This is a genomic window from Devosia sp. 63-57, from assembly GCF_001899045.1.
Taxonomy (GTDB): Bacteria; Pseudomonadota; Alphaproteobacteria; order Rhizobiales; family Devosiaceae; genus Devosia; species Devosia equisanguinis.
On the sequence record NZ_MKUY01000005.1, the window covers coordinates 57,672 to 169,438 of the forward strand.

General features: G+C 63.5%; 115 protein-coding genes and 2 pseudogenes (1 of these 117 only partly in view). 63 read left to right on the forward strand and 54 right to left on the reverse strand.

Annotation, left to right across the window (positions count from 1 at the left end):
• Both BGO80_RS08475 and BGO80_RS08480 read right to left on the reverse strand, forming a co-directional pair.
• Positions 1–86, reverse strand: partial view of a methyl-accepting chemotaxis protein gene (locus BGO80_RS08475; RefSeq protein ID WP_286720821.1) — the beginning only. Its footprint begins 1,936 nt before the window's first position; 86 of the gene's 2,022 nt are visible here — the first part of the coding sequence; its start codon is at positions 84–86; its stop codon lies beyond the left edge, outside the window.
• Between the two features lie 332 nt (positions 87–418).
• On the reverse strand, positions 419–2,479 hold the full coding sequence (locus BGO80_RS08480; RefSeq protein WP_286720823.1) for a methyl-accepting chemotaxis protein: 2,061 nt from the start codon (positions 2,477–2,479) through the stop codon (positions 419–421).
• A 689-nt stretch (positions 2,480–3,168) separates the two neighbouring features.
• On the opposite strand from BGO80_RS08480, the gene BGO80_RS08485 reads away from it, so the two are divergent.
• From BGO80_RS08485 to BGO80_RS08505, 5 genes are all read left to right on the forward strand, one after another.
• Complete coding sequence (locus BGO80_RS08485; protein WP_286720825.1) at positions 3,169–6,216, forward strand: helicase-related protein; 3,048 nt, start codon at positions 3,169–3,171, stop codon at positions 6,214–6,216.
• A 3-nt stretch (positions 6,217–6,219) separates the two neighbouring features.
• On the forward strand, positions 6,220–6,630 hold the full coding sequence (locus BGO80_RS08490; protein WP_286720827.1) for an RNA-binding S4 domain-containing protein: 411 nt from the start codon (positions 6,220–6,222) through the stop codon (positions 6,628–6,630).
• Positions 6,623–7,135, forward strand: coding sequence for a GNAT family N-acetyltransferase (locus BGO80_RS08495; protein WP_286720829.1), 513 nt, complete (start codon positions 6,623–6,625; stop codon positions 7,133–7,135). The genes BGO80_RS08490 and BGO80_RS08495 overlap by 8 nt, the downstream gene beginning before the upstream one ends.
• 170 nt (positions 7,136–7,305) lie before the next feature.
• Positions 7,306–7,644: a ferredoxin FdxA gene (fdxA, locus tag BGO80_RS08500; protein ID WP_286720831.1), complete on the forward strand. Its 339-nt coding sequence runs from the start codon at positions 7,306–7,308 to the stop codon at positions 7,642–7,644.
• A 328-nt stretch (positions 7,645–7,972) separates the two neighbouring features.
• Positions 7,973–8,539 carry a CarD family transcriptional regulator gene (locus BGO80_RS08505; RefSeq protein WP_126150491.1) on the forward strand — a complete coding sequence of 189 codons (567 nt, stop codon included), beginning with the start codon at positions 7,973–7,975 and terminating at the stop codon, positions 8,537–8,539.
• A gap of 110 nt (positions 8,540–8,649) precedes the next feature.
• Here the strand turns inward: BGO80_RS08505 and BGO80_RS08510 are convergent, their stop codons facing one another.
• The 3 genes from BGO80_RS08510 to BGO80_RS19420 all read right to left on the reverse strand — a co-directional run bounded on the left by BGO80_RS08510 (position 8,650) and on the right by BGO80_RS19420 (position 10,872).
• Entirely contained in the window at positions 8,650–9,603 is a 954-nt protein-coding gene (locus BGO80_RS08510) for an acetyl-CoA carboxylase carboxyltransferase subunit alpha (RefSeq protein ID WP_286720834.1), read from the reverse strand.
• 148 nt (positions 9,604–9,751) lie between these two features.
• A complete protein-coding gene (locus tag BGO80_RS08515) occupies positions 9,752–10,660 on the reverse strand; it encodes a site-specific tyrosine recombinase XerD (protein ID WP_286720836.1) in 909 nt (302 codons plus the stop codon).
• Entirely contained in the window at positions 10,657–10,872 is a 216-nt protein-coding gene (locus tag BGO80_RS19420; protein WP_329601459.1) for a histidine kinase, read from the reverse strand. The genes BGO80_RS08515 and BGO80_RS19420 overlap by 4 nt, the downstream gene beginning before the upstream one ends.
• 164 nt (positions 10,873–11,036) lie before the next feature.
• On the opposite strand from BGO80_RS19420, the gene BGO80_RS08525 reads away from it, so the two are divergent.
• The 3 genes from BGO80_RS08525 to BGO80_RS08535 are packed head-to-tail and all read left to right on the forward strand — an operon-like array spanning position 11,037 to position 14,026.
• Positions 11,037–11,615, forward strand: coding sequence for a shikimate kinase (locus tag BGO80_RS08525; RefSeq protein ID WP_126150488.1), 579 nt, complete (start codon positions 11,037–11,039; stop codon positions 11,613–11,615).
• A gap of 9 nt (positions 11,616–11,624) precedes the next feature.
• Entirely contained in the window at positions 11,625–12,740 is a 1,116-nt protein-coding gene (gene aroB, locus BGO80_RS08530; RefSeq protein ID WP_286720838.1) for a 3-dehydroquinate synthase, read from the forward strand.
• Positions 12,737–14,026 carry an HlyC/CorC family transporter gene (locus BGO80_RS08535; RefSeq protein ID WP_286720840.1) on the forward strand — a complete coding sequence of 430 codons (1,290 nt, stop codon included), beginning with the start codon at positions 12,737–12,739 and terminating at the stop codon, positions 14,024–14,026. The genes aroB and BGO80_RS08535 overlap by 4 nt, the downstream gene beginning before the upstream one ends.
• Here BGO80_RS08535 and BGO80_RS08540 read toward each other — a convergent pair.
• Positions 14,023–14,286, reverse strand: coding sequence for a BolA family protein (locus BGO80_RS08540; protein ID WP_286720842.1), 264 nt, complete (start codon positions 14,284–14,286; stop codon positions 14,023–14,025). The two genes, BGO80_RS08535 and BGO80_RS08540, sit on opposite strands and share 4 nt — an antisense overlap.
• Before the next feature lie 45 nt (positions 14,287–14,331).
• Here BGO80_RS08540 and BGO80_RS08545 point away from each other — a divergent pair, with 45 nt between their 5' ends.
• The 6 genes from BGO80_RS08545 to BGO80_RS08570 all read left to right on the forward strand — a co-directional run bounded on the left by BGO80_RS08545 (position 14,332) and on the right by BGO80_RS08570 (position 21,084).
• Positions 14,332–14,955, forward strand: a complete 624-nt coding sequence (locus BGO80_RS08545) for a J domain-containing protein (protein ID WP_286720844.1) — start codon at positions 14,332–14,334, stop codon at positions 14,953–14,955.
• Positions 14,956–15,051: 96 nt separating this feature from the next.
• Positions 15,052–16,035, forward strand: a complete 984-nt coding sequence (gene cobS / locus BGO80_RS08550) for a cobaltochelatase subunit CobS (RefSeq protein ID WP_126150483.1) — start codon at positions 15,052–15,054, stop codon at positions 16,033–16,035.
• A gap of 178 nt (positions 16,036–16,213) precedes the next feature.
• Entirely contained in the window at positions 16,214–18,103 is a 1,890-nt protein-coding gene (gene cobT / locus BGO80_RS08555; protein ID WP_286720847.1) for a cobaltochelatase subunit CobT, read from the forward strand.
• Positions 18,100–19,089 (forward strand): esterase-like activity of phytase family protein, encoded by a 990-nt coding sequence (locus BGO80_RS08560; protein ID WP_286720849.1) that lies wholly within the window; start codon positions 18,100–18,102, stop codon positions 19,087–19,089. The genes cobT and BGO80_RS08560 overlap by 4 nt, the downstream gene beginning before the upstream one ends.
• Before the next feature lie 197 nt (positions 19,090–19,286).
• The gene (locus BGO80_RS08565; protein WP_286720851.1) at positions 19,287–20,294 is read left to right on the forward strand and encodes a L,D-transpeptidase family protein; all 1,008 of its coding nucleotides are present in this window, start codon (positions 19,287–19,289) and stop codon (positions 20,292–20,294) included.
• A 79-nt stretch (positions 20,295–20,373) separates the two neighbouring features.
• A complete protein-coding gene (locus BGO80_RS08570) occupies positions 20,374–21,084 on the forward strand; it encodes a hypothetical protein (RefSeq protein ID WP_286720853.1) in 711 nt (236 codons plus the stop codon).
• A 91-nt stretch (positions 21,085–21,175) separates the two neighbouring features.
• On the opposite strand, the gene secA is transcribed toward BGO80_RS08570, so the two are convergent.
• Positions 21,176–23,872, reverse strand: a complete 2,697-nt coding sequence (gene secA / locus BGO80_RS08575; RefSeq protein ID WP_126150478.1) for a preprotein translocase subunit SecA — start codon at positions 23,870–23,872, stop codon at positions 21,176–21,178.
• A 395-nt stretch (positions 23,873–24,267) separates the two neighbouring features.
• On the opposite strand from secA, the gene BGO80_RS08580 reads away from it, so the two are divergent.
• A complete protein-coding gene (locus tag BGO80_RS08580; protein ID WP_286720856.1) occupies positions 24,268–25,197 on the forward strand; it encodes a peptidylprolyl isomerase in 930 nt (309 codons plus the stop codon).
• Positions 25,198–25,277: 80 nt separating this feature from the next.
• Here the strand turns inward: BGO80_RS08580 and BGO80_RS08585 are convergent, their stop codons facing one another.
• Positions 25,278–25,712 carry a VOC family protein gene (locus BGO80_RS08585; RefSeq protein WP_286720858.1) on the reverse strand — a complete coding sequence of 145 codons (435 nt, stop codon included), beginning with the start codon at positions 25,710–25,712 and terminating at the stop codon, positions 25,278–25,280.
• Between the two features lie 178 nt (positions 25,713–25,890).
• On the opposite strand from BGO80_RS08585, the gene argJ reads away from it, so the two are divergent.
• The 4 genes from argJ (at position 25,891) to BGO80_RS08605 (ending at position 28,652) form a co-directional block, all read left to right on the forward strand.
• Positions 25,891–27,126 carry a bifunctional glutamate N-acetyltransferase/amino-acid acetyltransferase ArgJ gene (gene argJ / locus BGO80_RS08590; RefSeq protein WP_286720860.1) on the forward strand — a complete coding sequence of 412 codons (1,236 nt, stop codon included), beginning with the start codon at positions 25,891–25,893 and terminating at the stop codon, positions 27,124–27,126.
• Between the two features lie 135 nt (positions 27,127–27,261).
• The gene (locus BGO80_RS08595) at positions 27,262–28,014 is read left to right on the forward strand and encodes a GNAT family N-acetyltransferase (protein WP_286720863.1); all 753 of its coding nucleotides are present in this window, start codon (positions 27,262–27,264) and stop codon (positions 28,012–28,014) included.
• The gene (mutT, locus tag BGO80_RS08600) at positions 28,011–28,418 is read left to right on the forward strand and encodes an 8-oxo-dGTP diphosphatase MutT (protein ID WP_286720865.1); all 408 of its coding nucleotides are present in this window, start codon (positions 28,011–28,013) and stop codon (positions 28,416–28,418) included. Before BGO80_RS08595 ends, mutT begins: the two co-directional genes overlap by 4 nt.
• Positions 28,419–28,448: 30 nt before the next feature.
• Positions 28,449–28,652: a Flp family type IVb pilin gene (locus BGO80_RS08605; protein WP_286720867.1), complete on the forward strand. Its 204-nt coding sequence runs from the start codon at positions 28,449–28,451 to the stop codon at positions 28,650–28,652.
• A gap of 14 nt (positions 28,653–28,666) precedes the next feature.
• Here BGO80_RS08605 and BGO80_RS08610 read toward each other — a convergent pair whose 3' ends face one another.
• Both BGO80_RS08610 and BGO80_RS08615 read right to left on the reverse strand, forming a co-directional pair.
• Entirely contained in the window at positions 28,667–30,145 is a 1,479-nt protein-coding gene (locus tag BGO80_RS08610) for a M48 family metalloprotease (protein ID WP_164550343.1), read from the reverse strand.
• A complete protein-coding gene (locus BGO80_RS08615; protein ID WP_286720873.1) occupies positions 30,142–30,954 on the reverse strand; it encodes a thermonuclease family protein in 813 nt (270 codons plus the stop codon). The genes BGO80_RS08610 and BGO80_RS08615 overlap by 4 nt, the downstream gene beginning before the upstream one ends.
• A 264-nt stretch (positions 30,955–31,218) precedes the next feature.
• Here BGO80_RS08615 and BGO80_RS08620 point away from each other — a divergent pair, with 264 nt between their 5' ends.
• Together BGO80_RS08620 and BGO80_RS08625 are read left to right on the forward strand one after the other, a co-directional pair.
• Entirely contained in the window at positions 31,219–32,049 is an 831-nt protein-coding gene (locus BGO80_RS08620) for a DUF72 domain-containing protein (RefSeq protein ID WP_286720875.1), read from the forward strand.
• A gap of 79 nt (positions 32,050–32,128) precedes the next feature.
• Positions 32,129–32,632: a disulfide bond formation protein B gene (locus tag BGO80_RS08625; RefSeq protein ID WP_286720877.1), complete on the forward strand. Its 504-nt coding sequence runs from the start codon at positions 32,129–32,131 to the stop codon at positions 32,630–32,632.
• A gap of 12 nt (positions 32,633–32,644) precedes the next feature.
• Here BGO80_RS08625 and BGO80_RS08630 read toward each other — a convergent pair whose 3' ends face one another.
• The 6 genes from BGO80_RS08630 to BGO80_RS08655 all read right to left on the reverse strand — a co-directional run bounded on the left by BGO80_RS08630 (position 32,645) and on the right by BGO80_RS08655 (position 37,904).
• Complete coding sequence (locus BGO80_RS08630; protein ID WP_126150469.1) at positions 32,645–33,202, reverse strand: HNH endonuclease; 558 nt, start codon at positions 33,200–33,202, stop codon at positions 32,645–32,647.
• An 89-nt stretch (positions 33,203–33,291) separates the two neighbouring features.
• On the reverse strand, positions 33,292–33,948 hold the full coding sequence (locus BGO80_RS08635) for an alpha/beta hydrolase (RefSeq protein WP_286720880.1): 657 nt from the start codon (positions 33,946–33,948) through the stop codon (positions 33,292–33,294).
• A gap of 136 nt (positions 33,949–34,084) precedes the next feature.
• Positions 34,085–34,897 carry an outer membrane protein gene (locus BGO80_RS08640; protein WP_286720882.1) on the reverse strand — a complete coding sequence of 271 codons (813 nt, stop codon included), beginning with the start codon at positions 34,895–34,897 and terminating at the stop codon, positions 34,085–34,087.
• Positions 34,898–35,027: 130 nt separating this feature from the next.
• Positions 35,028–36,119 (reverse strand): helix-turn-helix transcriptional regulator, encoded by a 1,092-nt coding sequence (locus tag BGO80_RS08645; RefSeq protein ID WP_286720884.1) that lies wholly within the window; start codon positions 36,117–36,119, stop codon positions 35,028–35,030.
• On the reverse strand, positions 36,116–37,207 hold the full coding sequence (locus tag BGO80_RS19455) for a hypothetical protein (protein ID WP_286720886.1): 1,092 nt from the start codon (positions 37,205–37,207) through the stop codon (positions 36,116–36,118). Before BGO80_RS19455 ends, BGO80_RS08645 begins: the two co-directional genes overlap by 4 nt.
• 22 nt (positions 37,208–37,229) lie before the next feature.
• A complete protein-coding gene (locus BGO80_RS08655) occupies positions 37,230–37,904 on the reverse strand; it encodes a DNA-3-methyladenine glycosylase family protein (protein ID WP_286720888.1) in 675 nt (224 codons plus the stop codon).
• A 22-nt stretch (positions 37,905–37,926) separates the two neighbouring features.
• On the opposite strand from BGO80_RS08655, the gene gluQRS reads away from it, so the two are divergent.
• Positions 37,927–38,772: a tRNA glutamyl-Q(34) synthetase GluQRS gene (gene gluQRS / locus BGO80_RS08660; RefSeq protein ID WP_286720890.1), complete on the forward strand. Its 846-nt coding sequence runs from the start codon at positions 37,927–37,929 to the stop codon at positions 38,770–38,772.
• On the opposite strand, the gene BGO80_RS08665 is transcribed toward gluQRS, so the two are convergent.
• Positions 38,769–39,731, reverse strand: a complete 963-nt coding sequence (locus BGO80_RS08665; protein ID WP_286720891.1) for an NAD-dependent epimerase/dehydratase family protein — start codon at positions 39,729–39,731, stop codon at positions 38,769–38,771. The genes gluQRS and BGO80_RS08665 overlap by 4 nt on opposite strands.
• Positions 39,732–39,818: 87 nt before the next feature.
• Here BGO80_RS08665 and BGO80_RS08670 point away from each other — a divergent pair, with 87 nt between their 5' ends.
• From BGO80_RS08670 to BGO80_RS08695, 6 genes are all read left to right on the forward strand, one after another.
• Positions 39,819–40,733 (forward strand): LysR family transcriptional regulator, encoded by a 915-nt coding sequence (locus tag BGO80_RS08670; protein ID WP_286720893.1) that lies wholly within the window; start codon positions 39,819–39,821, stop codon positions 40,731–40,733.
• Positions 40,734–40,740: 7 nt separating this feature from the next.
• Positions 40,741–40,935, forward strand: a complete 195-nt coding sequence (locus BGO80_RS08675) for a twin transmembrane helix small protein (protein WP_126150461.1) — start codon at positions 40,741–40,743, stop codon at positions 40,933–40,935.
• 16 nt (positions 40,936–40,951) lie between these two features.
• Positions 40,952–41,548 (forward strand): cob(I)yrinic acid a,c-diamide adenosyltransferase, encoded by a 597-nt coding sequence (locus tag BGO80_RS08680; RefSeq protein ID WP_286720897.1) that lies wholly within the window; start codon positions 40,952–40,954, stop codon positions 41,546–41,548.
• 61 nt (positions 41,549–41,609) lie between these two features.
• Positions 41,610–42,293 carry a rhomboid family intramembrane serine protease gene (locus BGO80_RS08685; RefSeq protein WP_286720899.1) on the forward strand — a complete coding sequence of 228 codons (684 nt, stop codon included), beginning with the start codon at positions 41,610–41,612 and terminating at the stop codon, positions 42,291–42,293.
• A gap of 68 nt (positions 42,294–42,361) precedes the next feature.
• Complete coding sequence (locus BGO80_RS08690) at positions 42,362–42,544, forward strand: putative motility protein (protein WP_126150458.1); 183 nt, start codon at positions 42,362–42,364, stop codon at positions 42,542–42,544.
• Between the two features lie 18 nt (positions 42,545–42,562).
• Entirely contained in the window at positions 42,563–42,772 is a 210-nt protein-coding gene (locus BGO80_RS08695) for a hypothetical protein (RefSeq protein WP_126150457.1), read from the forward strand.
• On the opposite strand, the gene BGO80_RS08700 is transcribed toward BGO80_RS08695, so the two are convergent.
• Positions 42,769–43,431: a TlpA family protein disulfide reductase gene (locus BGO80_RS08700; protein WP_223214169.1), complete on the reverse strand. Its 663-nt coding sequence runs from the start codon at positions 43,429–43,431 to the stop codon at positions 42,769–42,771. The two genes, BGO80_RS08695 and BGO80_RS08700, sit on opposite strands and share 4 nt — an antisense overlap.
• Before the next feature lie 22 nt (positions 43,432–43,453).
• Here BGO80_RS08700 and argH point away from each other — a divergent pair, with 22 nt between their 5' ends.
• The 3 genes and pseudogenes from argH (at position 43,454) to lysA (ending at position 47,413) form a co-directional block, all read left to right on the forward strand.
• Positions 43,454–44,899 carry an argininosuccinate lyase gene (argH, locus tag BGO80_RS08705; RefSeq protein WP_286720907.1) on the forward strand — a complete coding sequence of 482 codons (1,446 nt, stop codon included), beginning with the start codon at positions 43,454–43,456 and terminating at the stop codon, positions 44,897–44,899.
• 510 nt (positions 44,900–45,409) lie between these two features.
• Positions 45,410–45,973: pseudogene (locus tag BGO80_RS08710) on the forward strand (gamma-glutamylcyclotransferase).
• A 180-nt stretch (positions 45,974–46,153) separates the two neighbouring features.
• Entirely contained in the window at positions 46,154–47,413 is a 1,260-nt protein-coding gene (gene lysA, locus BGO80_RS08715; protein WP_286720909.1) for a diaminopimelate decarboxylase, read from the forward strand.
• Position 47,414: 1 nt separating this feature from the next.
• On the opposite strand, the gene BGO80_RS08720 is transcribed toward lysA, so the two are convergent.
• Both BGO80_RS08720 and BGO80_RS08725 read right to left on the reverse strand, forming a co-directional pair.
• The gene (locus BGO80_RS08720) at positions 47,415–47,822 is read right to left on the reverse strand and encodes a response regulator (RefSeq protein ID WP_126150453.1); all 408 of its coding nucleotides are present in this window, start codon (positions 47,820–47,822) and stop codon (positions 47,415–47,417) included.
• A gap of 12 nt (positions 47,823–47,834) precedes the next feature.
• Positions 47,835–48,806: a zinc-ribbon domain-containing protein gene (locus tag BGO80_RS08725; RefSeq protein ID WP_286720911.1), complete on the reverse strand. Its 972-nt coding sequence runs from the start codon at positions 48,804–48,806 to the stop codon at positions 47,835–47,837.
• 213 nt (positions 48,807–49,019) lie between these two features.
• Between BGO80_RS08725 and ftsE the strand changes: the two genes are divergently transcribed.
• From ftsE to BGO80_RS08750, 5 genes are all read left to right on the forward strand, one after another.
• Positions 49,020–49,682 (forward strand): cell division ATP-binding protein FtsE, encoded by a 663-nt coding sequence (gene ftsE / locus BGO80_RS08730; protein ID WP_126150452.1) that lies wholly within the window; start codon positions 49,020–49,022, stop codon positions 49,680–49,682.
• On the forward strand, positions 49,675–50,604 hold the full coding sequence (locus BGO80_RS08735) for a cell division protein FtsX (RefSeq protein WP_126150451.1): 930 nt from the start codon (positions 49,675–49,677) through the stop codon (positions 50,602–50,604). The genes ftsE and BGO80_RS08735 overlap by 8 nt, the downstream gene beginning before the upstream one ends.
• Positions 50,605–50,609: 5 nt before the next feature.
• The gene (locus BGO80_RS08740; RefSeq protein ID WP_286720915.1) at positions 50,610–51,134 is read left to right on the forward strand and encodes a YcxB family protein; all 525 of its coding nucleotides are present in this window, start codon (positions 50,610–50,612) and stop codon (positions 51,132–51,134) included.
• A 28-nt stretch (positions 51,135–51,162) separates the two neighbouring features.
• Positions 51,163–51,966: a lysophospholipid acyltransferase family protein gene (locus BGO80_RS08745; RefSeq protein WP_286720917.1), complete on the forward strand. Its 804-nt coding sequence runs from the start codon at positions 51,163–51,165 to the stop codon at positions 51,964–51,966.
• Positions 51,967–52,085: 119 nt separating this feature from the next.
• Positions 52,086–52,427: a hypothetical protein gene (locus tag BGO80_RS08750; RefSeq protein ID WP_126150448.1), complete on the forward strand. Its 342-nt coding sequence runs from the start codon at positions 52,086–52,088 to the stop codon at positions 52,425–52,427.
• Here BGO80_RS08750 and BGO80_RS08755 read toward each other — a convergent pair.
• Positions 52,415–52,984 (reverse strand): gamma-glutamylcyclotransferase, encoded by a 570-nt coding sequence (locus BGO80_RS08755; protein WP_126150447.1) that lies wholly within the window; start codon positions 52,982–52,984, stop codon positions 52,415–52,417. The two genes, BGO80_RS08750 and BGO80_RS08755, sit on opposite strands and share 13 nt — an antisense overlap.
• A 156-nt stretch (positions 52,985–53,140) precedes the next feature.
• Between BGO80_RS08755 and BGO80_RS08760 the strand changes: the two genes are divergently transcribed.
• Positions 53,141–54,112 carry a DUF2125 domain-containing protein gene (locus BGO80_RS08760; RefSeq protein WP_286720921.1) on the forward strand — a complete coding sequence of 324 codons (972 nt, stop codon included), beginning with the start codon at positions 53,141–53,143 and terminating at the stop codon, positions 54,110–54,112.
• A 90-nt stretch (positions 54,113–54,202) separates the two neighbouring features.
• On the opposite strand, the gene BGO80_RS08765 is transcribed toward BGO80_RS08760, so the two are convergent.
• Positions 54,203–54,652 carry a hypothetical protein gene (locus tag BGO80_RS08765; protein WP_223214168.1) on the reverse strand — a complete coding sequence of 150 codons (450 nt, stop codon included), beginning with the start codon at positions 54,650–54,652 and terminating at the stop codon, positions 54,203–54,205.
• 141 nt (positions 54,653–54,793) lie between these two features.
• On the opposite strand from BGO80_RS08765, the gene BGO80_RS08770 reads away from it, so the two are divergent.
• On the forward strand, positions 54,794–55,273 hold the full coding sequence (locus tag BGO80_RS08770; RefSeq protein WP_286720924.1) for a VOC family protein: 480 nt from the start codon (positions 54,794–54,796) through the stop codon (positions 55,271–55,273).
• 38 nt (positions 55,274–55,311) lie between these two features.
• On the opposite strand, the gene BGO80_RS08775 is transcribed toward BGO80_RS08770, so the two are convergent.
• The 6 genes from BGO80_RS08775 to BGO80_RS08800 form a co-directional block, all read right to left on the reverse strand.
• On the reverse strand, positions 55,312–55,743 hold the full coding sequence (locus BGO80_RS08775; RefSeq protein WP_286720926.1) for a nitroreductase/quinone reductase family protein: 432 nt from the start codon (positions 55,741–55,743) through the stop codon (positions 55,312–55,314).
• A gap of 118 nt (positions 55,744–55,861) precedes the next feature.
• Positions 55,862–57,262 (reverse strand): class II fumarate hydratase, encoded by a 1,401-nt coding sequence (gene fumC / locus BGO80_RS08780; RefSeq protein WP_286720928.1) that lies wholly within the window; start codon positions 57,260–57,262, stop codon positions 55,862–55,864.
• Between the two features lie 120 nt (positions 57,263–57,382).
• Positions 57,383–57,562: a 50S ribosomal protein L32 gene (rpmF, locus tag BGO80_RS08785; protein ID WP_126150442.1), complete on the reverse strand. Its 180-nt coding sequence runs from the start codon at positions 57,560–57,562 to the stop codon at positions 57,383–57,385.
• 194 nt (positions 57,563–57,756) lie between these two features.
• Positions 57,757–58,158 (reverse strand): type II toxin-antitoxin system VapC family toxin, encoded by a 402-nt coding sequence (locus BGO80_RS08790; RefSeq protein ID WP_286720931.1) that lies wholly within the window; start codon positions 58,156–58,158, stop codon positions 57,757–57,759.
• Positions 58,158–58,397, reverse strand: coding sequence for a type II toxin-antitoxin system VapB family antitoxin (locus tag BGO80_RS08795; RefSeq protein WP_286720933.1), 240 nt, complete (start codon positions 58,395–58,397; stop codon positions 58,158–58,160). The genes BGO80_RS08790 and BGO80_RS08795 overlap by 1 nt, the downstream gene beginning before the upstream one ends.
• 52 nt (positions 58,398–58,449) lie before the next feature.
• Positions 58,450–59,160, reverse strand: coding sequence for a biosynthetic peptidoglycan transglycosylase (locus BGO80_RS08800; RefSeq protein WP_126150439.1), 711 nt, complete (start codon positions 59,158–59,160; stop codon positions 58,450–58,452).
• A gap of 81 nt (positions 59,161–59,241) precedes the next feature.
• Between BGO80_RS08800 and BGO80_RS08805 the strand changes: the two genes are divergently transcribed.
• From BGO80_RS08805 to BGO80_RS08830, 6 genes are all read left to right on the forward strand, one after another.
• A complete protein-coding gene (locus tag BGO80_RS08805) occupies positions 59,242–60,144 on the forward strand; it encodes a polyprenyl synthetase family protein (RefSeq protein WP_286720936.1) in 903 nt (300 codons plus the stop codon).
• A 2-nt stretch (positions 60,145–60,146) separates the two neighbouring features.
• Positions 60,147–60,779: an MOSC domain-containing protein gene (locus BGO80_RS08810; protein WP_286720938.1), complete on the forward strand. Its 633-nt coding sequence runs from the start codon at positions 60,147–60,149 to the stop codon at positions 60,777–60,779.
• Between the two features lie 114 nt (positions 60,780–60,893).
• On the forward strand, positions 60,894–61,361 hold the full coding sequence (locus BGO80_RS08815) for a YbaK/EbsC family protein (RefSeq protein WP_286720939.1): 468 nt from the start codon (positions 60,894–60,896) through the stop codon (positions 61,359–61,361).
• The gene (locus BGO80_RS08820) at positions 61,343–62,011 is read left to right on the forward strand and encodes a class I SAM-dependent methyltransferase (protein ID WP_286720941.1); all 669 of its coding nucleotides are present in this window, start codon (positions 61,343–61,345) and stop codon (positions 62,009–62,011) included. The genes BGO80_RS08815 and BGO80_RS08820 overlap by 19 nt, the downstream gene beginning before the upstream one ends.
• Positions 62,012–62,099: 88 nt before the next feature.
• Positions 62,100–62,528, forward strand: coding sequence for a PACE efflux transporter (locus tag BGO80_RS08825; protein WP_286720943.1), 429 nt, complete (start codon positions 62,100–62,102; stop codon positions 62,526–62,528).
• Positions 62,529–62,570: 42 nt separating this feature from the next.
• On the forward strand, positions 62,571–62,885 hold the full coding sequence (locus BGO80_RS08830) for a hypothetical protein (RefSeq protein WP_286720945.1): 315 nt from the start codon (positions 62,571–62,573) through the stop codon (positions 62,883–62,885).
• Positions 62,886–62,905: 20 nt separating this feature from the next.
• Here the strand turns inward: BGO80_RS08830 and BGO80_RS08835 are convergent, their stop codons facing one another.
• Positions 62,906–63,256 carry a hypothetical protein gene (locus BGO80_RS08835; protein ID WP_286720947.1) on the reverse strand — a complete coding sequence of 117 codons (351 nt, stop codon included), beginning with the start codon at positions 63,254–63,256 and terminating at the stop codon, positions 62,906–62,908.
• A 99-nt stretch (positions 63,257–63,355) separates the two neighbouring features.
• On the reverse strand, positions 63,356–64,597 hold the full coding sequence (gene ispG, locus BGO80_RS08840; protein WP_126150432.1) for a flavodoxin-dependent (E)-4-hydroxy-3-methylbut-2-enyl-diphosphate synthase: 1,242 nt from the start codon (positions 64,595–64,597) through the stop codon (positions 63,356–63,358).
• Positions 64,598–64,690: 93 nt separating this feature from the next.
• On the opposite strand from ispG, the gene BGO80_RS08845 reads away from it, so the two are divergent.
• Positions 64,691–65,089 (forward strand): iron chaperone, encoded by a 399-nt coding sequence (locus BGO80_RS08845; protein ID WP_286720950.1) that lies wholly within the window; start codon positions 64,691–64,693, stop codon positions 65,087–65,089.
• Between the two features lie 207 nt (positions 65,090–65,296).
• Here the strand turns inward: BGO80_RS08845 and BGO80_RS08850 are convergent, their stop codons facing one another.
• The 6 genes from BGO80_RS08850 to BGO80_RS08875 form a co-directional block, all read right to left on the reverse strand.
• Positions 65,297–67,834 carry a methyl-accepting chemotaxis protein gene (locus BGO80_RS08850; protein WP_286720952.1) on the reverse strand — a complete coding sequence of 846 codons (2,538 nt, stop codon included), beginning with the start codon at positions 67,832–67,834 and terminating at the stop codon, positions 65,297–65,299.
• A gap of 229 nt (positions 67,835–68,063) precedes the next feature.
• On the reverse strand, positions 68,064–68,453 hold the full coding sequence (locus tag BGO80_RS08855; RefSeq protein WP_126149324.1) for a response regulator: 390 nt from the start codon (positions 68,451–68,453) through the stop codon (positions 68,064–68,066).
• Positions 68,454–68,555: 102 nt separating this feature from the next.
• Positions 68,556–69,602, reverse strand: a complete 1,047-nt coding sequence (locus tag BGO80_RS08860; protein WP_286720955.1) for a protein-glutamate methylesterase/protein-glutamine glutaminase — start codon at positions 69,600–69,602, stop codon at positions 68,556–68,558.
• Positions 69,599–70,444 (reverse strand): CheR family methyltransferase, encoded by an 846-nt coding sequence (locus BGO80_RS08865; RefSeq protein ID WP_126149322.1) that lies wholly within the window; start codon positions 70,442–70,444, stop codon positions 69,599–69,601. The genes BGO80_RS08860 and BGO80_RS08865 overlap by 4 nt, the downstream gene beginning before the upstream one ends.
• Before the next feature lie 41 nt (positions 70,445–70,485).
• Positions 70,486–72,063 carry a methyl-accepting chemotaxis protein gene (locus BGO80_RS08870; protein ID WP_286720958.1) on the reverse strand — a complete coding sequence of 526 codons (1,578 nt, stop codon included), beginning with the start codon at positions 72,061–72,063 and terminating at the stop codon, positions 70,486–70,488.
• Positions 72,064–72,193: 130 nt separating this feature from the next.
• A complete protein-coding gene (locus tag BGO80_RS08875; RefSeq protein ID WP_286720960.1) occupies positions 72,194–72,784 on the reverse strand; it encodes a chemotaxis protein CheD in 591 nt (196 codons plus the stop codon).
• A 167-nt stretch (positions 72,785–72,951) separates the two neighbouring features.
• Here BGO80_RS08875 and BGO80_RS08880 point away from each other — a divergent pair, with 167 nt between their 5' ends.
• Entirely contained in the window at positions 72,952–73,305 is a 354-nt protein-coding gene (locus BGO80_RS08880) for a hypothetical protein (protein ID WP_286720962.1), read from the forward strand.
• A 278-nt stretch (positions 73,306–73,583) separates the two neighbouring features.
• Here BGO80_RS08880 and BGO80_RS08885 read toward each other — a convergent pair whose 3' ends face one another.
• Both BGO80_RS08885 and BGO80_RS08890 read right to left on the reverse strand, forming a co-directional pair.
• Entirely contained in the window at positions 73,584–74,081 is a 498-nt protein-coding gene (locus BGO80_RS08885) for a GNAT family N-acetyltransferase (protein ID WP_286720964.1), read from the reverse strand.
• Positions 74,082–74,178: 97 nt separating this feature from the next.
• On the reverse strand, positions 74,179–74,904 hold the full coding sequence (locus BGO80_RS08890; RefSeq protein ID WP_126149317.1) for a Bax inhibitor-1/YccA family protein: 726 nt from the start codon (positions 74,902–74,904) through the stop codon (positions 74,179–74,181).
• Between the two features lie 215 nt (positions 74,905–75,119).
• Here BGO80_RS08890 and thpR point away from each other — a divergent pair, with 215 nt between their 5' ends.
• From thpR to BGO80_RS08915, 5 genes are all read left to right on the forward strand, one after another.
• The gene (gene thpR, locus BGO80_RS08895) at positions 75,120–75,659 is read left to right on the forward strand and encodes an RNA 2',3'-cyclic phosphodiesterase (protein ID WP_126149316.1); all 540 of its coding nucleotides are present in this window, start codon (positions 75,120–75,122) and stop codon (positions 75,657–75,659) included.
• 229 nt (positions 75,660–75,888) lie between these two features.
• Positions 75,889–76,410, forward strand: a complete 522-nt coding sequence (locus BGO80_RS08900) for an invasion associated locus B family protein (protein ID WP_126149315.1) — start codon at positions 75,889–75,891, stop codon at positions 76,408–76,410.
• Positions 76,411–76,500: 90 nt separating this feature from the next.
• The gene (locus tag BGO80_RS08905) at positions 76,501–77,007 is read left to right on the forward strand and encodes an invasion associated locus B family protein (protein WP_286720968.1); all 507 of its coding nucleotides are present in this window, start codon (positions 76,501–76,503) and stop codon (positions 77,005–77,007) included.
• Between the two features lie 217 nt (positions 77,008–77,224).
• Positions 77,225–78,433, forward strand: coding sequence for a dual-specificity RNA methyltransferase RlmN (gene rlmN, locus BGO80_RS08910; RefSeq protein ID WP_126149313.1), 1,209 nt, complete (start codon positions 77,225–77,227; stop codon positions 78,431–78,433).
• Complete coding sequence (locus BGO80_RS08915) at positions 78,430–78,831, forward strand: bleomycin resistance protein (RefSeq protein WP_164550239.1); 402 nt, start codon at positions 78,430–78,432, stop codon at positions 78,829–78,831. The genes rlmN and BGO80_RS08915 overlap by 4 nt, the downstream gene beginning before the upstream one ends.
• Positions 78,832–78,847: 16 nt before the next feature.
• On the opposite strand, the gene BGO80_RS08920 is transcribed toward BGO80_RS08915, so the two are convergent.
• Positions 78,848–79,627, reverse strand: a complete 780-nt coding sequence (locus tag BGO80_RS08920; RefSeq protein ID WP_126149311.1) for a FadR/GntR family transcriptional regulator — start codon at positions 79,625–79,627, stop codon at positions 78,848–78,850.
• 133 nt (positions 79,628–79,760) lie between these two features.
• Between BGO80_RS08920 and BGO80_RS08925 the strand changes: the two genes are divergently transcribed.
• On the forward strand, positions 79,761–81,158 hold the full coding sequence (locus BGO80_RS08925; protein WP_502686553.1) for a M20/M25/M40 family metallo-hydrolase: 1,398 nt from the start codon (positions 79,761–79,763) through the stop codon (positions 81,156–81,158).
• A 240-nt stretch (positions 81,159–81,398) separates the two neighbouring features.
• Here the strand turns inward: BGO80_RS08925 and BGO80_RS08930 are convergent, their stop codons facing one another.
• On the reverse strand, positions 81,399–82,373 hold the full coding sequence (locus BGO80_RS08930) for a zinc-binding dehydrogenase (protein WP_286720974.1): 975 nt from the start codon (positions 82,371–82,373) through the stop codon (positions 81,399–81,401).
• A 128-nt stretch (positions 82,374–82,501) separates the two neighbouring features.
• On the opposite strand from BGO80_RS08930, the gene BGO80_RS08935 reads away from it, so the two are divergent.
• Entirely contained in the window at positions 82,502–83,308 is an 807-nt protein-coding gene (locus BGO80_RS08935; RefSeq protein WP_286720976.1) for a siderophore-interacting protein, read from the forward strand.
• Between the two features lie 87 nt (positions 83,309–83,395).
• Here BGO80_RS08935 and BGO80_RS08940 read toward each other — a convergent pair whose 3' ends face one another.
• The 3 genes from BGO80_RS08940 to BGO80_RS08950 all read right to left on the reverse strand — a co-directional run bounded on the left by BGO80_RS08940 (position 83,396) and on the right by BGO80_RS08950 (position 85,797).
• Positions 83,396–83,890 (reverse strand): hypothetical protein, encoded by a 495-nt coding sequence (locus tag BGO80_RS08940; RefSeq protein ID WP_286720977.1) that lies wholly within the window; start codon positions 83,888–83,890, stop codon positions 83,396–83,398.
• A 90-nt stretch (positions 83,891–83,980) separates the two neighbouring features.
• On the reverse strand, positions 83,981–84,865 hold the full coding sequence (locus BGO80_RS08945) for a carbohydrate kinase family protein (RefSeq protein WP_286720979.1): 885 nt from the start codon (positions 84,863–84,865) through the stop codon (positions 83,981–83,983).
• A complete protein-coding gene (locus BGO80_RS08950) occupies positions 84,862–85,797 on the reverse strand; it encodes a pseudouridine-5'-phosphate glycosidase (RefSeq protein ID WP_126149306.1) in 936 nt (311 codons plus the stop codon). The genes BGO80_RS08945 and BGO80_RS08950 overlap by 4 nt, the downstream gene beginning before the upstream one ends.
• 447 nt (positions 85,798–86,244) lie before the next feature.
• Here BGO80_RS08950 and BGO80_RS08955 point away from each other — a divergent pair, with 447 nt between their 5' ends.
• From BGO80_RS08955 to purU, 5 genes are all read left to right on the forward strand, one after another.
• The gene (locus tag BGO80_RS08955; protein ID WP_286720982.1) at positions 86,245–87,336 is read left to right on the forward strand and encodes a polyamine ABC transporter substrate-binding protein; all 1,092 of its coding nucleotides are present in this window, start codon (positions 86,245–86,247) and stop codon (positions 87,334–87,336) included.
• Positions 87,337–87,394: 58 nt separating this feature from the next.
• A complete protein-coding gene (locus BGO80_RS08960) occupies positions 87,395–88,546 on the forward strand; it encodes an ABC transporter ATP-binding protein (RefSeq protein WP_126149304.1) in 1,152 nt (383 codons plus the stop codon).
• 163 nt (positions 88,547–88,709) lie between these two features.
• A complete protein-coding gene (locus BGO80_RS08965) occupies positions 88,710–89,660 on the forward strand; it encodes an ABC transporter permease subunit (protein ID WP_126148952.1) in 951 nt (316 codons plus the stop codon).
• 1 nt (position 89,661) lies between these two features.
• A complete protein-coding gene (locus BGO80_RS08970; protein ID WP_126148951.1) occupies positions 89,662–90,474 on the forward strand; it encodes an ABC transporter permease subunit in 813 nt (270 codons plus the stop codon).
• A 353-nt stretch (positions 90,475–90,827) separates the two neighbouring features.
• On the forward strand, positions 90,828–91,682 hold the full coding sequence (gene purU, locus BGO80_RS08975) for a formyltetrahydrofolate deformylase (protein WP_286720986.1): 855 nt from the start codon (positions 90,828–90,830) through the stop codon (positions 91,680–91,682).
• A 28-nt stretch (positions 91,683–91,710) separates the two neighbouring features.
• Here purU and BGO80_RS08980 read toward each other — a convergent pair whose 3' ends face one another.
• The 6 genes and pseudogenes from BGO80_RS08980 to dapF all read right to left on the reverse strand — a co-directional run bounded on the left by BGO80_RS08980 (position 91,711) and on the right by dapF (position 99,045).
• Entirely contained in the window at positions 91,711–92,148 is a 438-nt protein-coding gene (locus BGO80_RS08980) for an RrF2 family transcriptional regulator (RefSeq protein WP_126148949.1), read from the reverse strand.
• Between the two features lie 754 nt (positions 92,149–92,902).
• A pseudogene (locus BGO80_RS08985) lies at positions 92,903–94,666 on the reverse strand (cation:proton antiporter domain-containing protein); the annotation flags it as partial.
• A gap of 175 nt (positions 94,667–94,841) precedes the next feature.
• Positions 94,842–95,456 (reverse strand): septation protein A, encoded by a 615-nt coding sequence (locus BGO80_RS08990; protein WP_286720987.1) that lies wholly within the window; start codon positions 95,454–95,456, stop codon positions 94,842–94,844.
• 225 nt (positions 95,457–95,681) lie between these two features.
• Entirely contained in the window at positions 95,682–96,899 is a 1,218-nt protein-coding gene (ftsY, locus tag BGO80_RS08995; protein WP_126148947.1) for a signal recognition particle-docking protein FtsY, read from the reverse strand.
• Positions 96,900–96,934: 35 nt separating this feature from the next.
• Positions 96,935–98,197: a tRNA (N(6)-L-threonylcarbamoyladenosine(37)-C(2))-methylthiotransferase MtaB gene (mtaB, locus tag BGO80_RS09000; protein WP_126148946.1), complete on the reverse strand. Its 1,263-nt coding sequence runs from the start codon at positions 98,195–98,197 to the stop codon at positions 96,935–96,937.
• Entirely contained in the window at positions 98,197–99,045 is an 849-nt protein-coding gene (gene dapF / locus BGO80_RS09005) for a diaminopimelate epimerase (protein WP_286722993.1), read from the reverse strand. The genes mtaB and dapF overlap by 1 nt, the downstream gene beginning before the upstream one ends.
• 233 nt (positions 99,046–99,278) lie before the next feature.
• Between dapF and BGO80_RS09010 the strand changes: the two genes are divergently transcribed.
• From BGO80_RS09010 to rpsP, 3 genes are all read left to right on the forward strand, one after another.
• Entirely contained in the window at positions 99,279–100,712 is a 1,434-nt protein-coding gene (locus BGO80_RS09010) for a methyl-accepting chemotaxis protein (RefSeq protein ID WP_286720989.1), read from the forward strand.
• Positions 100,713–100,935: 223 nt separating this feature from the next.
• A complete protein-coding gene (ffh, locus tag BGO80_RS09015; protein ID WP_286720990.1) occupies positions 100,936–102,522 on the forward strand; it encodes a signal recognition particle protein in 1,587 nt (528 codons plus the stop codon).
• A gap of 35 nt (positions 102,523–102,557) precedes the next feature.
• Positions 102,558–102,920, forward strand: coding sequence for a 30S ribosomal protein S16 (gene rpsP, locus BGO80_RS09020; RefSeq protein ID WP_126148943.1), 363 nt, complete (start codon positions 102,558–102,560; stop codon positions 102,918–102,920).
• Positions 102,921–103,190: 270 nt separating this feature from the next.
• Here the strand turns inward: rpsP and leuB are convergent, their stop codons facing one another.
• On the reverse strand, positions 103,191–104,291 hold the full coding sequence (leuB, locus tag BGO80_RS09025; RefSeq protein WP_286720993.1) for a 3-isopropylmalate dehydrogenase: 1,101 nt from the start codon (positions 104,289–104,291) through the stop codon (positions 103,191–103,193).
• Between the two features lie 194 nt (positions 104,292–104,485).
• Between leuB and BGO80_RS09030 the strand changes: the two genes are divergently transcribed.
• Entirely contained in the window at positions 104,486–107,749 is a 3,264-nt protein-coding gene (locus BGO80_RS09030) for a S41 family peptidase (RefSeq protein WP_286720994.1), read from the forward strand.
• Positions 107,750–108,070: 321 nt separating this feature from the next.
• Here BGO80_RS09030 and BGO80_RS09035 read toward each other — a convergent pair whose 3' ends face one another.
• Positions 108,071–109,336 carry a Glu/Leu/Phe/Val family dehydrogenase gene (locus BGO80_RS09035; RefSeq protein WP_286720995.1) on the reverse strand — a complete coding sequence of 422 codons (1,266 nt, stop codon included), beginning with the start codon at positions 109,334–109,336 and terminating at the stop codon, positions 108,071–108,073.
• 181 nt (positions 109,337–109,517) lie between these two features.
• Here BGO80_RS09035 and BGO80_RS09040 point away from each other — a divergent pair, with 181 nt between their 5' ends.
• Entirely contained in the window at positions 109,518–109,901 is a 384-nt protein-coding gene (locus BGO80_RS09040; protein WP_286720996.1) for a GreA/GreB family elongation factor, read from the forward strand.
• 3 nt (positions 109,902–109,904) lie between these two features.
• Here BGO80_RS09040 and BGO80_RS09045 read toward each other — a convergent pair whose 3' ends face one another.
• Genes BGO80_RS09045 through leuD form a run of 3 tightly spaced genes read right to left on the reverse strand, consistent with a single transcriptional unit; the run spans position 109,905 to position 111,579 of the window.
• On the reverse strand, positions 109,905–110,546 hold the full coding sequence (locus BGO80_RS09045; RefSeq protein ID WP_286720998.1) for a CPBP family intramembrane glutamic endopeptidase: 642 nt from the start codon (positions 110,544–110,546) through the stop codon (positions 109,905–109,907).
• 22 nt (positions 110,547–110,568) lie between these two features.
• Positions 110,569–110,964, reverse strand: coding sequence for a RidA family protein (locus tag BGO80_RS09050; RefSeq protein ID WP_126148937.1), 396 nt, complete (start codon positions 110,962–110,964; stop codon positions 110,569–110,571).
• Between the two features lie 9 nt (positions 110,965–110,973).
• The gene (gene leuD, locus BGO80_RS09055) at positions 110,974–111,579 is read right to left on the reverse strand and encodes a 3-isopropylmalate dehydratase small subunit (protein ID WP_286721004.1); all 606 of its coding nucleotides are present in this window, start codon (positions 111,577–111,579) and stop codon (positions 110,974–110,976) included.
• Between the last annotated feature and the right edge of the window lie 188 nt (positions 111,580–111,767).

A 111,767-nucleotide genomic window follows, 5' to 3' on the forward strand; every position in this document is an offset into this window, starting at 1 on the left:
ACCATATAGCCAGCCATGCCGCCAATGATGATCGAGGCCAGACCCATCAGCCCCACAACGGCAAAAACTTTGGCGCGAATATTCATGTTACCCTTCACTCCGGCCGGGACCCACCAGACATGTCGGTCATGTCCTCGGCGAACAGCACACTGTCCGACGAAGTCTGCCGGGGCCGGCAGGCTGACGTATCACTGTCTGATTGGGCCGCATGGACTGTCCCCACTCCCGTCGGGGGCAGTTCCGATCTTCCCTTCACCGAATAAATACCAAGCTCGTACTTAATTGCCGGTAAATGGCTGCGCAATTTTGCGGCAAAATCGCCGCTTTTGCTGCACTTGCGGGCATATCGGTTCGAAAACAAAACCCCCGGGATGGCGACATCCCGGGGGCGAAGCGATTGGCAAAAGGGGCAGTGGCCTCAGAAGGCTTCCCAATCGGCATCGAGCGCCGCATTGCCCTGGCTCATCGGGCGCGGGGCCGGACGCGATGGGCGTTCGCGCTGCTGGCGCGCGACATTGGCCCAATCGACCACCTCTTCGCGCCCACCCTCGACCTTGAACGTATCCACAATCCGGTCAAGCTCGTTGGCCTGAGCCTCGGTCTGCTCGATGGCGGCATTGGTCTCTTCCACCAGGGCCGCATTGTGCTGGGTCATCTCGTCCATCAGGTGCACCGCGGCACTGACTTCCTCGATGGAGGAGGCCTGCTCCCGGCTGTCCTGAGCAATGGCCTCGAGCGCGCTGGTATTCTCGCGGATGGACACCAGCATGCCGGCGATCTTGGCGGCCGCCGACTCCACCAGCTTGGTGCCATTGCTGACTTCGCCGGCACTCTGCTCGATCAGGGCCTTGACCTCCGAGGACGCTTGCGCTGCACTCTGGGCCAGGCGGCGCACTTCCACAGCCACCACCGCAAAGCCCTTGCCGGCCTCGCCGGCACGCGCGGCCTCGACCGAAGCATTGAGCGCCAAGAGGTTGGTCTGGAAGGCGATATCGTCGATCAGCCCGATAATGTTGGAAATCTTGCCCGAGGAGGCCGAAATCCGCTCCATCGCCTGATTGGCCGAATCCATCACCGCCACCCCCTGCTCGGCCGCATTGGTGACCGCTTGGGCATTGGTGCTGGCCTCATGGGCGCGCTCGGCATTCTTGAGCACGGTCGATGCCAGCTGTTCCATGGCCGCCGAAGTTTCCTCGATGGTCGCGGCCTGCTTGGTGGTGCGTTCGGAGAGGTCATTGGCGCCGGACAGGATTTCCCCGGTGGCAGTCTTGAGCGCACCCGACGTGTCGCGCAACTGTGTCACCACCTCGGTGAACTTGTCGGCCATGGCATTGGTGTCGTCCTTGAGGCGGGCGAAGGCCCCCTCATAGTCGCCCGTCATGCGCTGCGTCAGGTCGGTATGGGCCATGGCGCCCAGCACCTGGCCCATTTCGGTGACGCCACGCTTGAAGGTGGACACCAGGCGATTGACGCCCGAAGCCAGGCTGTTGAGCTCTGGATCTGGGAATTCGGTTTCCACGCGCCGGTCGAAATCGCCGGCAATGGCGGCATCGACCACTTCGCCGAAAGCGGCCTGCAGCTCGGCCATCATGCGCTTGCGATTGTCCTGATCGGCAATGATGCGGGCGGCTTCCGCCTCGGTCATCTGCGCCACGCGCTCGCCATTCTGGCGGAACACTTCCACAGCACGTGCCATGCCGCCCACCTCATTGCCCATATCGGCATAGGGCACCTCGGTGTCGTACTGGCCCTGGGCGATAGAATCCATGGCCGAGGCCAGGCGCGGAATCGGCCGGGTGATGGCGCGGGACACCACAAAGCCCACCAGACCCAGCGCGATGATCACGGCACCGCCGACAATGGCGATGAGCCCCAAAACGCTATTGGCCGCTGCCTCGACATTGCGCATCGGCGTGCCGACGAAGATTGCACCCATCACCTCGCCATTGACCTTCTGGATCGGCTGCAGCGCGGCGAAATAGCTTTCGCCCATCATGCCGAGTTCACCCTGGAACGGCTCGCCGGCCATCAGACGTTCATAGGCAGGGCTATCGGGGCCCAAGGTTTCGCTGAGGGCGCGCTGCCCATCGGGGCCAGCAAGGCTCGTGGTCTTGACCATCAGGGTCTGCGTCTGCGGATCGAGCGCGAAAATGCCGGCATCCTGCTTGGTGACGCGCGTGACCGAATCGATGACTTCGCTGTCGTAGAAGGGCGGAATGGCCCAGCTCTGGAAATTGCCGATCGACCCATCTTCGCCCCAGCTCAGCACCGAGCCGGAGATGCGCCGCTCGAGAATGGTGGCCGCGACGCCGATATTGGTCTCCTGCTGGATGCGGCTGTCCTCAAGCGACCGCTCGCGCAGGTTAAAGTAGATCGATGCCGACATGGCCGTGATCGATCCGATGATCGAGCACATCACCAGAACCAGAATGGTTGTGGTCATGCGCACATTGCCCATGATCTTGGAAAGCGTACCCAAAACCTGTCCCCCTCTTCGCGCTGCTAAGTCGGATGCGATCCGAATTCCTCATTGTCGCGGGGGAGGCTAGGAGAAAGCAGTTAACCGAGCGTTGTGCGCAATCCACCCAATGGGCATTTAAGAATACTATTCCACAATTGCCGCATTCTATTTGCCTTGTGACATTGCCAAGACGCGCGCCAATGACTCGGCCCGAAACACTCTTGGCTGCCGCCTTTTGCTCTTGCCGTCAGCTTTCGCGTCGCTATCGGGCCCGCGCCGGCCCTGTGCCATCCTGGCACGTCAATGCAGTTTTTCCTCAATGCGCGCCGGCCAATCCCAGCAAAGCCGGGCCCATGGGCATGAAGGGATGAAAAATATCGACGCGAGGCGAATTTACCTCTGCTTCAGCTTTGCCCGTTTTCGCGCCGGATTAACGGAACCGAAACCCTTCTAAACGGTTTTGGCGACCAGTTGTGCCGCAAGGACATGATTATGCCAGCCGCTTGTGCGACCGGGGCGAAGGAGCCCACCACATCTCGTGGTGAACAAAGCCGGATTTACCGATTCGCGCCGATTCGATGCTGCTTCGTTCACCTTTGGTTTCACCCGTTAAGACTCGTGGCGAAAAGGTATCAATCCCTGTCCTTTCTTGGGACAAATCCTCTTGCCTCTCGCAACCCCGGCCCCGGCCCCTTACATTGGGCGCAATGACCTTTTTTTCCTCCCCCTCGGTCAAGGCCATTCTGGGGCCGACCAATACCGGCAAGACCTATTTTGCCATCGAGCGCATGCTGGCCCATCCAACCGGGATGATCGGCCTGCCTTTGCGTCTTCTGGCCCGGGAGGTCTATACGCGCGTCGTCGAGCGGGTCGGCGAACAGGCTGTGGCCCTGGTCACCGGGGAAGAGCGGATCGTTCCGGCCAAGCCGCGCTATTGGGTGGCGACGGTCGAGGCCATGCCCATGGACATCCATGTCGACTGCGTAGCGGTCGATGAAATCCAGACCGCCATCGACTTCGATCGCGGCCATATCTTCACCGATCGAATTCTCAAGGCTCGCGGCCTGCAGGAAACCCTGCTCCTGGGCTCTGCGACCATGGCCGGGGTGATCCGCAAGCTCATTCCGAATGCCGAGATCATCGACCGGCCGCGCTTTTCGCAGCTGACCTATTCCGGCTCCAAGAAAATCTCGCGCCAGCCGGCCCGCAGCGCCATCGTCGCCTTCTCCGCCCGCCAGGTCTATGCCATTGCCGAGCTGATCCGGCGCGAACGCGGCGGCGCCGCAGTGGTCATGGGCGCGCTCAGCCCGCGCACCCGCAATGCCCAGGTGGAACTCTACCAGAATGGCGACGTGGATTTCCTGGTCGCCACCGATGCCATCGGCATGGGGCTCAATCTCGATATCCACCACATCGCCTTTGCAGACGACACCAAGTTCGACGGTCGCCAGAGCCGGCCACTGACCCCGTCCGAAATCGGCCAGATTGCCGGCCGCGCCGGTCGCCACCGGCACAATGGCACCTTCGGGGTCACCGGCGGCACCGAAGGATTCGACGAAGAACTGGTCGTCCAGCTCGAAACCCATGACTTCGAGCCGGTAAAGGTGGTGCAATGGCGCAACAGCGCGCTGGATTTCTCATCGCTCGATGCGCTGCGCGATTCGCTTGATGTCTCCCCCACCGACCGGACCCTAACCCGCGTGCCCATCGCCACCGACCAGATGGCGCTCGAATTTCTCGCCCGCAACGAAGCGGCGGGCTTGGTGCGCGGGCTCGATGCCGTGCGGGTGCTGTGGGAATGCTGCCAGTTGCCGGACTATCAGGGCATTTCGCCCGCCGCGCATGGGGAAATCATTACCCGCATCTTTACCGATTTGCGTCGAAAGGGCCGCGTCAACGCCGATTGGATTGCCGAGCAGGTGCGCTTTTGCGACAATGCGGAAGGCGATATTGATACGCTCAGCAACCGGATCAAGCAGGTCCGGACCTGGACCTTTGTCGCCAATCGTAAAAACTGGCTTGAAGACCCTCTCTATTGGCGCGAAAAGACCCGTGATATCGAGGATCGCCTGAGCGACGCTCTGCACGAGCGGCTGACCCAGCGGTTCGTTGACCGGCGCACCAGCGTGCTACTCCGCCACCTGAAAGACAAACGTATGGTATCTCCCGAAATCAACAGCCAAGGCGAAGTACGGCTGGAAGGCCATTTGATCGGAACGCTTGAAGGCTTCCGCTTCACCCTGGCGCGCTCTGAAGGCGACATGGATGCGCGAGGCATTCGCGGCGCTGCGGAAGCGGTGGTTGCTCCCGAGATCCACAATCGCGCCGAACGCCTGGCTGGCGCCCCTAACGAGGAATTCGTGCTGGCCACCGATGGCCGCCTGCGCTGGCGCGGGGAAGTGGTCGCGGAACTGGCCGAGGGCGACAGCCTCTATCGCCCCCGCATCATCACCCTTGCCGACGAGACCCTGACCGGACCCGACCTTGAAAAGGTACAGGATCGCCTGTCGCTCTGGCTGCGCCACCACGTCAATACCGTGCTCGAGCCGATCATGGCGCTGGAAGCGCCGGCCGACCTCGATGGCCCCGCCCGCGGCATCGCCTATCGCCTGTTCGAACATCTGGGCCTCTTGCCCCGCGCTGTCGTCGCCGACGACGTCAAGGCGCTCGATCAGGATGTGCGCGGCAAGATGCGCAAGCTGGGCATCAAGTTCGGCGCCTATCACATCTATCTGCCGCTCTCGCTCAAGCCCGCACCGCGCGAGCTGGCGCTGATCTTGTTCGCGCTCAAGCATGGCGGCACCCGCCAGCCCGGCGTCACCGACATTCCGCACATCGTGTTGTCGGGCCGCACCTCGTTCCTGGTCGATCCTGAAGTCGATCCGCGCCTGTACGAGATCGCCGGCTTCAAGGTGGCCGGCAAGCGCGCCGTGCGCATCGATATCCTCGAGCGCCTCGCCGACATCATCCGTCCGCTGATCGCACTCGACGCCGCCCGCCCCTATCAGGGCGACCTGCCGGCCGGCGCTGCCGAAGGTAACGGCTTCCGCGTCACCGTCGAGATGACCAGCCTTCTGGGCTGCTCGGGCGAAGATTTCGCCTCCATCCTCTCCTCCCTGGGCTATCGCCTGCGCCGTACCCCCAAGGTTGCCGCTCCGATCGTGCCCGCCGAAGCCTCTGCGGAAGCCCCGGCCCTTGCCGAGGTCCTGGCCGACGCGCCCGCTGCTATCGAGCCCGGCAACGAGGCTGCGGAAGTGGCCACGGGCGAGGCGACTGAAACCGTCGAGACCGCTGAAATCATCGCGCCGGTCGAAGCGTCCCTGGCAGAAGCGGTGGCCGACGCGGCTCCCGCCGCTGCCGACGCCAGCGAAGCCGCGACGCCGGCCGAGCCGGAATTCGACGAGGTCTGGTTCCCCGGTGGCCGCCGCAATGAGCAGCAGCGCCGCCACGAGCCGCGCCAGCGTCGCGAGGGCGATGCGGCAGAGGGCCAGCCGCGCCAGCGCGCCAATCGCGATCGCACCCGTCCCGCCGCCTCCAAGGGGCAGCGCCGGCCGGAAGGCGACGAGCGCCCGCAGGGCAATGGCAAGCCGGCTCATGGGCGACCACGCGATGATGAGCGCCGCGGCGGCCGCCCCGAGCGCAATGAGCGCCCCGAACGGGCCGATCGCCGCCCGCCGCGTGAAGAGCGCAAGCCGGTCTTTGATCCGGACAGCCCCTTCGCGGCTTTGGCCGCCTTGCGCAACAAGAAGGACTAGGGTTTGGGCGGGCCGGACAGCGCCGTTCTCCGCAAGGAACGTCTGGACCGGTTCCTGTTCTTCTCCCGCGCCGTCAAGTCGCGCACCCTGGCGCAAAAGCTCATCGAGACCGGCGCCATAAGGGTAAACTCTGAAAAGACCGAGCGCACCGACCACAAGGTCGGTGCCGGGGATGTGCTGACCATGTCGCTGCATGGCCGCATCCTTGTCTGGCGCATTCTCGACCCCGGCACCAGGCGCGGTCCGGCCAGCGAAGCGCAGGGGCTCTACGAGGACATTTCCCCGCCCATGCCGCCCAAGCCTGAACTGTCGGTCTTCGACGCCGCCATCGCCGAACGGCCGGCCGGCAGCGGACGCCCGACCAAGAAGGAACGGCGCGACACAGATCGCCTCATCGATAGCGACGATGATTGACATTCCAACCCTCGAGACCACGCGTCTGCGTCTTCGGCCGATGATCTCTGCCGATTTCGATTTCTATCGCGCCCTGATGATGTCGCCGCGTGCCGTCCATATGGGTGGGCCCTTCGACCTCAAGACCGCCTGGGGCATGTTCACCAACGATGCCGCGCAATGGCAGTTCTTCGGCCATGGCTGCCTGATGATCGAGCGCCGCGCCGACGGCGCCGTGCTCGGCCAGATCGGCATCAATCACGGCCCGCTCTTTCCTGAAAAGGAACTGGGCTGGCTGCTCTACGACGGCTTTGAAGGCCAAGGCTATGCCATTGAAGCGGCCGAAGCGATGCGCGACTGGGCCTTTGACATCCTGGGCCTCGTCAGTCTCGTCAGCTATTGCGATCCGGAAAACCAGCGCTCGATTGCCCTGGCGCGCAGGCTGGGCGCGGTGCTCGACCCTGACGCCATCGGGCAAGACCCCGAGGATCTGGTCTTTCGTCATTATCCAGCCGCCCGCGGCTAGCGCTGGCCCTGCCGATTGGCAGACCATTCCGCCCCAAACCGATCCTGCGCCAAACCGTCCCTCGCCATGGTCTTGCAGCAGGCAAAAAAAGGGTTTAGCACCGGACCCGTTGAGACAGGTGGCTTGACCTACCCAAGGGTCGGCCGCGATGGACGGGATTGCCTGCCAGAATGACCTATATCGTCACCGACAATTGCATTGCCTGCAAGTACACCGACTGCGTGGAAGTCTGCCCGGTGGACTGTTTCTACGAAGGCGAGAACATGCTGGTCATCCACCCGGATGAGTGCATCGATTGTGGCGTCTGCGAGCCCGAATGCCCGGCCGAGGCGATCAAGCCCGATACCGAGAGCGGTCTCGACGAATGGCTGGCGCTCAACACCAAGTTTGCCGCTATCTGGCCCAATCTGACCGAACGCCGCGATCCTCTGCCCGAGGCCAAGGAGCGCGACGGCGAGGCTGGCAAGCTCGACAAGTATTTCTCTGAAGAACCCGGCGAAGGCGACTAAACGCCTCTTGTCACGGCCCGATTTTCGTCAATTTGCCGCGCGTCAGCGACCGCTTTCGGCTGCCTGATTCGTATCTTTTGATTCTGCTGAAAATTTGTGCTATGGTGGGCTTCTATGCAGTTAAGCTCGTCACCCAGCCCGTGCCGCAAGGCACGATTTTTTTGACACCATCGACGGTTGTGTGGCGCATCGGGCAAGCGGATCCCGATGCGGCCAGATGGCTTGACTGCGCATCGGCGTCCGGGTCGGACGCCAGGCATGAGTAGGAATGGTGGGTCCTTCCCGCAAGGAACCGACCATTGGGGCGTCAACAAGGAGTTCCAGTAATATGGTAGCCAAGAAGGTACAGCAGCGGCTCGGGTACAAGACCGGCGAATACGTCGTCTATCCCTCCCATGGCGTCGGCGTCATCGTCGCCATCGAAGAGCAGGAAGTCGCCGGCCTGACCCTCGAGCTGTTCGTCATCAGCTTCGAGCAGGACAAGCTGACTCTGCGCGTACCCGTCGCCAAGATCAAGTCTGTCGGCATGCGCAAGCTGGCCGAAGAGGACGAGGTCAAGAAGGCGCTCGATACCGTCACCGGTCGGGCCCGTGTCAAGCGCACCATGTGGTCGCGTCGCGCCCAGGAATATGAAGCCAAGATCAATTCGGGCGATCTCATCGCCATTTCCGAAGTCGTGCGCGACCTCTATCGCTCCGAGGAACAGCCCGAGCAGTCCTATTCGGAACGCCAGCTGTTCGAACAGGCCATGGATCGCATGAGCCGCGAAATCAGCGCCGTCAAGAAGCTGACGCTGACCGAGGCCGTGCAGCTGATCGAAAAGCAGCTCGCCAAGAGCCCCAAGCGCACCAAGGCCGATGCCGCGGATGCCGAAAGCGACGAGGAAGCGGCGTAAGCCTCCTCTCTTCGATAAACGAAAAGGCCGGCAGCAATGCCGGCCTTTTTATTTGCCCTCGGTCTAGCCATCGGCCGGCCGGCGCGAGCTGCGCCGGCGCGCCAGGACAACTAGAGATTGGTGCCGATGGCGAGAAATTTCTCGCGACGATGCTCGCGGGTCTCGAGGCGCGATTTGCCTTCGAAGTCCCTGAGAAAGGTGTCGATGGCAATGCGGGCCGACTCCATCACCGCGCCATGGTGGCGATGCGCGCCGCCGGTTGGTTCGGGGATGATGCCGTCAATGACGCTGAAGCCGAGCAGGTCCTGCGCGGTGATCTTCTGCGCCGTGGCCATGTCCTGGGCGCGCGCTGCGTCGCGGAACAGGATGGATGCACCTGCTTCCGGGGAAATCACCGAATAGATGGCATTTTCCAGCATCAGCACGCGATTGGCCGTGGCGATGGCGATGGCGCCGCCCGAGCCGCCCTCACCGATGATGATGGCGAGGTTTGGCACGCCCAGTTCCAGCGCCTTCTCGGTCGAGCGGGCAATAGCCTCGGCCTGGCCACGCTCTTCGGCGCCGATGCCCGGATAGGCGCCGGCGGTGTCGACGAAGGAAATAACCGGGATGGAAAAGCGGTCGGCCATATCCATGATGCGGACCGCCTTGCGGTAGCCCTCGGGATTGGCCATGCCGAAATTGTGCTTGAGCCGCGTCTCGGTGGAATTGCCCTTTTCCTGGCCCAGAATGGCCACCGGCTGGCCGTTGAAACGGCCAAAGCCGGCCTGCAGGGCCGCGTCTTCACCGAACTTGCGGTCACCGGCCAGCGGCTGCCATTCGGTGATCAGGGACTGCACATAGTCCGAAAAATGCGGTCGCTGCGGGTGGCGCGCCACCTGCGTCTTCTGCCACGGGGTCAGCTTGCGGTAGATTTCGACCAGGGCTTCGTCAGCGCGCGCCGAGAGGCGGTTGACTTCCTCATCGATGGAAACGGCCTGGTCGGTTGCCGCCAGAGATTTCAGTTCGACGATCTTGGCTTCGAGATCGGCGACCGGCTTTTCAAAATCGAGATAAGACTGCATCCCACCCGCCCGTCAGGGGTCGTTATAGGCGACCCCGAAAAATCGAGCCCAGCCTGTTGCCTGCTAAAGTGGCCGGAAAGTGGCGATGGCGCAATGCCGAGTCAAGCCGCCGGGGCCAAATGGATGGATTTTCCTGTCCAAGGAATGCCTATTCCTGCGCCAGCGGGTGGTGTTGCTCCACCAGATTGCGCAGTTTCTCATCCAGCACATGGGTATAGATCTGCGTGGTGGAAATATCGGCATGGCCGAGCAGCATCTGCACCACGCGCAGGTCGGCGCCGCCAGCCAGCAAATGGCTGGCAAAGGCGTGGCGCAGCACATGGGGCGCCACCCGCGCCGCACTGATGCCGGCCCGCCCCGCCAGCCCCTTGAGATCACGCGCAAAAACCTGCCGCGCGAGATAGCCGTCCTCGCCATTGGCCGGAAACAGCCAGGGCCCCGGCGGCAGCGTCTCGACCCAGGCGCGTACGGCATCGCGCGCCCGGTCGTTCATCGGCACGATGCGCTCCTTGCTGCCCTTGCCGATGACGGTGATGAAACTGGCATCGCGCATCACCGCATTGCGCCTGAGGCTCACCAGTTCGCTGACGCGCAGCCCGGTGGCATAGAGCATTTCGAGCAGGCAATAGAGCCGGCGCGCCGCCAATTGCTTGGCCGGGCTGGCCGGCGCATTGGCTTCGGTTTCAGCCAGGGTGAGCAGGCGATCGACCTCGGCAACCGAAAGCACCTTGGGCAGGGCGCGTCGCGGCTTGGGGCTGGCGACGATCCGCGTGGGATCATCCCCGCGCAGTCCATCGGCACACAAAAACTTGTGCAATTGTCGTATGGCCGAAAGCCGGCGAGCGCTGGAGGAGGCAGACAGCCCCTCTAGCTTGAGATTTTCGAGATAGGCGGTGACGGTATCGCGCGGACAATCGAGCAGGCTCTGTCCCCGGCCGGCGACGAAGCCCGAATAATCGCTGAGATCGCGGCGATAGGCTTCGATCGTATTGGCGGCGGCCCCGCGCTCGGCGCTCATCATTTCGAGGAAGGCGCCGACCAGATGCGCCCCGCTCATTGCCCGCCCGTCGCCGGCGTGCTGCTGACATTGGGGACCGGCAGGCCGGGACGCGGCCCGCCTTCGGGCTCGCCCAACAGGTCGCGCGTCGGGATGCGCTGGCTAACTTCCTTCGGCGTCGGCTGCACGAAGGAGACGAGCGCGAACATCCCGGCATAACCGAGCCCGGCAAGGAACAACACGATGATAAGCAGGCGAAACAGGGTCGGCATGATAATCCCACAGGCGGCGGCACAGAGCAGTGTGACACCCAATGGTTGCAATCCGGTTGTGACCAGTGTTGCGGAAACCGCCGCACGGATCAACCTCGCATGCCCTAGCGCTTGACAGCCCACGCCCGGACCGTTTGATAGCGCCTGAAACGGAGAGCGGCCAGGTGAGCAAATCGGAGACGGCGGGGCGGCACGCCCGAGCCAGGGCCTTGGCCGAACGTCTGGGCGGGCGTCCCCTCGTGCTGGTGGGGATGATGGGCGCCGGCAAGACCACGGTAGGGCGGCGCCTCGCCAACCGGCTGGGCCGGCAATTCCTCGACAGCGACGAGGAAATCGAAAAAGCCGCGCATATGAGCATTCCCGAGATTTTCGCGCAGCGCGGAGAGCCCGAATTCCGCGCCGGGGAAACCCGCGTTATCGCCCGCGTACTCAAGGATACCGATATCGTCTTGGCCACTGGCGGCGGCGCCTTCGTCAATCTCGAAACCCGCGCGCTGATCAAGGCCGGCGCGCTGTCGGTCTGGCTCAAGGCCGATGCCGATATTCTGTTCGAGCGGGTATCGCGTCGCGCCAATCGGCCGCTGCTCAAGACCGACAATCCCCGTGCCACGCTGGAAAAGCTGATCGCCGACCGCTACCCCATCTATGCGGAGGCCGACATCACCGTGCTCAGCCGCGACGTGCCTCACGAGGCGGTCGCCAGCGACGTCATCAATGCCGCCCTGCATCACCTCAAGACCTGAAGGCCCGCCATGACCCGGATCGACCACACTGTCCACGTCGCTTTGGGCGAGCGCGCCTATGACATCCTGATCGGCCCCACCCTGCTGGACGATGCAGGCCCGATTCTCGCCGATCGCTTTCCCGGGCGCCGCTACGGCATTGTCACCGATAGGACCGTGGCCGAGGCACAATTGCCGCGCCTGACCAGGAGCCTCGATGCCGCAGGCCTTGGCTACGACACCATAGTCCTGCCCGCCGGTGAAAGCACCAAGAGCTATGCCAATCTCGAAACCGTGGTCGAGGGCCTCTTGGCCGCACGGCTCGAACGTGGCGATCTCGTCATCGCCCTGGGCGGCGGGGTCATTGGCGACCTCGCCGGCTTTGCCGCCGCCATCACCAGGCGCGGCATGGATTTCGTGCAGATGCCCACCTCGCTCCTGGCGCAGGTAGATTCCTCGGTCGGAGGCAAGACCGGCATCAATTCGCCCCATGGCAAGAACCTGGTCGGCGCCTTCCACCAGCCCAAGCTGGTGCTGGCCGATCTCTCCGCGCTCGACACGCTGCCCAAGCGCCAATTCGCTGCCGGCTACGCCGAAGTGGCCAAATATGGGCTGATCGACGACCCCGACTTCTTCGACTGGCTCGATATCAATCTCGACGAGATTTTCGCCGGCGGCCCGGCCCGCGGGGAAGCGGTGGCGCGCTGCTGCGCCCACAAGGCACGTGTGGTCATCGAGGACGAGAAGGAAAACGGCGTCCGCGCCCTGCTCAATCTCGGCCATACCTTCGGCCATGCGCTGGAAAAGGATACCGGCTATTCCGACCGCTTGCTGCATGGCGAGGGCGTCGCCATCGGCATGGTGCTGGCGCACACATTCTCGGCGCGGCTGGGCCTCGCACCGGGGCAGGATATCGGCCGCGTCACCAGCCACTTGAAGCGCGCGGACCTGCCCACCACATTGGCTGACATCCCCGGAACGCTCGGCACCACCGACACGTTGATGACCGCCATCGCGCAGGACAAGAAGGTCCAGCGCGGTGCATTGACCTTCATTCTCACGCACGGCATCGGCAAGGCCTTCATCGAAAGGAATGTCGATCCCAACAAGGTCAGGACTTTCCTCGAGGAGATGCGCGCCCCATGACGACGACGCTGTGGTTGACCTCTGCCGGCATCATTGTGCTGCTGGCCATGAGTTTCTTCTTTTCCGGCTCGGAAACCGCACTGACCGCCGCCTCGCGGGCCCGCATGCATCAGCTGGCGCGCAATGGCGATAACCGGGCCGTGCTGGTGGAATCGCTGACGCGGGAAAAGGAACGCCTGATCGGCGCCCTCCTGCTTGGTAACAATATCGTCAACATCCTGGCCTCCACGCTGGCGGCAAGCGTCTTGATCGCGGTGTTTGGCGAGGCGGGGATCGCCTATGCCACCATCGCTATGACCGCGGCCGTGGTGATTTTCTCTGAGGTTTTGCCCAAGACCCTGGCCCTGATGCGCCCAGACAGCTTTGCGCTGGCGGTGGTGCCGGTCGTGCGGGTCGTGGTGGTGTTCTTCGCGCCGGTTACCCTGGCGGTGCAGGCCGTCGTCAATTCCATCCTGCGCCTTTTCGGGCTCGACGCGACCAATGCCAGCGCCATTTCTGGGCATGACGAAATCCGCGGCACGCTCGACCTGCTGCATTCGGAAGGCGAAGTGGTCAAGGACGACCGGGACATGCTCGGCGGGCTGCTCGATCTCAAGGACCTGGTGGTGAGCGACGTGATGGTGCATCGCACGCAGATGACCGCCTTCGACGTTACCCGTCCGGTGAACGAACTGGTGCGCGACGTGCTCGACTGCGCCTATACCCGCATGCCGCTCTATGAAAACGAGAGCGACAATATCGTCGGCGTGCTGCACGCCAAGGACGTGCTGCGGGCCCTGATGGACGCCAATGGCGATACCAGCCAGGTCGATGTGCGCAAGATCATGACCAAGCCCTGGTTCATTCCGCAATCCACCCCAGTGCAGGTGCAGCTCAGCGCCTTCCTCAAGCGCCACGCCCATATGGCGCTGGTGCTGGACGAATATGGCGTGCTCGAAGGACTGGTCACCCTCGAAGACATCATCGAGGAAATCGTCGGCGACATTTCCGACGAACATGATGAACCCGACGACGAGGCGGTGTTCGGCATCCACAAGAATGGCGACGGCAGTTACGACATCGATGCCAGCATCGCCATTCGCGACATCAACCGCCTGCTCGACTGGAGCCTGCCCGACGACACTGCCAATACCGTTGCCGGCATCGTGATCACGGCGGCCAAGCTCATTCCCGAGCCTGGCCACGAGGTCAGCGCCCACGGCTTCCGCTTCCTGGTGCTGGAACGGGACCGGCAGCGCGTGTCCAAGGTGCGGATCGTGCCGCTCGAGGCCGCCAAAACCAGCTAGGTGGCGGGCAAGACCTCGATGGCCAGGGCGTGCACCCTGTCTTTCAATTCCGCGTCGAGCGCATCCATCACCGCACGGTGTTGCGCGACGCGGCTTAGACCGTCAAAATTGCGGGTCGCGATTCTGACACGAAAATGGGTTTCACCACCCTCTCGCCAGCCCGAGTGACCGTGGTGACTCTCGGATTCGTCGATGACCTCCAGCTGGAGGGGCGAAAACCGGTCGGTGAGCTTGGCTCGGATAGTGTCCGCGACGGACATGGGTCGGCTCCTGCGAAATATTGTTCAGGCAAGTAACTGGGTACGATGAAACTGCAATCCAAGCTCTTCGACAACATTCGCATCCGCCCGCGCCAGGAGGAGAAGGCTGAGCCGGTGACGACTCCGTGCGACTGGGAAGGCTGTGAAGAGCCCGGCGAGTACAAGGCCCCCAAGGGCGTGCGCTCGGAAGGCCAGTACCACAATTTCTGCCTTGAGCATGTGCGCCACTACAACAAGGCATTCAACTATTTCGCCGGCATGAGCCCGGAAGACCTCGAAGAAGCGTTGCACGCCCCGCCCAAGGTCGAATCGCGCTCCAGCTTCGCCACCGGCAATGCCGGCGCCGCGCGCGCGGCCAGCGCCGCCGCCGGACGGCCCGGCGATAAATATGGCGACCCTTTTGGCGTGTTCGCGCGCTACCGCTACCAGCAGTCCAAGCGCCCGGCCTCCGAACGGGTCAAGCCGCTCAACGAGCCCGACCGCCGCGCGCTCGAGGCGCTGGGGATTACCGGCCATGCCAAGTCCGACGAGATCAAGGCGGCCTACAAGGCCCTGGTCAAGAAGCACCACCCGGACGTCAATGGCGGCGACGCGTCCTCAGAGGACAAGCTGCGTTCGGTGATCGCCGCCTATTCCCACCTCAAGAAACAGGGTTTCGTGGCGCGCTGAACCGCCACGCCCTTCCGAGGCTACCCGCCCCGTCACAATGCTGCTATAGAGCCTCCCGCCTTCCCTTTGCTTTCCTTGACAGTCAAGAGCCTTTCCATGACCGAGTTCACCAATCTGCCCGACACCGAATACAAGGCACGGGATCTCTTCGGCATCGACACCGACATGGTGGTCAAGGGCTACAAGGAACGGACCGGCCATGTCCCCCCGATCGATCCGGACTATCTGTTCGACCGCAATACCACGCTGGCGATCCTGGCCGGCTTTGCCTATAACCGCCGCGTCATGGTGCAGGGCTATCACGGCACCGGCAAGTCGACCCATATCGAGCAGGTCGCGGCGCGCCTCAACTGGCCGCTGGTCCGCGTCAATCTCGACAGCCACGTCTCCCGTATCGACCTGGTCGGCAAGGACGCCATCGTCCTCAAGGACGGCAAGCAGATCACCGAATTCCGCGACGGCATCCTGCCCTGGGCGGTGCAGAACAATGTCGCTCTCGTCTTCGACGAATACGATGCCGGCCGCCCGGATGTGATGTTCGTGATCCAGCGCGTGCTCGAGCAATCCGGTCGCCTGACCCTGCTCGACCAGAACCGCGTGATCATTCCGCACCCGGCCTTCCGCCTGTTCTCGACCACCAATACCATCGGTCTGGGCGACACATCGGGCCTCTATCACGGCACCCAGCAGATCAACCAGGGTCAGATGGACCGCTGGAGCATCGTCACCACGCTCAACTACCTGCCGCACGACAAGGAAGTCGGCATCGTGCTCGCCAAGAACAAATCCTATGGCGAGAGCGACAAGGGCAAGAAGCAGATTTCCAACATGGTGCGCCTGGCCGACCTGACCCGTTCGGCCTTCATCAATGGCGATATCTCCACCGTCATGTCGCCGCGCGGCGTCATCACCTGGGCCGAAAATGCCGTCATCTTCGGCGGCGATATCGGCTTTGCCTTCCGCCTGACCTTCCTCAACAAGTGCGACGAGCTCGAACGCCCGGTCGTTGCCGAGTTCTACCAGCGCGTGTTCGGCGAAGACCTGCCGGAAAGCTCCGCCAATCTGGCGGTGATGGCCTAAAATACAGCATGTGGGCCCTCTTGCTCCCCTCCCCCTTGAGGGGAGGGGTTGGGGGTGGGGGTCCATCGGTTAATCACTGAGCCACCCCCCTCCCCGACCCTCCCCTCAACGGGGAGGGGGCGCATGAGCCACATTCCAGTGGGACGCCAATGCGCCGTACCAACCGACGAGCGTAATAATGGCCACTCCCCCGCGCAGCAAAGCCAACAAGCCCGACCAGACCCAGGCCTTCAAATCGGCCATGGGCGCCACGGTGCGCGCCATTGGCGGCAAGGCCGATCTGGAAGTCAGCTTCACCGCCGACCGGCCGTTGCTGACCTCCGACAAGGCGCGGCTGGCCAATCTGCCGCGCCTGCCGACCAAGCGCGACATCGCCATTGCCCGCGGCCAGGGTGACGCCATGGCCATGCGCCTGGCCAGCCATGATCCCGAAGCCCACCGCAAGCGCGCCCCGATGGACCCGCAGGCCCGGGCCGCCTTCGACGCGCTGGAACAGGCTCGCGTCGAGAGCCTGGGCGTCATCCGTATGCCCGGCATGGGCGCCAATATCCACGAAATGCTGGAAGACAGGCTGTTCCGCTCCAATTTCGCCGAAGTGGCAGACAAGGGCGATGCCCCGCTCGCCGAAGCGCTGGGCCTCATCCTGCGTGAGCGCCTGGCCGGCGTTGCCGTGCCCCCCTCCGGCCATGCGCTGGTCGATCTGTGGCGCGACGAGATCGAGAACAAGGCCGGCAGCTCGCTCGAGGCGCTGCTGGGCACCTATGAGGACCAGGAGGATTTCTCCCGCGCCGTGCGCAATGTGCTGCGCGACCTCAACCTCATCGCTGAAAGCGACATGCAGGACCCCGCCGATGGCGAGGAAGGCGAGAGCGAGGACAACCAGCCCGAACAGGCCCAGGGCGCCGACCAGGCCCAGGAGCAGGGTGACGGCGAGAACGAGCAGTCCGAGAGCGAAGAAGACCAGCAGGCCGGCGACAGCGAAGATACCGGCGACGTCGAAGGCATGGAGGCCGACATGGCCGATGCCGACGAGGATGCCGAGGCCGAAGCTGGCGAAGACGCTCCCATGCCCCCGCCGGCCAAGGATGGCGGCGAGCGGCTGTCGAACCAGTTCAACTACAAGGTCTTCACCCAGAAATACGACGAGATCATCAAGGCGGCCGAACTGTGCCCACCCGACGAGCTCGATCAGCTGCGCGCCCTGCTCGACAAGCAGCTCGAAAACCTGGCGGGAGCGGTCGCACGCCTCGCCAACAAGCTGCAGCGGCGCCTCATGGCCAAGCAGAACCGCAGCTGGCAGTTCGATCTCGAAGAAGGCCTGCTCGACACCGCGCGCCTCACCCGCGTCGTCACTGATCCGCTGCAGGCCTTGAGCTTCAAGGTCGAGAACGACACCGATTTCCGCGACACGGTGGTGACGCTGCTGATCGACAATTCCGGCTCCATGCGCGGCCGCCCGATCACCATTGCGGCGATCTGCGGCGATATTCTCGCGCGCACGCTGGAGCGGTGCGGCGTGAAGGTCGAAATCCTCGGCTTCACCACGCGCGCCTGGAAGGGCGGCAAGTCCCGCGAGGCCTGGCTCGAGGCCGGTCGTCCGCCCAATCCCGGCCGCGTCAACGATATCCGCCACATTATCTACAAGGCCGCCGACGAGCCCTGGAGGCATGCACGGCGCAATCTCGGCCTGATGATGCGCGAAGGCCTGCTCAAGGAGAACATTGACGGCGAGGCGCTCGAATGGGCCCGCAAGCGGTTGATGGCCCGCCCCGAGCAGCGCCGTATCCTGATGGTGATCTCCGACGGCGCCCCGGTCGATGACAGCACCCAGAGCGTCAATGCCGGCAATTATCTCGAGGCCCATCTCCGCCAGGTGATCGAGGATATCGAAACCCGTTCGCCCATCCAGCTGGTAGCGGTAGGCATCGGCCACGACGTGACGCGCTATTATCGGCGCGCCGTCACCCTGCTTGACGCCGAGGAACTGGGCGGGGCGCTGACCGACGAGCTGGCAGCCCTGTTCGACGAAGAGATGCCGGCACAGACCCGGCGGCGCGCGCGGGGATGATCCGCGCCGCCGCCCTTCTGCCGCTCTTGGCGTGCCTGGCTCTGCCGGCCGGGGCGGTGGAGGCGACGGTCAGCGCTGCCCAGGTCATGCGCTTCAAGGGCATCGGTCTCGATGCGCCGGTGGACAAGCTGATCTTTCGCGGCGGCATGACCCTGATCAGCCCCGACGATATGTTCGGGGGTCTTTCCAGCGTCACCACCACCGGGCCCGGCCACCAGATCGCCTTTGTGTCCGACCGTGGCCAGTTCGTTTCCGGGCGCCTGGCCTATGACGATGACGACAGGCTGTTCGGCTTTATCGGCGTCACCATCGAGCCGATCCAGAATTCCAAGGGTGCGCCCTTGCCGCGCCAATATGCCCGCGACGCAGAGGGCATGGACACCATCTGGCGCGATGGCGTCGCCACCGGGGTGCGCGTCAGCTTCGAGCACCTGACCCGCGTCGCCGACTTCGCCGTCACCGATGGCAGGCCGGGCGGCCCGGCCAAGGAAGTGCCCATTCCCCAATGGCTGACCGATCTGCGCACCAATGAATCGCTGGAATCGATCTGCATCGCTCCGCCGACTTCGCCCATTGCCGGCTCGACCCTCTTGATCACCGAGGAAGCGCTTGATGCCGATGGCAATCATCGCGGCTGGCTCCTGGGCATCAACGACAAGGGACCGATCGGCTATGTCAATTCGCCCATCGTCAATCCCACCGATTGCGCCTTCCTGCCCAATGGCGACCTGCTGGTACTCGAACGCGGCGTCTCGCTGTTCAGCTTCGTGATGAATTTGCGCCGCGTCCCAGCTGCCGAAGTGCGCCCCGGCAATCTCATGAAGGGCGAATTGCTGCTCGCGGCGCAGGGGGCCGAGATCGACAATATGGAAAGCCTGATGGTGCACCAGACACCGGGCGGGGAGACCCGCATCCTCATGGGTTCGGACAACAATTTCAACGACTGGCAGCGCAACCTCATCCTCGAATTCGCTTTGCCGCAATGAGGGCCTCCTGGCCCCGGCTGCAGTGCGCCCTGCCGGCCTGTCGCCGCCGCCGTCTTGCTCACACGCTTGCGTGAACACCCCCGGCTTCCGGCCTTTTGCCCTGCATGGTAAGAGGCGGTTAACCCTGTCAGGTCATGACCCGGTAACCACTCTGCCCCATAACGGAACTGTTCCCCTACGGGCCTTGGACTTCCCTAATGTCTTCCTTTTTGCATCGCCTCGGCGCCTTAGTGATCCTGGTCTGGCTGGCCGTCGGGCTGGCCGCCTGTGCCGGCTTCGTCAAAGGCGGCGACAACCGTCATAACCAGCCGCTGTCGAGCACTGTGGTGGCGGGCCTCAAGGCGATGGGCTCTTCGCCCGAAGCGCCGATGGTCGTGCGCATCTTCAAGGAAGAAAAGACCCTCGAAATCTGGAAGAAGACCAATTCTGGCCAGTTCAAGCTGTTCAAGGCTTATGAGATCTGCGCCTTCTCCGGCGATATCGGCCCTAAATTCAAGGAAGGCGACCGGCAGAGCCCGGAAGGCTTCTACACCATCACCCCGGGCCTGATGCATCCGAAGTCCAATTACTACCTTGCCTTCAATACCGGCTTCCCCAACAAGTTCGACCGCGCCCATGGCCGCACCGGCTCCGATCTTATGGTGCATGGCGATTGCTCCTCGCGCGGCTGCTACGCCATGACCGATGCTGGCATCGCCGAGATCTATGCATTGGCCCGCGAGAGCTTCAAGGGCGGCAATTCCAGCTTCCAGCTGCAGGCCTTCCCCTTCCGCATGAGCGCCGCCAATATGGCCCGCTACAGCCAGAACCAGCACATCGGCTTCTGGAAGGACATCAAGGAAGGCTACGACCTGTTCGAAGTCACCAAGACCCCGCCGGTCTGGGACGTCTGCGAAAAGCAGTATATCTTCAATCCCGCCTCCACCGGTCCGCTCAATGCCCTGGGCCCCTGCCCGGCCACCATCCAGAATGCAGCCCTGACCGCCAAGCAGCAGGCCGATGAAAACGCCATGAGCAGCTATGCCGCGGCCGAGCAGAAGAAGGAAGCCGAGGCCGAAGCCGTGAAGGCGCGCGGCGAAGCCGTCGGCAGTTTCTTCTCCGGGATCGGCAACATGTTCGGCGGTGGCGGACAGGACCCCAATATTGCACCCGTCATCTCGGGCAAGACGGCACCTAAGCCCATGCCGCCGCTGCGCCGCTCCTGACCATGGCTGCGGGCCGGGGCCCTAGTTCGGCCCCAGTTTGATGGGAACGCAACGCCGAACCAGCGATCGGAGAGCCCAATTGGAGTCCAAGCAAACCGAACGCCCGGCCGACAGGGCCGACATGACCAGCGTCACTCCGGAAATCCGCATCGGCGCCGCCGATCCCAGCATGCGCCAGGCTTTCGATGGCCCCTCGCCTCGTCGTCGAAGGCGCCTGCCACGTGCCACCGCCACGCTCAGCGTCGTTGCCGCGCTTGTCGGCGTCACCTCGCTGGCCGCCTCGGCCTGGATCTATAGTGAAACCCGACGCGAAACCCTGCGGCTCGCCACCGACCTGGCGCAGGTGCGGCTGAGCCTTGATCTTTATGCGCGCTCCATCGGCACGGCGACGCCCGCGACCCCGGCCGTCGCCAGCCCCAACGCCGAGCTGCCCGACCTTCCCAACCGCCTCGCCATTCTCGAACAGAACTGGCGGAGTGGCGCGACCGCCCTGCCCGCCATCGCCCCCTCGACGGCGACGCCTGCGCCGACCAGCGCCGGAGCCGGCGACGATTGCCTGCCCTCGGGCATGCGCATACTGGTGGCGGCGGGCGACAGTTACCCCATTTGCGGTCAGAACACCGCCATCACGGTTGCCAATGTCGACAATGGCTTCATGTCGCTCTCCGATGGCACCATGGTGGTATCCGGGGGTACCATGCCGCTTCCCGGCACCAGCTGCATGATCGGCGTCACCTCGGGCGGCGACGAGGGCGTCACCGGCTATGCCGAAATTCGGGTCACCTGCTGAGCCGGCCCTGGCGCTTTAGCCCGCCGAACAAGCACCCAATAAAGAAAGGGCGGCCCCGCGGGACCGCCCTTTTGAATTGGTGGCACCAGCCTCAGGCAAAGGCGCCGTGGCAGTGCTTGAATTTCTTGCCCGAACCGCAGGGGCAGGGCGCATTGCGCGACACGCCGACCAGCAATTTGGGATCGATCGGCGGCAACCCTTCGGGCGAGGTGATCTCGTCGCCATCTGCGTCATTCTCACCGGTCAGCGGATCGATATGGGTTTCGGCCATGCGACTGAAATCGGGCGCCGGCGGCGGTTCAGGCTGGCGCATCTGGATTTCCACATGCGCCATCTGGCTGGTCACCTGCTCGCGCAGATTGCCCAACAGGCCCTGGAACAGCTCATAGGCTTCCTGCTTGTACTCGGTCAGCGGATCGCGCTGGGCGATACCGCGCCAGCCCACCACCTTGGAGAGATGGTCGAGCATCACCAGATGCTCGCGCCACAGCCCATCCACCGACTGCAGAAGGATGGATTTTTCCACCTGCCGCATGATGTTGGCGGAGAAGCGCTCTTCCTTGTTGGCGATCAGCGCATCTGCGGCTTCGCGAATGCGGTCCTCGACGATCTCGGCGTCGATGCCTTCTTCCTTGGCCCATTCACGCACCGGCACGGCAACGTTGAGCTGGGTCTTGGCGGCAATTTCGAGCTCTTCGCTGTTCCACTGCTCGGGATAGGAGCGCGGCGGAATGGCCTTGGCGACGACATTGGCCACCACATCGTGGCGCATATCGGTGATGGTTTCGCTGACGTCCTCGGCATCCATGAATTCGAGACGCTGTTCGAAGATCACCTTGCGCTGATCATTCATCACGTCGTCATATTTGAGGATGTTCTTGCGGATGTCGAAATTGCGCGACTCCACCTTGCCCTGGGCGCGTTCGATGGCCTTGGTGACCCAGGGATGGGTGATGCTCTCGCCCTGCTCGAGGCCGAGCTTGCCGAGCATGGAATCCATAGAATCCACCGGGAAGATGCGCATCAGGTCGTCCTGCAGCGACAGGTAGAACTTCGAATGTCCCGGATCGCCCTGGCGACCGGAGCGGCCGCGCAGCTGGTTGTCGATGCGACGGCTTTCATGGCGCTCGGTGCCGATGACCATCAAGCCGCCAGCAGCCAGTGCCTTCTTCTTTTCCTCGGCGATGACCGCCTTGATCTCGGCGATCTTGGCATCGCGCTCGGCGCCTTCGAGGCCCGCAGCCTCCTTCTCGATGCGCATTTCGAGATTGCCGCCGAGCTGAATGTCGGTACCGCGACCCGCCATATTGGTGGCGATGGTGATGGCACCGGGCAGGCCGGCATCGGCGACGATGAAGGCTTCCTGCTCGTGGTGCCGCGCATTGAGCACGTTCATCTGCCCGACATTCTTCTGCCGCAGCAGGTCGGCGAGCATTTCGCTCTTTTCGATCGAAGTCGTGCCGACCAGCACGGGCTGGCCGCGCAGCTGGCATTCCTTGATCAGCTCGGCGATGGCATCGAACTTTTCCGCCGCGGTGCGATAGATGGCGTCATCTTCGTCGATACGCTGCACCGGCAGATTGGTCGGGATGGTGATGACGCCGAGGCTGTAGATATCGGCGAATTCCTCGGCCTCGGTCAGCGCCGTACCGGTCATGCCGGCGAGCTTCTTGTAGAGGCGGAAATAGTTCTGGAAGGTGATCGAGGCCAGCGTCTGGTTCTCGGCCTGGATCTTGACGCGCTCCTTGGCTTCCAGTGCCTGGTGCAGGCCTTCCGAATAGCGGCGGCCCGGCATCATGCGACCGGAGAACTCGTCGATGATCACCACTTCGTCATTGCGGACGATATAGTCCTTGTCCTTGCGGAACAGCTTGTGCGCGCGCAGGGCCGAATTGGCATGGTGCACAAGCATGACGTTCTCGACGTCATACATCGAGCCCGATTTCAGCAGCCCGGCCTCGGTCATCGCCGCTTCGAGTTTTTCTACGCCCTGGTCGGTGAAGGTGGCCGCGCGCAGCTTCTCGTCGAGTTCGAAATCGTCCTCGCCGATGATCGGCATCAGGCTATCGACCTTGATATAAAGCTCCGACCGGTCTTCGGACGGGCCCGAAATGATCAGCGGGGTGCGCGCTTCGTCGATGAGGATGGAGTCCACTTCGTCGACGATGGCATAGGCATGGCCGCGCTGCACCATCTGGTTGCGCGCATATTTCATGTTGTCGCGCAGATAGTCGAAGCCGAATTCGTTATTGGTGCCGTAGGTAATGTCGGCAGCATAGGCGTCGCGGCGTTCCTGGTCGTTAAGACCATGCACGATGATGCCATAGCTGAGGCCGAGGAAATTGTAGATCTGCCCCATCCAGCCGGCGTCGCGGCGGGCGAGGTAGTCGTTGACGGTCACCACATGCACGCCATTGCCGGTCAGGGCATTGAGATAGACGGCGAGCGTCGCCACCAGCGTCTTGCCTTCACCGGTGCGCATCTCGGCGATGGCGCGATCGTTGAGCACCATGCCGCCGATCAGCTGCACGTCGAAATGGCGCATGCCCAGCACACGCTTGCTGGCCTCGCGCACCGTGGCGAAGGCCGGAACGATCAGGTCATCGAGCGAGGCGCCCTGGGCCAGCTGGGCCTTGAACTCCTGGGTGCGGGCGCGCAATTGCTCGTCGCTGAGCTTGGCCAGCTCGGGTTCGAGCGCGTTGATCGCCGCCACCTTGCCCTGATATCGCTTGACCTGCCTGTCGGACGGTGACCCGAAGATTTTTCGGGCAAGCGCAGCAAGTGCCATATTTATGGTCCTTCGTTTCGGCGGCGGGGCTGGACAATGGGGCGTCTTCGCGTCTCAGGCGCGGGCCGACCCACTTCGCCTCGTCACAACTTTTGAGAAGCCGTTTGGCTCCCCGGGGTCTGTCGTGGTCGCATGGCTGTGGCGTGACGTTGCGCGCCGACGGACGCATGCTTTGGAAAAAGCGGGTGAGATGTAAGAGCGGGGTGGTGTCTTGTCAACGTATGAGAAATGGGCCACACCTGCGCCGCCGTGCGGTTTTCCGGCGCGGGCCCCTCTTGGCCATGCGCCGAAGGCATTTGCGGCCTGCATATTTTAGCCGCCTTGTCGTGCCAGTCGAGCCACGCCGAATTTCCGCCGTCGCCACCCAAGGACGGCCAAGGAGAAACCAGACCCTCATGTTTACCCATTCCATGCGCCTCGTCCGCACGCTGAGCCTGGCGGCCCTTCTGGCCACCACGACCCTCACCGCCAGCTTTGCCCAGGACGCAGCGCCGGTCGCTCCGGCGCCTGCAGCCGCGGTCACCCCCGAGACCGTAGTCGCCACTGTCGGCGGCGAAGCCATCACCGAGGCCGATCTCAGCTTTGCCGCCGAGGACATGGCCCAGGACCTGGCGCAGATGCCGCCCGAGCAGCGCCGCGCCTTCCTTCTGCGCGTGCTGATTGACATGAAGGTGATGTCCGGCGCCGCCAAGGCTGCCGGCATGGACCAGACTGCCCTCTTCGCCCAGCGCCTCAAATATCTTGAGGAGCGCGCCCTGCGCCGCGCCTATTTTGCCGACGCCATTGCCGGCGCCGTGACCGAGGAAGCCGTTCGCGCCGCCTATGACGCCTATGTCGCCGACTTCAAGCCGGAAGACGAAATCCGCGCCAGCCACATCCTGGTCGAGAGCGAGGACAAGGCCAAGGAACTCAAGGCCCAGCTCGATGGCGGCGCCGACTTCGCCACGCTGGCGCGCGAGAACTCCATCGATCCGGGCGCGGCCAATGGCGGCGATCTCGGCTTCTTCGGCCCCGGCATGATGGTCAAGCCCTTCCAGGACGCTGCCTTTGCCCTGGCCAATCCGGGCGATATTTCCGAGCCGGTGCAGTCCCAGTTCGGCTGGCACATCATCAAGCTCGAGGAAAAGCGCCAGTCCAGCCCCCTGCCCTTCGAACAGGTTGCCAGCCAGTTGCAGCAGCAGGTGCTGATGCAGACCTTCACCAAGAAGGTGGACGAACTGATGAGCGGCGTCACCATCGACGTGACCGACCCCACCCTCAAGGCCGCGCTCGACGCCCAGGATGCCCAGGACGCCGCCGCAGAAGAAGGCGCGACCGCGCAGTAATCTGCGGGGGCTGACCAGCCATACCCATCCCTTGAGGCCACCCGGCATCCCCCGGGTGGCTTTTTGCGATGGCCACCGGACTAGGTCATTGCCTGCGCCAGGCCGAGCAATATGCCTTCGGGGCCACGCACATAGCAGAGGCGATAGACACCCTGGTAATCCACCACCTCGCCGACCAGCTGCGCCCGCTCCCCCAGCCGTGACAATGTCTGGTCGAGATCCTCGACCGCGAACATCACGCGCAGATAGCCCAAAGCATTGACGGGGGCGGTCCGATGATCGGCAATGACCGCGGGGGCATCAAAGCGTGACAGTTCCAGCCTGCTGTGACCGTCGGGCGTGCGGATCATGGCGATCTCCACCTTTTGATCGCCGAGGCCCGTGACCCGCCCTGCCCAAGTGCCCTCGACCATGGCGCGCCCTTCCAGCTCCAGGCCCAGAGCCAGGAAAAATTCGATGGCCGCATCGAGGTCCTCGACCACGATGCCGACATTGTCCATGCGTTTGACGCTCATATACCTGCCTCCAGAATGGTGAGTCTAGGCGCAGATGCGCCGCGCCGATACACCCAACCGAGCCAGCCCGATCCGGTTTCGATCACAGCTTTGAGCCGCGCCGGGCCTCGACGTCTTGCGCCCGCCACACAAGTGAGGCACACGAGAGCGGATATGTTGCCCAAAAAGGTCTTGTGCCATGGCCGCCCATCCGGTTTCGCCCCTCGCCCCCAAATCCTATCCCGAGCTGCCGGCCATCTCAGGCGTGCGCTTCGCCACCGCTGAAGCCGGCATCAAGTACAAGAACCGCACCGACGTTCTGCTGATGGCCTTTGACGAGGGCACCACTGTCGCCGGCGTTCTGACGCGCTCCAAATGCTCGTCCGCGGCGGTGGAGTTGTGCCGCGAAAACCTTGTGGGCGGGGTTGCCCGCGGCCTCGTGGTCAATTCGGGCAATTCCAATGCCTTTACCGGCATGAAGGGCCGCGAAAGCGTTCGCTACATCACCAGGGTAGCGGCCGAGGCCCTGGGCTGCGCCCCGTCAGAAGTGTTCATTGCCCAGACCGGCGTTATCGGTGAGCTGATCGACGCCTCCAAATTCGACGGCGTGCTCGACGAGACCGCGACCCGCATGAATACGCTGCCCTGGATCGAACCGGCCAAGGCGATCATGACCACCGATACCTTCCCCAAGCTCTCGGGCGCCGTGCTTGAGATCGATGGCGTCGAGGTCAGGATCAACGGCATCGCCAAGGGTTCGGGGATGATCGCGCCCGATATGGCGACCATGCTGTCCTTCGTCGTCACCGACATGCCCATCGCCGCCCCGGTCCTGCAGGCGCTGCTGGCCCGGCACAACCAGACCAGCTTCAATTCCATCACTGTCGACAGCGACACCTCGACCTCCGACACCCTGCTGGCCTTCGCCACCGGCAAGGCTGATGTTGAACCGATCCAGAGCCTCGACGATCCGCGGGCGGAAATCTTCGGCCAGGCGCTGAGCGACGTGCTGTTCGAACTCGCCATCCATGTGGTGCGCGACGGCGAAGGCGCCACCAAGCAGGTGTCCGTGCATGTCGATGGCGCCACCTCGGACGAAAGCGCCTTCCGTATCGCCAAGGCCATTGCCGACAGCCCGCTGGTCAAGACCGCCATTGCCGGCGAAGACGCCAATTGGGGCCGCGTGGTGATGGCCGTAGGCAAGGCCGGTGAGCCCGCCGACCGCGACCGCCTCTCCATCCGCTTCGGCGACCTTACCGTCGCCAGGAACGGCGAACGCGCCGCCGGTTACGACGAAGCCGACACTTCTGCCTATATGAAGGGCGAGGAGCTGGAGCTGACCGTGTCTCTCGGTCTGGGCGAGGGCAAGGCCACGGTCTATACCTGTGACCTCACCCATGGCTATATCACCATCAATGGTGACTACCGGAGCTGATGCCCGGTCTAAACCCTCCCAGCACGCGATTGTCACCCCGGTAAAAGCCGGGGGCCATCCTGATATGTAAAGAGGGATCCGGGTCGTCGCCGGCATGACAGCCGATGGATCAATAGACGTGAAGCCACCAGACCCATGACCCAATTTCCCTCCACCGAAGCGTTCGAATGGGCCGGCCTCAAGGCCTGGCCCGGCATTACCGTCGACTGGGATCGCTCCTGGATACGTCGCGCCGCCGGCGGCTATACCAAACGCGCCAATTCCACCCAGTGCTTTGACCCCGATGATTTCGAAGATGCGGACCTGCGCGTCATCTCTGCCTCGTCCTGGATGATCCGGCACAAGATCAAGCCGGTGTTCCGGACCACGCCGCTGGCGAGCCCCGAACTCAATGCCACTCTCGATGAGGCCGGCTGGCAATCCATCGACCCCAGCCACCTCTTCGCGATGGAGCTGGGCGATGTCGAGGCAGATCCCGAGGCGCAGACCCTTGCGGTGCTCGACCCCAAATTTCTGGCTGTCGCCAAAAGGCTTCAGAGCTATGACGACACGCAGATGGCGGCGATGCAGAACCTGCTTGCAGCCTTTGCCATACCATCCGCCGGCATCGTGCTGAGCCGGGACGGGCAAGCCGTTGCTTCCTCCATCATGGCTGTGGCCGATGGCATTGTGATCACCGGCAATGTCGTGACCGATCCCACCCGGCGCCGGCAGGGTCTGGCACGCGCCATGATGCAGTCCGGTCTCGCCTGGGCGAAGCGCGAAGGCGCCCGCTACGCCGCCCTCAATGTCCAGGCCGACAATGAAGCCGCCCAGGCGCTATACCGCTCCCTCGGCTATACACATCAGTACGACTACATATATCGCATTCCCGGAGGCTCCGCGTGACCGACAAACCCCTGTTGCTGGTCGTGGCCTGCGCCCTGGTCGATCCAGACCGGCGCGTACTCATCGCCCAGCGCCCGGAAGGTAAGCATATGGCGGGCCTTTGGGAATTTCCCGGCGGCAAGCTCGAGCCCGGCGAAACCCCCGAAGATGCCTTGATCCGAGAATTGCGCGAAGAACTGGCCATCGAGACCAAGCAAGCGTGCCTGGCTCCATTGTCATTCACCAGCCATTCTTACGAAAAACTTCACCTGTTGATGCCACTTTACGTCTGTCGGAAGTGGCAGGGCCAGCCGCAGGCAATAGAACACGCGGCGCTCAAATGGGTCAGGCCGCAGGCACTGCGTGACTATCCCATGCCGCCAGCCGACGAGCCGCTGATCGCGGCCCTGTGTGACCTATTGTAGACCAGCCGTACTTTTCAGCTTGGGGGCGACATGCTGGCGACGACGATCGGACGCTTTTGCCGGGATGAGTCCGGCGCTACGGCGATTGAATACGCCCTTCTAGGCACCATCCTCGGCGTGGCTCTGGCGGCAACCTTCGCCATATTGGGGGATACGGTGCTCGCCCTGTTCGGCGTCGGCACCGGCGGCGCCTCCGACACGATCGCCAATCAGGTAAAGCTCATTCCCCAATGATCGGGACGTGGCGCTTATTGCAGCGCCACGACCTTGTATTTCTGTCCTGCGGCCAGGGGATCGCCGGGATAGAGATTGTTGAGGATGAAGAACAGGTCGCGCCCGCCTGGAATGGACGCCATCTGCCGCGATAGCGTTTCGGCCGTGTCGCCGGACCGCGCCGTCACCAGGCGAATGCTGAGCTTGCGGATCTGGTTGAGATCGGAATTTTCCGCCCGGCGGAAGCTCTGGATCGTGGCCTCGGCGCCGGCGGCAAAGCGCGCGCTATCGGCCTTTGCGGCAAAGATGAAGCGGTAGACCTCACCATCGAGCCGCATGACGGCGACGCGGAAGAACCACTGGTCGGTCTGCGCCAGGCCGGAAGCCATCTCGATGCCATTATAGCTGTGCGCCTTGACAGTCTCGGCCTTGAGCCCGGCAATCCAGCCGGATTTGAGATAGTCGGTCAGCGCCATATTGGGCTGCACCTGGGCGCTGTCGAAGCGCACCGCCTCGCCATCGCCGGCAACGCCGACCACCGCGCTTTGCGCGTTCTGCAGCGCATAGCCCTGCGGCACGGTGAAGGTGAACCGGCTGGCCGAATGGATAAAGCGCTGTCCGACAATGGTGCCCTGTGCCGGGCTGTCGCCAAAGGTCATGCCGGAAATGGCGGCCAGATAGCCCTCGCGATCGGTCTCGCCGACCGTGCCGCTGCCGAACATGCTGCGCGCCGTGCTGAGCGCCGTCTCGATCCGGGCGGGCGTCGACGGGTGGGAAGAGAGGAACCCGTCATCGCCCATGCTGGCGCCGGCGGAGAAGGCGGCAAACCGGCTCATTACCCCGAGGAACCGCGCCGCCGCCTGCGGATCATAGCCCGCCTTGCCGGCGAACTTGATGCCTTCCTTGTCGGCTTCCAGTTCCTGGTTCTGGCTGAACGAGGCCAGCGACTGGCGGGTGCGATTGGCGGTCGCATCGGTCGAGGTATCGCCGCCGAAAATGCCGGTGATCACCCGATCGACGATCTGGGTGGTACGGGTCTTGTCGGTGCGGGCGCGGGCATGGCGCAGCGTGACGTGGGCGATCTCGTGCGACAGCACCGCCGCCAGCTCGCTCGTATCGGAGGCCAGCGCCAGGATGCCGCGCGTCACATAAATATAGCCGCCGGGCAGCGCGAAGGCGTTGACCTCGGATGTGTCGAGAATGGTCACCTGGAATTGGGCATTGGGCTGGTTGGCCGCCGCCAGCAGCCGGCCGACAATGCGCGCCACCATGATTTCAGCCTGGCGATCGGAATAGACCCCGCCATAGGCCGCAATAATGCGCGGATGCTCGCGCCGCCCGATGACATCGTCGCCCGGCGCAGTGCCTTCCGGCACCACCATGGGCGCAGGATTGTCGCCGGTGCGCCCGACCTGAACAGACGAGCCGGTCAGCGTGGTGCAGCCGGTCAGGACCAGCACCAGTGTCGCCAGAATTGAGGTGCGCAGCACCTTTTTGCCAATGAGCGCCGTCATCGCGTCGCCAGAACCTCGATCTGCTCGGGATGGGTCACTTCGATACGTGGACCATCCCGATCGTCCACCCATCCCCGAATACGAACCAGCACGCCGTCCAGCCCCAGCGGATCGATGCCGTCGCGCTCGAACAGCTTGAGCGCAGGGGCCTCGATCACGGCAGTGAAGTCTTCCTTCCAGAACCGGCCGAAATTGAGGAATACGCGCTGCCCGCTCCGTTCGGCGCGCAGCACCCGTCCTTCCACGAGTTCGTAGTGGCCGGCCCGTTGCAACAGCGCTTCGGGCCGATCCGCTGCTCGCACGCTGTAATAGGGATCGGCCCAGATTCCAAGCCGTTCCGCCCGCGCCTGTCGCTCCGCCGCAAAAAGTTGATCAAGGCAGGCCCGGTTGTCCGGGAAGGAATAGACCCGCGCCAGCCCCAGCGCCACCATCTGCAACTGCGCCCATACCGGTTCTGCAGCGGTCTCGATAAAAACATGGGCCAGAGCCCGATCATAGCGATCGACCTCTTCCCCGCCATAGCCGAGGCTGACCGGCTTGTTCAATGCCAGCACTTCGAGCGCCACCTGAGCTTCAGGGGCCAGCGGCCAGGTGGGATGATTTTCCCGCCCCAAGGGCAGTTTGGGCGCCTGGATGCCGATCAGCCGCACCACCATGCCCGAATCGAGCAGCACCGTGTCACCATCGACGACATTGACCACCGTGCCGCCCTTGACCATCCGCAAGCCGTCGCAAGCCATTGCCTGCACGGGCCAAACCCCGCCCAGCACGCTCATCGCCACCACGGAAGCAAGAACAGGTCGACGCACACCAGGCCCTCGGAAAGCATTCGTTCACCATGCACCCAAATAAGGCAAAAAATGATTACCGAGATCCTGCGGCTTTGCCCGCCTTGACCTGCCAATTCTCGGAGACCGCACATTTCTGCGTGATCACAGCGTCATGGTCTCCACCACTGCCATCGCCTCGGCCATCTCGACATCCGCATTCGGGGCGGTCTACCCTTCGAAAGGCGCACGACCTCATGCCCTGCTGAGGGCAGTCCGGCGACAGCTGCGACAAGGAGCAAAATTGTGACCCAAAGTGGCAGTTTCAGATCGGGCACGGCGGGTTGGGTCTATGCCCCCTGGCGCGGCAGCTTCTTCCCGACGGGGCTGGTGCAGAAAAAAGAACTGGCTTTTGCCGCCGGCAAACTCGGCACCATCGAGATCAATGCCACCTTTCGCGGCCCGCAAAAGCCGGAAAGCTTTGCTCGCTGGGCGTCCGAAACCCCGCCCGATTTCGTCTTTTCGGTGAAGGGGCCACAACTGATCACCCATATCAGGCGCCTCAAGAATTGCCGGCAGGACCTCGCCAATTTCTTCGCCTCCGGCCCGCTGGCCCTGGGCGACCGCCTCGGCCCCTTCGTCTGGCAATTGCCGCCCAATCTTGCCTATGACCCCGACAGCATGGCGGGATTTTTGGCGCAACTCCCGCACGCACTCGATGCCTATCTCGCCCTGGCTGGCGAGGCCGATACCGGCAAGGCCCCGCCCTTTGTCGATGCAAAGGGGGTGACCAAAATCCGCCATGCCATCGAAATGCGGCATCCTAGTTTTCAAACGCCGGAAGTGGATGAGCTGTTGAGCCGCTACAATGTGGCTCGCGTCATTTCCGATACGGTGGCCGATCCGCGCCGCTCGCTCACCGCCGATTTCGCCTATTGCCGACTACAGGGCCCGGCTCGTCCCGATGCCACGGGTTATGACCCCGAGGATATCGCCGCACTGGCCAGCACCATGAAGCCCTGGCTGGCCGCCGGACGCGATGTCTTTGCCTATTTCGTGCATGAGGACAAATTGCACGCTCCTGCCAATGCCATGGCCCTGGCTGCCGCCTTGGGGAAGGCGCCGCCGGGCCCATGATCACGACCCTGTGCCAGGCTGGCTTTTGCCCCAATGCGGCGCTATTGCGCAGATCCAACGCGTCACCAGAGTTTCGAATATGACTTCCACCCACCGCCCGCTCGACAAGATCCTTGCCGGCCTTTCCTTCCTCCTCGGCCTCGTCACCATTTCGGCAGCGCTCGGCTCGCAATATATCGGCGGGCTCTATCCCTGCGAACTCTGTCTTGAGCAGCGCATGGCCTATTATATCGGCCTGCCCTTGCTTGCCGCGATCCTGCTCTTGTGGAACCGGCTGCCGCTGGGCGTGTGGTATGTGACCATGCTGGCCGCGACCGCTATTTTCGCCTGGGGCACCTATATGGGTGGCTTCCATGCCGGCGTCGAATGGGGCTTTTGGCCCGGTCCCACCGCCTGCACCGGCCTCGGCGACACGTTCAGCTTCGACCAGATGAGCAACATGACGCCAGTGATCGGCTGCGACGTGGTGCAGTTCCGCTTCCTCGGCATTTCGCTGGCCGGCTATAACGCGCTGATCTCGCTCGCCATCGTCGCCATGCTCATCGGCGCCATGGTGTTCCAGGCCAAGCGGAAGCGCGGCTAGGACCGCGCCCGATCAGGGCTCGAGCTCGATGTCCCAATAGAGATAGTCGAGCCAGCTCTTGTGCAGATGGTTGGGCGGGAACGCCCGACCATTATTGTGCAGATCGTGCACGGTGGGCGCATAGGGCGCCTGATGCGGGAACATCTTGATCTCGCTGGGCATCCGGTTGGCCTTGCGCAGATTGCACGGCGCGCAGGCGGCAACGACATTTTCCCAGGTGGTCAGGCCGCCCTTCGACCGCGGAATGACGTGATCGAAGGTCAGATCGTGGGTGCTGCCGCAATACTGGCACTGGAAGCGATCGCGCAGGAACACGTTGAAGCGGGTAAAGGCGGGATGGCGCGCCGGCTTCACATAGTCCTTGAGCGAGACCACGCTGGGCAGCCGCATCTCGAAACTGGGAGAATGGATCACCGTGTCGTAGAGCGAGACGATGTTCACGCGATCCAGGCACACCGCCTTGATCGCATCCTGCCAAGACCACAGCGACAGCGGGTAATAGCTGAGCGGCCGAAAATCGGCGTTCAACACAAGGGCGGGACAGGCCTCAGGCGACACATGGATAGTCACGTGAGTCTCCCGAAGCGGGAATCGTGTAAGTCCATAGCTCCCTTATACTAAGCCCTTTGTGTCGGCCGTGTGAAGCGGGGAGCGCTGGCTTATTTTTTCGCGACTTCGGCGATGAATTCACTTGCAAAGGCCAGGCCATCAGGCGCAATGCCGTGGCCGACCCCATGGCTGATATGGAAGCGGACATCATAGCCATTCTCGGCAAGCAGACGCTTGGCATCGGCGCTGAGATTGGGGTCGACCACCTCGTCCATATCGCCATGCACCAGGCATATGGCAGGCTTGGCCGAGCCTGGCGCGCCAAAACCCTCGGGCGGCACAAGGGCCCCCGAGAAAGCGACGATGCCCATCAGCTCCTGCGGCAGTGACAGCCCCACATGCAGCGCCATCATCGCGCCCTGGCTGAAGCCGGCGAGCAATGTCCGCTCCGGCGCAATCCCGGTCTGGGCCCACAAATCCTCGAGAAAGCCAACAAGCACCGGCTGCGCCGAAATAACCCCGGTCTGCCGGCTGGCGAGGCGGTCCCCGGTCCAGTCGATAGCAAACCACTGAAATCCGCCCATGCCCAGAGCGGTCGGCGCATTGGGGGAGACGAAAAGCGCCCCCGGCAAGATGCCCTGCCAGTGCGGCGCCAGCCCGATCAGGTCATTGCCGTCGCTGCCATAGCCATGCAGCAGCACCACGGCGCTATCGGGGGCGCCGCCATTGGCGGGCGGCAGCATGGGGCCGGAAAGCTTGGTCGACATGGGGGCTCCTGAACTTGGTCGCGCCACCATGCCTCGCCCCTCTTCAAAAATCCACGAGACAAAAAGGCCCGGCATGCCCCCGCTGCCGGGCCAGGAACCGAACGCACCACGATGCGCGGTCAGGAAGCACTTTTCCCTAGAAGTGGTATTTCAGCGAGCCCTTGAGCGTATGGAAACCCATATCCACCGGCGTCGAGCCGCCTCCAGCGCCCAATATAAGCGCTGGCTGGGGTGCATTGACCGTAGGCAGCCCGACATAGGCATATTCAACGCCCACCGAGACGTTCTGGCTCAGCTTTTTGGCCACCCCGAGGCCGATTGTCGGCCCCATGACCAGCTGGCTCGACGACGCAGAATTGCTTGTGGAGCCGGGGGCAAAAGGGACGCCCCTAGGAAAGGCAGGGTTTGTGGTCGCGAAATCCAGGTTGACCGTGGCGCTCGAGCTGACATTGGCAACGGCCAGGCCGCCCTTGACGCTGACCAGCCACCCCTCATCGAAAGCGACGCCCAAAGTCCCGGCAAAGGTTGAGTACCAATCCACATTGACCTTGAGATTGCCGGCGATCCGGATGCTCGCCGTGTCGACGGCATCGTAAGCGGTGAAGTCTTGCAGCGACGACGTCCCCTTGGAAAGCCCACCAATATGGACCGCACCGTCAACGCCCAGAACGAATTGGTTGACCTGATAATTGTAGCCGGCACCGACGCCGCCGAAGACGCCGTCAATACGGGTATTTGCGCTGGTGGACACACCGGAGATGACATATTCCCCAGACGGCGTGGGCGGAATTGTCGTGCTGCTCGAGCCGGCCTGTTGTGGGTCAAGCGCATAGCCGGCAAAGACGCTGGCATAAAAGCCGGTCCAGTCGGTCACCTGCTGCGCGCTGGCGCTCGAGGCGGCCCCCGCCAGCAGCGCCACACCCAGAAACACCCGTCCAAAATTGCTCATCACGCGCCCTCTTCCAAATCACTGCGGCCAACATGGAAGGGGCACATGGGACTGGCATCATCCAGATGAATGAAGTGCGGGCGAGAAAATGGACACCGGGGCGCGCCTGTTGCAGTTGGGCCACAGTGCCTTAGCCGAGCTTGCCGGTATTGAGGCCGGCAAAGCCCTTGAGCAAAGCCACCAGCTGCGCCTGATGGCTGGTGCCGGTCTTGCGAAAGGTCTGCGCCAGATGCGTGCGGGCGGTCGCAATGGCAATGCCGCGCCGGGCCGCGACCTCGGCAAGGCTGAGGCCAGACGCCAGGCCCGCCGCCAGACCCGCCTCGGCGGCGGTGAGGTCGAACAGCCCCCGCAGCACTGCATCCGACGGCACATTGGCATCGGCGGCATAGCCGGTCACGGTAAGCAGCGCCGTGCCCTGGGCAAAGATGTCGCTGGCCGCCCGGCGCAGCGGCAATACATGCAGCACCAGATTTGCCTGTTCGGCGGTGCCGACCGGGATCGAGCGAATGGGCATGGGGTTGGAGGCGCTGTCCGACAGAGCCTGCTTGAGCAGCGCAGCGGCTTCCCGATTGGCCAGTGAAACGCCGCCGAACGCGGCAGGCCGCAGGATTGACGATAGCGCGTCGAACAGGCCATTGGCGGCGATAACGCCACCACCGGCACCCACGATCGCCGCCGGCATGGACAAGGCTTCCATTGCCGCCACGCTGGCTTGCGCCTTCTGCATTTCGAGCTGCATGGCCATCATGCTGGCCCGTGCAAGATGGGGCCGCAAGGCGTCGAAATGGGCCACTTCAGCCGCGGAGAAGTCGGGCTCCCCCAGCGCCCGCTCGAAAGTGAAGGCCACAAAGCCGCCCTGCGGCATGTCAACGACCGAACCCAGCTGCCATGCCGTGCCGATGCGGCGCATGTTTTCGACATGAAAGGCCACGTCCTTCGGATCCTCATCCGCCAGGAAGTCGGTGACCTCCAGAAACCCGGCATAGCGCCGACGCCTGAGACTTGAGAGCAGTTTATTGGTGTACCATTCCGGCCTTGTGGCGAAATGGGCGACCACCGCCTCGATATTGGGCGTAGCGCTGAACAATGGCTGGCGCTGCGGGTCGATGATCATCATGCAGCCCGAGGCAATGCCGCGGGTCTCGACGATCCGGCTCAAAAGGTCCGGCCACAGTTCGGGAACGAAGGCCGCTTCATAGATATGGTCTTCGATGCCACTCATCGCTTCTGCCTAGAATACCCCCGAATTGACGCCCTTGAGCAGCGCCACCAATTGCGCCTGATGGCCCGTGCCGGTCTTGTGGAACACCTGCGCCAGGTGGGTACGGACCGTGGTGATCCCGATGCCACGTTCGGCCGCAATGTCCTTGAGTTCCATTCCGCGCGCCAGGGCCGCAGCCACCGCCGCCTCCGCTGCGGTAAGATCAGACCCCGCAGAATGGCGTCGTCCGGCACCTGTGCATCCCCGGACAGTCCAGTGACGACCACCAGGGTCGCGCCAAGGTCAAAAACGTCGCGCGCATCCCTGAGCAGGGGCACCAGATGGATGACGGCAGGAGCGCGTTGGCCATCTTCGGCCGGAACGGGAATGGAGCGCAGGGCGCGTCGCCCCATTTCGGATTGCTCGGCGAAGGCGGCACGGATCAGCGCATCGACCCGCCGGTCGGTGAGGCGCAATTGCCCATGGGCCCCGGGCTTGAGGAAATCCGCCTGGCTTTCAAAGATATCATTGACGGCAATGACCCGCCCGCGTTCGGAGACGATGGCCGCCGCGAGCCCCAGCGCCGAGAGACCGGCAACGGTCGACTGCGCCTGCTGCAATTTCAACCGCGAGGCGATGAGGCTGGCCCGCGCCAGATGTGGCCTGACGCCATCGAGCACCTGCAGGTCCTCAATCGAATAATTCTCCATGCCCACCGTGCGCTCCAGCGTGAACAGCACGGTTTCTCCCGTCGGCATTGGCACCACCGTCGCGGCTTGGCCGGCCAGGTCGGCGAGCGACAAGAAGGCATTGCAGTGGTCGGCGCGCAATTGGTCCAGCGTCGAGAAATCGGTCAGGCGCATGAAGCCGCCATGGTCCTTGACCAGCATGCGCTTGAGGCGGCTATTGGCATACCAGGCGGGCGTCGCGGCAAAGGCGCCGACCAGATCGGCGACATTTTCGGTTGCCGACCACAGTGGGGGCAGGTCAGGGTCGATGACCAGCAGCGCACCCGATACCGAGCCACTGGACTGCGCCAGTCCATCGAGCACTTTTGGCCAATATTCCGGGATAAAAGCGGCCTCGTAGACCTGATCGACCAGTTCCATTTCGCGTCCCGATCAAAACCGCCTAAAGCAAAACTCCCTCGCGATCGCGCATTCTGGCGAAATACCGCCAGAACAGAAGCGCCGCCGCCGAGCGATGGGGCGACCATTTTTGGGCGATGTCAATCATTTCCTTGATGCTGGGACGAGCCTCGAGCCCAAGCCCATGATGGGCGGCCTTGAGCAAAGCCAGGTCTCCGGCCGGGAAGATGTCGGGATGCGCGGCGCAAAACAGCAGATAGACCTCCGCCGTCCATGGTCCGACCCCCTTGAGCGCCACCAGCCGCCCGATGGCCTCTTCGGCCGGCAGCGCATCAACCTGGGCAAAGTCCAGCTCGCCCCCCAGGACCGCCTCAGCCACCGCCCGCAGCGACAGAAATTTGCCGCGCGAAAAGCCGACGCCGCGCACAATGTCCTCACTCAATCCCAGATAGGTCTCGGGCTCCAGCGCCCCGGGCAGCGCTTCGAACCGGCCCCAGATCGCCGCCGCGCTCTGCACCGACAATTGCTGGCCACAGATCACCTTGGCCATGCCGGCAAAATGCTTCGGGTTGACCCGGGGCAGTACCGTCCCCACCGCCTGGCGCATCGGCGCCAGCGCCGGCACCAGTCCCACCAGCGTATCGAGATGCCAGGCCACCCCCTCCGGCGTATCGATGCGTGGTGTCGCCTCGGTGGTCAAAATGCTAGTGAGGGGCAAACATCATTTCCTTATCCGGTCCATGTCCAAGCCACTGCTCCGCTTCGCACCCAGCCCCAATGGCTATCTGCATCTGGGCCACGCCCTGTCGGCCCTGGTGACCTGGGATGCCGCCGAAAAGCTGGGCGGCAGCGCCTTGTTGCGCATTGAGGACATCGACATCGGCCGCTGTAAACCCGATTTTGCCGAGGCGATCCTCGAAGACCTCGCCTGGCTCGGCCTCGACTGGCCCGAGCCGGTGCTGTGCCAGTCCGATCGCTTCGAGCCTTATGCCGATGCCGCCAACCATTTGCGGCGGGCGGACCTGCTCTATCCCTGCTTCTGCAGCCGCGCAGAAATCGCCGAGCAGGCAACCGATACCGATCCCGATGGCGCCCCGCTCTATCCGGGGACCTGCCGACATCTCAGCAATGCCGAGCGCATTGAGCGCCTGGAACGCGGCGATCCCGTCCAGTTCCGGCTCGACACGGAAACCGCTCTCGCCCGCACCGGCATGCGGACCTATTCGGTCATCGGCCCCACCATCCTCGACCGCCCGCAAATTCGCTATGCTCGCCCCCAGCGCTGGGGCGACGTGGTGCTGCAGCGCAAGGATGTGCCGACCTCCTATCATCTGAGCGTGGTGGTGGACGATGCGGCGCAGGGCATAACCCATGTCACCCGCGGCAAGGATCTGGAAGCGGCCACCGACATTCACGTCCTGCTGCAAATGCTGCTGGGTCTGCCCAGCCCCTATTACCATTTCCATCGCCTGATAAAGGGCGCGGATGGCGAGAAGCTGGCCAAATCCCGCGGCTCACCCAGCCTGCGGGATTTGCGGGCAGACGGCTGGACGGCAGAAGACGTCCGCCGCGCCGTGGGGTTTTAGGCAGCGTCCACCTTAACCGTCCCTTGGCTGCCAAACACCGTGCGCACCGTATCGCCCACGGCCGTTTCGAACGGCGTCAGGACGCCGGGGCCAAGCAGCGCATCCAGACGGGGATCGACCAGCTCCATCTCATGGGTCCAGAGATAGCGCATTTCGAAAATATCGCGCATCACCGGATCGAACAGGCCCATGGCGCGCAACAGCCACCAGGGCATGGGCGAGGGCTTGAGTGGCTTCGGCGCAGCCGCCTGGATCGCCGCCATCATCTGTCCATGGCTGACCCAATGGCCTGCAAAGTGGAAATTCTCGAACGGCCCGAAAGTCTCACGCCGCTCGGCGACCCGGGCAAAGGCGCGTCCCAGGTCGGGCAGATAAGCCCAGCTGTGCCGTAAATTGCGGTCGGCCATATGGTAGACCTTGCCCCGCCGCCAGTTCATCAGCATGGCCTGCTCGAACCAGCCGCCCTGATCGCCGGGCGCATAAAAATCCCCAGCCCGTACGATGATCGCCTGGATATCGCCTGCTGCCGCGGCCTCTGCGAGCATCCGTTCGAGCCGGATTCGGATTTCGCCGCGCGGCTTTTCCGCCTGCTGCCGCAATTGCGGTGACACCACGCGGTCACCGGCGCTGTAATTGTAGATCGTGCCGGGAAACAGCAGCGTCTTGCCGCTGCCCGCCATGGCGTCCAGCACCACCTGCAATTGCGCTTCGGCGCGCCCATTGCCCCATTGGTCATAGCGCAGATGCAGACCCTGGACCACCACATCGGCCCCCGCAATGGCCGCACGGACCACGGCGACATCATTGGCATCGCCGGCAAGGAAGCGCGTCCCGGCCACCGGCTTGCGATTGCTTCGGCCCAAGCCCGTCACTGTCCACCCCGCCTCGGCAAATCCCACCATGGCGGCATGGCCCAGATGGCCGTTGCTGCCCAGAACCGTCACAGTGCGTCCACTCATTTCATCCTCCTTGGATTGCATGAGCACACAGTCGTCGATACATTGAAGAATAGAAATTCCCAACAATTCGACATTTGACATTCAAAAATGAATAGAGAGCCGGACTGGGCGCTATGGCGCAGTTTTGCAGCAGTCGTGGCGGAGGGCTCGCTGTCGGCGGCTGCGCGCGACCTCGGCATCAGCCAGCCCACCATCGGCCGTCATGTCGAAGCGCTGGAAACCGCCCTTGGCCTTACGCTCTTCGACCGCAGCCTTTCGGGTCTCAAGCCGACTGCGTCGGCCTTGCGGCTCTATGGTCGGGTCAAGGACGCCCAGTCTGCCCTCGCCGAGGCCAATATCCTCGCCCAGGGCGCTCAGCAGGATGAGGGAGGCACGGTGCGCATCACTGCCAGCGTCATGATCTCAAACCATGTTCTGCCCACCCTGCTCAAATCCATTCGCGCGCTGCATCCCCGCATCGCCATAGAAATCGTGCCCTCCGATACTTCGGAGAACCTGCTGATGCGCGAGGCCGACATCGCCATCCGCATGTTCCGCCCCACCCAGCTGGAGCTGATCACCCGGCATCTGGGCGAGGTGCCGCTGGTGGCAGCCGCACATGAGGATTATCTCGCCCGGCGCGGCCGGCCACAGACACTGCAGGACCTCTGGTCACACGACCTCATCGGCTTTGACCGTTCGGACCTTATCGTCAGCCATGCCCAGCGCATGGGATTTGCAGTCAGCCGCGACAACTTCATGCTGCGCTCGGACGACCAGTCCCATTGCTGGGAATTGCTCAAGGCCGGGCTCGGCATTGCCTTCGGACAGCAGCAGTTGGTGGCGTCCACGCCTGGGCTGGTGGCGCTCGACATCGACCCGCAGATCCCGCCCTTGCCGATCTGGCTGACTACGCACAGGGAATTGTTCACCTCACACCGGATCCGTGCCATCTTTGACGCATTGGCCGCCGGGCTCCTCGCCTATATCAATGGTGAACTCGACCGCCACCCGACCCGTTAAGGCTGACATGCAGACCCTTTTGAACATTGCCATCGCACTCGCGCTGCTCTTCGTCGTCATCGTTCTGGGCATGGGCCTGTGGAACATGATGAAGGGCGGGCCCGGCAATACCAGCCAGCGGCTGATGCGCCTGCGCGTCATCGGCCAGGCCGTGGCCATCCTGCTGCTGATGGGCGCCCTGTTCCTGTTCGGGCGCGGCTGAGCCGCGGGCACCAGTCATGGTCAAGCTCAACGTCATCTATACGCGCACCGGCGATAGCGGCACCACCGGGCTGGTGCGCGGCCCCCGCCGCTCCAAGCACGATCTGCGCATCGAGGCCTATGGCACGGTCGAGGAAGCCAATGCCTTTGTCGGCAATGCCCGGCTGGCCGCCGGCGCCCACCATGTGCTGGACCCCATCCTCGCCCGCATCCAGAACGATCTCTTCGATGTGGGCTCGGACCTGGCGACCCCCGGCGCCGACGACCCCGATGCCGAATATCCCAGCCTGCGCGTACGCCCGGTGCAGACGAACTGGCTGGAAGACCAGATCGACCGGTTCAACGCTGATCTCTCCCCGCTCAAGAGCTTCATCCTGCCCGGCGGCACGCCGCTCTCGGTAGCCCTGCACCTTGCCCGCACCGTCACCCGTCGCGCCGAGCGCGTGGTCTCGGCCCTGCTCGAGATCGAGCCCGACACCAGTCCCGAAACCCTGCGCTATCTCAACCGCCTCTCGGACCTGTTCTTTGTGCTCGGCCGCGTGGCCAATGCGAATGGGGCCGACGATATCTTGTGGGTGCCGGGCAATTATGGTGACGTGAAGAAGACCGACTGAACGGCAACACGCACCCGGTTGCCGCAGATGGTGGTGCCGCGCAGGAGAGACGTGACAGAATATGTTCTTGCCCCTGCATGACGCCAATCCGATCAAGCATGTCGAGTTTCCCTTCGTCACCTATGGGCTGATCGGGATCACCATTCTGGTATTTCTGGTACAGGCGGCGCTGCCGCCGGCAGCCTTCGATCAGGCGACCATCGATTTCGGCATGATCCCCATCGTCGTGCGCGATCTTTACCCGCAACCGGTGCCCTGGCTGCCGGACTGGGCGACGCTGGTGACCTATGCATTCCTCCACGCCGACTGGATGCACCTGCTCACCAATATGCTGTTCCTCTGGGTGTTCGGCGACAATATCGAGGATGCCTTCGGGCACTTGAAATTCCTCGGCTTTTACCTCGCTTGCGCCGTCCTTGCAGCCCTCGCCCACCTGCTGTTCAACCTCGACGGCAATGGGCCGCTGATCGGGGCGTCAGGGGCCGTGGCCGGCGTCATGGGCGCCTATATCCTGCTCTTTCCGCACGTGCGGGTCTTCGTTTTGGCCCGCATTGTCTGGCTCATTCCCCTGCCGGTCCCGGCCTATTGGATGCTCGGATTCTGGATCCTGACCCAGCTTTTCTATGGGCTGATCGGCTCCAGCGAACCGGTGGCGTGGTGGGCCCATATCGGCGGTTTCGCTGCCGGGCTGGTGCTGGCCGCCCCCTTGCGCCGGCATGGCGTCGGGCTGTTTGGCGGCAGATGACCGCATCATGAACGGTTTCTTTAGGGGCCGCTGCTAGTCTTCTCGCAAAGCGCGAAAGGCCAGCCGACGTGAACACCGATCTCACAACGCAGATGCTGACCATGCGCTCGGCGCAGACCCAGCACGCGACGCAGATCGCCATCGTCAAGAAATCGCATGACATGCAGACCGACCTGCTCAACATGCTGATGGAAACCGCGCTGAGCCCACCCCCGCCCGGCCAGGGCGCGAAGGTGGACAAGCTCGCCTAACCCCAAAAGGAGCCCGCAATGATCAATGCTCTGGGCACCAATCCTTCCGCCATGGTCACCCGCATCGCCCAGAACCAGGGCGCCTCGCTCGCGACGCAACTGGCCAAGGTGGCGCAACTGCGCATGGAAATGCTGCTCAATCAGGCCGAGAACCAGGCCCAGGCGAGCGTGCACGAGGTGCCGCTGGTGACGCCGATCAACGGCGCCGAGGTCGAAAAGCTGGTTTAACCGCGCAGCCCGATCAGTGCATTGACCACGGCCTTGCCGTCCTCGGAGTCCCATTCAGCCGGGCCCTGCAGCACCGCCAATTCGCAGCCTTCCGGATCGAGCAGCAGCGTCGCGGGCAGGCCCACCGCGACGGCTTCGCGCTTCAGCCGCTCGAAGGCTGAAAAGGTGCTGTCGGCATAAAGCGGCAGATTGGCAAACTGGCCGTCGTCGAGGAAAGCCTCTGCCTTTTCCTGGCCACCGGCGCCGATATCGAGATTGATCGGCAGCACCATGAACTTGTCCGAATTATATTCGGTCGCCACCGCGTCGAGCGCCGGCATTTCCTCGCGGCACGGCACGCACCAGCTGGCCCAGAAATTGACCAGCAGCGCCTTGCCGGAGAAATCGGCAATGGTCATGTCCTTGCCCGAGGCATCCTTGAACGCCATGTCGGCATAGCCGCGTCCCTCGCCGGTGCCGTTGAGCGCCGCCAGCTGCCCGACTGCCGCGGCATCGATCACCTGCGCCTGCATCGACTGCACCGGGCAGCTGCTTGCCGTGGCGGCATTGCCCAGATAGACCCACGCCGCTATAGCTACGCCCACGCCCGCTACCCCCAATGCAGCGACCATCGCCAGACGATTGCGTGCTGTTGGCTGGGTGGGGTTCATGTCCGACATGGTGTCTCCGAAAGGCCTGAAGATGAGCAACAAAATGTGGGGCGGCCGGTTCGCGTCCGGACCCGACGCCATCATGGAAGAAATCAACGCCTCGATCGGATTCGACCAGCGTCTCTACCGCCAGGATATTGCCGGATCGAAGGCCCATGCCACAATGCTCGCCGCGACGGGCATTCTGACGCATGAGGACCGCGACGCCATCCTGGCCGGTCTAGACGAGGTGCTCGCCGAAATCGAGGGTGGCACCTTCACGTTCTCGCGCGCGCTTGAAGACATTCACATGAATGTGGAAAGCCGCTTGCGCGAAAAGATCGGCGATGCCGCCGGACGCCTGCACACCGCCCGCTCGCGCAATGACCAGGTGGCCACCGATTTCCGCCTCTATGTGCGCGACACCATCGACCATCTGGTGGCCCAGATCCAGACGTTGCAGCTTGGCCTCGTCAAGCGCGCCGAGGAGGAGGCCGAAACCATCCTGCCCGGTTTCACCCACCTGCAGAACGCCCAGCCGGTGACCTTCGGCCACCATCTGCTCGCCTATGTCGAAATGCTCGGCCGCGATGCCGGCCGGCTCATCGACGCGCGCAAGCGCCTCAACGAGAATCCGCTGGGCTCGGCGGCGCTGGCCGGCACGCCCTATCCCATCGATCGCGATATGACGGCGGAAGCACTCGGCTTCGATCGCCCCACCGCCAATTCGCTCGATGCCGTTTCCGACCGCGACTTCATTCTCGAGACCCTCGCCGCTGCCGCGATCTGCGCCATGCATCTCAGCCGCTTCGCCGAGGAAATGGTGATCTGGAGCTCGGCGCAGTTCGGCTTCATCAAGCTTTCCGACAAGTTCACCACCGGCTCCTCGATCATGCCGCAGAAGCGCAATCCGGACGCCGCCGAACTGGTGCGCGCCAAGATCGGCCGCATCATGGGCTCGCTCAATTCGCTGCTTGTCGTCATGAAGGGCCTGCCGCTGGCCTATTCCAAGGACATGCAGGAAGACAAGGAAGTGGCCTTCGACGCGCTCGACGCGCTCTCCCTGTCGCTGGCCGCCATGACCGGCATGGTGGCCGACATGGCGCCAAATCGCGCCCGCATGCACGCTTCGGCCTCGGCCGGCTTCTCCACCGCCACCGACGTCGCCGACTGGCTGGTGCGCGAACTCAACATCCCTTTCCGCGATGCCCACCACATTACCGGGCAGATCGTGGCCCTGGCCGAGCAGAAGAATTGCGGCCTCGAGGGCCTCACCATCGAGGACTTCAAGTTCATCGACCAGCGCATCGACAGCCGCATCCACAAGGTTCTTACGGTCGAGGCCTCGGTGGCCGCCCGCAAATCCTATGGCGGCACCGCGCCGGCCAATGTGGTTGTGCAGGCGGCGCGCTGGAAGAGCCTGCTGACCGGCGAGAGCCATGAGCCCAAGGCGCTCGGCAAGAAGACGCATGGCAGCCATGGTGATGGCGGGCTTTGAGCCGTCTCGCGCAAAGGCGCGATCCACCTTCTCCCGCAAGGGGCAGTGTTTACTTTGGGCTCATCGGGAGGCACGGTAACCGCGGTTCCCGCTCTCCCTCCCCCCTTGAGGGGGAGGGCCGGGGTGGGGGTGGTTCAGTGATTCACTGATGGACCCCCACCCTCATTCACAGTCCATTTGAGCGTAGCTCAAAATGGCCTTCTCACCTAAAATCGCTCCACTGGAGCGATTTTGCTTCCGGCACGCTTCGAAGCCCCTCAAGGGGGAGGGAGGCGAACGAGCACCAAAGCCGGTTGTCAAAACGTCCAAAGTAGACACTGCCCGCGCACAGGGAGAGGGAAGACGGAGGGACCATTGCCGCTAAAGCCCCGAACCATGCGCCTCAGCGACCGGCATGTCGCCTATCTCCAGCCGACGGAGATCAGCGAGGACATGCCCGATCCGCCCGAGGGCATGTATCGGGCGAGCGAGGACGATCATCGCGCCACCATCGCGCAACTGCTGGCCCAGATGGATGATCCCGGCGAAATCTGGTTCTTTGCCTATGGCTCGCTGATCTGGAAACCGGCCTGCGATTTCGTCGAAATGCGCACCGGCACGATTCGCGGCTGGCATCGCGCCTTTTGCCTCGGCTGAAACAATCGCTGGCGCGGCAGCGATGAAAATCCGGGCCTGATGCTGGCGCTCGACCGGGGTGGCGCCTGCAAGGGCGTCGCCTATCGCCTGCCGCCGGACGCCATCGAAGACAACCTGATCAAACTGTTCGAGCGGGAAATGGCCTGGCGGCCCTCCGCCTTTCCGCCGCGCTGGGTCAATGTCCAGGCGGGTGAGCGCACAATGAAGGCGCTGACCTTCTGCATCGACCGCAATTCGGGCCGTTACGTTTCCGGACTGAGTGAAGACCAGATCGCTGACGTGCTCGCCAAGGCCGTGGGCTCGCGGGGCTCCATGGCGGAATATCTCTTTTCCACCGTCAGCCATCTCGAACAGCTCGGTATCCGCGATCCGCATCTGTGGCGCCTGCAACATCTGGTCGCCGAGCGCATCGAAGCGGTTTATGAGCCGGATCGATAAGTCTGGCTTTTGTTTTTGTCGCTCTCAGTTTAGATCACCGGGTCCCCTTCTCCCCTCGTGGGAGAAGGTGGCGCGCAAGCGCCGGATGAGGGGGCGCGGAGCGTGTGAGAACCCCTCACCCGCCCTTCGGGCACCCTCTCCCACAAGGGGAGAGGGGAAGACAGGATTGCGGGGCATAAAATGGTCCACCACTTCAACCATCGCGACGGCACGCTTTATGCCGAGGACGTCAATCTGAACGACCTCGCCGAAGAGGTGGGGACGCCCTTTTACGTCTATTCCAGCGCCACGCTGCGCCGGCATGTGCAGGTGGTGCAGCGCGCCTTCGAGGGCATTCCGACGCTGCTCGCCTATGCGATGAAGGCCAATTCCAACCAGGCCGTGCTCAAGCTCATGGCGTCGGAAGGCTGCGGCGCCGATGTGGTTTCGGGCGGCGAATTGCAGCGGGCTCTCGCCGCCGGCATTCCGGCCGACAGGATCGTCTTTTCCGGCGTGGCCAAGACCGTTGCAGAAATGCGCCAGGGCCTGGCGGCCGGGATCAAGTGCTTCAATGTCGAGAGCGAGCCCGAGCTTGAGCGGCTGTCGATGATCGCAGCCGATATGGGCCTCACCGCGCGCGTCTCCGTGCGCATCAACCCCGATGTCGATGCCCGCACCCATGCCAAGATTTCGACCGGCAAGAGCGAGAACAAGTTCGGCATTTCCTATAAGCGCGCCCACGAGGTCTATCGGCGCATTGCCGAGCTGCCCAATATCGAGGCCGTCGGCGTCGACATGCATATTGGCAGCCAGATCACCGATCTCGAGCCCTTCGGCAATGCCTTCGGTCTGATGGCCGAACTGGTGACCGCCCTGCGCGCCGATGGCCATACCATCCATCATGTCGATATCGGTGGCGGCCTGGGCATTCCCTATCATCACGACCAGGAAGCTCCTCCCCATCCCGACGCCTATGCCGCCGTGGTGCGCGACAAGGTCGGGCAATTGGGCTGCAACTTGGTGATCGAGCCCGGCCGCCTCTTGGTGGGCAATGCCGGCATCCTGGTCACCAAGGTCGAATATGTGAAGGAGGGGAGCTCGAACTTCATCATCGTCGATGCGGCGATGAACGATCTCATCCGCCCCACGCTTTACGAAGCCCATCACGATGTCGAACTGGTCAACCAGTCCAACCTGCCCCCGATCACCGGGGATATTGTCGGTCCGGTCTGCGAAACCGGCGACTATCTGGCCAAGGGCCGCACCATTCCCGGCGTCAAGGAAGGCGATCTCATCTCGATCATGAGCGCCGGGGCCTATGGCGCGGTCATGGCCTCGACCTACAATTCCCGCCCGCTGATCCCGGAAGTTTTGGTCGATGGACCGCGCTGGCACGTGATCCGCCCGCGCAAGTCCATCGACGAGCTGATCGCGCTCGATAGCGTCCCCGACTGGCTCTGAACTATTGCAGGGGCTGGCGCGCCAGCGACACCACTTCCACCGGCTTGCCGGAAAGCGCGTCCTCGACCTTGGCCAGGAGGTCGGCCAGGGTAAACGGCTTGGGGATGACGTCATAGATCAGCGCATCGAGCCCATGGGCCCGTTCGCGCTGGTCGGCAAAGCCGGTCATCAACAAAATGGTAAGCTCGGGGAAACGGGCACCGACATGCAGGGCCAGCGCGATCCCGTCCATCACCGGCATCTTGATATCGGAGAGCAAGAGGTCGAACTGGCCGTCCTCGGCATCGACGGTCTCGGCGGCGAGGCCCCCATCTTCCTCGGCAATCACCTCATGCCCCTTCATGGTGAGGGCACTGACCACGAAGGCGCGGACGGACGGATCGTCTTCGGCAACGAGAATTCTGGCCAAGAAACTGCACTCCTAATGGTGTTCGGCGGCCGGCGCGGCGCCATGGGCGCTTTCCGGCTCTGAAATATCGGCAGCCGGGGCTTCGGCAGCGTGTTCGGTGGCGGCAGGGGCGGCAGGATGCTGGCTCGCCCCAGGCACCATCGGCGGGGCCTGCTCCTCGCGCGTCTCGGGAAGGGCATTGGCCGTGGCAAAGGTGAGGCGCACCCGCTCGGCATTGACCGGCGGCAGGGTCAGGCGAGTCTCGAAGGTGGCGCGTTCGCCGGCCATCAGGTCGCCGACCCGCGAAGCCACGCTCCATTCGTAGACGGTCTTGCCGCGCGCATCGAGCAGGCTCACCACCACCGGGGGTACCCGCACCGGCTTGGGCATCAGGCCCACGATCTGCGCCGAGACCACCAGCACCTCGTCGCCTCCGGTCAGGGTTTTCAGCGTGTCGAGATTGGAAAATTCGAGGCCGACCACATTGACCCCCATGCCAACCGCCGCATAGACGCCGGCCAGATCGGGATAGCGCTCGACCAGCTGGGTGCGGCCGAAATACAGCAGCGCCACAAGGCCAACCAGCATGACCACGCTGGCCAGCCTGGCGGTGCGACGCAGCCGCGCCATTGGCAGGCGCGAGAACATGGCGCTCTGCCGGCGCGAAAATGCCTGCTGGCGCTTCTTGAGCTCGGCCGGATCGACCGATCGCATCGGCGTTCGTCCGGTGCGCGGCACCGGCTCGGCGCGCGTCGGGGCAGGCGGCGGAGATGGCGCGACCCGCGCCGCTTCGGCCATGAAGGCCTCGTCGAGCACGTCTTCGGCCATTTCGCCGTAGAGCTTGTCGTCTTCCTCGATGCTGGACGGCTCGGGCTCGGGGATCATTGGCGCGGCCTGCTGCCAGGCCTGCTGGCAATGGGCGCATTGCACCTTGCGACCAGCCGCACCAATGGCCTCATAGGTCACCTGGTACTTGGTCTGGCAATGCGGACAGGTGATGATCATCAGACCGGCGCTGGGACAAGAAGCATGCAGCCCGACCCTAGCCCTGTCGGGGTTAAAACTCCTCAAATCCTCCCCAAGATCACAAATGTGCCGCTTTCCCCGGCGCAAAACGCCCAGGCATGCCGCCCAGGCGCCGTCACGCTGCTATGATGCGCCAACTGATTCGCCCGAAGGCGGCGCCACCAACACCGGATGAGCTGGGAGCACCCGTTCTTGATCGACTTTTCCGATGTGGGCCTGCGCTACGGCAATGGCCCCGAAATCCTCAAGGATCTCAGTTTTTCCATTGAGCCCGGCTCCTTCCATTTCCTCACCGGCCCGTCGGGCTCGGGCAAGACCAGCCTGTTGCGCCTCCTGCTGCTGTCGCTGAAGCCCAGCCGCGGCAAGGTCACCATGTTCGGCGAGGATGTGAGTCATCTCAACCAGGACCAATTGCTGCAGATGCGCCGCCATATCGGCATCGTGTTCCAGGAATTCCGCCTGCTCGACCATCTGACCACCTTCGAAAACGTGGCGCTGCCGCTGCGCGTGCTTGGCCAGCCCGAGAGCGAATATCGGCCCAATGTCACCGAACTGCTCGAATGGGTCGGGCTGGGCGAGCGCATGCATGCCTTGCCCACTTTGCTCTCCGGCGGTGAAAAGCAGCGTGCCGCCATTGCCCGCGCCGTCATCGCCCGGCCCAAGGTGCTGCTGGCCGACGAGCCCACCGGCAATGTCGATCCGGACCTGTCGAGCCGGCTGGTGCACCTGTTTGCCGAGCTCAACCGCACGCTGGGCATGACCATCATCCTGGCCACCCATGAATTGCCCCTGCTCGACCGGTTCCCCTATCCGCGCATGGTGCTCAACAAGGGGGAGCTGAAAATCCATGCTTGATCGTGTGCTCGCCCTGTTGCCGCGTCGCGCCGGTGCCGCGCCCATCGTCCCCGAAAAGAGCGTGGCGGGCCGCACCCTGCTGCTGCTCATCACCATCATGGCCTTTCTCTCGGCGGTGACGCTGGGCGGCGTGGTCCTGGTACAGAAATCGGCCATCGCCTGGTCCGCCGATGTCGGGCGCGAACTCACCATCCAGATCCGCCCGGTGGAGGGCGAGGTGATGGAGAGCAATCTGCGCACCGCCGTGTCGCTGGCCCAGTCCACTCCCGGCGTCTCCGGTGCGCGGGCCCTCACCATCGAGGAAAGCCAGGCCTTGCTCGAGCCCTGGCTCGGCGCCGGACTCGACCTCTCCGCCATCGCCATTCCCCGCCTCATCGTCGTGCAACTGGCCGATCCGGTGGATGCCGATATCGAGCAATTGCAGCGCAATCTCGGTGCCATCAACGGCGCCAGCCTCGATACCCACGCCGCCTGGCGCCAGCAGCTCAACACCATGGCCGGAACCGTGGTGCTCTCGGGCCTTCTGGTGCTGGGGTTGATCGGCGTGGCCACCGTGCTCGCCATCATCTTTGCCACGCGCGGCGCCATGGCCTCGAACCGCGAAATCGTCGATGTGCTGCATTTCATCGGCGCCTCCAACAAGTTCATTGCCGGCGAATTCCAGGGGCGGTTCCTGTCCATCGGCCTGCAGGGCGGGTTGCTCGGCACGGTTTTGGCGACGCTGTTTTTTACCCTGATCGGCGCCGCAGCCGGCAGCGTTTTGCCCTCGGAAGCCAATGCCCAGGTCGGGGTGCTGTTCGGACAGTTCCTCTTGGGCTGGGACGGCATAATCGGCGTGGCCGCGGTGATCCCGGTAATCGCCGTGCTGACGGCAGTGACCTCGCGCATGACCGTGCGCCGCTATCTCAGCGAAGCCTCCTGAGAGCCATGTCCGACAGCGTCCGCTTTGCCCTCACCGAGCAGGATATGGCCGACGCGGCGCGCCTCTATGGCGTCGATGCCATTCGCTCGCCGCGCCGCCGGATCGGGCTCGTCATCACCTTCGTGCTCGTCGTGGTGCTGATGGCAATGGTGCTCGACATTGCCTTCCCTCTCGATCCCGAGCGCCTCGCCAGCCGTTGGCCGGCACTTCTGGGCCTCAGCCTCCTGCCCTTCGCTGTGGTGCTGGCTCTCGGCGTCGTCCTCAATCCGTTGCTGGCCCGGCGCACCTATCGCCAGCAACGCTCGCTGCAGGGCGAACTGGGTCTCTCCTGGAGCCGCGATCAACTGGCCTTCGACAGCGAATATGGCCAATTCGCCATGCCCTGGAGCCACTTCAAGCGCTGGACAGAGGACAAACGCGTATTTCTGCTGTTCGAGTCCGAGCGGCTCTATAGGATAATCCCCAAACGGGCCCTCGACGCCGACCAGCAAGATCGTTTTCGCGACTGCCTGGCGGCCATCGGCACCTGAGACGGACTAGGTTAGCCAGGAAGGCCTCATGATTTTCGTGCAGACGCTCAGGACAATCCTCTTCTACCTGTTGTTCATCGGCCAGACCGCCGTCATCGCCATTGCCCTCGGCATCGTGGGCCTCGTGGCGGGCCGCACGTCTTTCAGCTGGGCCATGGCTCAATATTGGTGCTGGTCCAATCTGCAATTGCTGCGCATCGTCGCCGGTCTCAGGACCGACGTGCAGGGCCAGGAAAACATCCCGGCCGGCGGCTGCATCATCGCCTCCAAACACCAGTCCGACTGGGACGTGTTCTCCATCTTTCCGCATACCGGCCGGCCCGCCTATATCGTCAAGAAGGAACTGATGCGCATTCCCTTCTTCGGCTGGGCCGCGCGTTCGCTCGACTGCATCGAGGTCGATCGCAGGAAGGGTGCCGAGGCCATTCCCGAAATGATGCGCCAGGCGCGCAGCGCCCTCGATCGCGGCTGCCGCCTGGTGATTTTCCCCGAAGGTACCCGCAAGGCGCCGCTGGCACCGCCCGACTACAAGCAGGGCCTCGTCCGCATGTATGTCGAGCTCGGTGTGCCGGTCGTGCCGGTGGCCCTCAATGCCGGCCTGTTCTGGGGCCGCAACAGCCTCAATATCTGGCCCGGCACGGCGCGCGCCCGCATCCTTGCGCCAATCGAGCCGGGCCTCGCCCCCGATGTTTTTCTCGAGCGCCTCAAATCCGCCATCGAGCCGGAGTCTACTCGACTCATTCTCGAGGCTGTCGATGCCGGTTTGAACCGCCCGCTCGACCCGCCCCTGCAAGCGCGTCTCGATACGCTGCGCCCCAGCACCACCCACTAGATATTGACAGCGCCAGCGAACAAAAACATACATGTAGCGTCGAGCCGATATCGGCTTGACGAATGGAACAATTTGTTCTAATTTTGTTCTTCTTCTGGGGAAGCAGGGGAGACGGCCAGATGCGACATGTCAAAGCCAGTGATCGGACGGGCCTCAAGCTTGCGCATTGGCATGGGCGTTCAGGCCGGGATTACGACCTGATCGGCGAAAGCTTCAGCGACTTTTCCATGAATGCCGGCGTCCTGTATCTCATCAGCAAGGGCGGCAATGTGCTCTGGGTTGGCTCGACCGAGGATCTGGTCAGCGACCCGATGAGCCGCACCCGCTTCCGCCTGGCGCTCGATTGTGCCGACCGGGTCTTTCGCCTGGCGACGGACCCCGCCGAGGGCAATCGCCTTAGCACAATCTGGGATCTCGAAGGCGCCATGCCGCTGCCGGAGACGTCGGCTCAGGCGGCCTGACCCTCCGCCTCCAGGGCCTCGAGCTGAGCCACGAGCGCCATCAAGGCATGGTCGCGAATGCCCAGTTGCGCCAGATGCCGGGCGGTATTGACCACATAGTCGATATTGCGGCCCGATATTCCCACGCCATTGCGCACCATGGCCAATTGCTGTTCCGGGCTCAGCAGCCCGGCAAACTGGTCATGGCTTTCATCGACCACGAAGGCCAGCGCCGCGACACGCCGCCCATCGGCCAGGGTAACCGGCCGCATCACATCACGATAAACCGAGGTTACCTGCTCGCGTTCCTCGAGATAGGCCCGCACCGCCGGCCAGTCTGCCGGCGCCACCTCGAAAGCCATGCCCCGGCAGGAGCCACCACGCGTCAGCCCGAACACCAGGCCCGGGCGCTCGACCGTGCCGCGGTGATGGTGGGAAATGATGGAAAGCGAGCGGTGGGCGCCACGCAAAAGACCAAGATGGGCGCTGACATAGGCAAAGCCCGGATTCCAGATCAGTGATCCGTACCCGAAAACCCAATGGGCCGCAGTGCCCTCATGCTCTTCGATCAGTGCCATGTGTCGACCAAAACCTATTCGTGTGCAAACCAGGCGGCAAGCGGGGAGCGCGCAGGCCCTTGATGCAAATATACCGCATGTCGGATTGATCGCAGATGAACGCCAGTGGCGGAAACCCGCTTCTGACAAGCCGGCTGGAGCGTTAAGACTGAAGCCATGAAGAAACGAATCATCATTCTGGGCGTCGTCGTCCTTGTCGTGGCCCTCGCCTGGAGCGGCGGCTGGCTGTTCCTGGCCAATCAGCTGCGCCAGCAGATCGATGCCCTTGCCTTTGCCGATGGTGAGACCAGCCCGCAGCTGACCTGCGCCACGCTCAACATCTCCGGCTATCCCTTCAGCGTCGATGTCGAATGTGTCGATGCCGTGGTGGTGTCGGGCGACGTCATGGCCGAAATCCCGGCGGTGCGCGCCAGCGCCCTCATCTATCGACCCAATCATGTGCTGGCCTCAGCGCGGGGCCCGGCGCAGATTTCCGACGCCTTTACCGGCCAGCAGAGCGAATTGGCCTGGGCCGAGCTCAATGGCAGCCTGCGCGTCGAGAATTGGCGCATCGCCCGCCTGTCGATCGTCGGCTCAGAGGTCTCCTGGACCGACCGCCTGTTCGGCGACGCGCTGCTGGCCAAGGCCGATGCGCTGGAACTGCATCTGCTTGACATCCCGGAAATGCACGATGCCGAACGCAGCCTCTCGGCCCTCGCCGCCTATCTGCGAACCCAGGCGCTGGATGTGCCGATGATGACGCTGGCAGCGGCCGATATCGAGCTTGAAGCCGAATTGAGCGGCCTGCCCGACGATCTGCGCAGGATCGGCGCCGAACCCATTCTGCCGCTCTGGCAGCGCAATGGCGGCACGCTGAACCTGGTCTCGCTGCGCGCCAAGGATGCCAGCGCCGATCTCGAGGCCTCCGGCCAGGTGCAACTGGACGATCAGGGCCGGCCCAATGGCAAGATCGACATCTCCTCGGCCGGCGTCGCCGAACGCATCGGCCCGATGATCGAGGAACCCTGGCGCACCCTGGTCCTCGGCACCCCCGGCGCCGATGGCCGGCACACCAACCAGCTCAATTTCAGCAACGGCAATCTGTCCTCGGGCCTCGTCCCCATAACCACCATGCCGCCACTGTTCTAGCCATTCCAAAGCTCGCTTGACCTGACACTGATCGCCCCTCCCCTTGTGGCAAAGGAGCGATCAGTGCATCGGCCGGACCCTGGAAACGCCTTAGCTCATTGACACATCGCGGCTGGCGCTGGTGATCGAGACGGTGAAGCCGGCGACGACGTCGATGAGGCTCATCACCATGAGCAGGAAGAAGACCGAGCTCGAGGCTGCGCCGACCAGCAGGAACTCCACCAGGAAAATCACGAACAGCACCATGGAGAGCATGTGCTCGATGATCGAGGCGCGCGCCGTGCCGGTGGATTTGAGCACTTCGAAAAACAGCAGGATAATGCCGACGACGAGGAGGAAGTCGCCGGCGGTGATCGCCCAGGGCATGCCCGAGGGCATGGGCAGGGAGAACATGCCGAACCCCCAATTGACCGGATTGCCGCCGAAAAACACGAAGACGATGAGGTTATAGGCCAGGAACGGGAAGACCAGCAGCGGCGGAATGAACGTGCCCTTGCGCCGTGGCGCCGGATGGGTGGGAAGGACGACGGTTTCGGTCATAGCTTTCAGTCTCCGCATCGGGACCGGCACCATGCCAGAGCTTTATCAAGCGCGGAACGGGAATTTTTGGGTGTTGCGCTGTCGAAGCGAGGATGGGCCAATCGTCGCTTGGATAAACGCAAGGCTTTTGAGGAGAGCATCATGCAAAGCGCCAAAAATATCGTCTGTCTCTGGTACGACACCGAAGCCGAAGCGGCCGCCCGCTTCTATGCCCAGACCTTTCCCGACAGCCATGTCGGCGCCGTAAGCCGCGCCCCCAGCGATAATCCCTCGACCAAGCAAGGCGCGGTGCTGACGGTGGAATTTTCCGTCATGGGCATTCCCTGCATCGGGCTCAATGGCGGCACGGCCTTCAAGCATTCGGAAGCCTTTTCCTTCCAAGTCACCACCGAGAACCAGGAAGAGACCGACCGCTACTGGAACGCCATTGTCGGTAATGGCGGCGAGGAAAGCATGTGCGGCTGGTGCCGCGACAAATGGGGCATTTCCTGGCAGATCACCCCGCGCGCGCTTTCCGACGCCATGGCGGCAGGCGGGCCCGGCGCAAAACGGGCCTTTGAGGCAATGATGACGATGAAAAAGATCGACGTGGCCGCGATCGAGGCAGCGGCAAAGGGCTAGGCCTTCCGGTTCGGCGCGATCTGCGGGCCCCTTTCTGCTCAGGCGGCGCGAGGGGTCAATGCGATGACCGGAATGGCCTCGCGCGTGGTCTTTTTCTCGTAGTCCGCAAACTGCGGGAAGAGGCTGGCCATCCGGGCATAGATGGTGTCGCGGTCTTCCCCCTCGACGACGCTGGCGCGGACAGGCAGGCGGCTGATGGTCTTGCCATCGCCCACCGAAATGTCGAAATCGGGATGGGCGAGCACATTGTGATACCAGGCCGGGTTGTTGGGTGCGCCACCATAGGAGGCGAAGACATACCAGGGGCCGGTATCGTTTTCGCGCAGATACATCAACGGCTGGGTGCGCTCGACGCCGGATTTGGCACCGATGGCATGCAGCAGCAGCACCGGCTTGCCTTCGAAATAGCCGCCCGGCTGTCCGCCATTGGCAATAAAATCGGCGATCACCTGGTCGTTGAAATTGCTCATGTCTGCTCTCGTAGCTCGCTGCGGTTAAAGCTAGGTGTCGCGGGGCTGCCGAACAAGGCCACAGAAAGCAAAATGCCGCCCGGTGGGGGCGGCATTCTTTTTGGATCGCTGAACCAGTTTACTTCTTCAGCTTGAGCGGGCCGACCATCTGTTCGGGCCTTACTTCGGCGTCGAATTCTTCGCCGGTGAGCAGGCCCAGTTCGATCGCCGTATCGCGCAGCGTGCCGCCATTCTTGTGCGCGGTTTTGGCGATCTTGGCGGCGTTGTCATAGCCGATCTTGCGGTTGAGTGCGGTCACCAGCATCAACGACTGGTCCACCAACTGCTTGATGCGCTTGCGATCCGGCTCGATGCCAATGGCGCAATTGTCGTTAAAGCTCTTGGCGGCGTCTGCCAGCAGGCGCACCGATTGCAGGAAATTATAGGCGATGACCGGCTTGAAGACGTTGAGCTCGAAATTGCCCTGCGAGGCTGCAAAACCAATCGCGGCGTCATTGCCCATGACCTGCGCCACGACCATGGTCATGGCCTCGGACTGGGTCGGATTGACCTTGCCCGGCATGATCGAGGAGCCGGGCTCGTTTTCGGGAATGGTGATTTCACCCAGGCCCGAGCGTGGGCCGGAGGCGAGCCAGCGCACGTCATTGGCGATCTTCATGAAGGCGACAGCCAACTGCTTCAGCGCCCCCGAAGTGCCGACAAAGGCGTCGTGCCCGGCGAGCAGCGCGAACTTGTTCGGCCCGGTGACGAAGTCATGGCCGGTGAGGTCGGCGATTTCCTTGGCGACGGTGACGGCATAGTCGGGATGGGCATTGAGCCCAGTGCCGACGGCTGTGCCGCCCAGCGCCAGTTCCTTGAGCTGGGGCATGCTGGCCTTGATGGCGGCCATGGCATAGTCGATCTGCGCCACCCAGCCGGAGATTTCCTGGCCCAGGGTCAGGGGCGTTGCGTCCTGCAAATGGGTGCGGCCGATCTTGACCACGTCCATATAGGCTTCGGCCTTGGCATTGAGCGTATCGCGCAGGAACTGGACGCGCTCATAGAGATAGTTTTCGACGGCCTCGACCGCCGCAATATGCATAGCGGTGGGATAGGTGTCGTTCGAGCTCTGGCTCATATTGACGTGGTCATTGGGGTGCACGGGCTTCTTGGAACCCATGGTGCCGCCGGCCATCTCGATGGCGCGGTTGGAAATGACCTCGTTGACATTCATGTTGGACTGGGTGCCCGAACCGGTCTGCCAGACGACAAGCGGGAAGTGGTCGGCAAGCTTGCCCGCAATCACCTCGTCGGCGGCAGCGACCACGAGATCACGGGTCTTTTCGTCCATCAGGCCGAGCTTGAAATTGGCCAGCGCCGCCGCCTTCTTGAGAATGCCGAAGGCGCGGATGATCTCGACGGGCATCTTCTCCCCGCCGATATCGAAATTCATGAGGCTGCGAGCGGTCTGCGCGCCGTAATACTTATCGGTCGGGACCTCGATCGTGCCCATGGTGTCCGATTCGACGCGCGTGCTCATATGCCTCTTGCTCCATTTGGGCCGCTTCTGTTGGCGGCGAAAAAGAAAACGGCCGACCCTTGTGGGGGCCGGCCGCTCGAATATCAGATAAAGCGCATCTGCGCCAAACAGCCTTTCGGCTTAGTTCTTCGCAGCCAGGATCTGGCGACCGCGATACATGCCGGTCTTGAGATCGACGTGGTGCGGACGGCGCAGCTCACCCGAATCCTTGTCTTCGACATAGGTGGGGTTGGCAATCGCGTCGTGCGAGCGGCGGAAACCGCGCTTCATCGGCGAAGTCTTGCGTTTTGGCACTGCCATGGTCGGTACTCCGAATTCAATATCGTTGCGCCGCCGAAAGCGGCCCAGAGACGTATCTCTGATGGGATTGGGGGGCTCTATAGAGGAAGACGCGAGGCTTGGCTAGGGGCTTCGCGTCGTGCCGACGGCAAATTCGCTCTAGCGGAGCGAATTTGGGCGAGAAGGCGATGAGAGCCGAGCGCGAATGGCGGGCGCTAGTGCATGGCCTGCTCGATATCGGTGTGGATGAAGTCATTGCCTTTGAACAATAGCGGCACATGGTTGGCACGTGCGCAGGCATAGGCAAAGCAATCGCCCATATTGAGGTCTGCACGGTGGCGCCCCTTGCCGAAACGCGCAAAAGCCTCGACCGCCAGACGACCCACATTTTCAGTGATCTCGGCCATTTGGGCATCTGTCTCGGCCACAAAGAGATCGACCAGCGCCTGCGCCTCCTCTATCGGGCACGCCCGCTTTCGCGCCAGACCCGCAACGGCCTCATAGATCGCCATCGGCGAAATCAGGATTTTGGGAGCCTGCTCAAGCGCGCGAGCCAGAGACGGTGCATCCTCTTCGCCGCTGAGAATAGATATAATCGCCGAGGCATCGACAAACATCACTCATCGCCCGAAAGCGCGTCGAAGAAAACCTTGTCGGCCTGCTGACCAGATGCCGGAAAGGCCTGATAGCGGTCAACCAGCGGTTTCAGCCGCTCCATGAGCGGAACCGCCTGCTTACGCCGAGCATATTCGGCTTCCACCGCATGCCGGACAGTCACGGTCAGGCTCTGGCCGGTCAACCGCGCCAGCTTGCGCACCGCGTCATCCGTCGCTTCATCCCGAACATAGAAAGCCATATATACTCTCCTTCGAAGGAATATATACAAAAGCATCCATCGACCTTCAAGCTCACAAGGCCAGCCGTCCATCCTTGCCGACGCAGGCGGCGCGGTCGCCATATTGGCGCGTACGCTCCTCGACGATGGAAGCAACGCGGCTGAGGCCGGCATTGGGCCGGGCGGGATTGCGAACCAGGGGATTGGGCAGGGTCACGGCGAGAAGGCTCGCCGTCTGCCAGTCCAGGTTCTGCGGCTCCCGCCCGAAGGCATGTTCGGAACCGGCGGCGACGCCGAACTGCCCCGAAGGGCCCCATTCGGCGATGTTGAGATAGATCTCCATGATCCGCTTCTTGGGCATGACCAGGTCGATATAGGCGGCCAGCGGCACTTCCAGCGCCTTGCGCAAAGCGCTCTGCCGGTTCCAGAGGAAGAGATTGCGCGCCACCTGCATGGTGATGGTCGAGGCGCCGCGCGTTTCCCGGCCGGCGAGGTAATTGTCGACCTCATCGCGCAAGGCGCCGAGATCGATGCCCCAATGGCGGCAGAACTGGCCATCTTCGGACAGGATGATGGCGGCCTTCAGCCGGTCGGAAATGTCGTCGATATCGCGCCAAACGCGCACCACCGGCCGCCCGGTGACATAGCGCTCCAGCATGGGCACCGAGACCGGCTGCACCACCAGGTAAAGCGGGGTCAGCAGCAGCGGAATGGCCACCAGCACAGCCAGAATGCCGAGGGGAATGCGCAGGAAGCGCCAGAATTTACGAATGCGGCGAGCCATGGGTGTTCATGACCGGCTCGCGAAGCGGATGCAAGCCCTCACCCCTTGCCGCCCCTGCGGCAAAGGGCTAGCAACACCTCCATGTATGACTTTGCTGCCGACAGTGCCGATTGCGCCCGCGCCGTGGAGGCCGGGCTGTCCGAATACCTGACCGGCGCGCGCCTGTCCGGCCCCGGCCCGGCTGCCGACCGCGTCATTGCGGCGATGCGCCATGGCAGCCTCGAAGGTGGCAAGCGCCTGCGGCCGCTGCTGGTGCGGCAAGCGGCCGCCATTTTCTCAGTGCCGCGTGAACAGGCCCTGCCCGCAGGGCTCGCCGTGGAAATGATCCATTGCTATTCGCTGATCCATGACGACCTGCCGGCCATGGACGATGACGATCTGCGACGCGGCCGACCGACCGTGCACAAGGCCTTCGACGAGGCCACCGCGATCCTTGCCGGCGACGCATTGCTCACCGAGGCCTTTGCGCTGCTCGCCAATCCCGGAACCCACCCCGATGCCGAAGTGCGCATTCGGCTGGTGGCCGAACTGGCGGCCGGGTCTGGCACCGGCGGCATGGTGGGCGGGCAGATGCGCGATATCGAGGGGGAAAAGGGCGGTTTTACCGAGGCCGAGATCGCCGTCATGCAGGCGATGAAAACCGGCGCCCTGATCCGCGCCTCGGTGCGCATGGGCGCGCTGCTGGGCGGTGCGGATGCCCGCGCCCTTTCCGCGCTCACCGCCTATGCCGAGGCCGCCGGCCGTGCCTTCCAGCTTGCCGACGACATATTGGACGTGACGGCAACTCCCGAAACCATGGGCAAGGCCACCGGCAAGGATGCCGAGGCGGGCAAGCAGACCGTGGTCGCCCGGCTCGGGCTCGAGGGCGCCAGGGAAATGCTGGACCGCACTGTTAGCGAAGCCGTTTCGGCGCTGCGCACCTTTGGCCCGCGGGCCGATGGGCTGCGCGCCACCGCACGCTATTTCGCCAGCCGGGAGAAATGAGCATGGCCAGTCTCCTCAGCGTCAATGTCGGCGCGCCGCGCAACATCCCCGGCACCGGCACGCTCACGGGCATCTATAAGGAGCCCGTATCCGGCCCGGTCGCCATCACCCGCGACGGCATTCCTGGCGATGTCATTGCCGACCGGCGCCACCATGGCGGCGTGGACCAGGCCATATATGTCTATTTCCAGGATGACTACGGCTTTTGGGCCGACCAAGGGGTCAAGACCTTTCCCGGCCTCTTCGGCGAAAACGTCACCATTGAAGGACCGGACAGCGCCTCGGCCTGCATTGGCGACCGCTTCGCCATCGGCGATTGCGTGCTGGAAGTGAGTTATCACCGCACGCCCTGCATGACCTTTTCCGCCAAGATGGGCGATCCGCGCTGGCTGAAACGCTTCCACAAGGCCCGGCGGCCCGGCGCCTATTGCCGCGTGCTCCAGCCTGGCAGCGTCGCGGCGGGCATGGCGGTGATCGCAATGCCCTTTGCCGGCGAGCGCATTTCGGTGGCCGAGCTCATGGGCTTTGATGGCGTGGCCGATATCCCGCGCGATTTCATGAGCCGGGCACTCACCACCCCGATCCGCGACAAGACGCGGTTCAAATACGAAAACCGGCTGGCGAGCTTGTTTTGAGCCAAGCCCCAACGATCGTCGCCACCCGGCTTGACCTTGTGGTCCATGCCCAGGACGCTGGCTTGCCCGGTCAAGCCGGGCAATGACGTCCATCAGAGTTTTAGAGCTATCCCAATGAGCCTTTCTTCCGTCCAAGCCGATCTCGCCGCCCGCGCCCCCGACCTCTCGGTCATCGTCACCGAGGCATCGACAGCCACCGTGCAGCTGGCGGCCGAAGTGCATGGGGTCGAGCCGGGCCAGATCGCCAAGACGCTCTGCATCCGCGTGCGCGACGAAGAATTCCTGCTGGTGACGCGCGGCGATGCGCGGCTCGACAATGCCAAATCCAAGTCCGCCTTTGGCGGCCGCCCGCGCATGCTGGGCGCCGAGGATGTGCTGCGGCTGACCAGCCACGAGGTGGGCGGGGTGTGCCCCTTCGGCCTGCCGGCGCCGCTGCCGATCTATCTCGACGTCTCGCTCAGGATCTACGACCAGGTGCTGCCGGCCGGCGGCGACACCCATGCCTCGGTCAAACTTTCGGTCGAGCGGCTGGCCGAATTGTGCGGCAAGAAGTGGGTGGATGCGTGCCAGCTGCCGGAATAGGCCCCTCGCCAGCAGACTTTATCCGCACGCGCCTGCCTCTGGTGCCGCTCTCCTTCCGTCCCGATATCGCGCTGCATCAACCCACGCCGAAGTCAGGCCTGATCGGTTTTCTGGCCAGCCAGGGCCGCACCGATGACCCGCCTTTTTGGGCCTATGCCTGGGCAGGTGGGGCCGCCCTGGCGCTGTATCTCCGCGACCATCAGGAGATCGTGGACGGCCGCTCGGTGCTGGATTTCGGGGCGGGCTCAGGCCTCGTTGGCATCGCGGCCGCCAAGGCCGGCGCGACCGAGGTGCTGGCCTTCGAGCCCGATCCTTTGGGGCAGACAGCACTGGCGCTCAATACCGAGGCCAATGGCGTGAGCATCACCTCGGCGACCGCAGATGCGGATGCGCAGATCGTCCTTGCCGGCGACGTCTTTTATGACGCCGATGTCGCCGCGCGCACGCTGCCGACCCTTGCCGCCCATGCCGCCCGCGGCGCCACTGTTCTTATCGGCGATCCCTTTCGCCGCGACCTGCCACGCGACCGGATCGAGCAGATTGGCGCGTATGACGTGCCTGACATGGGCTCCGCCGCTTTGGTGCGAGCGGGTATCTTTGCCCTGCGCCCCTGGAATATCGGATATGCCCCGGCGATCTTGCCGCCTTAGCCGCCCTGTCCTATATCTCCCCGCGTGAGGACGACCTCCCCCGTCATGGGTATCGTTTCGGGACGGCCCGGCAGTTTTGGAGAGCGCCATGCGCACCACCGCCGACCGTATCCGCCACGCCATTTCCTTCGAAGTCATCGGCATTATTCTGGCGACCCCCTTGGCCGCCTTCGCCTTCCACCTGCCCGGTGAAGACAGCGCCGTCATCGTCGTGGCCAGCGCCACCGTCGCCATGATCTGGAACTATGTCTACAATCTCGGCTTCGACCATCTGATGGTGCGGGTGCGCGGCACCACCGAAAAGACCACGCCCATTCGCGTCGCCCATGCGGTGTTCTTCGAGTTGGGCCTGCTCGCCATCATGCTGCCGGCCATCGCCTGGTATCTGCAGATTTCGATCTGGCAGGCGCTGGTCATGGATATCGCGCTGGCGGTTTTCTATATGGCCTATGCCTTCGTCTTCAACTGGGCCTATGATCGGGTGTTTCCGCTGCCCGAATGGCAAGAAAATGCCTGATTGTGCGGTCAGCATAGCTTTCTGCGCAACCAGGACCACATCATGCTGAAACCCCTCGCCATCCTTGCCATCACCCTCGGCGGCGTTTCCGTCGCCACCGCAGCGTCGGACGACGCCTGGGCCGAATTCGCCAAAGAGGTGGAGGATGCCTGCCTCACGGCCACTAAAGGCGTCTTCACCGAACCCACGGCGACGGTCGATCCTTTCGGCAGCGAGAGCTATGGGCTGGCTCTGGTCTCCGGCGCCTTTCCGAGCGGCGGCGAGGGCGCCATTATCTGCGTCTTCGACAAGCAGGCCAAAACTGTTGAGATCGGCGGCGAACTGCCCATCATGGTGATGGCGCACGACGCCGAATAGCGCAGTGACGGGGGCGGGCTCTATCCGCCGATAAGGCCGGCCCAGCGCAGGCCGAGCAGCACCAGCCCCAGCACCATGAGGCTGGTGAAGAACCAGAATGTGTGCCGCATCACGCTTTCGGGAAAATAAGTGTCGAAGGCATAGCCCCTGACGGCGCCGTAGCGCACGGCCAGCGCCGTCAGCGGGCACTTGAAGCCATTGCCGACAAAAACCACGACTTCTATGGCCAGCAAGGTCAGGGGCACCATGAGCCATGGGCCCATGTTCCCGCTCAGTCCGGCATAGACGAGCGCGAAGGTGGAAAGCGCCATCGCCACATAGATGATGGTGTGAACGAGGCGAACGGCGGCGAGCTTGCTGGCATCGGTCATGGCGCCACGTTCACCCCAGATGGCCGGTGAACTTGAGCCCGCCCAGCACGAGCAACAGCATGGCCAGCCAGAACAGGCGCCTCTGATTGCGTTCGTTCATCATTCGGCGGCGTCCTGCCGGCCAGTGCCGAACTTCTTTTCGATATAGTCGGCCACCATCACCTTGAACTGGTCGGCCACGTCTGCCCCGCGCAGCGTGGCCACCTTCTCGCCATCGACAAACACCGGCGCGGCCGGGGTTTCCCCGGTTCCGGGCAGCGAAATGCCGATATTGGCATGCTTGCTCTCGCCCGGCCCATTAACGATGCAGCCCATCACCGCCACCGACAGCGTCTCGACGCCCGGATAGCGCTCGCGCCATTCCGGCATCGAGGTGTTGAGGTGATCCTGGATATCCTTGGCCAGGGTCTGGAACGTCGTCGAGGTGGTGCGGCCGCAGCCCGGGCAGGCGGCGACAACCGGCAGGAACTGCCGAAAGCCCATGGTCTGCAGCAATTCCTGCGCCACCTTGACCTCGGTGGTGCGATCCCCGCCCGGCTCTGGCGTGAGCGAAATGCGGATGGTGTCGCCAATGCCCTGCTGCAAGAGGATGCCCAGCGCGGCTGATGAAGCGACGATGCCCTTGGACCCCATGCCGGCTTCGGTGAGACCAAGATGGAGCGCATAGTCGCAGCGGGCCGCGAGGTCCTGATAGACCGCGATCAGGTGCTGGACATCGGAAACCTTGGTCGAGAGCAGGATCTGGTCGCGGCGCATGCCCAGCTCTTCTGCACGAGCGGCCGAGAGCAGCGCCGACTGGATGATCGCTTCGCGCTGCACGGCGGCGGCCGAAATCGGATTGGCCGAGACGGCATTCTCGTCCATCAGCCGGGTGAGCAGTTCTTCATCCAGCGAGCCCCAATTGACCCCGATGCGCACCGGCTTGTCATAGCGGTTGGCAATCTCGATCAGCGTCGCGAATTGCGTGTCGCGCTTGGCCTTGAACCCCACATTGCCCGGATTGATGCGGTACTTGGCCAGAGCCTCGGCGCAGGCCGGATGGTCGGTCAGCAGCTTGTGGCCGATATAGTGGAAGTCACCCACCAGCGGCACGTCATAGCCCATAAAGGCCAGGCGATCGCGGATGATGGGCACGGCCGCGGCGCTCTCGTCGCGATCGACGGTAATGCGCACGATTTCCGAGCCGGCGCGGGCCAGCTGCATGACCTGTTTTACGGTCGCATCGATATCGGCAGTGTCCGTATTGGTCATGGATTGCACCACGACCGGCGCGCCGCCGCCCACCATGACGCCACCGACATTGACGCCAACCGACTGCCTGCGCTGTGCTGGACCGGCCATTTCACACCCCGTTCAATACCGTCTCCGAGATAGGCCTTCCCTTTTGCGCGCGCAACTGAACAATAAAGTGACGGGGCACAGAAGGAGGAGAGGATGAGCGAAGAGACCGATGCCACGGTCCGCATCGATGCCTATCTTGACGGGCTGGAGCCACCCTTCCGCGCGGCGCTGAGCCATCTGCGCGCCGTGATCCGCACTGCGGCGCCACAGGCCGAGGAAGTCATCACCTATGCCATGCCCGGCATCGCTCTCGATGGGGCACTGGTCGCCTATTGCGCCTTCAAGAAGCACTGCTCGCTGTTTCCGATGGGCAATGCCGTGTTCCTTGGCATGGAAGCAGACATCGCTCCCTGGCGCACCTCAAAGGGCACGCTGCAATTCCCGCCCGACGCACTGCCACCGGATGCGTTGATCACCAGGATCGTCGAGGCGCGCGTGGCGGAAAACCGCGCCAAGGCTGCGGCGAAAAAGGCCAAGCGGCGCAAGGGGTGATTGCCGGGCGTGTTTTGAGTGCCCCGTTGGTCTGCGCTCGGACCCCGAGCGCCCCTCACCGCCGTCTAGGGTTCAAGGGGCCTGTGGCTCCGCAACTGGCCCTCGGGTCAAGCCCGAGGGCGGCATGGTGCGGGGTGCCAGTGGGGAGCGTTTGGCCAATAGTGGAAGCACCTCAGCGCAGGGCTCTCCCCGCCAAGTTACAAAAACCTAGAACTCGCCCCAGTCCTTGTCGACGGCGGCATTGCCGTTGCTCAGATAGGATTTGGCGACAGTTTTGAGCTTTTGTTGCAGGCCCCTTGCGCCATCGGCGAAGCGGGCGGCTACGGGTTGTTGTGGTGCGCGATCCTGGGCCTGGCCTGGCCTCGACTCGGTGGTGAAATTGTCGACGATGCGGTCGAGCTGGGTGGCCTGGGCCTCGGTCTGCTCGATCGAGGCGTTCATTTGCTCGACCAGCGCGGCATTGTGCTGGGTCATCTCGTCCATGGTGCGGACGGCGGTGTTGACCTCGTCGATCGAGGCGGCCTGCTCGCGGCTCTGCTGGGCAATGCCGTTCATCAATTCGCTGGAGGCGCGGGCCGCCGACAGCATGGCCTCAAGCTTGGCGGCGGCCTCCGAGACGAAGCGGCTGCCGCCCCTGACCTCGTTGGCGCTCTGCTCGATCAGCGCCTTGACCTCCGACGAAGCCCCCGCCGCGCTCTGCGCCAGGCGCCGCACTTCCACCGCGACCACGGCAAAGCCCTTGCCGGCTTCGCCGGCGCGCGCCGCCTCCACCGAGGCGTTCAGCGCCAGGAGATTGGTCTGGAAGGCGATATCGTCGATCAGCCCGATAATGTTGGAAATCTTGCCCGAGGAGGTGGAAATGCGCTCCATGGCCTCGGTGGCCTTGTGCATCACGGCGCCCCCCTCCTCGGCGGTGCGGGTGACGCCGCTGGCGACGCTGCTGGCTTCGCGGGCCCGTTCGGCATTGCCCAGAACCGTGGAGGCGAGCTGCTCCATGCTGGCCGAGGTTTCCTCGATGGTCGCGGCCTGCTTGGTGGTGCGTTCGGACAGGTCATTGGCGCCCGAGAGAATTTCGCCGGTGGCGGTCTTGAGCGTGCGGGAGGTCTGCTTGAGCTGGCCGACAATATCGGTGAGCTTGTCGGCGACCGCATTGGTATCGGTCTTGAGGCGGGCAAAGGCCCCCTCATAATCGCCGGTCATGCGCTGGGTGAGATCGGTATGGGCCAGCGCGGCCAGCACGGCGCCGGTTTCGTCCAGACCGCGATCGACATTGGCCACCAGCGCATTGACCGAGCGGGCCAGGGCGTTGAGCTCGTCATCGGGGAATTCGGCGGTGACGCGCTGGGTGAAGTCGCCTGCGATGGCGGCATCGACCACGCGGCCGAAGGCGCGCTGCAATTCCTGCATCATGGCGGCGCGTTCGGCCTGGCTGCGCACGATGCGCGCCGCTTCGGCCTCGGTCATTTCATTGACCTTGAGCCCGTTCTCGCGGAACACCTCGACCGCCCGGGCCATGGCGCCGATTTCGTCATGGCGCTGGCCGCCATCGACCCGCACCGACAGGTCGCCATCGGCCATGCTGGCCATGGTATGGGTGAGGCGGCTGATCGGACGGCTGACCGAGCGGGCGAAGAAGTAACCGGCGACGAGGGCAATGGCCAGCAGCGCCCCGCCAATGGCGAAGATCATGTTGCGCATGGCCGTGACCGGCGCCGCCGCCTCATTGGCACCGATGGCCGAAACCACGGCCCATTTCGTACCGGCAAATCCGGCGGGCTGGGCAGTGAGAATCATGTCGAGGCCGCGATAATCGCTGGAGGTCCCGGCAGCCGGTTCGCCCGCCAGGGCCTGATCCACCACCGGATTGGCAAAGGGCGTCACCAGCGCGTCGTCGATCTCGGAAAAGGGCGAGTCCGAACGCATGGTCTGGTCGGCGCCGACGAGGAAGGCCTCGCCGGTTTCACCCAGCCCTTCGCGCTGGCTGGTAATGGCATTGATCGGCGCGGTGGACAGGGCGACCGCCAGGACCCCGATCAACCGATTGCGCGCATCATAGATCGGCGACGCCATGAAGCTCTGCGGGCTCTGCCCGGCGGCGGGATAGGCCGAAAAGTCCTCGAAGGCGACCTGGCCCGGTTCGGGCAGCGCCATGGCTGCAGCAAAGACCCGGCCCAGGCCGGTGGCGGCGCCGGCTCCGTCGGGACCGAAATTGGTGGCGAGGTCGTCGCGCTTCTTGACCGAATAGATGAGGTTGCCAGCCGCATCGAGCATCATCAGATCGGCATAGCCGCGCACCTGCGCCTGCCGACGGAAGGGCGGATGGATGCGCTGGTGGATGAAGTCGTAATTGGTGCGCTTGATATCGGGATTGATATCGAGCAGCTCGCGGTTTTCCTGATCGGGATTGTTGGCGATATAGGCGGTCTGCACCGCCACCATCGGATCGACCGGCGGCTTGGCGCTGGAGAACAGCGTCCAGTTGATGCCCAGATCGCGCATCGCCACCTGGGTGGATTCGGAGGTCGAGGTGATCTGCAGGTCCTTGGACACATCCTCGAAATAGGAGGTGATCTTGGCCGATAATTGGCTCGAAACGGTCTGCAACTGGCGCTGCGACAGGTTCTCCACCGTGCTCGAGCCGACCATGTAACTGGCCATGCCGACGCCGGCACTGACCAGAAGAGCCGAGCCCAACAGGGCGAGTGGCAGTTTTTGCGCGATGCTGAAGCGCGGCATGAATTTCATGATGAATTGTCCCCCGACCATCCTGCCGGCCCGGTCCGCTCCTGCTCGGACTGTGCCGGGCGCCGACAAGGCGGCGCGCGATTTGTGCAAACGATACAGATGGGGGATTAATCACTCGTTGACGATGCCCGGCACCGCGATCACGAATGACCGAACGGGGCCAAAAACAAAACGCTCCCGCCGGGGCGGAAGCGTTGAATTGGGCTTTGCCGGTGCGCTTGCGCCGCGCTTAGGTCAGCGCGCCGATCACCGCCTCGATACGCTTCTTCATAGTCATCGCATCGAACGGCTTGATGATGTAATTGTTGACGCCGCAGGAAATGGCTTCCTTGACCTGTTCCTTATCGGAGCGGCCTGTGGCCATGATGAAGGGCATGGTCTGCGTGCGCGGATGCTTGCGGATCACCTTGAGCAGGGTCAGCCCGTCGATATCGTCCATGTTCCAGTCGGAAATGATCAGGTCGACATTGGACTTTTCGAGCTTGCCCAAAGCATCGCGGCCGGACTTGGCCTCGATAATGTCCTTAAAACCCAGCTGGGTGAGAATGTACTTGGCAATACCGCGCATCGACTGCTGGTCGTCAACGATCAGGACGCTGACCGCGCTTGCTTTTGGCATGAACTCTATACCTTCTACACGCCGAAGGCCAAAGCCTCCTACTTGCTGAGAACTTAGGCGGCAAGAGTTACAAATCTCTCAATCGCCTCGTTCACATTCTTTTCAGGCCGCCGGCCGCAGCTTGTTCAAGGCATTGGCGAGCCGTCCGGCGATCTGATCGATCGGCGCCTGCTCGACCACCGCACCCTCTTCGAAGGCGACGCGCGGCATGCCATAGACCAGGGCCGAGGCCTGGCTCTGGCCCACAGTATAGGCCCCTGCCTCGCGCATCAGCTTGAGGCCACGAGCCCCATCGCGGCCCATGCCCGTGAGGATGGCCCCAACGGCCATGGCCCCCACGGTCTTGGCCACCGAGGTGAACAACACATCGACGCTGGGGCGATGTCCGCTTTCGAGCCCATCCTGACCCAGCCGGCACTTGAGCTGGCCCGAGGAGCGCTCGACGCGCAGGTGGAAATCGCCGGGTGCCACATAGGCGTGGCCGGGCAGAAGCGGCATGCGGTCCTCGGCTTCGGCAACCTTGAGGGCACAGAGTTCGTCGAGCCGCGCCGCAAAACGCCCCGTGAAGCCGGCCGGCATGTGCTGGGCAATGACAATGGGCGGGCAATCTGCGGGCATATTGGTCAGCACGGTGCGGATGGCTTCCACCCCGCCGGTCGAGGCACCGATGGCGATGAGCGCGCCGTCCGGAGCGGCCGCGGTGCGGATCGCCACCTTGGGCGTATCCACGCGGCCGGCCTGGCCGCGCACATCCGATTTGGCGGCGGCGCGGATCTTGTCGCGGAGACCCGCACCGAAAGCATCGATCCCGCCGGCAAATTCGGCGCTCGGCTTGGCGACGAAATCCACGGCCCCAAGTTCCAGCGCCAGCAGGGTTTCGCTGGCCCCCTTCTTGGTAAGGGTCGACACCATCACCACCGGGGTGGGCCGCAGGCGCATGAGTTTTTCGAGAAAGGCCAGCCCGTTCATATTGGGCATTTCGATATCGAGCGTCACCACATCGGGGTTGAGCTGCTTGATCTTTTCGCGCGCATCGATGGGATCGGTGGCGGTCCCCACCACATCGATATCGCCGTCGCGCGACAGCATGCGGGTGAGCACCTCGCGAATAAGCGCCGAATCGTCGACGACCAGGACCTTGATGCTCATGCTGCTGCTCGTTTGTTCAGTTTGTCACGCGACTGATAGATGGTCTTGCCGACCAGCCGGAACCCGTCCCCGCCACTGCCCAGGTTTTCCGAATGGCCGATATAGAGAAAGCCTTCGGGGGCCAGCATCTTGGCGAAGCGCCCGAACACCTCGCCCTGGGTCGGCTTGTCGAAATAGATGGCGACGTTGCGGCAGAAGATGGCGTCGAACGGCCCCTTCATCGGCCACTGGCCAATCAGGTTGAGCGGCTTGAACGCCACCAGTTCGCGCACTGCGGCGGGAATGCGGGCACTGCCATCGCTTTGCCGCTCGAACAGGCGCAGACGCTCGGGGGTGAGCCCCGCAAGCTCGGTATCCGGATAGACACCGCCTGCCGCCTTGGCGATGACATTGGTGTCGATATCGGTGGCCAGGATCTTGAAATCCCAGCGCTTGAGCTCGGGATGGGCCGCCAGCAGGTCCATGCCGATCGTATAGGGCTCCTGGCCGGTCGAGCAGCCCGCCGACCAGATGCGCAGGCGCGTGCCGCGCGGCTTGGACGCCACCAGCGTGCCGACATAGCTGCGCAAATGCTCGAAATGGTGGTCTTCGCGATAGAAGCGCGTGAGATTGGTGGTCAGCGCATTGACGAAATCCTGGCTGTCCTGCGCCGTACCACCGCGTTCGAGATAATCGACATAGGCGTCGAAACCCGGCAGGCGCAGGGCCCGCACGATCTTGGACAGTCGCGAGACCACCAGGGTGCGCTTGGCATCACTGAGCGAAATGCCGGCGACGGCATAGACCCGCGCCTTGATCCGCGCGAATTCCCGCTCGCTGAGGGAGTATTCTCCCTGTTCCATGCCTTACGCCCCTATTTTCTCGCGGACAGGGGCCATCCGCGCTAGGCACTGACGCGCCGGACCGCCTTTACTGGGCGACTGGTAACGCCGGCTCCAGTCCTCTCGGACGAAACCACCTGCAAGCGCGCACGACTTTCTGTCGGCTCTTGGCCAATACTTGGCGTTTCATTCCTTAGATTGCGTAAATTCTCTTCCGCCGCGCCGATGATTTTTTGCAGGGCACGGGCTTCCTCGAGCCCGGTGCGCGTCTGGGCGCGGCCATGATTGACCAGGGCGCGGATTTCCTTTGCGGAACGGGTGGTCAGCTGGGCCAGCTGGCGCACTTCATCGGCAACCACGGCAAAGCCGGCGCCTTTTTCACCGGCGCGCGCCGCTTCCACGGCGGCATTGAGCGCCAGAAGATTGGTGCGGAACGACACTTCCTCGATGGTGGCGGTCATCTTGTCGATATCGGCGGTGACCTTGTCGACACCGCTGACCAGCGTTTCGGTGCGTCGCGCTGACTGGTCGGCCTCGCGAACCTTGGCTTCGGCTTCGCCCCCCTGGCGCAGCGCCCGCTCAAGCCGGGTCTCGAGGCCGCTCATCCTGGCGACGCCGTCAGCCAGCGCCACCCGGCCCGATTCCGCCGTGGCCTCGAGCGCAGCCGCCCGCTGTTCGAACTGGGTGAGAAGGTCGCGCACGCTGGCCAGCTTGCTTTCGAGCGCCGCCCGCACCACTGCATCGTCATTCTGCCGCGTGCCTGACGCAGCGATGCGGCCCAGCGCCTTTTCGGCCTGTTCGGCCAGCGGCAGCTCGGCATCGGTCAGCACCCTGGCCTGGCCCGACAATACCGCATCGAGCTGCAGCACACCGGCATCGAGCCGCTCCAGCCCCTTGTTGAGAGCGGCCAGCGCTGGATTGGCCGCCACGGCCTCGGCGCCGAAGCGGAAACCGGTCGGCTGGCTGCCCAGCACGCCCACCAGCGCCTCGAAATCCAGATCGTCGATGAAATAGCCCGATGGCCTCAGCTCCAGCGCATAGCGGCCGGAGGCCAAAGGCCGGCGCGTCGCCACGAGGCGATGCCCGCCCAACAGCACCATGGCCTCTTCCGGCGCGCCGCCCCCGGCATGCAGATAGCCATCGCCGAACAGGCGATCGAGCGTCTCGCCTTCGCGGGCCGTCGGCATCAGCCTTGTGACGCCCGCGCTCAGTGCCAGGATCACCCCGTCATCGCCCACCACCAGAACCGGGGTATCGAGCGCGCCGAGGGCGATGCGGAAATGGTTGGCCTTGTCGAGCCGCTTGCCCAGCCGCGCGACAATGGCGTCGATAGTGTGGGGGCCATGATCGGTGTCGCCCAACCCGGCGGCCTGCGCCAGCGCCGCCAGATGGCGGCCATTGCGCCGCTCGAACAGCGCGCCAAGCCCCAGACAGGCAGAAAAGGCCATGGCAATGAGTGCACCCACCGTGGCGAACCAGCGCGCATCCACGCCCATGCCCCAGGCCATGCCGGCCGCCGTCGCCGCAGCCACCAGCCAGATCACCGCGGCAGCCAGCATCAGCCGCAGCCCCGGCGCCAGCGGGCGAGAATCAGTGGTGATGGAGGTGCGCGCAGCCATGGTGCAAGAATAGTCGCGCAATGGTTAACCAAGACTATATTACGCCAGCCGACCCTAAGACTTGGGTAACAAAAACAGCTGCCTAGGCAGCACCATGGCGCATCGGCGCCCGACCGCCAATGCCAGACGCCGACCAGGGCGGCAAGGCCGCCTAGAACAATTCGATATCGTCCAGCGGTGCCGGCACCACCACGCGCCGCTTGGCGATCGCCAGTTCTTCCTTGGCGACATTGGCGCCGGCATCGCTGTCGAGCCGCTTGACGAAGGCCCGGCCGGAATGCGGCTTGAACAAGACGCGCCGCGCATAGGTGCCGCCCATATCCTGGCTGGCAGCGACATAGCCTTCATCGGCGAGGAACTGGCGCACGAATTCGATATTCTTGGCCCCGACATCATCGAGCGCCGAATTGATCTTGCCGCCGCCGAAGATCTTGATCTCGAGATTGGCCTTCTTGCCCGTGCCCTGGCTCAGCACCTTGTTGATCAGCTGTTCCATGGCGAAGGCGCCATAGCGGGCCGAGGCACCGTAACGATCCTTGGCCGAGCCGGACTGCTCGGCGAGCAGAAAGTGGTTCATGCCCCCGATCTGGGCCACCCGGTCCCGTACGCAGGCCGAGATGCAGGAGCCCAGTACGGTAGAAAACGTCACGTCCGGAGCGCTGGAGACATGGCAGTCCCCTTGGTGGACAGTGGTCACCACGCCGCGATCGAATTCTGGCGGCAAGGAACTGTTGAAGGCCATTTCGAGACGCTTACCTTTGCGGGCCGATTGCGAGGGATCGTAGCGTCAAACTCGTTAGCCAATTGCTAACCACAACCTACGAGCAAGACCAGCGCCGCCCGATCGGCAAGGACCGGTTTAGAAATCGCGCGATAGGGTGGCCGGAACGGGGCAAGGAAGACCAATCGATGTCACTGCAGAAACTCGCGCGTGAACTGGACGAGACCGCCAGGCAGACCGCTTCCATGCTGGAAGGGATTACCGACGCGCTCGCCCTGCTCGTCGAAAAGCAGATGACCACCGACCCGACCATCCGCGAAGCGGTGCAGATGATCGTCACCGCCATGCAGGGCCAGGATCGCATCGAGCAGCGCTGCAACAACATGGCCCTGGCCGTGCGCCAGTTCGCGCTACTGCCCCCGACCGCCCCCGACAGTGTCTATGACGAGATCTGGGCCAGCCTGACGCTGGACGAGTTGCGCGTGCCGGCCCTTTCGGGCATCGCCGCCCATCAGGCCCATGGCGACGCCGAGCTGTTCTAGGCCCACGTCCACGACATCGCGATAACAAGGGATCGTCTCTGCCCCGACCGCCCCGCACAGGCCGGGGCGCTACAGCGTTTCACATTCTGGTTGACGCGGCCCCATCGCCCCCTCCCCCCTTGAGGGGGAGGGTCGGGGTGGGGGGTGGTTCAGTGACCCACCGATGGACCCCCATCCTCAATCCCAGTCCGGCCCAGTCGAGCATAGCTCGAATGGCCTTCTCACCTAAAAGGCGATGGAGGCGAAAGCGCCCTGAGTCCACCGCAGTCCGAAATGGTCTAAAGCGCTTTTTGCAGATGCACGATGTCGTGCCAACGGTCGAACTTGTAGCCGACGGCAGAATAATAGCCGACCCGTTCGAAGCCGAACTTTTCGTGGATGGCGATGGAATTGGCGGTATCGGCGGTGATCACGGCCAGCATCTGCTTGAAGCCGAAGGCCTTGGACTGCGCCAGCAATTCGGTGAGCATCATCCGTCCCAGGCCCTTGCCGGTCTCGGCCGGGTCCAGATAGATCGAATCTTCGCAGGTGAAGCGGTAGGCGGCGCGGGGGCGATAGAAGCTGGCATAGGCATAACCCACCGCCTTGCCCGCACGTTCGGCGATAATAAGCGGATGCCCCAGCCGCTTGAGCCCGGAATATTTCTCCGCGATCGCCTCCTCGCCCGGCGCTTCGGTATCGAAGGTGATGGCGGTGGTCTCGACATAGTGCCGATAGATGCTGGTGATCGCTGGAATATCGGCCCAGTCGAAGGGGCGGAGAAGGATGTCGGACATGGGATCGCGCAAAATAGAAGAACCGCAGCCTTTGTAGGCTGCGGTCCGATTTGTCGTCCAACCAAATTCCTTGATCCTGCGATCAAGCAAGCCGTTGCTACTCGCGATTGCCGAACAGGCGGAGCAGCATCATGAACAGGTTGATGAAGTCGAGGTAGAGCGAGAGGGCACCCATAATGGCGTTCTTGGCCATGACGTCGGCACCGTAATGCTCGGAATAGCTCTCCTTGATCTTCTGCGTGTCATAGGCGGTGAGGCCGGTAAAGATCAGCACGCCGATCACCGAGATGGCGAATTCCATCATCGTGGACTGCATGAAGATGTTGACGATCGAGGCAATGATGATGCCGATCAGGCCCATCATCAGGAAGTTGCCCATGCCGGTCAGGTCACGCTTGGTGGTGTAGCCATAAAGGCTCATCGCGCCGAAAGTGGCGGCGGTGATGAAGAACACCTTGGCGATGGACGCGCCGGTATAGACGAGGAAGATCGAGCTCAGCGACACGCCCATGACGGCGGCGAAGGCCCAGAACACGGCCTGTGCAGCGGGCACGGAGAGCTTGTTGATGCCGAAGCTCAGCACCAGCACGAATGCGAGCGGGGAGAGCATCAGCACCCAGGCGAGCGGGCTAGCATAGAGCAGCTCGGCATTGGCCTGGCTCGACATGGCCCACTGGCTGGTCAGGTAGGCAACGACGCCAGTTACCACCAGGCCCAGGCCCATATAGTTGTAGACACGCAGCATGTAGCTGCGCAGGCCCTCATCAATGGCCGCGGCCGAGCCGGCCCGCGCATTGAGGGTCTGACGGTCATATTCAGCCATTCTCAGGCTCCTTTCCCAATTCATAAACTTGCGGTCTTCTCACCGCCGGGGGCAATTGGCTTTTGCCACTTGGCACGGAATATGGGGACAGAACCCTTGATTGACAAGGATAAAGGGGCGGATGCGACACATAGGCTGTCCGGATAAATTGATTGTGTTAGGCTTTGGCACAGATTCGTGCCGCCCTTGCCTTTTGTCTTGCCAGGGAGAAAGCCATGCCCCGGCTCTTTACCGGCCTTGAAATTCCACACGATGTGGCCTTTGCCCTATCGCTGAAGCGCGGCGGACTCACCGGCGCCCGCTGGATCGATCCGGAAAACTATCACATCACCCTGCGCTTCATCGGCGATGTCGACGGCGGCGTGGCCGACGAGGTGGCTGATAGCCTCGACCGGCTGTCCAATTCGCTGCGCTTTGCCGTGCGCCTCACCCATCTGGGCAGTTTTGGCGGCGACAAGCCGCGGGCGCTGTTTGCCGGCATCGAGCCTTCCGAAGCGCTGAGCCGGTTGCAGGCGGCGCATGAGCGCATGCTGCAAAAGGCGGGCCTTGCCCCCGAGGGCCGCAAATTCGTGCCCCATGTGACCCTCGCCCGTTTGCGCGGCTCGAGCGCCGAGGATGTGGCGCGCTTTATTTCCGAGGCCGCCCGGTTCGAGCCACTGAGCTTCGTGCCGGCCCGCTTCGTGCTCTATTCGAGCCGGGATTCGGTCGGCGGCGGCCCCTATGTGGTCGAACAGAGCTATCCCCTGGCCGCGTGAGCCCCGCCCGCAAGCCACGCCTCACGGCATTGTTAGGCTCTGCTTAACCTCGTCATGGCAATCCGCTGGGGCACGGGCCCTTCATGCCGCAATGCCGCCGCGATTGGCTCGCATTTGACACGAATGCTCACTTTCGGGGGTGAGCCTTGAGACCTTGGTAACCATGTTCGCGGCACATTGGGCGGGGACAACCACGCGAACGGCAGCAAGACAGAAGGATGAATTGGCGATGACGATGAAAACCCGTGGCCTGGTAATTGGTCTCGTGGTGGCGAGTGTCATGGCTGCTGCGCCGGCCGCACAGGCACAGCAGGCGACCGAACTCGGCACTTTCAACGCCTGGACCGCCTGGCAGGCGACCGACGCCAGTGGCGTGATCTGCTACATTTCCGGCCAGCCGCAGAAATCTGAGCCGGCAGGGGCCAACCGCGACCCGATCCACTTCATGATCATTCACCGCAAGGGATTGGGCAGCAAGAACGAGGTGCAGACCCTGATCGGCTATCCGTTCAACGCCAGCAATGCCCAGGCCAGCGCCGCCATCGATGGCAAGTCCTATCCGATGGTGACCGAGGGCTCCGCAGCCTGGCTGGCATCGACCGGCGACGAGGCCGGTTTCGTCGCCGCCTTCAAGGGCGGCTCCAGCATGGTGGTGCGCGGCACCAGCCAGCGCGGCACCAATACGGTGGACACCTATTCGCTTTCGGGCGCCACTGCCGCGGTGAACGCCATCGACGCCGCCTGCAAGTAAGGGGCTTGCCCCCAAAGCCGCAAAGACCATAACTGGACGCCGGGCCGCTGCCGGCCCGCCGTCCACCCGCCGCAACGAGCCCATTTGCCCATGATCCGCTTTGCCAAGCCTCTCCTCGCCTCCGCCCTCGTGCTGGCCGTCACCGTGCCCGCCATGGCACAATCGGCGCGGGTGCTCGGCGATTTCCGCGACTGGTCGAGCTATGCGGCCGACGATGGCTCGGGCACCATGTGCTTTGCCATGACCAAGCCCAAGACCACCCAGCCGACCCCCGATGGCTATGGCGAGGCCTATCTGTACATCACCAATCGCCCCGGCGAGGACGTGAGCGGCGAATTCAACGTGGTGGCTGGCTATACCTTCCAGACCGGCTCCATGGCCACGGTCAGCATTGGCGGGCAGAACTTCGCCCTCTTTACCCAGGGTGATGCCGCCTGGCTCGACGACAATGCCCAAGCCGCCAATCTGGCCGCCGCCATCCGCGCCGGCTCTACCCTCACCATCACCGGCACCTCCGCCACCGGCACCCAGGTGGTACAGTCCTATTCGCTCTCCGGCGCCACCGCCGCCCAGCAGGCCATCGGCGCCGAGTGCTGAGACCAAACGCTCTTCTACATCGTCGTCATTGCCCGGCTTGACCGGGCAATCCAGCGCGCCACAGCCTGGACCACCCGGTCAAGCCGGGTGGTGACGGTTAGGAGATGTTGCTAGGCGCCTATCGCACGGCCGCTTCCCGCGTACGTGACTTTGCGCTCCTTGCGACGATATGCTATTGCCCGCCCACTTCCCGCATTTTCGAGACCCCGTGCGCCCCATGAGCATTGCGCTGAACCTTGATCATTCCAGTGCCGTCCGCCCCGCTTCGGCGAGCCGGCCGTCGCTGATCGGCCTCAGCAAGGCGGGCCTCGCCGAGACGCTGGTCAACCACGACGTGGTCAGCGAACGGGAAGGCCGTATGCGCGCCAGCCAGTTGTGGAACTGGCTCTATGTCAACGGCGTCACCGATTTCGATCGCATGACCAATGTGGCCAAGCCGGTGCGGCAGAAGCTGGCCGACACCTTCAATCTCGATCGCCCCGAAATCGTCTCCGAGCAGGTGTCGATGGACGGCACCCGCAAATGGCTGTTCCGCTTCCGCGACCCGCAGAACCCGAACTTCCCGCCGGTCGAGGTCGAGACCGTCTATATTCCCGAAAGCGATCGCGGCACGCTTTGCGTCTCTTCGCAGGTGGGCTGCACGCTGACCTGCTCGTTCTGCCATACCGGCACCCAGAAGCTGGTGCGCAATCTCACCGCTGGCGAAATCCTCGGACAGATCCTCATGGCGCGCGAGCGCCTGGGCGATTTCCCCGGCGGTTCGCGTCCCGATGACGGCGGCCTCGTACCCGGCGGGGAAACCCGCGCCATCACCAATATCGTGATGATGGGCATGGGCGAGCCGCTCTACAATTACGACAATGTCAAACAGGCCCTGCTCATCGCCTCGGCCGGCGACGGCATGTCCATTTCCAAGCGCCGCATCACGCTCTCGACCTCCGGCGTCGTGCCCTATATCGAACCGACCGGCCGCGAGATCGATGTCATGCTGGCCATTTCGCTGCACGCCGTGCGCGATGATCTGCGCGACGTCCTCGTGCCGATCAACAAGAAATGGCCGCTCAAGGAGCTGCTGGAAGCCTGCAAGAACTATCCCGGCCTGTCGAACGCCCGCCGCATCACCTTCGAATATGTGATGCTCGACGGCATCAATGACAGCGACGCGGAAGCGCGCGAACTGGTGCGCCTGCTGGCCGGCATTCCCGCCAAGATCAACCTCATCCCGTTCAATCCCTGGCCGGGTTCGAATTATGGCACCTCGCCCAGCTCGCGCATCGAGCGCTTCGCCGATATCGTCAACAAGGCCGGCTATGCCAGCCCCGTGCGCACGCCGCGCGGTCGCGACATCTTTGCCGCCTGCGGGCAGCTCAAGAGTGAAAGCGAGCGGCTGAGCAAGAAGGACCGCGAGGCGCTGGCCGGGGTCTGATGCCGGCGCTGGTCCCCGAGCTTACCGTTACCGATATCGAGGCCAGCCTGCGCTTCTATCGCGACGTGCTGGGATTCACCGTCCGCTATGAGCGCCCCGAGGAAGGCTTTGCCTATATCTTCATGGGCACGGCCGATTTGATGCTCGATCAATTGGGCACGGGCCGCGACTGGATCACCGGGCCACTATCCGCCCCGTTCGGGCGCGGCATCAATATCCAGATCGAGGTCAGGCGCATCGAGACCATCAGGCGGCGGCTCGAGGAGGCCAATGTCGCCCTGTTCCAGCCGATGGAAACCCGCTTCTACAAGACCGGGCTCGGCGAGGTGATCCAGCGCCAGCTCTGCGTCCAGGACCCCGACGGCTATCTCCTGCGCTTTTTCGAGCGCTTGGCCTGAGCGTTATCCGCCCGGCTCAGACGTCGGGCAGGCGCGTCGCCTCCATGCGCCCCGACGCCCGGGCAAAGCCCTGGGCAATGGCATCGCGCATGGCCTCGCGGGCCGCAGCCGCATTGCGGTCGCGAATGGCTTCGGCGATGCGGCGATGGGTATTGACCGTATAGTCCAGCGCCGCAGGATCGCTGACCGGCGAGGAAATGGTGAAGGAGGCGGTGAGCGCCATCTCGACCAGAGCGCTGATCGAGGCCATGAAGGGATTGCCCGAAGCCTCGGCCACGGTGCGGTGGAACTCGAGATCGTAGCGGGCGAAATCGGCGGGGGTTTCCGCCTCGGCCATGCGGTCGACCCATTCGATCAGGCTCGCCGCCTGTTCGGGGCTGCAGCGTTCGGCGGCCAGCGCCGCCCCCTCGATTTCGATGCCGATACGCACTTCGGCCAGACTGCGCAGGAAGCCGATCTCCGGACCGAGCTCGAAATGCCAGGCCAGCACGTCGGCATCGAACAGGTTCCAGCGCTGGCGCGGCAGCACCCGGGTGCCGATGCGCGCCCGTGCCTCGATCATGCCCTTGGCGGCAAGCGTCTTCAGCGCCTCGCGCAGCACGGTGCGCGACACTCCGAACCGGTCGAGCAATTCGGTATCGGGCGGCAGGATCGAGCCTTCCGCATAAGTGCCCGAAACGATGGCGAAGCCGAGATCCCAGAGCACGTCCGAATGCAGGTTGCGCGCAGCATTGCGGCCCGAAAGCGCGGCCATGAGATCGCCCGAGTGGCGCGTTCGTCCTGTCGATCTGTCCATGCGAGCGCCTCCGGCAATGCGGGCGGACCTAAGCACAGCCGGATTAGTATGACAATAAGGCCAATGCGCGCGGGGTGGACAGGCGGTCATGCCTTGGGCCAATCTGCGGCCTTCTTACCGACCAGCCAAGGACTTGACCATGACCACCCCCGCCGCTCTCGATGCCGTTCTCGCCCAGGTCGATGCCGGGCTGGACGATAGCCTGGCGCGGCTGTTCACGCTGTTGCGCATCAAGTCCATTTCCACCGACCCGGCCTATGCCGCCGAATGCCAGCAGGCCGCCGACTGGATCGCCAATGAGCTCAATGGGCTGGGTTTCGAGGCCGCCGCACGCCCGACTCCCGGCCATCCGGTGGTCGTCGCCCATGGCCCCGAGCAGGCGGGTCCGCATGTGCTGTTCTATGCCCATTACGACGTGCAACCGGTCGACCCGCTCAATCTCTGGCACACCGACCCGTTCGAGCCGCAGATCGTCGAGAAGGACGGCCGCAAGATCATCGTGGCGCGCGGCGCTTCGGACGACAAGGGGCAGATGCTGACCTTCATCGAGGCCTGCCGCGCCTGGAAACAGGCGACAGGTTCGCTGCCGGTACGGGTGTCGCTGATGCTCGAAGGCGAGGAAGAAAGCGGCGGCAAGAACCTGCCGCCCTTCATGAAGGCAAATGCCGAAGAGCTGAAAGCCGATATTGCTTTGGTCTGCGACACCGATATGTGGGATCGCCAGACCCCCTCGATCACCACCATGCTGCGTGGCCTCGTCGCCGATGAGGTCGAGATCATCGCCGCCGACAAGGACCTGCATTCGGGCATGTTCGGCAATGCGGCGCGCAATCCCAACCAGCTGCTGGCCGAGATCATTGCCAGCCTGCGCGCCCCGGACGGCTCGGTGACCCTGGCCGGCTTTTATGACGACGTCGCCGAAATCTCCCCGGAGCTCAAGGCGCAATGGGCGGGCCTCGGCTTCGACGAAAAGGCATTTCTGGGCAATGTCGATCTATCGGTGCCCGCCGGCGAGCAAAGCCGCAGCGTCCTTGAAATGCTCTGGGCCCGCCCGACCTGCGAGATCAACGGCATGATTGGCGGCTATACCGGCGATGGCTTCAAGACCGTCATTCCCGCCCGCGCCAGCGCCAAGATTTCCTTCCGCCTGGTTTCGGGCATGGACCCGCACAAGATCCGCGCCGCCTTCCGCGCCCATGTCGAAGCCATGCTGCCGGCCGACGTCACCGCCAAGTTCACCCCACATGGCGCCTCATCCGCCATTACCGTGCCGGCCGATGGTGAATTCCTGCGCCAGGCCCTGTCGGGTCTGTCGGATGAATGGGGCAAGCAGGCCGTGATCACCGGCTCGGGCGGCTCAATCCCCGTGGTCGGCGAATTCAAGTCGATCCTCGGCCTCGACACCCTGCTGATCGGCTTCGCCCAGGTCGACGACCAGATCCACTCGCCCAACGAGAAATACGACCTCGAAAGCTTCCACCGCGGCATCCGCAGCTGGGTCCGCGTACTGGCCGCCATGGCAGCGCACTAACCGCCCTCAGGCTTCTAGCCTTTCATCCCCACCCCAGCCCTCCCCAAGGGCGAATGTTCACCCTGGGCGTTTTGATAACTGGGCACTTGCGCCTCCCCTCCCCTCAATGGGAGGGGAGGTTGAAGCCGCATCAAGCATGATGTGCAACGCGCTCATTGGCACCGGGCTCTCAGCCCCGCGCCAACCCTACCCGCAAAGGGTCAGCCGGGTGGGACTGCGCATCAGGCTCGAAGGCAGCCTTCAAAACGAGCCGCTAATGGCGATTTTGCCCTTGCGGCCGGGTTCGCCGCTGGCGCGGGCGGCTTCGGCCACCTGGTCGATGCCATAGGCCGCTTCGATCGGCAGTTTCAGCTTGCCGCTGGCAGCGTCGGCGATCAGTTCGCCCAGGAGCTGGCCGATGCGTTCGGGCTTGACCGGCGGCTTGGCGCCCCAAAAGCCCTTGACTGTAATGCCGCGGAACAACAGCTCGCCGGCCGCAATCTTCAGCGGCCGTCCGGTCATGGCGCCGAAGCTGACCAGCTGCGCGCCGTCGGCCAGGATGCTGAGCAACTGTCCGGCGCCATCACCGCCCAGCGACTCGATGCCGCGAATGATCGGCGCGCCACCGGTCAGGGCCTTTACCTTGTCCTGCCAGCCCTCGCCCTCGGTGGCCACGATGGTGTCGAGGCCCAGAGCGGCCAATTCCGCCACCGCCGCTTCGCGACGCACCAGGCCGATCACCTTGACGCCCTGTTCGGCGGCATATTGCACGAGCAGCTTGCCGACCGCGCCATTGGCGGCATTGATGGCGATCCAGTCGCCCTTGGTGACCTCGAGCGTGTCGAGCAGCATCTTGGTCGAGAGCGGCATGGAAACCAGCTGGCAGGCGGTTTCATCGTTGACGCTGTCGGGCACCGGCACAAGCCGCGCGGCGGTGGCGAGATAATATTGGGCCCAGCTGGCCTCGGCCCCGCCGGCGACACGCTGGCCGACCTTGAGATGGGTCACCCCTTCGCCCAGGGCTTCGACCACGCCCACCGCCTCGGTGCCGGGCACGGCCGGCAGGCTGGGCTTGAAGCCATATTGGCCGGCAATGGTCATCAGGTCATGGTTGTGGATAGGCGAGAGCACCATTTTTACCAGCACCTGGCCGGGGCCGGGCTGCGGAACCTCCGCTTCCTGGGATTGCAGGACTTTTTCGGGCGTACCGAATTCGAAATACACCGCGCGCTTCATGGCCGGCTCCTTCTTTTGCTTGGATGCCAGACATAGGCCGCTTGCCGTTAACGTCAACCCCGGCTTGCCATCGGCAGATGCATGGCTTATTTGCTGAGTATAGAACTCATAATTTAAAAGAGCACCGCATGAGCGAGCTTACCGATCCCCGCGCGCCCCGTCGCGTCCGCCACGACACCCGCATGCGGCTTCTGACCGTCGAGAAGGTCACCGACATCACCCCGCTGATGCGGCGTATTCGCCTTTCGGGCGACATGGCGGGCTTTGCCTCTCCCGGCTTTGCCGATCACATCAAGGCCTTCTTCTTCCCCGAGGGCGTCACCCCGCTTCTGCCGCCGATCGGGCCGAATGGCGCCGAATTTCCGCCCGGCACCCGTCCGCAGATGCGGGATTATACGCCCCGCTACTGGAGCGTCGCCGAGGGGTGGATCGAACTCGATTTCGTGCTGCATGGCGATGGCCCCGCCTCGGGCTGGGCTGCCGCCGCCGCGCCAGGCAAGACGCTTGTCATCGGCGGTCCGCGCGGCTCGGTGGTCGTGCCCATGACCTTCGACTGGCATCTGCTGGTCGGCGATGAAACCGCGCTCCCCGCCATCGGTCGACGCATCGAGGAACTGCCCGAGGGCGCTAAGGTCGTCGCCATTATTGAGGTGGACAATCCCGCCGAGGAGCAGGGCTTTGCCACCAAGGCCGATCTCGACCTCACCTATCTGCATCGCAACGGCGCACCGGCGGGGACCACCGGTCTCCTGCTCGATGCCGTCACCGCTGCGGCTTTTCCAGCCGGCGCCGCCTATGCCTATATCGCGGGCGAAAGCCGCATGAGCAAGGCGGTACGTGCCCATCTCACCGAGCAACGCGGTTTCGTCTCCGACTATGTGAAGGCCGCTGGCTATTGGCTGCTCGGCGTCGCCGACGCGCATGAGGAGCACTGACCGCTTCGGGGCACCGGGCCCATGACAAAACACCCCCGGGCAAGCCCGAGGGTGTCGTGTTCACGCATGGCTCGGCGTTGTGCCGCTCTATGACTTGGTCTTGACCTTGGTGGCGGAGGCGTCTTTGGCCTCGGCTTCGATCCGGTCCATCAGCGCCCGCCATTCCTCATAGGCCTTGGCCTGGTCGGGCAGCGGCTCGCGACCACCGCCATGGCCGACCAGTTCGGTCAGCACCTTCTCGACATCGGGGCCGAATTCCTCGCAGGTCCCTGGCTGGTCCACCGCATCGAAGGCCGGCTTGTAATAGCCGTCGTCATAGGCATCGACGCTCAGCTTGAGCTGACCATAGGCCAGAAGATCGGCCGAGTCGGTCAAAAGCGACCAGTCTTCCTCGGTGATGTCGTATCCGGCGCAATTGGACGAAACCACATTGGCCATGACCACGCGGGTGAGGAATTGCTCGGCCTCGACGCCGCTATAGGATGAGAGATCGGGCAGTTGCACGAATATCTTGCCATCGGCATGGGCCGCGGTGCAGCCCAGGGTCAGGGCCGCCAGGCCCGCCAGTAGAATTGTCTTCATGTTTGCATGTCCTCCAATGCCCCACGGCAGAGACCTGCCAGCAAATTATGGAAAAACCGCGACAGGCCGGCGCCGGTGGAAAAGGCCGGCCTATTGCGGCTGGCCCCCCACGAACTGCACCGCCCGCGCACCATTGGCGATGCCCTGATCGAGGCAGGCTTCGACGCTCTCGCCCTTGAGCAGCGCGGCGAGGAACCCGGCTGCAAAGGCGTCGCCCGCCCCGGTGCTGTCCACCATGCGCACCAGCGGCGCGGCCCGGCTCAACACCACACCGGTCCTGTCGCCGACCACCGCACCGAAGCGGCCGCGCTTGATCACCACATGGCCAAATTGCTGGCCCAGCGCCTGCACATGGCCCTCGAAATCGGCGGCGCCGGTCAGGGTTTCGGCCTCGCTCTCATTGGCGAAGATCCAGTCCGCCGGGCCCACCCAGTCGAGAAACTGGGTCGGCCCCACCTCGTGCAGGAACCCCACCGAGGCCGGATCGATGGCCACCGCCAGCCCGCGCGCCCGCGCCCGCTCCAGCAGATTGCGCACCGCCTTGCGCGGACCGGGCGCGAAAAAGCTGTAGCCCGAGACCAGCACCATGGCCGCGCCCTCGAGCAGGCTATCGGGCAGGTCGTCGATCCCCAGATTGAGATTGGCGCCACGATCGGTGAGAAAGCTGCGCTCCCCATCCGCATCGATGATGGTCACCAGCATGCCCGACTGCATATCCTTGTCGCCGGCCAGCACCGGGGCCACGCCCCGCTCGCGGAAATGGGTCTCGTAGCCGGCGCGATCGGCGGCCCCCACCCGGGCGGCGAAGCTGACATCGGCGCCTGCCGAGGCCAGCCAGACCGCCTGGTTGGCGCCCGAGCCCCCCGGCCGGCTGCGGATGGACGAGCGCCGGTCGGACCCCACCACGATGGGACCCTCCGGCACGACGATGATATCGGTCATCACATCGCCGACGACGACGATCCGGCCGCTCATGCGCCGCGCTTGGCCTGGCGCGCGGCAAGCGCCACGGCGATCTCGGCCGCCACCTGCGCATTGTTTTCCACCAGCGCGATATTGGCGGCCAGCGACTTGCCCTCGGTCAATTCGAAGATGCGCTTGAGCAGATAGGGCGTCGTATCCTTGCGGCTGATGCCCTGCTTGCCGGCATCGGCAATGGCCTCGACGATGCGCGCCTCGATCCCTGCCGGATCGAGTTCGGCGCTTTCCGGGATCGGATTGGCGACCAGAATGCCGCCCATGCCCAGATCGGCCTGGATGGCGATGATGCGGGCGATGTCGTCGGCACTCTCCACCCGATGGTCGACCTTCTGGCCGCTCTTGCGGGCCCAGAAGGCGGGGAAGTCTTCGGTCTGGTAGCCCAGCACCGGCACGCCATTGGTCTCGAGCACTTCGAGCGTCTTGGCAATGTCGAGGATCGACTTGGCGCCGGCGCAGACCACGGTGACCGGGGTCTTGCCCAGCTCCTCGAGATCGGCGGAGATGTCGAAGGTTTCCTCGGCGCCGCGATGCACGCCGCCGATACCGCCGGTGGCGAACACCTTGATGCCGGCAAGTGCGGCGATCTGCATCGTGGTGGCGACGGTGGTGCCGGCGATCTCGCCGCTGGCCAGGAGCGCCGCCATGTCGCGGCGGCTGGCCTTGGCCGCCTTGCCGCCGGTCTGGGCCAGGCGTTCGAGTTCATCGCCGGAAACGCCGACGCAGAGGCGCCCATCCATGATGGCGATGGTTGCCGGCACGGCGCCGGCCTTGCGGATAACCGCTTCCACATTGCGCGCCATTTCCAGGTTCTGCGGATAGGGCATGCCATGGGTCACGATGGTGGATTCGAGCGCCACCACCGGCTTGTTGGCGGCCAGCGCCGCCTTGACTTCATTGGAGACCGAAAGATAGGCCTTGCCGCTCATGGGGAAACACTCCGAAACTGCGCGCCGTCCCGATGCTGGAGGGCGCCTTGCTGGCAGCGCTTTTGCGCCTCTGTTGCCAGAGGGTCAAGTGCCACAAAAACTTGCTCAGACCCGCCTTGTCCACCCCCGCTTTTGGCAGTAATTTCGCTGCTACTCGAGCAGGGGAAAGGGCACTTCGCTGACCAGATATTGTGCTGATGGCGCGCCATGCGCGCCTCGACATGAGCGCGCCTGCGGGCCCATTGCAGCGAAGACCCCGTGCGCCGCCAGGCGCCGCACCGACAACTGTGCCGTTTTGTCCCATTTTGTTCTTCCGGGTTCTCAAAGATGAGCCCCCGGGGCTGAGCCGCGGCTCTTTCCGCGGAAGCGCCCATGCGCGTCGAACCGGCGGTCCCCTTTATGGACGCCAAACGCCTCCACCACGGTCCCGACAGGAGACTTACGAGAATGAAAAAGTCGCTCGCCATTGCCCTTGGCGCAATTCTGGTCGCCAGCCCCGTCCTGGCGCAGGAAGAAGCCGTCCTCAATGTCTACAACTGGTCCGACTATATTGCCGAGGACACCATCGCCAATTTCGAGGCGGCGACCGGCATCAAGGTCAATTACGACGTCTATGACAATAACGAGATCGTCGACGCCAAGCTGCTGGCCGGCAATTCCGGCTATGACATCGTGGTGCCCTCGGGCAATTTCCTCGAGCGCCAGATCAAGGCCGGCCTGATCCTGCCGCTCGACAAGTCCAAGCTGACCAACCTCTCCAATCTCGATCCCGCCGTCATGGCCACCGCCGCCGAGCAGGATCCGGACAATGCCCATGCCGTGCCCTATATGATCAACACCATCGGGCTGGGCTATAATGTGGCCAAGGTCGAGGCGGCGCTGGGTGCCGATGCCCCGATCGACAGCTGGGACTTGCTGTTCAAGCCCGAAGTGGTGGAAAAGCTCGCCTCCTGCGGCGTGACCGTGCTCGACAGCCCGTCCGAAGTCATGGGCATCGCCCTGCACTATCTCGGCCTCGATCCCAATTCGGAAAATGCCGACGATCTGGCCAAGGCCGAGGCGCTGATGACCTCGATCAAGCCCTATATCCGCTACTTCCACTCCTCCCAGTATATCGACGACCTCGGCAATGGCGAAGTCTGCCTTTCGCTGGGCTATTCGGGCGACGTGTTCATCGCCTCCGACGCCGCCGCCCAGGCCAATCAGGGTGTGGACGTCGCCTATCTGATCCCCAAGGAAGGTGCCGCGACGCTGTTCGACTTCCTGGCCATTCCCGCCGATGCGCCGCATCCGGACAATGCCCACAAGTTCATCAACTACATTCTCGAGCCGCAGGTCGTGGCCGACATCACCAACTATGTCTACTACGCCAACCCCAACCTGCCGGCGCTGGAATTCGTGGATGAAGAGGTCAAGTCCAATCCGGGCATCTATCCGCCCGCCGAGACCATCGCCAAGGCCTTCGTCATGAAGGCGCATTCGCCTGATTTCGAAGAGACCTTGACCCGCACCTGGACCCGCATCAAAACGGGCCAGTAATGTTCGATCCAAGGGGCGGTTTCGACCGCCCCTTCACTCTTTTCCGGTAGTCCGCCAAATGGCCAAAAAGCCCCAGCTCGCAATCGATACGCGTCCATGGCGTGATACCGCCAACAACAAGCCCTTCGTGCGCATCAAGAACGTCACCAAGAAATTCGGTGACGTCTCGGCCGTGCACGAGGTTTCGCTCGACATCTACCGCTCCGAATTGTTCTGCCTGCTCGGCGGTTCCGGATCGGGCAAGTCGACCTTGCTGCGCATGCTGGCCGGTTTCGAACAGCCCACCTCCGGCACGATCGAGATCGACGGCCAGGACATGACCGAAGTGCCGCCCTATAACCGGCCGGTCAATATGATGTTCCAGTCCTATGCGCTGTTCCCGCATATGACCGTCGAGCAGAACATTGCCTATGGCCTCAAGCGCGATGGCCTGCCCAAGGACGAGATATCGGCCCGCGTCGCCGAGCTTTTGGCCCTGGTCAAGCTGCAGGATTATGGCCGGCGCAAGCCGCACCAGCTTTCGGGCGGCCAACGCCAGCGCGTGGCGCTCGCCCGCGCCCTTGCCAAGCGTCCCAAACTCCTCCTTCTCGATGAGCCGCTGGGCGCGCTCGACAAAAAACTGCGCGAGGAAACCCAGTTCGAGCTGGTCAAGATCCAGGAGAGCCTCGGCGTCACCTTCATCGTCGTCACCCACGACCAGGAAGAGGCGATGACGCTGGCCACCCGCATCGGGGTGATGAACCAGGGCGAAATCGCCATGATCGGCGAGCCCACCGATATCTACGAATTCCCCAATTCGCGCTTCGTCGCCAATTTCATCGGCTCGGCCAATATGGTCGAGGGCATCGTCACCGAGGACGAGCCCGACCATGTGCGCATTCGCTCGGCCGAGCTGGGTTGCGACATCTATGTCGGCCACGGCGTCGATTGCGCCCCCGACCAGTTGCTGTGGTGGGCCATCCGCCCCGAAAAGATGTGGCTGAGCCGCGAGCGGCCCGAAGACCCCTTCAATGCCAATATCACCACCGGCCTGGTCGAGGAAATCGCCTATCTCGGCGATATCTCGGTCTATCAGGTGGCCTTGGACAGCGGCAAACGCATCCGCGTCAGCCAGACCAATTCCGTCCGCGGCAATCCCGACGCCATCACCTGGGACGAAAAGGTCTACGTCACCTGGAACGACAATGCCGGTTCGGTGCTGACGGTATGATGAGCAAACACGACAAGGTCGGCCCCTGCGCCTCCCTCCCCCTTGAGGGGAAGGACCGAGGGAGGGGGTCCATCAGTGAATCACTGCACCAGCCCCCACCCCAACCCTCCCCCTCAAGGGGGGAGGGAGCGCAAGAACGCGCCGTCAGTGACGGGACAGCTCCATGACCACACCCGACCCCACCTATCCGCCGCCGCGTCGGCTGAAACCCTGGAATGCGGTCGAACGCCGACTGGCCAAGATCGGCATTACCGGGCGCATGCTGGTGCTGGCCGCGCCGGCGCTGTGGCTGCTCGTCTTCTTCCTCATTCCCCTGGCGGTGGTGTTCGGCATTTCGCTCACCACCAAGCAGTTCGGTCGGCCGCCCTATTCGCCGCTGCTCACCACCGAGGACGGCATGGTGCAGTTGACGCTGCACCTCTCCAACTATGTCCGGCTGTTCAGCGACAATCTTTATGTCGCCGCCTATCTGTCCTCGATCCGCATCGCCTTCATCTCCACCGTCATCACCCTGCTGATCGGCTATCCGATGGCCTATGCCATCGCCCGCTCGCCCGATCCCTGGCGCAATATCCTGTTGATGCTGGTGGTGCTGCCCTTCTTCACCTCGCTCTTGCTGCGCGTCTATGCTCTGACCGGTTTCATGCGCGGCAATGGTGTCATCAACCAGGTGCTGGGCGTGTTCGGCATCGAGCCGCTGGTGATGATGCAGACCGATTTCGCCGTCTATGTCGGCCTGGTCTATACCTATCTGCCCTTCATGATCCTGCCGCTCTATACGACGCTGGTGAAGCTGGATGAGAGCCTGCTCGAGGCCTCCGCCGATCTCGGCGCCCGCCCCCTGCGCACCTTTTTGTCCATCACCCTGCCGCTGTCCCTGCCGGGGATCGTCGCCGGCTCCATGCTGGTCTTCATCCCGGCCATCGGCGAATTCGTCATTCCTTCGCTTTTGGGCGGGCCGGAAACGCTGATGATCGGTCGCGTACTCTGGGACGAGTTCTTCACCGCCACCAACTGGCCGCGCGCCGCCGCCGTCGCCTGCGCCATGCTGGTCGTGGTGGTCGTGCCGATCATGCTGTTACAGCGCGCCCAGAACGCCGTGGTGGAGAAGTAAGATGTTCCGTCGTGGCTGGTTCCTGCCCATCGCCGCCGTCCTGGGTTTCGCGTTCCTCTATGCGCCCATCGTCAGTCTGGTGATCTTCTCGTTCAACGAGAACCGCCTGGTGACCGTGTGGTCCGGCTTCTCCTTCAAATGGTATGGCGAATTGTTCCGCGATCCACAGATGCTGAGCGCCGCCTGGCTCAGCCTGCAGATCGCTGCGCTCGCCGCCACGATTGCCCTGGTGCTCGGTACGCTGGCCGCCATTGCGCTGGTGCGCTTCCGCCGCTTCCGCGGTCGCACCCTGTTCTCGGGCATGGTCTCGGCGCCGCTGGTCATGCCCGACGTCATCACCGGCCTGTCGCTGCTGCTGCTCTTCGTGGCCATGGAAAGCCTGCTCGGCTGGCCGCAGGGCCGCGGCATGCTGACCATCGTCATCGCCCACTCCACCTTCTGCACCGCCTATGTGTGCGTTGTCGTGCAGTCGCGTCTTTCCGACTTCGACCGCAGCCTCGAAGAGGCGGCTATGGATCTCGGGGCCTCGCCGCTGCGCACCTTCTTCGACATCACCCTGCCGATCATCGCCCCGGCTTTGGTCTCGGGCTGGCTGCTGGGTTTCACCCTCTCGCTCGACGATCTGGTCATTGCCAGCTTCGTCTCCGGCCCGGGCTCCTCCACCTTGCCCATGGTGATCTTCTCCAAGGTGCGTCTGGGCGTCTCTCCGGACGTCAATGCGCTGGCCACCATCATCATCGGCATTGTCGCCCTGGGCGTGCTGGCCGCCACCGTGATCCAACTGCGCTCGCGCCCCAAAAAGGCGCGGGCCTGATCCCGGGCGGTTTCGTTCAGAAACCGTTCATATCGCGGTCAGACTCGCATGCTGGAGTGTGATGTTTTTGTGACTGGACACTTGTTCGGAACGGGCGCAAGCTCACCTCATGTTCAACCGAAGCAAAGGAGGTGATCCAGTGTCTTATGAGGTTTTGGTACTCGAGGAAGGTCTGGGTTTTCGTGTGTTGACTGGGAGTGATCTCGGCTAACAGCACACACCTCCCGGCTCTCGAGGCCGACAAGCTCAGGAAGGGCCGTCCCCAGGGACGGCCCTTTTCTGTTGCCGCTTTGGGCTTGACGCCGGGCCGCAAGCCATTGATACCGCTGGGCAGAATTTAGGGAGCCACCCAGATGTCCTCGGCCAATTTCGTCCTGACCCTCAGCTGCGCCGACCGCCCCGGTATCGTTGCCGCCGTCACCACCGAGCTCGCGGCGCTCAAGGCCAATATCGCGGAAAGCAATCAGTTCTGGGACCGCGAAACCGGCCGCTTCTTCATGCGCCTGGCCTTCGCCGCGCCGGAAGGGGTGACGCGGGAAGTGCTTGAAAAGGCTCTGAAATCACCGATCGAGCGCTTCGAGATGAAGACCGCCCTGGCCGATGAGAGCCGCAAGAAGCGCATTGTCATCATGGTCAGCAAGTTCGACCATACCTTGCTGCATCTGCTCTATCAGATCCGTGTCGGCTGGCTCGACGCCGAGGTTGCGGCCATCATTTCCAACCACCAGGACGCCCGCAAGATCGCCGAAGACGCCGGCATTCCCTATCATTATCTGCCGGTGACCAAGGACAGCAAGGCCGACCAGGAGGCGCAGGTGCTTGACCTGGTCAAGTCCACCGGCGCCGATCTCGTCGTCCTCGCCCGCTATATGCAGGTGCTTTCGGACAATCTCTCCACCCGCCTTTTCGGTCAGGTGATCAATATCCACCACTCGTTCCTGCCCAGCTTCAAGGGCGCCAAGCCCTATCACCAGGCGCATGAGCGCGGCGTCAAAATCATTGGCGCCACAGCCCATTACGTCACTCCGGACCTCGATGAAGGCCCGATCATCGAGCAGGAAACCGCCCGCGTGACCCATGCGATGAGCCCCGATGACCTCGTCGCCGCCGGCCGCGACATCGAGAGCCGGGTGCTGGCGCGCGCGGTCAAGCTGCACCTCGAAAGCCGAGTCATGCTCAACGGCAAGAAGACGGTGGTGTTCGGCTGATCCGGCCGCCCCTGAGCGCGAAAGCGCCTCAGGCCGCCTCGACCGGCAGGTCCTCGAGATTGAGCGAGTCTGCGAGGCTCGTGCGGTCCAGCACCGCCCGTGTCGCCAGCGTAACCCGTTCGAACACATGGCGAATTTCGCAACTGGTCTCGTCGCCGCAATCTTCGCATTTTCTGTAGGCGATTTTTGAAAGGCACGGCAGGGGCGCGATCGGGCCATCGATCAGCCGCAGCACCTCGCCATACATGATTTCCTCCGGCGCCTTGATCAGCTCATAGCCGCCCATGCGTCCGCGACGGCTCGACACATAGCCGGCGCGCTTGAGTTCGAGCAGGATCTGCTCGAGGAATTTCTTCGGGATCGCCTGGTCGCGGGAGATTTCGCCGATCATGCGCGTCTGGCCGCGTTCCGCTCTGGCCAGAGACACCAGAGCGCGCAACGCATATTTGGCCTTTTGCGAAATCATGATCTGCTTGGTCCTCCCGCTGCTGTCAGGGCTTGGGTTCGGGCTCCACCGGCGGCACCACGGGCTTGGCCGCATCCTCCGGCTGGTCCGGCTCCTTTTCGGTCTCGTCCTGCCTTTGCACATCGGCCGCCTCGGGCGCAAGCGCCTTGCCCGCTTCGGGCTCCACCGGCGGCTGCGTTTCGGATCCCGGCACAGCATCGAAAATGATCTCGGCATCAGCCGTGCTGACCACGTCGTCGGTGGATATGGGCTCTACCTCTGCCTCGCTGGCCTCGGCCAGTTCTGGCAGTTCGGCTGCGCTATCCACCACGTCCGCAATCGTGCTCTGCGGTTCGATCGCGACGGCCTCGACCACGATTGCGGTATTTTCTGGCTCGACCACAGGTATGTCCGGCACGATTTCGTCAATGGCGGCAGGGGGTTCGCCAACAATCGGGGTGTCGATAGCGATGATATCGGCAGCGGGAAGAACGTCGGCAACCGCCTCGCTCGTGACCTCAGCCTCCGCCGTCTCTGCCAGCAATGGCGCCTCGAGGACAGTCACTGTCTCAGGCTCAATAACAGGGGCAACCACCGTCTCGCTCGACGCTTCGGCGGCCGGCGCCTCCATCGGCGCGGTGATCACCGGTTCGATGGCGACAAGGCTCGCCTTGGCCAGCAGATTTTCCGACGCCGGCAATTTGGTTTCTTCCGGCGCGGGCGGCACGATCGTGCCTTCATCGCGCAGGAACGCCAGAATGCCCTTGCCGATTTCGCGCTCGCCGCGGATCACCGTGGTGGCGCCGCAGCTGCGCAGGAACGTCTCCTCTTCCTCAGAATAGGCGCGGGCGACGATGCTGATGCCGGCATTGAGCTTGCGGCCGCTTTCGCAGACCGAGCCCGCCTCAAAGCCATTGGAAATGGCCACGAGCAGGCTGCGGGCCTCGGCGAGATTGGCGAGCTTCAGCACGTCCTGGCTGGCGGCATTGCCGAAAACCACCTCAAAGCCTTCGGCGCGGGCGGCGGCAACGTCATGGTCGGAATCCTCGATCACCACGAGGCCCCCACCCTCGGCCTTGATTCCGGCGGCAACGATGCGGCCGACCTGGCCATAACCCACGAGGATCGTGTGGTTTTTCTGCTGCGACGGTTCGCCGGTGTCATCGTCGGCGCCAGGGGCGCCACGATCAATGGCCGCTTCACTGGGCATGTCCGTGGTGGCCGGGCCCGTCGCGGCGCGCGACAGCGCATCGGGCTCGATACGGATATCGGCATCGGTAGCCACCGGCTTGGCACGGCTGGGAAAGCGGGCCTCCATGGCCGGACGGATCAGCTCGACGCCCCAGAACACCAGCGGATTGAGGACGATGGAAATGAGCGCACCGGCCAGGATCAGGTCCTGGCCTTCCTGCGGCAGGATGGTCAGCGCCACGCCCATGCTGGCGAGGATGAAGGAAAATTCGCCGATCTGCGCCAGGCTCGCCGAAATGGTCAGCGCCGTGCCCACCGGTCGGCGGAAGGCCAGCACGATGGCAAAGGCCGCCAGCGACTTGCCGATGACGATGATGAACACCGTGGCCAGCACCGGCAGCGGATCGGTGAGGATGATGGTGGGGTCGAACAGCATGCCCACGGAGACGAAGAACAGCACCGAAAAGGCGTCGCGCAGCGGCAGGGTCTCGTTGGCGGCGCGGTGGCTGAGCTCACTTTCGGAGAGGATCATGCCGGCAAAGAAGGCGCCAAGCGCCAGCGATACGCCGAACAGCACCGCCGAGCCCAAGGCCACGCCAAGGGCGATGGCGAGAACGGCCAGGCGGAACAGTTCGCGGCTGCCGGTATGGGCTGTGCCGTGCAGTGCCCATGGGATGAGGCGCCGGCCGACCACCAGCATGAAGCCGACAAAGGCGGCGACCTTGACCATGGTCAGGGCCAGGACGCCCCAAATACCGATATTGGTACCGATCAGCCGTTCGACAAAGGACACGAAGGGGTCGTGCACGCCGCTATCGATGCCGTTGAGCCCGGCAATGGCGGGCACCAGCACCAGCGCCAGCACCATGGCCAGGTCTTCGACAATCAGCCAGCCGACAGCGATGCGGCCGCGCTCGCTCTCGATCAGGCGACGGTCCTGCAGAGCCTTGAGCAGCACCACGGTAGAGGCCACCGAGAGGGCAAGGCCGAACAGCAATGCCGCCCCCAGCGACCAGCCCAGCAGCAGACCAAGGCCGGCGCCGAGCAGGGTAGCAAAGCCGATCTGCGCCACCGCGCCGGGAATGGCCAACGCCCTGACGCTCATCAGATCCTTGAGCGAAAAGTGCAGGCCCACCCCGAACATCAGGAGGATCACGCCCAGCTCGGCGAGCTGCGCGCCAAGGGCCTGGTCGGCAACAAAGCCGGGGGTATAGGGGCCGACAAGAATGCCGGCAAAGAGATAACCCACCAGCGGCGGCAACCGGAACCGGTTGGCGATCATGCCGAAGATATAGGCCAGCACCAGACCCGCAACGATCGTCGTGATCAAGGGGGTGTCATGATGCATTTGAGCCTCCAGGCGGGCGGTGGGAGCAATTCAGGATGGGGCATTCAATCGGCCAGCGCAAGCCGCAAAGCCAAGTGGGCTCAAGGCTTTGGCGATCCGGCCGTGAAAGCCTATAGATCGGGTCAAGTTTGGCTGAACTTGGGCTGCCCGCCGATTTTACGGCGCGACGCTGGCGTCAGCTCTCGGCTGCCACTGGAGGCGGCGCCTCGTCGGTGGGGGCGTATTTGCTCAGCAGCGGCAATTGCGTCATCGAAAAGATGACGGTCAACGGCATGATGCCCCACACCTTGAAGGCCACCCAAAAATCGGTGGTCTGACTGCGCCACACCACTTCGTTGAGCACGGCGAGCACCACGAAGAACAGCCCCCAGTTCAGCGTAAGCTTCCACCAGCCCTCGGGCTTGAGCTTATAGACGTCGCCGAACACATATTTGAGCAGCGACTGGCCGAACATCAGCCCGCCCAGCAGCACTGCCGCAAACAGCACATTGGTGATGGTCGGCTTCATCTTGATGAAGGTGTCGTCCTGCAGCCACAGGGTCAGCCCGCCAAACACCAGCACCACCGCACCGGTGACCAGCGGCATGACCGCGATCTTCTTGAGGATCAGCTTAGAGAGGATCAGCGAAATCACCATGGCGCCCATGAACCACGCAGTGGCCACGAAGATATCGGCGCGGGCATTGACGATGAAGAAGATGACCAGCGGCCCGAGCTCAAGCGCCAGCTTGGTGATCTGCGGCTTGATCTCGTCCCAGTTGACGTCCTGTTCGGCGGCTTTTTCGGTCATGTTTTCTTCCACGGCATTGGCGCCAATGTGGCGACATGAGCCCCTTGATGCAAGCGCCTAGGGGACAACAGTGGCTTTTTTGGGCCTCGAGACCTTGCCTATTCCTCTCCCACTCGGGGAGAGGAATAGGAGCGAGCGGGGAGGGCACCGCGCCATTCGCGCTGCCACTCGAGCATAGCTCTCGCGGCCTTCTCGCCTCAAATCTCTCCACCGGAGAGATTTGCCCTAACGGGAGGGGTCGAAGCCAGCAATGGCGCGGGCAAAATCGCTGGCCTCAAAGGGCTCGAGATCCTCGACGCCTTCCCCGACGCCGATGAAGTGCACCGGCAGGCCGAAGGTTTTGGCGATGGCGACGAGGATGCCGCCCCGAGCCGTGCCATCAAGCTTGGTCATGACCAGCCCGGTGACGCCGGCGCGCTTGCCGAAAATCTCGACCTGCTTCATGGCGTTCTGCCCGGTGGTGGCGTCGAGCGTCAGCAGGGTGGCGTGCGGTGCCTCCGGATCGACCTTCTTGATGACGCGGATGACTTTTTCAAGTTCGTTCATCAGCTCGTCGCGGTTCTGCAGGCGGCCGGCCGTATCGATGATCAACACGTCGCGCCCCTCGGCCTTGGCCTGGGTCACGGCGTCGAAGGCAAGGCCCGAGGCGTCGGCCCCGGCCGGTCGCGCTATCACCGGCGCGCCGGTGCGCTGGCCCCAGACCTGCAATTGCTCGATGGCGGCGGCGCGGAAGGTGTCGCCGGCAGCCAGCATCACCGAGCGGCCTTCGCGGGCAAATTTCTGCGCCAGCTTGCCGATGGTGGTGGTCTTGCCCGAGCCGTTGACGCCAATCATCAGGATGATGAAGGGCTTTTTGGTTGTATCGATGACCAGCGGCCGAGCCACGGGCCCGAGCACCTTTTCGACCTCGGTTGCCAGCACATTGCGCACATCCTCGCCCGACACGTCCTTGTCGAAGCGGTCACGGCGCAGCGTCTCGGTAATGGCCATGGCCGTGTCGATGCCGAGATCGGCCTGGATCAGCACGTCCTCGAGTTCGTCCAGTGTCGCCGCATCGAGCTTGCGCTTGGTGAAGACCGAGGTGATCGAGGTGGACAGATTGTCCGAGGAGCGCTTCAGCCCCGAGGCTAGCCGCGCGAACCAGCCCTGGCGCGGCTGTGCCGGCTCCGGCACTGCAGGCGGCGGGGCGACGAACTGGTCTTCAATGGCCTCGATATAGTCCGGCGTGGTCTCTGGCGGGCCGGGCGGCATGGGATGATCGGCCGGCTTTGGCTCGGGCAGAGTCACCGGCGCGGGTTCGGGAACCGGTTCGGGTGCAGGCGTGGGTGGGCTTTGCGGAGCCGGCTCGACGGGTGTCTCTGGCCGTGTTTTCGGCGGTGCGGGCGTCGGCGCCGGCTGGGTGCCGAAGAGGCGCTGAAAGAAGCCGGGCTTTTTCTCGGTCATTATATGCCTTCACATCCTGCCACGAGGGCACTTTATCACGCGGCCGCGCGCATCACGTCGCCGGTCAGCCCGTCCGCTCCCGCGCCGGTCATGCGCATGCTGACCAATTTTCCGGCCTGATCCTTGCCGACGGCAACGGGGAGAAAATGTTCGGTGCGGCCGATGCCGCTGCGTTCCACCAAGACGCTTTCGACCCTGCCGATGCGCGTCTGGCACAGGGCGGCGAACTGCACGTCCCCGGCTACCCGCAACCTGGCAGCGCGTTCCTTCGCCACCGCCTTGCCGACCTGCGGCATGCGCGCGGCGGGCGTGCCGGGGCGCGGCGAATAGGGAAAGGCGTGGATATAGGTGATATCCGCTTCGGTGATGAAGCGCAGCGAATTTTCGAACATCGCTTCGGTTTCGGTAGGAAAGCCGGCAATGATATCGGCGCCGAACACCATGTCGGGGCGCCTGCTGCGCAGCTTGTCGACAATGGCGAGCGCGTCGTCGCGCAAATGGCGCCGCTTCATGCGCTTGAGGATCAGATCGTCGCCCGATTGCAGCGACAGATGCAGATGCGGCATCAGCCGGGGGTTGCTCACCGCCTCGTAAAGCGCCGGATCGGCCTCGATGCTGTCGATGGAGGAAATGCGCAGGCGCGGCAGGTCTGGCACATGCCGCAGGATCGACTGCACCAGTTTGCCAAGGCTGGGCGCGCCTGGGAGGTCTGGACCATAGGAGGTAATGTCGACCCCGGTCAGCACCACCTCGAGACAACCATTGGCGACCAGTCTTTTGATCTGATCCACGACCAGTCCCATGGGCACCGAGCGGCTGGGACCGCGCCCGAAGGGGATGATGCAGAAGGTACAGCGATGGTCGCAGCCATTCTGCACCTGCACGAAGGCGCGGGTATAGCCATCCATGCCCTCGATCAGGTGGCCGGCTGTTTCCCGCACGTTTCCGATGTCGTTGACCTGCACCTTGTCATTGAGGGGGGCGCCGAACACCATGGGCTTGTAGCTTTCGGCCCTGAGCTTGTCGTGATTGCCGATGACCAGGTCAACCTCGTCCATATCGCCGAACGAGCGCGCTTCCGTCTGGGCGGCGCAGCCGGTGACGATGATCCGGGCGGATGGATTGTCGCGCCGCGCCTTGCGCACGGCCTGCCGTGCCTGCTTTACCGCCTCGGCGGTGACAGCACAGGTATTGATGATGATGGCATTGTCGAGCCCTGCCTTTTCCGCCTCGGCTTTCATCACCTCGCCCTCATAGGCATTGAGACGACAGCCGAATGTCAGGGTTTGCACACCCATCAGGCGGCCTCGCTGCGCGTCCAGGCGCCGGAGGTGGGATCGAGCCTGCCCTGCCATTCGAACTCGGCCGGTCCGGTCAGGGTCACATGGTCATTGGGCAGCCATTCGACCACCAGATCGCCGCCGGGCAGCGTCACCGTGGCCTTGCGGTTGGTGCGGCGGGTGCGGGCGCCATTGACCAGGGCGGCGCAGGCCGCGGTGCCGCAGGCCTCGGTCAGCCCGGCGCCGCGCTCCCAGGTACGCAGGATAATGCGCTCGGGATTGACCACAAAAGCAATGGAAATATTGGCCCGCTCGGGAAAGAGCGGGTGGTTTTCGAGCAAGGGTCCGAAGCGGTCGAGCGCATAGGACCAGACATCCTCCTTCACCCAGAAGGTGGCGTGCGGATTGCCGATGGACATGACCGAGGGGGAATGCAGCACCGGATCGTCGATCGGCCCGATCTGCAACTCGACCTGGCGGGTATCGGCAAATTCCTCGTTGAGCGGAATGTCGTACCAGGCAAATTTCGGCGTGCCCATATCGACGGTGATCAGCCCGTCTTCAGCCTCTTGCCCGAACAGGATGCCGGCAATGGTCTCGAAGGTGAAGAGCTTGCGGCCCTGCTCGGCCGAGAGCGACTGCACCACGCAGCGCATGCCATTGCCGCAGGCCTGGGCTAGCGTGCCGTCGGAATTGATGATCTCGATATAATTGACCGTGCCCGGCGTGCGGGCATCATGGATGGCCATGATCTGGTCGAACTTGGTCTCGGCCCGCCCATTGATGGCAATGGCGGCAGCCGGCGTGATGCGCGCAGACGTGCCCCGCATGTCGGCGACGATGATCTGGTTGCCCAGTCCGTTCATCTTGAAAAAGGGGACGTCGCTCACGGCGGTCTCTTCCCGATCGCAGCTATGGAAGTTCGAGCCCTATATGGCGGATCGACGGACAAATTGCCAGTGCCGGTGGCCTATTGTGCAGTATCCCAATCTTTGGGCAGCGCGCGGCAAATCAGGGTTAATACTTTCTTGCGATTCGGATTATTACTATTCGCCATGCTGAACGCCCCTGGGGAGAGGCGGACGGCGCGGAGGAGACAATGCCAGCATATGCGGTGACGCCGGTTGAGGGACCGGGCGGCAGGGATGTGCGTTTATCCGACATCGGCGATAGGGCTGGACGGCTTGGCGTCGAAATTGCCGACGTGGCGGGACTTATCGGCGACATCTCGGCCATCAGCCAGCAACAGGCGCTGCAGGCGGAAGCGGCGCGCAGTGCGGCCGGCGAGCTCAACGCCGTCACCGCCCAGGTCAGTCGCACCATGGGCACGACGCGCCAGGCGGCGGCGGAAGCGCGTCGCATTCTCCACCAAAGCACCGCCACCGTTTCGGCGGTGGTGACGCGCACCACCGGCACCATGGCGGCGCTCTCGGATGGCGCGATGAGCTTTCAGTCGACGCTCGAAAGCGTGTCGGGCACCGTGGCCGGGGTCGAGCGCGCCAGCGCCGCCATCGCCCAGATCGCGCGCGAAACCAAACTCCTAGCGCTCAATGCCTCGGTGGAGGCGGCGCGCGCCGGCGAAGCCGGGCGTGGCTTTGCCATCATCGCCAATGCGGTCAAAAGCCTGGCCGACCAGATCCAGGGTTTCTCCGGCCAGACCGTGGCACATCTGGGTGACCTCACCGAAGCGCTGGCCCATTTGCGCAACCAGGCCGGCAGCAATGCCGAGGCGGCGCGGATTGCCATGGCCGATTCCGATGCCGCCAGCCAGGCCACGGCCACGCTGGAAGCCCTCGTCGACAGCGTTGGGCGGCTGGTGGACGATATCGACGCCATGGCCCAGCCGGTCGAGCGCTCCATCGATGGTTTCGAGACCATGCAGGCGGAATTGTCGGCGCTGGCCGATGGCGTCGCCGCTTGCCGCGGGCATCTGGAAAAGACCGAGCAGCGCACCAATTCCATTCTCGGCATTTCCGAGGATTTCATGCTGTTCCTGGTCGAAGCCGGAGTGGAAACCGCCGATGCGCCCTTTATCGCCGTGGCGCGGGCCAAGGCCGACGAAGTGGCCGAAGCCTTCGAGATCGCCCTTGAGCGTGGCGAGATCAGCCTCGATGACCTCTTCGATCAGAATTATCGCGAAGTGCCCGGCACCAATCCCAAACAGATGCTGACCCGCTTCACCCAGCTGGCCGACAAACTGCTGCCGCCCATCCAGGAACCGGTTCTGGCGCTCGACAAGCGTATCGCCTTTTGTGCAGCGGTAGATCGCAATGGCTATCTGCCGACGCATAACCGCATCTATTCGCAGCCACAGGGCGATGATCCCGTGTGGAACGCTGCCAATTGCCGCAATCGCCGCATTTTCAGCGACCGTACGGGCCTCTCTGCCGGGCGCTCGACAAAACCCTTCCTGCTCCAGACCTATCGCCGCGACATGGGCGGCGGGCAGTTCGCCCTGATGAAGGATTGCTCGGCCCCGATCGTGGTGCAGGGCCGCCATTGGGGCGGGCTCAGGGTGGCCTTCAAGGTTTGAGGCCGAACTTGCCCGCTTTTCTTGACTCGGCGGGCGACTTCCCCTAAAGCGACCCTGTTCATCAGGCTTTTGCCCCTGACCAGCCGACCGGGACCCCGCTAGGGTACCACGATCCCGGAGGCCAACATCCGCCAGCGCGTTGCGCCCGCGGGTGGGTTTTGCATTTGGTCTTTTGGCACTTATCTCTCCGGGGACTGACCCCCGCGAGCGAAAAGGAAAAAAGATGTTCGAGAGCCTCTCAGACCGGCTTGGCAAGATATTCGATGGTCTTCGCGGACGCGGCGCGCTCAACGCTGCCGATGTCGACGCGGCCATGCGCGAAATCCGCCGGGCGCTCATCGAGGCTGACGTCAGCCTCGAAGTCGTGCGGGCCTTTGTCGAGCAGGTGCGCGAGCGCGCCGTTGGCGCCGAGGTGACCCGTTCGGTGACGCCGGGCCAGCAGGTGGTCAAGATCGTCAATGACGAGCTTGTGCAGGTGCTCGGGTCCGATGCCGTCACCATCGACCTCAATGCGCCGGCGCCTGTTACGCTGCTGATGGTCGGCCTCCAGGGCTCGGGCAAGACCACCACCACCGCCAAGATTGCCAAACGCCTCAAGGACCGGAACAAGAAGAAGGTCCTGCTCGCCTCTCTCGATACCCGCCGCCCCGCCGCCATGGAGCAACTGCGCGTGCTGGGTGAGCAGGTCGGCGTCGATACATTGCCGATTGTCACCACCGAGACCCCGGTCGAGATCGCCCGCCGCGCCGAGCGCGAAGGCCGTCTCGGTGGTTATGACGTTCTCATTCTCGACACCGCCGGCCGCACCCATATCGATGAAGAACTGATGGCCGAGACCGTTGCCATCAAGGATATTGCCAAGCCGCACGAAATCCTGCTCGTCGTCGATGCGCTGACCGGCCAGGACGCGATCAACGTCGCCCGCTCCTTCGACGGGCGGCTGGATGTCACCGGCATCGTCATGACCCGCGTCGACGGCGATGGCCGTGGCGGCGCGGCTTTGTCGATGCGCGCGGCCACCGGCAAGCCGATCAAGCTGATCGGTGTCGGCGAAAAGATGGATGCGCTGGAAGATTTCCATCCCGCGCGCATTGCCGACCGTATCCTGGGCATGGGCGACATCGTCAGCCTGGTCGAGAAGGCGGCGGAACATGTTACGGCCGAAGACGCGGCCAAGATGGCCAAGAAGCTCAAGAAGGGCTCCTTCGACTTCGAAGACCTGCGCGCTCAGTTGCTGCAGATGAAGAAGATGGGCGGCATGGGCGGGCTGATGGGCCTGCTTCCCGGTGCCGGCCAGATCAAGAAAGCCATGGCCGGCGCCAGTATCGACGAGAAGGTGTTCGATCGCCAGGTCGCCATCATCAATTCCATGACCAAGAAGGAGCGGGCCGATCCGGACCTGCTCAATGCCAGCCGCCGCAAGCGCATTGCCGCCGGCGCCGGTGTCGAGGTCTCGGAAATCAACAAGCTTGCCAAGCAGCACCGCCAGATGGCGGACATGATGAAAAAGGTCTCCAAGGGCGGCATGGGTGCCCTCGGTGGCATGTTTGGCGGCAAGATGGGGGGCATGCTCGGCGGCATGCCTGATCTCTCCAAGATGGACCCCAAGCAGCTCGAACAGATGGCGCGCCAGGCCGGGATCAATCCCGAACAGCTCAAGGGCCTGCCCTCTGCCGATCTGCCCCTGGCGCAGAAGGCGCTCCCCAGCGACGTCAATGCGCTTTTGAAATCCTCCGGCGGACCGGTTCTTCCCGGTATCGGCGGCGCTCCGCGTTTCCCCGGCCTTCCTGGCCTGGGCAAGAAGAAATAACCCGAACCTCAAACTGACAGCCTAGGAATATCGCAATGTCTCTCAAGATCCGCCTTGCCCGCGCCGGCACCAAGAAGCGCCCCTTCTACCACATCGTCGTTGCCGATGCCCGCTCGCCCCGCGACGGCCGCTTCATCGAGAAGCTGGGCACCTTCAATCCGCTGCTCGACAAGACCGCCGAAAACCGCGTCGTGCTGAACGCTGAACGCGCCCAGCATTGGGTCGGCGTCGGCGCCCAGCCGACCGACCGCGTTCTGCGTTTCCTCGACGCCGCCGGCGTTGCCAAGCGCGAAGCCCGCAACAACCCGAACAAGGGCGAGCCCGGCGAAAAGGCCAAGGAACGCGCTGAAGAAAAGGCCGCCAAGGCCGCTGCCGCCGCCGAAGGCGCCGCAGAATAATTTCTGGGCCTTCCAAGGTCCAAGGAATGCAAAAGCCCCGGTGGAGACACCGGGGCTTTTTGTTGCTTAACTTTCACCCCACCGTTCGTCACCCTCGGGCTTGACCCGAGGGCACTACACTTGCGGAGTTCTGGGGACCTACGCCCCCTCGGGGCAAGCCCGAAGGTGACGACTGATATATTGGTGCCCTTGGCCGCCATTCGCGCATAGCGCTCATGGCCTTGCCGCCTCACATCGCTCCACCGAAGCGATTTGCCCTTCAGGACGGCGTCAAGCCTTGAGCTTTGCCAGAATTGCCGCGCCCATTTCCTCGGTGCCGACGGTCTTGCAATTGGCCTGGGCGATGTCGCCGGTGCGCAGCCCGTCGCTGAGCACTGCGGAAATTGCGTCTTCAACGCGGGTGGCCAGCTCGATCATGCCGAAACTGTAGCGCAGGGCCATGGCGAAGGTGGCGATCATGGCGATGGGATTGGCAATGCCCTTGCCAGCAATGTCGGGGGCCGAGCCGTGGACGGGCTCGTAGAACGCCTTGCGCTTGCCGGAAACCGGATCGGGTGCGCCGAGCGAAGCGGAGGGCAACATGCCGAGCGAGCCGGTGAGCATGGCGGCAACGTCGGAGAGAATGTCGCCGAAGAGATTGTCGGTGACCATGACGTCGAACTGTTTTGGCGTGCGGACCAGCTGCATGGCCGCGTTGTCGGCCAGGATGTGGTGCAGCGCGACATCGGGATAGTCCTTGCCGACGCCCTTGACCACTTCGTCCCAGAGCACGCCTGATTTCATGACGTTCTTCTTGTCAGCCGAGTGGACCTTGCCGCCACGGGTGCGGGCCAGATCGAAGGCGACACGGGCAATGCGGTCGATTTCATAGGTCTCGTAGACCTGGGTGTCCACGGCGCGCTTCTGGCCATTGCCGAGATCGGTAATGGTCTTTGGCTCGCCGAAGTAGACGCCGCCGGTCAATTCGCGCACGATAAGGATATCGAGGCCCTCGACCAGTTCGCGCTTGAGCGAAGAGGCGTCGGCAAGCGCCGGGTAGCAGATGGCGGGGCGCAGATTGGCAAAGACGGCCAGTTCCTTGCGCAGACGCAGCAAAGCGGCTTCGGGGCGATGCTCATAGGGGACGTTATCCCACTTGGGGCCGCCCACGGCGCCGAAGATCACCGCATCGGCCGCCTTGGCCTTGGCAACGTCTTCGTCGGTGATGGCAACGCCATGGGCGTCATAAGCAGCGCCGCCGGCCAGACCGCTCTCGGTCGAAAAGTCGGTGAGACCTTCGGCATTGGTCCAGGCGATGAGCTTTTCCACCTCGACCATGATCTCGGTGCCGATGCCGTCGCCGGGCAGAAGGAAAAGGGAATGGGTGGCCATGTGGGTCAAAACTCCTCGCCGTACTGGTGGGTACACCTCGTGGGGCGGGACATAGCGCCTTTTCCCCCTCGCGCGCAAGCAGCGGCGTGACGCTAAGAAAGCCTTAACCCTGTCGGCATGGCGTTTTCTTTTGCGTTAGCAAGTTTTTACCCCCCGCCCGATTATCTCAACGCTTTGCATTGGGGGTATTTCAGATGATCATAAGACCAGCCGCACTTTCCATCCTGGCCATCATGGCCGCCATGGCGCCGGCCCTTGCCGAGGACGCCGCCGCCAGTCGCGATCTGGGCGAAGCATCTGCCTGGGTGCGCTTTCCCGCCATCGCCCCCGATGGCGAGACGCTGAGCTTTACCTATCGCGGCCGGGTTTTCATCGTCGATGCCGAGGGTGGACTGGCCGTGCCGCTGACTGCCAATGGCATCTATTCGCACCGCGCCACCTGGTCGCCGGATTCGGAGCGTCTGGCCTTTGCCTCCAATCTCAATGGCGATGACGATGTCTATGTCACCGATTTCTCCGGCACGCTTGAGCGCCTGACCTGGTCATCCGCCGATGAAGTGCCCACCGGTTTCAGTCCGGATGGCAAGTCCATCCTCTATACCGCGCTGCGCCTGGGCGATGCCGAGAACAGTGTGCAGGCGGCGCTGTCCGGCAAGCCGCAACTCTATGCGGTCAGCACCGAGACCGGCCGCGAAACGTTGGTGCTGCCCAATCTGGCCGAGCAGGCGCGCTGGAACCAGGATCAGACCAGACTGGTCTATACATATAATCCCTCGGTCGATCCCGAAGACCGCCAGCACCGCGTGCTGCCCAATGCCCGTCAGCTCTGGACCTATGACCCGGTGAGCGGCAACCATGAGCCGGTGTTCGAGGCCGATGGCATCGACCGTCACAATCCGGTATGGAGCGCCGACGGAGCCTCGCTCTACTACCTCTCGGAGGCCACCGGCTGGCTCAATGTCTGGCAGCTCGATTTTGCCTCAGGCGTCGAGACCCAGATCACCCGGTTCGAAGGCGATCCGGTCCGCGATCTGTCCATTGCCGACAATGGCACCCTCGCCTTCGCCAATCGCGGCCGGATCTATGTCAAGCCGGCTGATGCCGCAGAAGCCAGCCCCATCGAAGTGCTGACGCTCGAGCAGCGCGCCAATCGGCAGAGCAACTATATCGGCAGCACCAATCAGGGCTTTGCCTCTTCACCCGATGGCGAGGTGTTCGCCATGGTCTACAATGCCGATGTCTTCGTGCAGGATACCAGCGGCACCGTCCGCCAGGTGACCGCTACGCCGGGCCAGGAAAAAGACATCACCTTCTCGCCCGACGGCACCATGCTGGCCTATGCCGCCATCCGCGATCATCGCTGGGGCATTTACGGGGTCGAGTTGCGCGGCGATGCTGAAGATACGGCCCTGCTGCCGCGTTTTGCGGAAATCCCGCTCTACGTGCCTGAAACCGGCAATGCCTATAATCCGGTATTTTCACCCGATGGCAGCAAGCTCGCCTTCGTCGCCGACCGTCGTGAAATCCAGGTGCTCGATCTCGATAGCGGCGAGGTGACGGCGCTGGTCGGCGATGGCGATTATAACTCGGTCTATACCGACAATGATATGAGCTTTGCCTGGTCGCCCAGTTCCACGGACCTGCTGGTGCATTGGCGCTCCATGGGCGGCACCGAGTCCCGGCGCGTCGCCATCGTGCCTGCCGATGGCAGCGCTGCGGCCATGCCGGTGGGCAATATTCCCAATATGTTCGGCATGACCTGGAGCGCCGATGGCGGCCAGGTGCTCGGCTATACTACGCTTTACGGCGCTCGGTCCGCGCAGCTGCATGCCCAGGGCACCGATATCTACCGCATCTTCCTCTCCGAAGCCGCGCGACAGGATTTCCTTGACGTGGTCGAGGGCATCGATACCGGGTTCGATGAGGACGAGGACGGCAATCCGGTGTTCCGGCGCTATGAGCTGCCTGCATTCCGCTCCCTCAGTCTCGAGGGACGGCTGACCTTTGGCGCCGCAGAAGCCGAAATCCTGCAGCCTCTGCCGGACCAGAAGACCCTGCTTTCCGTGGCGCCGGTCGATGGCGACACCATGACCCTGCAGACCATCAGCCTGGTCGATGGTAGCATCGAAACCATCGGAGAGTTTCCTGCCCCGGGCTGGCAGGCCCTGTCCTATGTCGCCGATCTTGGCGTGGTCGATGTGAAGATCGAGGGGGCCATCCTGCGCGTGCCGGTGACGGCGCCCGACCAGATGAGCATCATCGATTCCCGTGTATTCTTCTCGCGCGACGCCGACGCGGCACGGCTTGCGGCATTCGAGCAGGCCTGGGCCGATGCGCAATATCGCTATTATGACAGCGCCCATCAGGGGCGCGACTGGGCCGCAATTGGTGACAAATACCGCGCCTATCTTGGCTCCATAGCCAGCGATCGCGAGCTCCAGGAACTGATCTCGGCCATGTATGGCGAGCTGTCGGGTTCGCACATGTTCACCGGCTATGGCGGTGCCGAAGCGGCGCGGTCGGACCTTGGCAACAGCAATGACTCGCTGGGCATCTATCTCGACCATGGCTTTGAGGGGCAGGGACGGCGCGTCGCCGCCATCCTGCCAGGCGGTCCGCTTGATCGCCGCTCCATCGATGTCGAGCCGGGCGATATCATCACCTCCATCAATGGCGTCGATGTTCCCGACGATGGCGGCATCGAGCGCCTGCTGAGCCTCAATGTCGGCCGTCCGGCCCAAGTGGGCGTTACCGACAGCCAGACCGGCGAAGAGCGCTTCTATACGGTCAAGCCACTCGACCAGCTCGATGAAGCCGGGCTGGCCAAGACCCGCCTCATCAATGCCCGGCGGGAAATGGTGGATCGCCTCTCCAACAGCTGCATCGCCTATCAATATGTGCCGGAGATGAACAACGACGCCTATCTCGATCTGCTGGGCAATCTCGAAGCCAAGCGCGGCATCGCCAAGGCGGCGCTGATCGATGTGCGCTCCAATGGGGGCGGCAATCTCACCCGCGAGCTGATCACCCTGCTCACGGGCGAGGCCTATTCCACCAATGGCTGGGCGCAGGGTCCGCTCGATGTCGAGCCGAACAATCGCTGGGTGTGGCCAAGCGCGGTGGTGGTCGACAGCTTCGGCTATTCGGACGGCTCGATGTTCCCGCAGGCCTATCAGGACAATGGCATCGGCAAGATCGTCGGCGATGTGGTGCTCAATACCGGCACTTCGGTCGACTATGTGAAAAGCGCTGTGGTGCCGGGTCTGTTCTATGGCCTGCCGGTGCTGCCGCATCGCCGCATCGATGGCACGCTTTACGAAAACAATATCATCGAGCCGGAAATCCTGGTGCCGTTCAACCCCAACACCGTCGGACTCAATACTGACCCGCAGCTCGAAGCGGCAATCTCGGTGCTGATGGAGGAAATCGGCGCCGACGCCGACTGCCGTCTGCGCTAAGGCCGATTGCGGCGGGGTGCGTTTCAGCTTTGACCTCGGAGCCACCCCAACCGCGGTCATCCCGGCCTAGACCGGCAGTGTCCACTTTGGGCTCAGTGATGAACGGGATTGGGGGCTTTCGCCTCCCTCCCCCTTGAGCGGAGGGATTAAGGGAGAGGGGCCATCGGTTCTTCACTGAACGACCCTACCCCGGCTCTCCTTCAGGTTGGCCATGGAGCCGCATCAACAAGAACGTGAAACGACATAGAAAAAGAAAGGCGCCCATCGGGCGCCTTTCTTATGTCTGGCAATGGGACAAGCGGCCAGAGGCCGCCGCCAAATTCAGCCGGCAAAGAACGGCTGGGTGCCATGCGCTTCGATGGCAGTGGCCAGGCGCCCCAGGGCGTGGATATAGGCCGCCGAGCGGGCCGAGACATTGCGGTCCTTGGCAATGGTCCAGACGGCACGGCCCTCGCGCTCGACGATCTTGAGCAGGCGGGCGTGGATCTCTTCGAGGTCCCAGTAATAGCCCTGCCGATTCTGCACCCATTCGAAATAGGAGACGGTGACGCCGCCGGCATTGGCTAGGATATCGGGCAGCACCACGATGCCCTTGCCCTCGAGCACCTTGTCGGCATCCGGCGTCACCGGGCCATTGGCCAGTTCGAGCAGCACCTTGGCCTTGATGGTGCCGGCATTTTCCTTGGTGATCATGTCCTCAAGCGCCGCCGGGACCAGGAGGTCGGCTTCCACTGACAGCAATTCGTCCGCGGTGATGACCTTGGCGCCCAGTTCGGACGCCATGTCGGCGACCCGGCGGCCGGCATTCTTGCCGGCGATCAGCTTTTCGACGTCGAGGCCGCCCGGACGGTAGATGGCACCGGCCGAGTCGGAAACGGCAACCACCGAATTGCCATCGGCACCGGTCAGGCGGGCGTAGAACTGACCGGCATTGCCGAAACCCTGGATGGCGACGGTGTGGTCCTTGTCGAGGCCAAGCTCGGTGGCCAGATGCCGTACGAGATAGAAGCCGCCGCGTGCCGTAGCGTCGTTGCGGCCGAGCGAGCCGCCGAGAGCAATGGGCTTGCCGGTGATCACGGCCGGCGAAACCTGGCCGGTGATCTGGTTATATTCGTCGCTCATCCAGCCCATGATCATGGCATTGGTGTAGACGTCGGGCGCCGGAATATCGCGGTCGGGTCCGATGATATTTGCGAAGGCCTGCACATACGCACGGCTGAGGCGTTCCAGTTCGGACTTGGAGAGCCCATGCGGGTCGACGCGGATGGCACCCTTGCCGCCGCCATAGGGCAGGTTCATCACCGCGCATTTGAAGGTCATCCAGAAAGCGAGGGTCTCGACTTCCTCGATGGTGGAATCGGGATGGAAGCGGATGCCGCCCTTGGTGGGGCCGCGGGTGTCGTCATAGCGGCAGCGCCAGGCCAGGAACGACTTGCGCGAGCCGTCATCCATGCGGATCAAGAGGCGCGTCTTGGTGGTTTCGCGCGGATATTTGAGTTTCTCGGTCACGTCCGGATCGATCTGCAGATGGTTGGCAGCTTCTTCCAGGCGAATGAGCGCGCGGTCGAGCAGGGTGTCGTCGGACATGGTTAACCCTCATGAACATGAATTATGCAGCATGCATAAATTTGCGGCACCTATCTGCCATGCGCGTGGGGTTAGGTCAATAAACCTGACACAAATTGCCCTGAAATATTGTTTTCTGCTCATTGACTGTGCAAACGCGCAGGCAGACATATGGGGGGCAGTCCAATTCTGGGTTCCAAACGTGTTTCCGTCCCTGCCGCTGCCCGACATCCTCATCAATGCCGACGACTACAACCGCGTCATGCTGTTGGCGGAGCGGTCCTTTCACACCCAGCCCTATGTCTCGGCCTATCTCGAGCGCGAATTGAAGCGTGCCGAGGTGTGCGATCCCTGGGATCCGGCGGGGGTGTCTATGGGGCAACGGGTCATGTTCCGGCTCGATGACGAGCCGCGCATGCGTTTGGGGATGCTGACCTATCCCAACCGGCCGTTTGGAGAGCGGGGCAATGTGCCCATTCTCGGGCCCGTCGGCGCGGCCCTGATCGGCATGCACCGCAATTCCACCATCGAATGGATGGATGGCGAGCGTATCCGCACCCTGACCGTGCTCGATTACGGCTGGTAGGGATCAGGCCGCAAAGCCATTGCGGTCGAACAGCACCCAGAAGGCGAAGAGATTGGTGAGGGCGTGGGCGATGCTCACGTAAAAGACCGATCCGGTCATCCACACCACCCAGCTCCAGAACAGGCCGAGCGCGGCAGCCCCGCCGATAAGCGCCAACGCCCCGCCATCGAAGCTGATACCCACGCTCAGCGCCAGCGGTATGTGCCAGGCGGTAAACAGCACCCAGCCCAGCCAGAAGCCCAGGGTCGGGCGCGCGCGGAAGGCACCGAGAAAGCCGCCACGCCAGGCGATTTCTTCCAGCGGGCCATTGATCACGCCGATGAGCAGCGCCAGCCACATCGCTCCGCTGGTCAGCATGGCCGTATTGGGCGCAAAACTGGCCAGCGCCACCAGGCCCACCTGCAACAACAGCAGCGGAATAAACCACCAATAGCGCCAGGGCAGGCGTTCGGTGAACAATTGGCCGTCATTGCCGGGCAAGGCATGCCAGCCGATCACCGGCAGGCAGAAAAACAGCCAGTAAAAGACCAGGGAAAACAGATAGCCGGCGCGCGGGTCCCAACTCGTAAGCCAGGGCACAAGCAAAAACAGCGCCCCGATAAGGAGCGCTGCATGCAGGAGAAGGGCGATTTGCGGCCGGGTCATGGTCGCGGCGCTGCCCCTCTGATCAGCTGTGGCTGGTGGCAGCGCCGATACGGGCGGTGACTTCGATCTCGATCTTCATACCGGCTTCGATCATCTGCACGATGAGCATGGAGGCAGCCGGGCGGATATCCTTGAACACGGGGCCAACGGCAGCAACCACCGCGTCGACATCAGCGCGATCGCCGACATAATAGACCACGCGCACCGTATCCTCGATCGAGGAGCCGGCTTGCTTGAGCGCCTTGTCGATGGTCGCCAGCGCATTCTTGGCCTGCTCGCCAACGCTTTCCGGCATGGTCATCGTGGCATAGTCATAGCCCGTGGTGCCCGAGACATAGACGGTGTCTTCGTGGCGGACGGCACGGGAATAACCGAAGGTCGCCTCGAAGGGCGAGCCGGTGGAAACGCGCTGGACCATGTGTGTTCCTTAGAGCCAGGGGCGGTTTGCGGCCATCTTGCCCTCGAAGGAGCTGATGGCGGGATCGGACTTCAGCGTGCCGGCAATGTCATCGAGCCCTTCGAGCAGGATGTGCTTGCGCGCCGGGTCGATGTCAAAATTGAGCGTGCCGCCATCGGGGCCCTTGATGGTCTGGGCTTCGAGATCGATGGTGAGGGTGGCGTTGGAGCCGCGCTCGGCATCGTCCAGCAGCAGCTTGAGCTGCTCGGGGCTGACGACGAGCGGCAGAATGCCGTTCTTGAAGCAGTTATTGTAGAAGATGTCGGCGAAGCTGGTGGAGATCACGCAGCGAATGCCGAAATCGGCCAGCGCCCAGGGGGCATGCTCGCGGCTCGAGCCGCAGCCGAAATTGTCGCCGGCAATGACGATCTTGGCCTGCCGATAGGCGGGCTTGTTGAGCACGAAATCCGGATTTTCCGAGCCGTCCTCATTGTAGCGCATTTCGGAGAACAGGGCGGTGCCCAGCCCCGTGCGCTTGATGGTCTTGAGGTATTGCTTGGGGATGATCATGTCGGTGTCGATATTGATGATCGGCAGGGGCGCCGCGACACCGGTCAGGGTGGTGAATTTTTCCATGGGGCAGTGGACCTCGCTACTGCACGCGTCATCGCGCGAAACCGGGGTTTCGGTCAAGACCTAACCGTACCGAAGCGTACGGTTAGGTCTTTGCGAATGCGGCACAGAACCCCATCTAACCTCCCCCTGAACAAGGGGGAGGGACGAAACGCGTTTGCCGACCCATCAGGGGTACTCTTCTCCTCCCC

Coding starts and splice junctions, on each gene's coding strand:
- BGO80_RS19420 (WP_329601459.1), bottom strand. CDS start 10,872: ATGCCGACCCTGTTTCGCCTGCTTATCATCGTGTTGTTCCTTGCCGGG.
- BGO80_RS08680 (WP_286720897.1), top strand. CDS start 40,952: ATGGTCAAGCTCAACGTCATCTATACGCGCACCGGCGATAGCGGCACC.
- BGO80_RS08970 (WP_126148951.1), top strand. CDS start 89,662: ATGTTCCGTCGTGGCTGGTTCCTGCCCATCGCCGCCGTCCTGGGTTTC.
- BGO80_RS08610 (WP_164550343.1), bottom strand. CDS start 30,145: ATGACGGCGCTCATTGGCAAAAAGGTGCTGCGCACCTCAATTCTGGCG.
- dapF (WP_286722993.1), bottom strand. CDS start 99,045: ATGAACGGACTGGGCAACCAGATCATCGTCGCCGACATGCGGGGCACG.
- BGO80_RS08635 (WP_286720880.1), bottom strand. CDS start 33,948: ATGTCGACCAAGCTTTCCGGCCCCATGCTGCCGCCCGCCAATGGCGGC.
- BGO80_RS08580 (WP_286720856.1), top strand. CDS start 24,268: ATGTTTACCCATTCCATGCGCCTCGTCCGCACGCTGAGCCTGGCGGCC.
- BGO80_RS08855 (WP_126149324.1), bottom strand. CDS start 68,453: ATGCCAAAAGCAAGCGCGGTCAGCGTCCTGATCGTTGACGACCAGCAG.
- BGO80_RS08665 (WP_286720891.1), bottom strand. CDS start 39,731: ATGAGTGGACGCACTGTGACGGTTCTGGGCAGCAACGGCCATCTGGGC.
- BGO80_RS08825 (WP_286720943.1), top strand. CDS start 62,100: ATGCGCACCACCGCCGACCGTATCCGCCACGCCATTTCCTTCGAAGTC.
- BGO80_RS08905 (WP_286720968.1), top strand. CDS start 76,501: ATGATCCGCTTTGCCAAGCCTCTCCTCGCCTCCGCCCTCGTGCTGGCC.
- BGO80_RS08930 (WP_286720974.1), bottom strand. CDS start 82,373: ATGAAGCGCGCGGTGTATTTCGAATTCGGTACGCCCGAAAAAGTCCTG.
- BGO80_RS08835 (WP_286720947.1), bottom strand. CDS start 63,256: ATGACCGATGCCAGCAAGCTCGCCGCCGTTCGCCTCGTTCACACCATC.
- BGO80_RS08585 (WP_286720858.1), bottom strand. CDS start 25,712: ATGAGCGTCAAACGCATGGACAATGTCGGCATCGTGGTCGAGGACCTC.
- BGO80_RS08805 (WP_286720936.1), top strand. CDS start 59,242: ATGTATGACTTTGCTGCCGACAGTGCCGATTGCGCCCGCGCCGTGGAG.
- thpR (WP_126149316.1), top strand. CDS start 75,120: ATGCCCCGGCTCTTTACCGGCCTTGAAATTCCACACGATGTGGCCTTT.
- BGO80_RS08880 (WP_286720962.1), top strand. CDS start 72,952: ATGTCACTGCAGAAACTCGCGCGTGAACTGGACGAGACCGCCAGGCAG.
- argJ (WP_286720860.1), top strand. CDS start 25,891: ATGGCCGCCCATCCGGTTTCGCCCCTCGCCCCCAAATCCTATCCCGAG.
- BGO80_RS08640 (WP_286720882.1), bottom strand. CDS start 34,897: ATGAGCAATTTTGGACGGGTGTTTCTGGGTGTGGCGCTGCTGGCGGGG.
- BGO80_RS08850 (WP_286720952.1), bottom strand. CDS start 67,834: ATGAAATTCATGCCGCGCTTCAGCATCGCGCAAAAACTGCCACTCGCC.
- BGO80_RS19455 (WP_286720886.1), bottom strand. CDS start 37,207: ATGGAACTGGTCGATCAGGTCTACGAGGCCGCTTTTATCCCGGAATAT.
- BGO80_RS08700 (WP_223214169.1), bottom strand. CDS start 43,431: ATGTCGGACATGAACCCCACCCAGCCAACAGCACGCAATCGTCTGGCG.
- BGO80_RS08960 (WP_126149304.1), top strand. CDS start 87,395: ATGGCCAAAAAGCCCCAGCTCGCAATCGATACGCGTCCATGGCGTGAT.
- purU (WP_286720986.1), top strand. CDS start 90,828: ATGTCCTCGGCCAATTTCGTCCTGACCCTCAGCTGCGCCGACCGCCCC.
- BGO80_RS08625 (WP_286720877.1), top strand. CDS start 32,129: ATGACTTCCACCCACCGCCCGCTCGACAAGATCCTTGCCGGCCTTTCC.
- BGO80_RS08560 (WP_286720849.1), top strand. CDS start 18,100: ATGATCCGCGCCGCCGCCCTTCTGCCGCTCTTGGCGTGCCTGGCTCTG.
- BGO80_RS08830 (WP_286720945.1), top strand. CDS start 62,571: ATGCTGAAACCCCTCGCCATCCTTGCCATCACCCTCGGCGGCGTTTCC.
- BGO80_RS08935 (WP_286720976.1), top strand. CDS start 82,502: ATGAGCGAGCTTACCGATCCCCGCGCGCCCCGTCGCGTCCGCCACGAC.
- argH (WP_286720907.1), top strand. CDS start 43,454: ATGAGCAACAAAATGTGGGGCGGCCGGTTCGCGTCCGGACCCGACGCC.
- BGO80_RS08775 (WP_286720926.1), bottom strand. CDS start 55,743: ATGAGCAATTTCAACGACCAGGTGATCGCCGATTTTATTGCCAATGGC.
- rlmN (WP_126149313.1), top strand. CDS start 77,225: ATGAGCATTGCGCTGAACCTTGATCATTCCAGTGCCGTCCGCCCCGCT.
- BGO80_RS08755 (WP_126150447.1), bottom strand. CDS start 52,984: ATGGCACTGATCGAAGAGCATGAGGGCACTGCGGCCCATTGGGTTTTC.
- BGO80_RS08725 (WP_286720911.1), bottom strand. CDS start 48,806: ATGATCATCACCTGTCCGCATTGCCAGACCAAGTACCAGGTGACCTAT.
- BGO80_RS08745 (WP_286720917.1), top strand. CDS start 51,163: ATGATTTTCGTGCAGACGCTCAGGACAATCCTCTTCTACCTGTTGTTC.
- BGO80_RS08815 (WP_286720939.1), top strand. CDS start 60,894: ATGAGCCTTTCTTCCGTCCAAGCCGATCTCGCCGCCCGCGCCCCCGAC.
- BGO80_RS08845 (WP_286720950.1), top strand. CDS start 64,691: ATGAGCGAAGAGACCGATGCCACGGTCCGCATCGATGCCTATCTTGAC.
- BGO80_RS08990 (WP_286720987.1), bottom strand. CDS start 95,456: ATGACCGAAAAAGCCGCCGAACAGGACGTCAACTGGGACGAGATCAAG.
- BGO80_RS08675 (WP_126150461.1), top strand. CDS start 40,741: ATGCAGACCCTTTTGAACATTGCCATCGCACTCGCGCTGCTCTTCGTC.
- cobT (WP_286720847.1), top strand. CDS start 16,214: ATGGCCACTCCCCCGCGCAGCAAAGCCAACAAGCCCGACCAGACCCAG.
- BGO80_RS08860 (WP_286720955.1), bottom strand. CDS start 69,602: ATGAGCATCAAGGTCCTGGTCGTCGACGATTCGGCGCTTATTCGCGAG.
- BGO80_RS08545 (WP_286720844.1), top strand. CDS start 14,332: ATGAAACTGCAATCCAAGCTCTTCGACAACATTCGCATCCGCCCGCGC.
- BGO80_RS08950 (WP_126149306.1), bottom strand. CDS start 85,797: ATGAGCGGCAAGGCCTATCTTTCGGTCTCCAATGAAGTCAAGGCGGCG.
- BGO80_RS08595 (WP_286720863.1), top strand. CDS start 27,262: ATGACCCAATTTCCCTCCACCGAAGCGTTCGAATGGGCCGGCCTCAAG.
- BGO80_RS08750 (WP_126150448.1), top strand. CDS start 52,086: ATGCGACATGTCAAAGCCAGTGATCGGACGGGCCTCAAGCTTGCGCAT.
- BGO80_RS08565 (WP_286720851.1), top strand. CDS start 19,287: ATGTCTTCCTTTTTGCATCGCCTCGGCGCCTTAGTGATCCTGGTCTGG.
- BGO80_RS08810 (WP_286720938.1), top strand. CDS start 60,147: ATGGCCAGTCTCCTCAGCGTCAATGTCGGCGCGCCGCGCAACATCCCC.
- BGO80_RS08875 (WP_286720960.1), bottom strand. CDS start 72,784: ATGGCCTTCAACAGTTCCTTGCCGCCAGAATTCGATCGCGGCGTGGTG.
- BGO80_RS08790 (WP_286720931.1), bottom strand. CDS start 58,158: ATGTTTGTCGATGCCTCGGCGATTATATCTATTCTCAGCGGCGAAGAG.
- BGO80_RS08980 (WP_126148949.1), bottom strand. CDS start 92,148: ATGATTTCGCAAAAGGCCAAATATGCGTTGCGCGCTCTGGTGTCTCTG.
- BGO80_RS08740 (WP_286720915.1), top strand. CDS start 50,610: ATGTCCGACAGCGTCCGCTTTGCCCTCACCGAGCAGGATATGGCCGAC.
- gluQRS (WP_286720890.1), top strand. CDS start 37,927: ATGTCCAAGCCACTGCTCCGCTTCGCACCCAGCCCCAATGGCTATCTG.
- BGO80_RS08760 (WP_286720921.1), top strand. CDS start 53,141: ATGAAGAAACGAATCATCATTCTGGGCGTCGTCGTCCTTGTCGTGGCC.
- BGO80_RS08865 (WP_126149322.1), bottom strand. CDS start 70,444: ATGGAACAGGGAGAATACTCCCTCAGCGAGCGGGAATTCGCGCGGATC.
- BGO80_RS08945 (WP_286720979.1), bottom strand. CDS start 84,865: ATGAGCGGCCGGATCGTCGTCGTCGGCGATGTGATGACCGATATCATC.
- BGO80_RS08515 (WP_286720836.1), bottom strand. CDS start 10,660: ATGAGCGGGGCGCATCTGGTCGGCGCCTTCCTCGAAATGATGAGCGCC.
- secA (WP_126150478.1), bottom strand. CDS start 23,872: ATGGCACTTGCTGCGCTTGCCCGAAAAATCTTCGGGTCACCGTCCGAC.
- BGO80_RS08695 (WP_126150457.1), top strand. CDS start 42,563: ATGATCAATGCTCTGGGCACCAATCCTTCCGCCATGGTCACCCGCATC.
- BGO80_RS08535 (WP_286720840.1), top strand. CDS start 12,737: ATGACGACGACGCTGTGGTTGACCTCTGCCGGCATCATTGTGCTGCTG.
- BGO80_RS08800 (WP_126150439.1), bottom strand. CDS start 59,160: ATGGCTCGCCGCATTCGTAAATTCTGGCGCTTCCTGCGCATTCCCCTC.
- ispG (WP_126150432.1), bottom strand. CDS start 64,597: ATGGCCGGTCCAGCACAGCGCAGGCAGTCGGTTGGCGTCAATGTCGGT.
- BGO80_RS08920 (WP_126149311.1), bottom strand. CDS start 79,627: ATGGACAGATCGACAGGACGAACGCGCCACTCGGGCGATCTCATGGCC.
- BGO80_RS08540 (WP_286720842.1), bottom strand. CDS start 14,286: ATGTCCGTCGCGGACACTATCCGAGCCAAGCTCACCGACCGGTTTTCG.
- BGO80_RS08955 (WP_286720982.1), top strand. CDS start 86,245: ATGAAAAAGTCGCTCGCCATTGCCCTTGGCGCAATTCTGGTCGCCAGC.
- BGO80_RS08485 (WP_286720825.1), top strand. CDS start 3,169: ATGACCTTTTTTTCCTCCCCCTCGGTCAAGGCCATTCTGGGGCCGACC.
- ffh (WP_286720990.1), top strand. CDS start 100,936: ATGTTCGAGAGCCTCTCAGACCGGCTTGGCAAGATATTCGATGGTCTT.
- BGO80_RS09030 (WP_286720994.1), top strand. CDS start 104,486: ATGATCATAAGACCAGCCGCACTTTCCATCCTGGCCATCATGGCCGCC.
- leuD (WP_286721004.1), bottom strand. CDS start 111,579: ATGGAAAAATTCACCACCCTGACCGGTGTCGCGGCGCCCCTGCCGATC.
- BGO80_RS08505 (WP_126150491.1), top strand. CDS start 7,973: ATGGTAGCCAAGAAGGTACAGCAGCGGCTCGGGTACAAGACCGGCGAA.
- BGO80_RS08940 (WP_286720977.1), bottom strand. CDS start 83,890: ATGAAGACAATTCTACTGGCGGGCCTGGCGGCCCTGACCCTGGGCTGC.
- cobS (WP_126150483.1), top strand. CDS start 15,052: ATGACCGAGTTCACCAATCTGCCCGACACCGAATACAAGGCACGGGAT.
- rpsP (WP_126148943.1), top strand. CDS start 102,558: ATGTCTCTCAAGATCCGCCTTGCCCGCGCCGGCACCAAGAAGCGCCCC.
- aroB (WP_286720838.1), top strand. CDS start 11,625: ATGACCCGGATCGACCACACTGTCCACGTCGCTTTGGGCGAGCGCGCC.
- rpmF (WP_126150442.1), bottom strand. CDS start 57,562: ATGGCAGTGCCAAAACGCAAGACTTCGCCGATGAAGCGCGGTTTCCGC.
- BGO80_RS08510 (WP_286720834.1), bottom strand. CDS start 9,603: ATGCAGTCTTATCTCGATTTTGAAAAGCCGGTCGCCGATCTCGAAGCC.
- BGO80_RS08890 (WP_126149317.1), bottom strand. CDS start 74,904: ATGGCTGAATATGACCGTCAGACCCTCAATGCGCGGGCCGGCTCGGCC.
- fdxA (WP_286720831.1), top strand. CDS start 7,306: ATGACCTATATCGTCACCGACAATTGCATTGCCTGCAAGTACACCGAC.
- BGO80_RS08645 (WP_286720884.1), bottom strand. CDS start 36,119: ATGAGTGGCATCGAAGACCATATCTATGAAGCGGCCTTCGTTCCCGAA.
- BGO80_RS09010 (WP_286720989.1), top strand. CDS start 99,279: ATGCCAGCATATGCGGTGACGCCGGTTGAGGGACCGGGCGGCAGGGAT.
- BGO80_RS09050 (WP_126148937.1), bottom strand. CDS start 110,964: ATGGTCCAGCGCGTTTCCACCGGCTCGCCCTTCGAGGCGACCTTCGGT.
- BGO80_RS08735 (WP_126150451.1), top strand. CDS start 49,675: ATGCTTGATCGTGTGCTCGCCCTGTTGCCGCGTCGCGCCGGTGCCGCG.
- ftsY (WP_126148947.1), bottom strand. CDS start 96,899: ATGACCGAGAAAAAGCCCGGCTTCTTTCAGCGCCTCTTCGGCACCCAG.
- BGO80_RS09045 (WP_286720998.1), bottom strand. CDS start 110,546: ATGACCCGGCCGCAAATCGCCCTTCTCCTGCATGCAGCGCTCCTTATC.
- lysA (WP_286720909.1), top strand. CDS start 46,154: ATGGTCCACCACTTCAACCATCGCGACGGCACGCTTTATGCCGAGGAC.
- BGO80_RS08670 (WP_286720893.1), top strand. CDS start 39,819: ATGAATAGAGAGCCGGACTGGGCGCTATGGCGCAGTTTTGCAGCAGTC.
- BGO80_RS08885 (WP_286720964.1), bottom strand. CDS start 74,081: ATGTCCGACATCCTTCTCCGCCCCTTCGACTGGGCCGATATTCCAGCG.
- BGO80_RS08965 (WP_126148952.1), top strand. CDS start 88,710: ATGACCACACCCGACCCCACCTATCCGCCGCCGCGTCGGCTGAAACCC.
- BGO80_RS08795 (WP_286720933.1), bottom strand. CDS start 58,397: ATGGCTTTCTATGTTCGGGATGAAGCGACGGATGACGCGGTGCGCAAG.
- leuB (WP_286720993.1), bottom strand. CDS start 104,291: ATGGCCACCCATTCCCTTTTCCTTCTGCCCGGCGACGGCATCGGCACC.
- BGO80_RS08495 (WP_286720829.1), top strand. CDS start 6,623: ATGATTGACATTCCAACCCTCGAGACCACGCGTCTGCGTCTTCGGCCG.
- BGO80_RS08900 (WP_126149315.1), top strand. CDS start 75,889: ATGACGATGAAAACCCGTGGCCTGGTAATTGGTCTCGTGGTGGCGAGT.
- BGO80_RS09035 (WP_286720995.1), bottom strand. CDS start 109,336: ATGTCCGACGACACCCTGCTCGACCGCGCGCTCATTCGCCTGGAAGAA.
- BGO80_RS08765 (WP_223214168.1), bottom strand. CDS start 54,652: ATGACCGAAACCGTCGTCCTTCCCACCCATCCGGCGCCACGGCGCAAG.
- BGO80_RS08685 (WP_286720899.1), top strand. CDS start 41,610: ATGTTCTTGCCCCTGCATGACGCCAATCCGATCAAGCATGTCGAGTTT.
- mtaB (WP_126148946.1), bottom strand. CDS start 98,197: ATGGGTGTGCAAACCCTGACATTCGGCTGTCGTCTCAATGCCTATGAG.
- BGO80_RS08605 (WP_286720867.1), top strand. CDS start 28,449: ATGCTGGCGACGACGATCGGACGCTTTTGCCGGGATGAGTCCGGCGCT.
- fumC (WP_286720928.1), bottom strand. CDS start 57,262: ATGAGCACGCGCGTCGAATCGGACACCATGGGCACGATCGAGGTCCCG.
- BGO80_RS08770 (WP_286720924.1), top strand. CDS start 54,794: ATGCAAAGCGCCAAAAATATCGTCTGTCTCTGGTACGACACCGAAGCC.